88 protein-coding genes, 1 tRNA gene and 5 pseudogenes are annotated in these 88,947 nt (G+C 73.9%); 50 read left to right on the forward strand and 44 right to left on the reverse strand.

What is annotated here, in order from left to right; genetic code table 11:
- Window positions 1-282 precede the first annotated feature (282 nt).
- Window positions 283-1,785 carry a fused MFS/spermidine synthase gene (locus DEH69_RS00030; protein WP_113684767.1) on the forward strand — a complete coding sequence of 501 codons (1,503 nt, stop codon included), beginning with the start codon at window positions 283-285 and terminating at the stop codon, window positions 1,783-1,785.
- A gap of 64 nt (window positions 1,786-1,849) precedes the next feature.
- Here the strand turns inward: DEH69_RS00030 and ppdK are convergent, their stop codons facing one another.
- Entirely contained in the window at window positions 1,850-4,630 is a 2,781-nt protein-coding gene (gene ppdK / locus DEH69_RS00035) for a pyruvate, phosphate dikinase (protein ID WP_258534323.1), read from the reverse strand.
- Between the two features lie 193 nt (window positions 4,631-4,823).
- On the opposite strand from ppdK, the gene DEH69_RS00040 reads away from it, so the two are divergent.
- From DEH69_RS00040 to DEH69_RS00055, 4 genes are all read left to right on the forward strand, one after another.
- Window positions 4,824-5,828 (forward strand): 2-hydroxyacid dehydrogenase, encoded by a 1,005-nt coding sequence (locus DEH69_RS00040; RefSeq protein ID WP_113684769.1) that lies wholly within the window; start codon window positions 4,824-4,826, stop codon window positions 5,826-5,828.
- A 193-nt stretch (window positions 5,829-6,021) separates the two neighbouring features.
- On the forward strand, window positions 6,022-8,505 hold the full coding sequence (locus DEH69_RS00045) for a SpoIIE family protein phosphatase (protein ID WP_113684770.1): 2,484 nt from the start codon (window positions 6,022-6,024) through the stop codon (window positions 8,503-8,505).
- A 291-nt stretch (window positions 8,506-8,796) separates the two neighbouring features.
- Window positions 8,797-9,318, forward strand: coding sequence for a hypothetical protein (locus DEH69_RS00050; RefSeq protein WP_113684771.1), 522 nt, complete (start codon window positions 8,797-8,799; stop codon window positions 9,316-9,318).
- Between the two features lie 373 nt (window positions 9,319-9,691).
- On the forward strand, window positions 9,692-10,096 hold the full coding sequence (locus DEH69_RS00055; protein ID WP_113684772.1) for a hypothetical protein: 405 nt from the start codon (window positions 9,692-9,694) through the stop codon (window positions 10,094-10,096).
- 89 nt (window positions 10,097-10,185) lie between these two features.
- Here DEH69_RS00055 and DEH69_RS00060 read toward each other — a convergent pair whose 3' ends face one another.
- From DEH69_RS00060 to DEH69_RS31145, 3 genes are read right to left on the reverse strand one after another with little or no spacing between them, the layout of a single operon-like run.
- On the reverse strand, window positions 10,186-11,265 hold the full coding sequence (locus tag DEH69_RS00060; protein ID WP_309302745.1) for a LacI family DNA-binding transcriptional regulator: 1,080 nt from the start codon (window positions 11,263-11,265) through the stop codon (window positions 10,186-10,188).
- 43 nt (window positions 11,266-11,308) lie between these two features.
- A complete protein-coding gene (locus DEH69_RS00065; RefSeq protein WP_181727179.1) occupies window positions 11,309-12,709 on the reverse strand; it encodes a PQQ-binding-like beta-propeller repeat protein in 1,401 nt (466 codons plus the stop codon).
- 12 nt (window positions 12,710-12,721) lie between these two features.
- Complete coding sequence (locus DEH69_RS31145; RefSeq protein WP_181727180.1) at window positions 12,722-12,871, reverse strand: hypothetical protein; 150 nt, start codon at window positions 12,869-12,871, stop codon at window positions 12,722-12,724.
- A gap of 122 nt (window positions 12,872-12,993) precedes the next feature.
- Between DEH69_RS31145 and DEH69_RS00075 the strand changes: the two genes are divergently transcribed.
- Entirely contained in the window at window positions 12,994-13,824 is an 831-nt protein-coding gene (locus tag DEH69_RS00075; RefSeq protein ID WP_258534325.1) for a universal stress protein, read from the forward strand.
- A 99-nt stretch (window positions 13,825-13,923) separates the two neighbouring features.
- On the opposite strand, the gene ppsA is transcribed toward DEH69_RS00075, so the two are convergent.
- Window positions 13,924-16,326 (reverse strand): phosphoenolpyruvate synthase, encoded by a 2,403-nt coding sequence (gene ppsA, locus DEH69_RS00080; protein WP_369008256.1) that lies wholly within the window; start codon window positions 16,324-16,326, stop codon window positions 13,924-13,926.
- Between the two features lie 274 nt (window positions 16,327-16,600).
- Here ppsA and DEH69_RS00085 point away from each other — a divergent pair, with 274 nt between their 5' ends.
- Entirely contained in the window at window positions 16,601-17,308 is a 708-nt protein-coding gene (locus DEH69_RS00085; RefSeq protein ID WP_113684835.1) for a TetR/AcrR family transcriptional regulator, read from the forward strand.
- Between the two features lie 216 nt (window positions 17,309-17,524).
- On the forward strand, window positions 17,525-17,968 hold the full coding sequence (locus DEH69_RS00090) for a TIGR02611 family protein (protein ID WP_113684836.1): 444 nt from the start codon (window positions 17,525-17,527) through the stop codon (window positions 17,966-17,968).
- A gap of 127 nt (window positions 17,969-18,095) precedes the next feature.
- Here the strand turns inward: DEH69_RS00090 and DEH69_RS00095 are convergent, their stop codons facing one another.
- Entirely contained in the window at window positions 18,096-18,530 is a 435-nt protein-coding gene (locus DEH69_RS00095) for a hypothetical protein (protein WP_258534327.1), read from the reverse strand.
- Window positions 18,531-18,668: 138 nt separating this feature from the next.
- Here DEH69_RS00095 and DEH69_RS00100 point away from each other — a divergent pair, with 138 nt between their 5' ends.
- Window positions 18,669-19,088: a CBS domain-containing protein gene (locus DEH69_RS00100; protein WP_113684775.1), complete on the forward strand. Its 420-nt coding sequence runs from the start codon at window positions 18,669-18,671 to the stop codon at window positions 19,086-19,088.
- 125 nt (window positions 19,089-19,213) lie between these two features.
- On the opposite strand, the pseudogene DEH69_RS00105 reads toward DEH69_RS00100, so the two are convergent.
- Window positions 19,214-19,963: pseudogene (locus DEH69_RS00105) on the reverse strand (substrate-binding domain-containing protein); the annotation flags it as partial.
- A 51-nt stretch (window positions 19,964-20,014) separates the two neighbouring features.
- On the opposite strand from DEH69_RS00105, the gene DEH69_RS00110 reads away from it, so the two are divergent.
- The 4 genes and pseudogenes from DEH69_RS00110 to DEH69_RS00125 form a co-directional block, all read left to right on the forward strand.
- On the forward strand, window positions 20,015-20,911 hold the full coding sequence (locus DEH69_RS00110) for a carbohydrate ABC transporter permease (RefSeq protein ID WP_113684837.1): 897 nt from the start codon (window positions 20,015-20,017) through the stop codon (window positions 20,909-20,911).
- 22 nt (window positions 20,912-20,933) lie between these two features.
- A complete protein-coding gene (locus DEH69_RS00115) occupies window positions 20,934-22,034 on the forward strand; it encodes a glycoside hydrolase family 172 protein (RefSeq protein ID WP_113684777.1) in 1,101 nt (366 codons plus the stop codon).
- Window positions 22,035-22,483: 449 nt separating this feature from the next.
- Window positions 22,484-23,482: a DUF1996 domain-containing protein gene (locus DEH69_RS00120; protein ID WP_258534341.1), complete on the forward strand. Its 999-nt coding sequence runs from the start codon at window positions 22,484-22,486 to the stop codon at window positions 23,480-23,482.
- Between the two features lie 222 nt (window positions 23,483-23,704).
- Window positions 23,705-24,289: pseudogene (locus DEH69_RS00125) on the forward strand (aldo/keto reductase); the annotation flags it as partial.
- 326 nt (window positions 24,290-24,615) lie between these two features.
- Here DEH69_RS00125 and DEH69_RS33300 read toward each other — a convergent pair.
- Entirely contained in the window at window positions 24,616-25,344 is a 729-nt protein-coding gene (locus DEH69_RS33300) for a zinc-binding dehydrogenase (protein WP_309302746.1), read from the reverse strand.
- Between DEH69_RS33300 and DEH69_RS32205 the strand changes: the two genes are divergently transcribed.
- Window positions 25,277-25,444: a hypothetical protein gene (locus DEH69_RS32205; protein WP_258534330.1), complete on the forward strand. Its 168-nt coding sequence runs from the start codon at window positions 25,277-25,279 to the stop codon at window positions 25,442-25,444. The two genes, DEH69_RS33300 and DEH69_RS32205, sit on opposite strands and share 68 nt — an antisense overlap.
- 57 nt (window positions 25,445-25,501) lie before the next feature.
- Here the strand turns inward: DEH69_RS32205 and DEH69_RS00135 are convergent, their stop codons facing one another.
- The gene (locus DEH69_RS00135) at window positions 25,502-26,077 is read right to left on the reverse strand and encodes a TerD family protein (RefSeq protein WP_113684838.1); all 576 of its coding nucleotides are present in this window, start codon (window positions 26,075-26,077) and stop codon (window positions 25,502-25,504) included.
- 148 nt (window positions 26,078-26,225) lie between these two features.
- On the opposite strand from DEH69_RS00135, the gene DEH69_RS00140 reads away from it, so the two are divergent.
- Window positions 26,226-26,636, forward strand: coding sequence for a BlaI/MecI/CopY family transcriptional regulator (locus DEH69_RS00140; protein WP_258534331.1), 411 nt, complete (start codon window positions 26,226-26,228; stop codon window positions 26,634-26,636).
- Window positions 26,637-26,640: 4 nt separating this feature from the next.
- Window positions 26,641-27,717, forward strand: a complete 1,077-nt coding sequence (locus tag DEH69_RS00145) for a M56 family metallopeptidase (RefSeq protein ID WP_113684780.1) — start codon at window positions 26,641-26,643, stop codon at window positions 27,715-27,717.
- Here DEH69_RS00145 and DEH69_RS00150 read toward each other — a convergent pair.
- Window positions 27,617-28,072, reverse strand: a complete 456-nt coding sequence (locus DEH69_RS00150; protein ID WP_113684781.1) for a tellurite resistance TerB family protein — start codon at window positions 28,070-28,072, stop codon at window positions 27,617-27,619. The genes DEH69_RS00145 and DEH69_RS00150 overlap by 101 nt on opposite strands.
- 137 nt (window positions 28,073-28,209) lie before the next feature.
- Between DEH69_RS00150 and DEH69_RS00155 the strand changes: the two genes are divergently transcribed.
- The 14 genes from DEH69_RS00155 (at window position 28,210) to DEH69_RS00215 (ending at window position 39,431) form a co-directional block, all read left to right on the forward strand.
- The gene (locus DEH69_RS00155; protein ID WP_113684782.1) at window positions 28,210-29,166 is read left to right on the forward strand and encodes a GlxA family transcriptional regulator; all 957 of its coding nucleotides are present in this window, start codon (window positions 28,210-28,212) and stop codon (window positions 29,164-29,166) included.
- A 120-nt stretch (window positions 29,167-29,286) separates the two neighbouring features.
- Window positions 29,287-30,285 carry a type I glyceraldehyde-3-phosphate dehydrogenase gene (gap, locus tag DEH69_RS00160; protein ID WP_113684783.1) on the forward strand — a complete coding sequence of 333 codons (999 nt, stop codon included), beginning with the start codon at window positions 29,287-29,289 and terminating at the stop codon, window positions 30,283-30,285.
- A 257-nt stretch (window positions 30,286-30,542) separates the two neighbouring features.
- Window positions 30,543-30,710 carry a hypothetical protein gene (locus DEH69_RS31150; RefSeq protein ID WP_181727181.1) on the forward strand — a complete coding sequence of 56 codons (168 nt, stop codon included), beginning with the start codon at window positions 30,543-30,545 and terminating at the stop codon, window positions 30,708-30,710.
- Between the two features lie 297 nt (window positions 30,711-31,007).
- The gene (locus DEH69_RS00165) at window positions 31,008-31,187 is read left to right on the forward strand and encodes a hypothetical protein (protein ID WP_113684784.1); all 180 of its coding nucleotides are present in this window, start codon (window positions 31,008-31,010) and stop codon (window positions 31,185-31,187) included.
- 26 nt (window positions 31,188-31,213) lie between these two features.
- The gene (locus tag DEH69_RS00170; RefSeq protein ID WP_113684785.1) at window positions 31,214-31,405 is read left to right on the forward strand and encodes a hypothetical protein; all 192 of its coding nucleotides are present in this window, start codon (window positions 31,214-31,216) and stop codon (window positions 31,403-31,405) included.
- 86 nt (window positions 31,406-31,491) lie between these two features.
- Complete coding sequence (locus tag DEH69_RS00175) at window positions 31,492-31,683, forward strand: hypothetical protein (RefSeq protein WP_113684786.1); 192 nt, start codon at window positions 31,492-31,494, stop codon at window positions 31,681-31,683.
- A gap of 35 nt (window positions 31,684-31,718) precedes the next feature.
- Entirely contained in the window at window positions 31,719-31,919 is a 201-nt protein-coding gene (locus tag DEH69_RS00180) for a hypothetical protein (protein WP_113684787.1), read from the forward strand.
- Between the two features lie 101 nt (window positions 31,920-32,020).
- Window positions 32,021-33,964 carry an alpha/beta fold hydrolase gene (locus DEH69_RS00185; RefSeq protein WP_113684788.1) on the forward strand — a complete coding sequence of 648 codons (1,944 nt, stop codon included), beginning with the start codon at window positions 32,021-32,023 and terminating at the stop codon, window positions 33,962-33,964.
- Complete coding sequence (locus tag DEH69_RS00190) at window positions 33,961-34,545, forward strand: hypothetical protein (RefSeq protein ID WP_113684789.1); 585 nt, start codon at window positions 33,961-33,963, stop codon at window positions 34,543-34,545. The genes DEH69_RS00185 and DEH69_RS00190 overlap by 4 nt, the downstream gene beginning before the upstream one ends.
- Complete coding sequence (locus DEH69_RS00195) at window positions 34,542-35,372, forward strand: class I SAM-dependent methyltransferase (RefSeq protein ID WP_113684790.1); 831 nt, start codon at window positions 34,542-34,544, stop codon at window positions 35,370-35,372. Before DEH69_RS00190 ends, DEH69_RS00195 begins: the two co-directional genes overlap by 4 nt.
- A complete protein-coding gene (locus DEH69_RS00200) occupies window positions 35,359-37,161 on the forward strand; it encodes an ABC transporter ATP-binding protein (protein ID WP_113684791.1) in 1,803 nt (600 codons plus the stop codon). Before DEH69_RS00195 ends, DEH69_RS00200 begins: the two co-directional genes overlap by 14 nt.
- A 170-nt stretch (window positions 37,162-37,331) precedes the next feature.
- Window positions 37,332-37,640, forward strand: a complete 309-nt coding sequence (locus DEH69_RS00205) for a hypothetical protein (RefSeq protein ID WP_113684792.1) — start codon at window positions 37,332-37,334, stop codon at window positions 37,638-37,640.
- An 82-nt stretch (window positions 37,641-37,722) separates the two neighbouring features.
- Window positions 37,723-39,189: an NAD(P)/FAD-dependent oxidoreductase gene (locus DEH69_RS00210; protein ID WP_113684793.1), complete on the forward strand. Its 1,467-nt coding sequence runs from the start codon at window positions 37,723-37,725 to the stop codon at window positions 39,187-39,189.
- On the forward strand, window positions 39,189-39,431 hold the full coding sequence (locus DEH69_RS00215) for a hypothetical protein (protein ID WP_113684794.1): 243 nt from the start codon (window positions 39,189-39,191) through the stop codon (window positions 39,429-39,431). Before DEH69_RS00210 ends, DEH69_RS00215 begins: the two co-directional genes overlap by 1 nt.
- Before the next feature lie 26 nt (window positions 39,432-39,457).
- On the opposite strand, the gene DEH69_RS00220 is transcribed toward DEH69_RS00215, so the two are convergent.
- Window positions 39,458-40,453: a helix-turn-helix transcriptional regulator gene (locus DEH69_RS00220; RefSeq protein WP_258534332.1), complete on the reverse strand. Its 996-nt coding sequence runs from the start codon at window positions 40,451-40,453 to the stop codon at window positions 39,458-39,460.
- Window positions 40,454-40,621: 168 nt separating this feature from the next.
- On the opposite strand from DEH69_RS00220, the gene DEH69_RS00225 reads away from it, so the two are divergent.
- Window positions 40,622-42,544, forward strand: a complete 1,923-nt coding sequence (locus DEH69_RS00225; RefSeq protein WP_113684795.1) for a hypothetical protein — start codon at window positions 40,622-40,624, stop codon at window positions 42,542-42,544.
- An 89-nt stretch (window positions 42,545-42,633) separates the two neighbouring features.
- Here the strand turns inward: DEH69_RS00225 and ptsP are convergent, their stop codons facing one another.
- The 6 genes from ptsP to DEH69_RS00255 form a co-directional block, all read right to left on the reverse strand.
- Window positions 42,634-44,298 (reverse strand): phosphoenolpyruvate--protein phosphotransferase, encoded by a 1,665-nt coding sequence (ptsP, locus tag DEH69_RS00230; RefSeq protein ID WP_258534333.1) that lies wholly within the window; start codon window positions 44,296-44,298, stop codon window positions 42,634-42,636.
- Window positions 44,295-44,591, reverse strand: coding sequence for an HPr family phosphocarrier protein (locus tag DEH69_RS00235; protein ID WP_113684796.1), 297 nt, complete (start codon window positions 44,589-44,591; stop codon window positions 44,295-44,297). The genes ptsP and DEH69_RS00235 overlap by 4 nt, the downstream gene beginning before the upstream one ends.
- A gap of 88 nt (window positions 44,592-44,679) precedes the next feature.
- Window positions 44,680-46,773, reverse strand: a complete 2,094-nt coding sequence (locus tag DEH69_RS00240) for a fructose-specific PTS transporter subunit EIIC (RefSeq protein ID WP_113684797.1) — start codon at window positions 46,771-46,773, stop codon at window positions 44,680-44,682.
- A 97-nt stretch (window positions 46,774-46,870) separates the two neighbouring features.
- The gene (gene pfkB / locus DEH69_RS00245; protein ID WP_113684798.1) at window positions 46,871-47,830 is read right to left on the reverse strand and encodes a 1-phosphofructokinase; all 960 of its coding nucleotides are present in this window, start codon (window positions 47,828-47,830) and stop codon (window positions 46,871-46,873) included.
- Window positions 47,827-48,588 carry a DeoR/GlpR family DNA-binding transcription regulator gene (locus DEH69_RS00250; RefSeq protein WP_113684799.1) on the reverse strand — a complete coding sequence of 254 codons (762 nt, stop codon included), beginning with the start codon at window positions 48,586-48,588 and terminating at the stop codon, window positions 47,827-47,829. Before DEH69_RS00250 ends, pfkB begins: the two co-directional genes overlap by 4 nt.
- A gap of 151 nt (window positions 48,589-48,739) precedes the next feature.
- The gene (locus DEH69_RS00255; protein WP_147255310.1) at window positions 48,740-49,492 is read right to left on the reverse strand and encodes a hypothetical protein; all 753 of its coding nucleotides are present in this window, start codon (window positions 49,490-49,492) and stop codon (window positions 48,740-48,742) included.
- 493 nt (window positions 49,493-49,985) lie between these two features.
- Here DEH69_RS00255 and DEH69_RS00260 point away from each other — a divergent pair, with 493 nt between their 5' ends.
- A complete protein-coding gene (locus DEH69_RS00260) occupies window positions 49,986-51,248 on the forward strand; it encodes a Twin-arginine translocation pathway signal (RefSeq protein WP_258534334.1) in 1,263 nt (420 codons plus the stop codon).
- Window positions 51,249-51,415: 167 nt separating this feature from the next.
- Here DEH69_RS00260 and DEH69_RS00265 read toward each other — a convergent pair whose 3' ends face one another.
- Entirely contained in the window at window positions 51,416-51,904 is a 489-nt protein-coding gene (locus tag DEH69_RS00265; RefSeq protein WP_147255312.1) for a hypothetical protein, read from the reverse strand.
- 289 nt (window positions 51,905-52,193) lie between these two features.
- Between DEH69_RS00265 and DEH69_RS00270 the strand changes: the two genes are divergently transcribed.
- The 3 genes from DEH69_RS00270 (at window position 52,194) to DEH69_RS00280 (ending at window position 55,463) form a co-directional block, all read left to right on the forward strand.
- On the forward strand, window positions 52,194-53,858 hold the full coding sequence (locus DEH69_RS00270; RefSeq protein WP_258534335.1) for a metallophosphoesterase family protein: 1,665 nt from the start codon (window positions 52,194-52,196) through the stop codon (window positions 53,856-53,858).
- Window positions 53,859-53,940: 82 nt separating this feature from the next.
- A complete protein-coding gene (locus tag DEH69_RS00275) occupies window positions 53,941-54,627 on the forward strand; it encodes a hypothetical protein (protein WP_113684802.1) in 687 nt (228 codons plus the stop codon).
- The gene (locus DEH69_RS00280; protein ID WP_113684803.1) at window positions 54,624-55,463 is read left to right on the forward strand and encodes a hypothetical protein; all 840 of its coding nucleotides are present in this window, start codon (window positions 54,624-54,626) and stop codon (window positions 55,461-55,463) included. The genes DEH69_RS00275 and DEH69_RS00280 overlap by 4 nt, the downstream gene beginning before the upstream one ends.
- On the opposite strand, the gene DEH69_RS00285 is transcribed toward DEH69_RS00280, so the two are convergent.
- Both DEH69_RS00285 and DEH69_RS31155 read right to left on the reverse strand, forming a co-directional pair.
- Entirely contained in the window at window positions 55,453-56,478 is a 1,026-nt protein-coding gene (locus tag DEH69_RS00285; protein ID WP_113684804.1) for a nitronate monooxygenase, read from the reverse strand. The genes DEH69_RS00280 and DEH69_RS00285 overlap by 11 nt on opposite strands.
- Before the next feature lie 104 nt (window positions 56,479-56,582).
- Entirely contained in the window at window positions 56,583-57,101 is a 519-nt protein-coding gene (locus DEH69_RS31155) for a GntR family transcriptional regulator (RefSeq protein WP_181727182.1), read from the reverse strand.
- A 334-nt stretch (window positions 57,102-57,435) separates the two neighbouring features.
- On the opposite strand from DEH69_RS31155, the gene DEH69_RS00295 reads away from it, so the two are divergent.
- The 3 genes from DEH69_RS00295 (at window position 57,436) to DEH69_RS00305 (ending at window position 59,430) form a co-directional block, all read left to right on the forward strand.
- Complete coding sequence (locus DEH69_RS00295; protein ID WP_181727183.1) at window positions 57,436-58,149, forward strand: ABC transporter permease; 714 nt, start codon at window positions 57,436-57,438, stop codon at window positions 58,147-58,149.
- Window positions 58,146-58,829 carry an LLM class flavin-dependent oxidoreductase gene (locus DEH69_RS00300; RefSeq protein ID WP_113684806.1) on the forward strand — a complete coding sequence of 228 codons (684 nt, stop codon included), beginning with the start codon at window positions 58,146-58,148 and terminating at the stop codon, window positions 58,827-58,829. Before DEH69_RS00295 ends, DEH69_RS00300 begins: the two co-directional genes overlap by 4 nt.
- A 205-nt stretch (window positions 58,830-59,034) precedes the next feature.
- Window positions 59,035-59,430: a hypothetical protein gene (locus DEH69_RS00305; protein ID WP_113684807.1), complete on the forward strand. Its 396-nt coding sequence runs from the start codon at window positions 59,035-59,037 to the stop codon at window positions 59,428-59,430.
- A 26-nt stretch (window positions 59,431-59,456) separates the two neighbouring features.
- On the opposite strand, the gene DEH69_RS00310 is transcribed toward DEH69_RS00305, so the two are convergent.
- Window positions 59,457-62,081: a SpoIIE family protein phosphatase gene (locus tag DEH69_RS00310; RefSeq protein ID WP_113684808.1), complete on the reverse strand. Its 2,625-nt coding sequence runs from the start codon at window positions 62,079-62,081 to the stop codon at window positions 59,457-59,459.
- Window positions 62,082-62,183: 102 nt separating this feature from the next.
- Window positions 62,184-62,987, reverse strand: coding sequence for an SAM-dependent methyltransferase (locus tag DEH69_RS00315; protein WP_113684809.1), 804 nt, complete (start codon window positions 62,985-62,987; stop codon window positions 62,184-62,186).
- Between the two features lie 206 nt (window positions 62,988-63,193).
- Here DEH69_RS00315 and DEH69_RS00320 point away from each other — a divergent pair, with 206 nt between their 5' ends.
- A complete protein-coding gene (locus DEH69_RS00320; protein ID WP_113684810.1) occupies window positions 63,194-63,424 on the forward strand; it encodes a hypothetical protein in 231 nt (76 codons plus the stop codon).
- 114 nt (window positions 63,425-63,538) lie between these two features.
- On the opposite strand, the pseudogene DEH69_RS00325 reads toward DEH69_RS00320, so the two are convergent.
- Window positions 63,539-65,042 (reverse strand): annotated as a pseudogene (locus DEH69_RS00325) (hypothetical protein).
- Window positions 65,043-65,155: 113 nt separating this feature from the next.
- Between DEH69_RS00325 and DEH69_RS00330 the strand changes: the two are divergent.
- Entirely contained in the window at window positions 65,156-65,419 is a 264-nt protein-coding gene (locus DEH69_RS00330; RefSeq protein ID WP_258534336.1) for a hypothetical protein, read from the forward strand.
- On the opposite strand, the gene DEH69_RS00335 is transcribed toward DEH69_RS00330, so the two are convergent.
- From DEH69_RS00335 to DEH69_RS00350, 4 genes are all read right to left on the reverse strand, one after another.
- On the reverse strand, window positions 65,391-65,744 hold the full coding sequence (locus DEH69_RS00335) for a hypothetical protein (RefSeq protein WP_113684844.1): 354 nt from the start codon (window positions 65,742-65,744) through the stop codon (window positions 65,391-65,393). The two genes, DEH69_RS00330 and DEH69_RS00335, sit on opposite strands and share 29 nt — an antisense overlap.
- A 512-nt stretch (window positions 65,745-66,256) precedes the next feature.
- Entirely contained in the window at window positions 66,257-66,937 is a 681-nt protein-coding gene (locus DEH69_RS00340) for a hypothetical protein (RefSeq protein ID WP_258534337.1), read from the reverse strand.
- Between the two features lie 201 nt (window positions 66,938-67,138).
- Window positions 67,139-68,185, reverse strand: a complete 1,047-nt coding sequence (locus tag DEH69_RS00345; protein ID WP_113684812.1) for a porin PorA family protein — start codon at window positions 68,183-68,185, stop codon at window positions 67,139-67,141.
- Window positions 68,186-68,295: 110 nt separating this feature from the next.
- Window positions 68,296-68,694 carry a hypothetical protein gene (locus DEH69_RS00350; RefSeq protein ID WP_147255314.1) on the reverse strand — a complete coding sequence of 133 codons (399 nt, stop codon included), beginning with the start codon at window positions 68,692-68,694 and terminating at the stop codon, window positions 68,296-68,298.
- Window positions 68,695-68,754: 60 nt separating this feature from the next.
- On the opposite strand from DEH69_RS00350, the gene DEH69_RS00355 reads away from it, so the two are divergent.
- On the forward strand, window positions 68,755-69,900 hold the full coding sequence (locus tag DEH69_RS00355) for a hypothetical protein (RefSeq protein WP_147255317.1): 1,146 nt from the start codon (window positions 68,755-68,757) through the stop codon (window positions 69,898-69,900).
- 174 nt (window positions 69,901-70,074) lie between these two features.
- Here DEH69_RS00355 and DEH69_RS00360 read toward each other — a convergent pair whose 3' ends face one another.
- Window positions 70,075-70,638, reverse strand: coding sequence for a DinB family protein (locus tag DEH69_RS00360; RefSeq protein WP_113684815.1), 564 nt, complete (start codon window positions 70,636-70,638; stop codon window positions 70,075-70,077).
- 167 nt (window positions 70,639-70,805) lie between these two features.
- Window positions 70,806-71,588, reverse strand: coding sequence for a PAS domain-containing protein (locus DEH69_RS00365; RefSeq protein WP_181727185.1), 783 nt, complete (start codon window positions 71,586-71,588; stop codon window positions 70,806-70,808).
- Between the two features lie 244 nt (window positions 71,589-71,832).
- Between DEH69_RS00365 and DEH69_RS00370 the strand changes: the two genes are divergently transcribed.
- The gene (locus tag DEH69_RS00370) at window positions 71,833-72,861 is read left to right on the forward strand and encodes a glycoside hydrolase family 26 protein (RefSeq protein WP_113684817.1); all 1,029 of its coding nucleotides are present in this window, start codon (window positions 71,833-71,835) and stop codon (window positions 72,859-72,861) included.
- Window positions 72,862-73,017: 156 nt separating this feature from the next.
- Here the strand turns inward: DEH69_RS00370 and DEH69_RS00375 are convergent, their stop codons facing one another.
- Window positions 73,018-73,434: a VOC family protein gene (locus tag DEH69_RS00375; RefSeq protein ID WP_181727186.1), complete on the reverse strand. Its 417-nt coding sequence runs from the start codon at window positions 73,432-73,434 to the stop codon at window positions 73,018-73,020.
- Window positions 73,435-73,884: 450 nt separating this feature from the next.
- On the opposite strand from DEH69_RS00375, the gene DEH69_RS00380 reads away from it, so the two are divergent.
- Window positions 73,885-74,262, forward strand: a complete 378-nt coding sequence (locus DEH69_RS00380) for a hypothetical protein (protein ID WP_113684819.1) — start codon at window positions 73,885-73,887, stop codon at window positions 74,260-74,262.
- A 217-nt stretch (window positions 74,263-74,479) separates the two neighbouring features.
- On the opposite strand, the gene DEH69_RS00385 is transcribed toward DEH69_RS00380, so the two are convergent.
- Both DEH69_RS00385 and DEH69_RS00390 read right to left on the reverse strand, forming a co-directional pair.
- Window positions 74,480-74,815 carry a YnfA family protein gene (locus DEH69_RS00385; RefSeq protein ID WP_113684820.1) on the reverse strand — a complete coding sequence of 112 codons (336 nt, stop codon included), beginning with the start codon at window positions 74,813-74,815 and terminating at the stop codon, window positions 74,480-74,482.
- 47 nt (window positions 74,816-74,862) lie between these two features.
- Window positions 74,863-75,666, reverse strand: a complete 804-nt coding sequence (locus DEH69_RS00390; RefSeq protein ID WP_113684821.1) for a MerR family transcriptional regulator — start codon at window positions 75,664-75,666, stop codon at window positions 74,863-74,865.
- A gap of 120 nt (window positions 75,667-75,786) precedes the next feature.
- On the opposite strand from DEH69_RS00390, the pseudogene DEH69_RS31160 reads away from it, so the two are divergent.
- A pseudogene (locus DEH69_RS31160) lies at window positions 75,787-75,885 on the forward strand (LacI family DNA-binding transcriptional regulator); the annotation flags it as partial.
- Window positions 75,874-76,020, forward strand: coding sequence for a hypothetical protein (locus DEH69_RS31165; protein WP_181727189.1), 147 nt, complete (start codon window positions 75,874-75,876; stop codon window positions 76,018-76,020). The pseudogene DEH69_RS31160 and the gene DEH69_RS31165, both read left to right, overlap by 12 nt.
- Window positions 76,021-76,119: 99 nt before the next feature.
- Here DEH69_RS31165 and DEH69_RS00400 read toward each other — a convergent pair whose 3' ends face one another.
- The 3 genes from DEH69_RS00400 to DEH69_RS00410 all read right to left on the reverse strand — a co-directional run bounded on the left by DEH69_RS00400 (window position 76,120) and on the right by DEH69_RS00410 (window position 79,293).
- Entirely contained in the window at window positions 76,120-76,806 is a 687-nt protein-coding gene (locus DEH69_RS00400) for a glycoside hydrolase family 11 protein (RefSeq protein ID WP_113684823.1), read from the reverse strand.
- An 825-nt stretch (window positions 76,807-77,631) separates the two neighbouring features.
- The gene (locus DEH69_RS00405) at window positions 77,632-78,543 is read right to left on the reverse strand and encodes a S1 family peptidase (RefSeq protein WP_113684824.1); all 912 of its coding nucleotides are present in this window, start codon (window positions 78,541-78,543) and stop codon (window positions 77,632-77,634) included.
- 441 nt (window positions 78,544-78,984) lie between these two features.
- The gene (locus DEH69_RS00410) at window positions 78,985-79,293 is read right to left on the reverse strand and encodes a SelT/SelW/SelH family protein (protein WP_113684825.1); all 309 of its coding nucleotides are present in this window, start codon (window positions 79,291-79,293) and stop codon (window positions 78,985-78,987) included.
- Between the two features lie 376 nt (window positions 79,294-79,669).
- On the opposite strand from DEH69_RS00410, the pseudogene DEH69_RS00415 reads away from it, so the two are divergent.
- Window positions 79,670-79,930 (forward strand): annotated as a pseudogene (locus tag DEH69_RS00415) (DUF1062 domain-containing protein); the annotation flags it as partial.
- Window positions 79,931-80,471: 541 nt separating this feature from the next.
- Here the strand turns inward: DEH69_RS00415 and DEH69_RS00420 are convergent.
- Window positions 80,472-81,047: a hypothetical protein gene (locus tag DEH69_RS00420; RefSeq protein WP_147255319.1), complete on the reverse strand. Its 576-nt coding sequence runs from the start codon at window positions 81,045-81,047 to the stop codon at window positions 80,472-80,474.
- A 301-nt stretch (window positions 81,048-81,348) separates the two neighbouring features.
- Window positions 81,349-82,776, reverse strand: coding sequence for a rifampin monooxygenase (gene rox, locus DEH69_RS00425; protein ID WP_113684846.1), 1,428 nt, complete (start codon window positions 82,774-82,776; stop codon window positions 81,349-81,351).
- A gap of 414 nt (window positions 82,777-83,190) precedes the next feature.
- Here rox and DEH69_RS00430 point away from each other — a divergent pair, with 414 nt between their 5' ends.
- The 3 genes from DEH69_RS00430 to DEH69_RS00440 all read left to right on the forward strand — a co-directional run bounded on the left by DEH69_RS00430 (window position 83,191) and on the right by DEH69_RS00440 (window position 84,580).
- Window positions 83,191-84,138, forward strand: a complete 948-nt coding sequence (locus DEH69_RS00430) for an alpha/beta hydrolase family protein (protein ID WP_258534338.1) — start codon at window positions 83,191-83,193, stop codon at window positions 84,136-84,138.
- 14 nt (window positions 84,139-84,152) lie between these two features.
- A tRNA-Met gene (locus DEH69_RS00435) sits at window positions 84,153-84,226 on the forward strand.
- Between the two features lie 27 nt (window positions 84,227-84,253).
- Window positions 84,254-84,580: a hypothetical protein gene (locus DEH69_RS00440; RefSeq protein ID WP_113684827.1), complete on the forward strand. Its 327-nt coding sequence runs from the start codon at window positions 84,254-84,256 to the stop codon at window positions 84,578-84,580.
- Window positions 84,581-84,632: 52 nt separating this feature from the next.
- Here the strand turns inward: DEH69_RS00440 and DEH69_RS00445 are convergent, their stop codons facing one another.
- The 6 genes from DEH69_RS00445 to DEH69_RS00465 form a co-directional block, all read right to left on the reverse strand.
- Entirely contained in the window at window positions 84,633-85,082 is a 450-nt protein-coding gene (locus DEH69_RS00445) for a MarR family winged helix-turn-helix transcriptional regulator (protein ID WP_113684828.1), read from the reverse strand.
- Window positions 85,079-85,459, reverse strand: a complete 381-nt coding sequence (locus tag DEH69_RS00450) for a hypothetical protein (RefSeq protein WP_113684829.1) — start codon at window positions 85,457-85,459, stop codon at window positions 85,079-85,081. Before DEH69_RS00450 ends, DEH69_RS00445 begins: the two co-directional genes overlap by 4 nt.
- A 148-nt stretch (window positions 85,460-85,607) precedes the next feature.
- Complete coding sequence (locus DEH69_RS00455) at window positions 85,608-85,853, reverse strand: hypothetical protein (RefSeq protein WP_113684848.1); 246 nt, start codon at window positions 85,851-85,853, stop codon at window positions 85,608-85,610.
- An 81-nt stretch (window positions 85,854-85,934) separates the two neighbouring features.
- The gene (locus DEH69_RS32210; RefSeq protein ID WP_258534339.1) at window positions 85,935-86,057 is read right to left on the reverse strand and encodes a hypothetical protein; all 123 of its coding nucleotides are present in this window, start codon (window positions 86,055-86,057) and stop codon (window positions 85,935-85,937) included.
- Complete coding sequence (locus DEH69_RS00460; RefSeq protein WP_113684830.1) at window positions 86,054-86,434, reverse strand: transcriptional regulator; 381 nt, start codon at window positions 86,432-86,434, stop codon at window positions 86,054-86,056. The genes DEH69_RS32210 and DEH69_RS00460 overlap by 4 nt, the downstream gene beginning before the upstream one ends.
- The gene (locus DEH69_RS00465; RefSeq protein ID WP_181727187.1) at window positions 86,431-86,919 is read right to left on the reverse strand and encodes a hypothetical protein; all 489 of its coding nucleotides are present in this window, start codon (window positions 86,917-86,919) and stop codon (window positions 86,431-86,433) included. The genes DEH69_RS00460 and DEH69_RS00465 overlap by 4 nt, the downstream gene beginning before the upstream one ends.
- 218 nt (window positions 86,920-87,137) lie before the next feature.
- On the opposite strand from DEH69_RS00465, the gene DEH69_RS00470 reads away from it, so the two are divergent.
- Window positions 87,138-87,977, forward strand: coding sequence for a glutaminyl-peptide cyclotransferase (locus DEH69_RS00470; RefSeq protein ID WP_258534340.1), 840 nt, complete (start codon window positions 87,138-87,140; stop codon window positions 87,975-87,977).
- Window positions 87,978-87,992: 15 nt separating this feature from the next.
- Here the strand turns inward: DEH69_RS00470 and DEH69_RS00475 are convergent.
- A partial coding sequence (locus DEH69_RS00475; protein ID WP_113684832.1) for an MFS transporter occupies window positions 87,993-88,947 on the reverse strand: 955 nt, incomplete at its 5' end.

An 88,947-nucleotide genomic window follows, 5' to 3' on the forward strand; every position in this document is an offset into this window, starting at 1 on the left:
CAGCGACATCGGCCTGTGTGTAGCCCAGGCGGAGCCGCGCGTCTCGCATGCGCCTGCCGATCTCCTGCGCCTCGGTCATCGCGGCATCCCGGCGTCGGGGGTGGTGTGCGGGGCCAGCACTCGGTGCAGGATGCTCTCCGTGTTCGTCCTGCGTGTGGCATTCAGGACGGTACCCCCGCCCTGATGAGCGGGGCCGTTGTCCGGGCCGTTTTCCGGACAGCGGCCCGCTGCTTGTAGGTTCGCCGGGAAAGGGTCTTTCGCGGATTTCCCAGGGGAGCGGGCATGGTGGTGGCGGAGGAAGCGGCGCGTGCGACGGGGATCGGGCCGAGGGCCGGTGCGGTCCTGGTGTTCGGCTCGTCGGCGGCGGTGCTCGTCGTCGAGCTTGCGGCGCTGCGCCTGCTCGCGCCGTACATCGGGCTCACCATGGAGATGAACACCACGGTGATCGGCATCGCCCTCGCCGCGATCGCCTTCGGGTCATGGGCCGGTGGGCGGGCCGCCGACGCCGTGGCGCCCCGGCGCGCGCTCGGCCCACTGCTCGCGCTGTCGGGCGTGGCCGTCGCGGCGACGCCCGCGCTGGTGCGGCTCGTGGGCGAGGCGGGCGGCGGCCTGGTCCTGTATGTCGGCTCCGCCTGCCTGTTCGTGCCCGCCGCGCTGCTCACGGCGGTGACGCCCATGGTCACCAAGCTGCTGCTCGTCGACCTCGGCACGACAGGCACGGTGGTGGGGCGGCTCTCGGGGATCGGTACGGCGGGTGGGATCGCGGGCACCGTGCTGACGGGTTTTGTGCTGATCTCGGTCGTCCCGGTCAGCGTCATCCTGATCGTGCTCGGGCTGCTCCTGCTGGTGACGGGCGTGCTGGTCGACGCCTCGACGCGCGACTGGCGCCGTGGCCGCAGGGCTCTGGTGGCGGGCGTGGTCGTCGGCGGCAGCGTGACGGCCAGCGCCGCGGTGCCGAGCGGCTGCGACGCGGAGACGCGCTACCACTGCGCGAGCGTGGTCGACGACCCCGAGCGGGCCAGCGGCAGGACCCTTGTCCTGGACGGCCTGCGCCACTCGTATGTGGACCTCGACGACCCGGCGCACCTGGACTTCGCCTATGTCAGGGCGATCGCCTCGCTCGTCGACACCGCCTATCCCGAGGGCGAGGCCATCGACGCCTACCACCTGGGCGCCGGTGGCCTCTCCGTCCCCGGCTATCTGGCGGCCGTGCGCCCGGGATCCACCAGCGTGGTCTCCGAGATCGACCCCGGCGTGGTCGAGATCGGCAGGGAACGCCTGGGCGTCGAGACGGGCGAGAGCCTGAACGTCCGTGTGGAGGACGGCAGAGTCGGCCTGCGCCGGATCGCCGCGGACTCCCGCGACCTGGTCGTCGGCGACGCGTTCGGCGGCGTCAGCGTGCCCTGGCACCTCACCACGCGCGAGGCCGCCGCCGACATCCGGCGCGTCCTGCGCCCCGGGGGCGCCTACGCGGTCAATGTGGTCGACCATGGCGAGCTGGCGTTCGTCCGCGCCGCCGTCGCGACGCTGCGCGCGGAGTTCGCGCATGTCGCGGTGGCGGCCGAGCCGGGCGCGTTCGACGGTGCCGGGGGCGGCAACTTCGTGGCGGCGGCCTCCGACACCGCCTTCGACACCGAGGCGTGGGGGGAACGCGTCGCCGAGCGCGGCAGCGACTGGCGGGTCGTCGAAGGCGCCGCGCTTGAGGAGTGGATCGGCGACGCGCGGGTCCTGACCGACGACTTCGCCCCGGTCGACCAGCTCCTCACGCCCTACCCGAGGCGGTGAACGCCGTTCCCCGGCACCGTCCTTGAGGGAGTGCCGCCCCCGGCCGTGGCTCGGTCCCCGTGGGTCAGTCCCTTGCCACCGCCGCCCGGCCCGCCTCCAGGCGGGCGATGGGGATGCGGAAGGGGGAGCAGGAGACATAGTCCAGGCCCGCGGCGTGGAAGAAGTGCACGGACTCGGGGTCGCCGCCGTGCTCGCCGCACACGCCGAGCTTGAGGTCGGGGCGCGTGGCCCGGCCCGCGGCGATGGCGGTGGTGACGAGCGCGCCGACGCCGTCGGCGTCGATCGTCTCGAACGGGGAGACGCCGAAGATGCCCTTCTCCAGGTAGGCGCCGAAGAAGCTGGCCTCGACGTCGTCGCGCGAGAAGCCCCACACGGTCTGGGTGAGGTCGTTGGTGCCGAACGAGAAGAAGTCGGCCGACTCGGCGATCTGGCCCGCCGTCAGCGCGGCGCGCGGCAGCTCGATCATCGTGCCGAGCTGGATGCCCAGGCGCGTGCCGTGGGCGCGTTCGACCTCGGCGATGACCCGTTCCGCCTCCTCGCGGACGATTTCGAGCTCCTGCACGGTGCCCACGAGCGGGATCATGATCTCGGGCCGCGGCGCGCCGCCCGCCGCCACGCGCCGGGCCGCGGCCTCGGCGATGGCCCGCACCTGCATGGTGAACAGGCCGGGGACCAGGAGCCCGAGCCGCACGCCGCGCAGCCCCAGCATGGGGTTGCGCTCGTGCAGCCGCCGCACGGCGGTCAGCAGCCTGGCGTCGTGGACGTCGTGGGACAGCGCGACGCGCACGGACAGGTCGGTGAGGTCGGGCAGGAACTCGTGCAACGGCGGGTCGAGCAGCCGCACGGTGACCGGCAGGCCGTCCATCGCCGCGAACAGGTCGGTGAAGTCGTCGCGTTGCAACGGCAGCAGCGCGGCAAGCGCCGCCTCGCGCTCGTCGTCCGACCCGGCCAGGATGAGGCGTTCCACCAGCGTGCGGCGCTCGCCCAGGAACATGTGCTCGGTGCGGCACAGGCCGATCCCCGCGGCGCCGAAGCGGCGGGCGCGGGCGGCGTCGTCCGCGGTGTCGGCGTTGGCGCGCACGTCGAGGCGCCTGGCGCGGTCGGCGCAGGTCATGAGCCGGTGCACGGCCGCCACGAGGTCGTCGGCTTCGGCGGGCGCCGTTCCCTCGAAGTACTCGACGACGGCGGACGGCGCGACGGGTACCTCGCCGCGGTACACCGCGCCCGTGGTGCCGTCGACGGAGATGACCTCGCCCTCGGCGACGACCGTGCCGTCCGCGGTGGTCAGGGTGCGCGCGGCGGCGTCGACGCGCAGCTCATCGGCGCCGCACACGCACGTCCTGCCCATGCCCCTGGCGACGACGGCGGCGTGCGAGGTCTTGCCGCCGCGTGAGGTGAGGATGCCCTGGGCCGCGAGCATGCCGTCGAGGTCGTCGGGGTTGGTCTCGCGGCGCACCAGGATGACGTGTTCCCCGGTGGCCGCGCGGGCGACGGCGGTCGCGGAGTCGAAGACGGCGGCGCCCACCGCGGCGCCCGGCGAGGCGCCGATGCCGGTGGCAAGGCGCGCGCCCGCGGCGTCGCCCGCCGCGTCGCCCGCCGCCCCCGTGGCGAACCTCGGGAACATCAGCCGCGCCAACTGCCCGCCGCTGACCCGGCGCAGGGCCTCGCGCTCGTCGATGAGGCCCTGGTCGAGCAGCTGCACGGCGATCCTGAACGCGGCCGCCGCGGTGCGCTTTCCGACGCGGGTCTGGAGGATCCACAGCGTGCCGCGCTCGATCGTGAACTCGATGTCGCACAGGTCGCGGTAGTGGTTCTCCAGCACCTCCATGGTGCGCAGGAGCTGGGCGTAGCAGTCCGGGTCGATGTCGGCCAGGTCGGCCAGGGGAACGGTGTTGCGGACGCCCGCGACGACGTCCTCGCCCTGGGCGTTGGCCAGGTAGTCGCCGTAGACGCCCTGGTGACCTGTCGCGGGGTCGCGGGTGAACGCCACGCCCGTGCCCGAGTCGGGGCCCATGTTGCCGAAGACCATGGCGACGACGCTGACCGCGGTGCCGAGGTCGTGCGGGATGCGCTCCTGGCGCCGGTAGAGGCGGGCGCGGTCGCCGTTCCACGAGTCGAAGACGGCGCGGATGGCCAGGTCGAGCTGCTCCCGCGGGTCCTGCGGGAAGCCGCGCCCGGTGCGCGCGCGCACCACGTCCTTGAACCGTTCGACCAGCGCGCGCAGGTGACCGGCCGTCAGCTCCACGTCGGACGCGGCGCCCGCCGCCCGCCGCGCGTCGTCGATGAGGTCTTCGAACGCGTCGCCCTCGATCCCGAGGACGGTCCTGCCGAACATCTGGATGAGCCTGCGGTAGGAGTCCCAGGCGAACCGCTCGTCACCGGCCTGGCGCGCGAGCGCGGTCACCGACGCGTCGGTCAGGCCGATGTTGAGAACGGTGTCCATCATCCCCGGCATCGAGAACCTGGCCCCCGAGCGCACCGAGACAAGGAGCGGGTCGTCGCCCTGCCCGAGGCGGCGGCCCATGCGCCGCTCCAGCGCGTCGAGGCGCGCGCTCACCTGAGCGTGCAGCGTGTCCGGCTCCGCGCCGGTGCGCAGATAGGCGCGGCACGCCTCGGTGGTGATGGTGAAGCCCGGGGGAACGGGCAGGCCGAGCCTGGTCATCTCGGCCAGGTTGGCGCCCTTGCCGCCGAGCAGGTCGGCGAGGCCCCTGTGGCCCTCGGCGAAGTCGTAGACATAGGTGGGGGCGGCGGCGGTGGCCGTCGCCGCGGCTGAGGCTGAGGGTGTGGCTGAGGGTGTGGCTGAGGGGGAGGGAGGGATGAGGGAAGGGGTGCGTATCTCCGGCACGGGACTTCGACTCCTCGTGAACGGCTGCCCTGACACGGGGAGGCTACCCCCGGGAGCGCTCATCTGAGCGTTTGGTGTATCAAACGTGGCGGGAGTCACGTCGGTGGGCCCGGCCCCGGCACCGCGTTCCGCCACGCCGCGCGGCGGAGAGTGGCGGAGACTGGACGGCGGAACGTGAGGGAAGGAGCGCGCGATGGAGATCGCCGCGTATGGCGTCACGGCGGACGAACGCCCCCTGCTCGAGGCGGCGTTCGAGAGACGGCACCGGCTGCGCTGCCTCGAGCTGACCCTGGATCCGGACACGGTGGCCACGGCGTCCGGATTCGAGGTGGTGTGCAGCGGCGTCAACGACGTGCTCGACCGGGCCGTGCTGGAACGCCTGGCCACGGGCGGGACCCGGATGATCACGCAGCGGGCCACCGGGTACAACAACATCGACCTGCGCGCGGCCGGTGACCTCGGCCTCACCGTGGCCCGGGTGTCGTCGTACTCGCCGCACTCGGTCGCCGAGTTCGCCTGGGCGTTGGCGCTCGCCGTCAACCGGCGCGTGACCCGGGCGGCGACGCGCACGCGGGACTTCGACTTCCGGCTCACCGGCCTGATGGGCCGTGACCTCCACGGCCTGACGGCGGGCGTCGTGGGCACCGGCAAGATCGGCACCGCGTTCACCAGGATCGCAGCGGGGTTCGGCATGCGCCTGCTCGGCTACGACGTGGCCCAGAGCCAGGAGTGCCTGGCCCTGGGCATGGAGTACACCGACCGCGACCGGCTGTTCGCCGAGGCCGACCTGATCAGCCTGCACCTGCCGCTGCTGCCCGACACCCACCACGTCGTGGACGCCGCGGCGCTCGGCCGCATGAAGGACGACGCCATCCTCGTCAACACCAGCCGCGGCGGGCTGATCGACGCCCACGCGCTGGTGGAGACGCTGCGCGCCGGACGGCTCGACGGCGTGGGCCTCGACGTCTACGAGGAGGAGGCCGGGGTGTTCTTCTTCGACCGGTCCCTCGACGTGATGACCGACGACGTGCTCGCCCGCCTGATGACGTTCCGCAACGTGCTGGTCAGCTCGCACCAGGCGTACTACACGCGGGACGCGGTGGGCGAGATCGTCGCGACGACCGCCAGGAACGTCGAGGACTACCTCGCGGGCCGCACCGGCGACGACACCCTGGTCCCGCCGCCCGCCCGGCGCTGACCGGAAGGCCGCGCGGCCGCGGAACACCCCCTGCCACGACGACCGCGCCACCCTGGCCCCCGACCCTTCCCCGGTGCACGACGCGCGGCAGCCGCGCCCGGGGGCCGGGAGCCGGGGCCCGGGAGCCGGGGCCCGGGAGCCGAGGCCAGCCGGTGATATGCGGGTATCACGGCGGGATGGAATGATTTTTCCCATGGTCGATGAGGGCTCCCCGTCATCGCGCGAGCAGGCGAGCGCCGCCGAGGACGTCGACGTGCCACCGGACGCGACGGCCATGGTGGACGGCGCGGGCGTCATCAGCCGGTGGAGCACCGGCGCCCGCTTCCTGCTCGGCTGGTCCGAACGGGAAGCGCTCGGCCGCCACGCGGCCAGGCTGCTCGCCGACGGCCCGCCCTCCGAGACGTTGCGGGGCCTGGCGGGCCTGCGCCGCTGGAACGGCTCGCTCGCGCTGCGCCACCGCGAAGGCCACCGGGTCACCGTTCCCCTCGTGGCGCACCGCGGCGCCCCGGGGGCGGGGGAGGGCGGCTGGCTCCTGGTCACCGCGCTGAGCGGGCGGGAGCCACGCCCCGGCGACGAGGACCTGGTGCCGTGGGGCTTCGCCCAGTCCCCCTGCGCGACCGCGATCTACGACACCGACCTTCGGCTGCGCAAGATCAACGTCAGGATGGAGGGCGTCATGGGCCTGCCCGAGGACGAGGTCCGCGGGCTGCTGCTGCCGCAGATCGGGGGCAGGGAGGAGCACCTGGCGGTGGAGCGCGCGCTGCGCGGCGTGCTGCGCGGCGGGCGGCCGCACGACCTCGACATCACCATGCGGACCGGGGGCGAGAGCCGCGTGCACCCCTGGCGGATGGTCATGGTGCCGCTGCGCGACCCCGAAGGCCGGTCCATCGGGGCGAGCCTGACCGCCCACGACACCAGCGAGGAACACGCCGCGAGGGAACGGCTCGTCGTGGTCAACGAGGCCAGCGTCCGCATCGGCACCTCCCTCGACGTCACCAGGACGGCCGAGGAGCTGACCGAGGTGTGCGTCCCCAGGCTCGCCGACTTCATCACCGTCGACCTGCTCGCCCCGCTCGACGGCCAGCACCCCACCGCCCGCCACCTGACGCTCCTGCGCGCCGCGCACCGTTCGATCCACGACGGCGTGCCCGAGGCCGTGGTGCACCTGGGCGCCCTCGAGGTCTACCCGGAACGCTCGCCCCGGGTCAGGGCGCTGAGCGAGGGCCGGACCATCCGCTGCGACGACGCCGATGAGGTGTCGCGCTGCTGGAGCGGCGAGAGCGTGTCCAGGGCGGCGATCTTCCGCGAGTCCGGCGTCCACGCGACGCTTGCCGTGCCGCTGCGGGCGCGCGGCACGGTCCTCGGCGTGGCGGTGCTCGTGCGGCACCGCCGCCCCGAGCCGTTCGCCGACGACGACGTGCTGGTGGCCGAGGAGATCGCCGCGCGGGCCGCCGTCTGCGTCGACAACGCCCGCCGCTACACCAGGGAGCACGAGGTCGCCCTCACGCTCCAGCGCAGCCTGCTGCCCCGCGCGCTGCCGCGCTCCGCCGCCGTGCTCACCGCCTCCCGCTACCAGCCCGCCACGCCGCACGCCGGGGTCGGGGGCGCGTGGTTCGACGTGATCCCGCTCTCCGGCGCGCGGGTCGCCCTGGTCGTCGGCGACGTGGTCGGCCACGGCGTCAGGGCGTCGGCCACCATGGGCCAGCTGCGCACCGCCGTGCGCACCCTGGCCGACCTCGACCTGCCGCCCGAGGAGCTGCTCACCCACCTGGACGACCTCGTGGTGCGCCTGAGCCTGGACACCGACGACACCGACGACACCGACGAGACCCACGACACCGACGAGACCCACGACACCGACGAGACCCACGACACCGAGCGGGCCGACGAGACCGGCGCCACATGCCTCTACGCCGTCTACGACCCGATATCCCGCCGGTGCGCGCTGGCCGGGGCGGGCCACCCGCCGCCCGTGCTGCGGCTCCCCGACGGCACGGTCACGGTGTGGGACATGCCGCTCGGACCTCCCCTGGGACTCGGCGGCCTGCCCTACGAGCCCGTCGAACGCGAGCTGCCCGAGAACGCCCTGCTCGCCCTGGGCACCGACGGGCTACTCGAAGGGCGGGGCCGGGACCTCGACACGGGGCTGCGCACGCTGTGCGACGTGCTCGGCCGCCCCGAGGCCGACCCGGGCCGTTCGCTCGACCACCTGTGCGACACCGTGCTCGGCGCGCTGCTGCCCCAGGACGGCGCGCAGGACGACGTCGCCCTGCTGTTCGCCAGGACCAGCACGCTCGACCCCTCGCGCGTGGCCACGTGGGACGTCGACCCGGTCCCCCCTTCGGTGGCCGAGATGCGCAAGCGCGTCAACGAACGCCTCACCGCGTGGGGCTTCGACGAAGACACCGCGCTCACCTGCGAATTGCTCAGCAGCGAGATGGTCACCAACGCGATATGCCACGCGGCGCCCCCGATCAAGCTGCGGCTGATCCTCGACAAGGCGCTCATCTGCGAGGTGTTCGACGCGAGCAGCACGGCCCCCCACCTGCGCCGCGCCCGCTCACTCGACGAGACGGGCCGCGGCCTGATGCTGGTCGCCTCCCTGGCCCAACGCTGGGGCAGCCGCTACACCACAAGCGGCAAAACCATCTGGGTCGAACAGCCGCTCCCCACCTGAACGCCCCCCTGCGGGGCCGCGCGCGCGAACGGCTGCGCGCCAAGCGCTTCCGCGGGCGACCCCGCGCCGGAGGCGACCCCGCTCCGCACCTGGCGCATGCGGCCCCGCGCCGGGGGCAACTCCGCGTCGTGCGCCACCCCGAGCGCGCCGCAGGCGGCTCAGCCACAGGCGCCCCCGCACGTGACTGCGCGCTGAGCCCGCCGCAGGCGACCGCAGGCGACCGCGCAGGCGGCCCCGTATACTCGCCCGCGCGCCGTCGAGCGCGCCATCGCGAACCGGGGGAAAGCGTCCGTGCACCACCATGATGACCCGGCCTGGGGGCCGCTTCCCGTCCGGTCCGCCGCGCTGCGCTGGCTGGTGCTCCTGCCGTTGACCCTGCTGTTCCTGCCGCTGTGGTGGGTGCTGTGGGTCCTCCTCGCGCTGTGCTTCTACGGCGTCGCGTCGGTGGTCCAGCTGTTCGTCTACCTGGTGCCGCGCGCCGAGAGCGGCGCGGTGCGGGTGCTCGACGCGACGCTGGGCCGCGTTCCGTTCATCCCGCGCTGGTGCGTGACCCCGGTCGAGCTGGTGCGGGAGGGCGACGCCGCGTACTACCGGGCGCGCGTGGAGCGGCGGATAGGGAAGAAGGCCCGGCTCGTCGAGAAGTCCCCGCACCTCTTCGCGGCCCACCGCGACCTGGATCTCGGCGTGCACTTCTACCGGGGCGCGGGCGCCGGGTACGTCCTGCGCGTCGCCACGGAAGCGGGCTGGAACCTCCATCCCGAGCTGCGCTCCCACCCCCGCCACCGCCTCAGGCTGCGCCACAGCGGCCGTTGAACGGCGCGCTGAACGGCGCGCTGAATGGCGCGCGAACGCCCCGAGCCCGCCCCTCGTGCTGGTCCGTGTCGCCTTGTTCGGCGGCGGGACTGTGGCCCCCTGCCGGAGGCGGCTTCACCGGGGTAGCCGGGGCGGCGGTCGGTGGCGCAAGCGGTTGGGCGGCGGGAACCCCGTGCAGGTGTTCCAAGACCAACGACACCAGGCGTACCCCGCTGCCCGATCCCGAGCCCGCGCCGCCGCCGTTGGACGAGGACTCGCCGGTCACGGTGATCGTGGGGCGGGAGTGTCCGCCCGCGGTGCCGCTTGTTCCGTGTCTTGGCTGCCCGGAGCGGGTGCGTGACCGTGCCGCCCGCGTGGGTTCGGGCGGTGGGTCGTGACGGAGCGGTGCGCGTCGTGCGGGACGACGGTGCCGCCGCTGGTCGTGGTGGCGGTGCACCATGCCGGGTCGGGGGGCGGGTGGACGCACCGCGCGTGCGTGAGCTGCCTGGCGCGTGAGCGGCTGATCCCGCTCGCCTTCCACCCGCTGCGCCACGACGGGACGCGGCTGGCGTACCCGGAGATCGTTCCGAGTGAACTGGTGGCCACGCTCGCGCCGTTGGGCGAGTCCTCCGCGCTCGCCGCCCCGGTCGGGCGGCTGCTGGCCGCCGTGGCCCGCACGAGGGACCGCGCGCTCGACGCCGACCAGCGGCACGCCGCCCACGACGCCGCCCGCGCCGCCGTCGCGCGGCTGCGGAAGGCCGCCCGGCGGGGACGCGGCACCGCTCGGGAGGCGCGGTGAACGGCGCGATCGACCTCTATCTCCGCGCCCCGACCGGGGCAACGACCAGCCGGTCAACGGCCGCTGACGGCGCGCCGGTGCGGTGCGTTTCAGGCCGTGTGCCGGTGGCGCGGGGGCGCGGTGCTGTCGCGGACGACCAGCTCGGTCGCCAGCTCCACGCGCGTCTGGGTCAGCGGCTCGCCCCGCGCCAGCCTGACCACCATCGTCGCCGCCGTCGCGGCCATCGCGGCGAGGGGCTGGTGAACGGTGGTCAGCGGCGGAACGGTCCACTGCGCCGGGCGCAGGTCGTCGAACCCGACCACGCTGAGGTCGTCGGGGATGCGCAGCCCCGCCTCGGCCGCCGCCCGGTACACGCCGAGCGCCAGCGCGTCGTTGCACGTGAAGATGGCGGTCGGCGGCTCGGGCAGGCGCAGCAGGGCCCGCGCGTGCGTCAGGCCCTCCTCGGCGCGGTAGTCGCCGACGCGGACGAGCGCCGGATCCACGGGAACGCCCGCGGTCCCCATCGCGGTGCGGAAGCCGTCCACGCGGGCCCGGCTGGCCAGGGCGTCCTCGGGCCCCGTGATGACGGCGATGCGCCGGTGCCCGAGCCCGATGAGGTGCCGGGTGGCGGAGAGCCCGCCGCTCCAGTTGCTCGCGCCGACCGAGGGAGAGGCGTGCGCGGGCTCGCCGTTGGGGTCGACGAGGACGAACGGGATGCCGCGGCCGCGCAGTTGACGGCTCTGTGTGTCGGTGAGGACCGAGAACACCTCGATGATGCCGGTGGGACGGCGGTAGAGGATGTCCTCGACCCAGCCGAGCCCCGGCGTCTGGCGGCCTTGCAGCTCGGACAGCACGAGGGCGAGCCGGTGTTCGCGCGCCACCCGCTGGACGCCCTTGATGATCTCGATGTGGTAGGAGTCGCGGATCTGGCGGAAGACCAGCTCAAGCACCGCGGCCGGGCGGGCGGCGCGCTTCTGCCGCTGGTGCCCGTAGCGGCGGATGACGTCCTCGACCAGGGCGCGCGTGCGGGGGGCGACGTCCTCGCGCCCGTTGACCACCTTGGAGACCGTGGCGACCGAGACGCCCACACGGGCGGCGATCTGCGCGCTGGTCAACGGGCCGGTCGGCGTGCCGGTCACAGGCCCGGTCGGCGTGCCGTCGGCGGGAGTTGACCGGTCTGTCGAGGACACGCCCCAAAGCCTACCCCCGGGCCGTCCACGCGGTCGCCGAGCGTCATACGCGCAGCGCCCACACCGTTCCGCCCTGGTCGAGGACGACCGTCAGGCCGTCGCCCGTCGCGGGGGCGCTCACATCGGTGCTGTCGAACTGGCCCGTCCAGCGCTCGCGCCCGTCCTCCGCGTCGAGGATCCGCACGGTGGTCCAGCGCCGGAACACCCGCTCGTCCTTGGTGCGGTAGAGCACGGCGAACGCGTCGGTGGTCCGCACCGCGCCTGTGTCCCCGGCGTCGTCGCGCCAGCGCTCCGCGCCGTCGGCGGCGGCCAGGCACACCGTCGCCTCCCCGGTGGACAGGACGAACGCGCCCGGCACGCTCGCCACGCGGCCGTCCTCGCCGTAGGCGCCTTCGTAGGTCCACCGCGGCTCGCCCGTGAGCGCGTCCACGGCGGTCGGCCGCTCGCGTTCCCCCGCGAGCGGCGGCAGGAGCACGGTGGTGTCCGCCACCAGCGACTCCAGGGGCGGCAGGGGCGCGCCGAACTCGGGCTCATCCCGCAGGAAGGGGCCGCGCCACACCGCCTCGCCCGTGTCCGCGTGGCGGAAGACGAGGTCGGGGCCGTTGTCGCCGGACTCGTACACCAGGATGTCCTCGCCGACGGCGAGCCCGGGGCCGCCCGTCGGGAACAGGTCGGGGCGTTCCCACACCTGCTCGCCCGTCTCGCCGAACAGCGCCCTGCCGCCGTCGAGCAGCACCAGATCGCCCGCCGCCGTGAACGTGTCGCCGTCCTCCGTCCACCGCAGGTCGCCGGTGCGCGCGTCGCTCGCGGACACCAGCCGGTCCTCGGCCTTGAGCAGCAGGCCGCTCGGCCCGTGCAGGTCGAGGCCCGCGTCGAGGGGGACCGAGGGATGCCCCAGGCGCTCGCCGCTGGCCGCGTCGAGGTGGTGCAGCGTGAGATGGGAGTCGTCGGGGCCCTGGGTCAGGGCGAGCAGGGTGCCGCCGACGACGACGAAGCGCGTGTCCCTGACCCAGAGCGCGTCGAGCGGGACCTCCCACAGGGGCTCGCCGCCCGCCACGTCGAACGCGTGGAGCACGGCGTTGTCCCGGTAGTAGTCGCCCGAGGCCACAAAGCAGCGCTCGTCGGCCACGAGGACGTCGTGGCCCGAGTTGTTGCGCACATCGACATGGCTGAGGTGCCGTGACCAGGCGACGGGGTCCTTGCTCGGGTCGCCCGTCAGATACAGGGCCGCCGAGCCGCCCGCCACCGCGAGCGCGGCGGCCGACGCGTGCCGCTCGCGCGCCTCCTTGGCCAGCAGCCGCAGGATCAGGCGGTCCCATGCCGCGGGGACGCCGGGCGCGATGGCGCTCGGCGCCGGGGGAGGGTCGTTGAGGTGCGCCGTGAGGTAGCCGACGGCGTCGGGCGCGGTGAACGGCATGCGCCCGGTCAGCAGCTCGAACAGCACACAGCCGAGCGCCTACAGGTCGCTGCGCCGCTCCGGGTGCCCGCGCGCCTGCTCGGGCGCCATGTACGCCGCCGTGCCCACCATGAACCCCGTGTGCGTCAGCCGGTCCCCGGTGACCGAAGGGTCGGCGGCGCGGGCGATGCCGAAGTCCAGCACCTTCACGCCGCCCTGGTCCGTTCGCCGCAGGGCGGTCGCGTGGCGGAGGGGCGGCGGCGGTGTTTCCCTGAAGGTCGACGGGCGGTGTGAGCAACGGCAGGCGCCGCGGGCGAGAGGCGGTGAGCGCGGTGGAGCATCCGATCGTGGTCGGAGTGGACGGCTCGGATCCGAGCCTCGACGCGGTCGACTGGGCCGTTGACGCGGCGGCGCGCCACGGGCACGCGCTGCGCACGGTCCACGGCTCCCTGTGGAACCGCTACGAGGCGACCACCCCCTCGGCGTCCGTGGACCGCGCGGCGGGCGACGTCATGGGGCACGACATCGCCTCCGTGGCCGAGAGCCGCGCGCGGGCGCGCCGCGACGATGTCGCCGTCAGCTGCGAGGTGTTCGCCGACGACCCGGTCGATGTGCTGGTCGCGGAGAGCGACGAGGCGTCGATGGTCGTGGTCGGCAACCGCGGCCGCGGCCCCCTCATGGGCGCCCTGCTCGGCTCGACGGGCCTGGGCGTCGCCGCGCGGGCGAGGTGCCCCGTCGTCGTGGTCCGCGGCGCGGCGGCCAACCGCGGGACCCGCAACGGAACGGTGCTGCTCGCCCTCGACGGCACGCCACAGGGGCTGCGGGCCGCCCAGTTCGCGTTCGACGACGCCAGGACGCGCGGCAGCGACATCTCGGCCGTGCACGTCAGGTCGCCCGAGCGGGCCGCGCCCGATGGCCAGGAGCGCGACCTCCTCGACGAGGCGCTCGCGGCCGCCTCCGGCACATCGGACGTGCCCGTGCGCCTCGAGACGCTGGAGGACAGCCCCCGCCACGCCCTGCTCGCCGCGGCCGACGAGGCCGACCTCCTCGTGCTCGGCGCCCACCGGCGGCGATCCGGCGTCCCCGGGCTCCAGCTCGGCCTGCTCAGCCACGCCCTCCTGAGCACATCCCCCTGCCCGGTCGCCGTCGTCCCCGAGGCTTGAGCCCGACGCGTGAGGTGGCTCCCGCGGAGGCGAAGCCGCGACCGCCGGTCGCCGTGCCGCCGGTCGCCGTGCCGCCGGTCGCCGTGCCGCCGGTCGCGTTCACGCCGCGCGGCGCCCGCGCCCGCCGCGCCCCGCGCGCCCCATGCGCCGCTCCGCCCGCGCCACATGGTCCTTGACGGCCAGAAAGCTGTCGGGCGACACCGAGATCGAGTCGATCCCCGACTCGACCAGGAAACGCGCGAAGTCCGGGTCGTCGCTCGGGCGCTGGCCGCACAGGCCGACCTTGCGCCGCCGCGCGTGGGCGGCGTCGATCAGCGCCTCCACGCTCCGCGCGAGCGCCGGGTCGCGCTCGTCGAACAGCGGCGCGAGCCGTTCGGAGTCGCGGTCCACGCCCAGGGTGAGCTGCGTCAGGTCGTTGCTGCCGATGGAGAAGCCGTCGAACCGGTCGGCGAACCGGTCAGCCGAGATGATGTTCGACGGGATCTCGGCCATCACATAGGTCTCCAGGCCCCTCTCGCCCCGCCGCAGCCCGTGCTCGGCCATCGTCCGCAGCACCTGGTCCGCCTCCCCCGCGGTGCGGCAGAACGGGATCATCACCACCACGTTGTCCAGCCCCATATCCTCCCGCACCCGGCGCACGGCGCGGCACTCCAGGCCGAAGCCGTCCCGATACCCCTCGCTGTAGTACCGGCTCGCGCCACGCCAGCCCAGCATGGGGTTCTCCTCCGCGGGCTCGAACGCGGCGCCGCCCACGAGCTGGGCGTACTCGTTCGTCTTGAAGTCGCTCATGCGGACGATCACCGGGCGCGGCCACCACGCCGCGGCGATCCTGCCGATGCCATAGGCCAGCTGCTCCACGAAGAACGCCGCCTTGTCCCGGTAGCCGCGCGTCAGCTCCTCGATGCGGGCGCGCGCCGCGTCGTCCGTGAGGTCGTCGAAGTGGACCAGGGCCATCGGGTGGATCTTGATGAGGTTGTTGACGACGAACTCCATGCGGGCCAGGCCCACGCCGTCCGCGGGGAGCCGCCACCAGCGGAACGCGGCCGATGGATGGGCGATGTTGAGCATCACCGACGTCTGCGTCCCCGGAACGGACCCGAGGTCGATCTCGCGCTCCTCGAAGTCCAGCGCGCCCGGATAGACCCGGCCCTCCTCCCCCTCCGCGCACGACACCGTCACCGTGCGGCCGTCCCCGAGCGCGCGGCGCGCGCCGCCCGCGCCGACCACGGCGGTGACCCCCAGCTCCCTGCTGACGATGGCGGCGTGCGACGTGCGCCCGCCGTGCTCGGTGACGATGGCCGCGGCCCGTTTCATCACGGGCTCCCAGTCGGGGTCCGTGGCCCGCGTGACCAGCACCGCGCCCTCCACGAACCGGTCGATCTCGCTCGCGTCGGCCAGCGCGCACACCGTTCCCGTGGCGATGGCGTCGCCGACGGCCAGGCCACGGACCAGGGGCTCGGCGCGTTCGTTCAGCCGATACGAGCGCAGCGTGCCCGTCGAACGCCTGGCCTGAACGGTCTCGGGGCGGGCCTGCACGACGAACAGGTCGCCGCTCGGCCCGTCCTTGGCCCACTCCAGGTCCATCGGGCAGCCGTAGTGGTCCTCGACCGCCACCGCCCACCGGGCGAGCTGAAGGATCTCCGCGTCGTCGAGGACCGCCGCCTCGCGCTCCGCCGCGCCGGTCTCCACCGTCTCGGTGGGCGAGGCGGCCGATTCGCCGTAGACGACCTTGGTCAGCTTGCCGCCGATCGTGCGCGAGATGACGGGGGTGAGGTCGTCCCGGCCGAGCAGCGGCTTGAACACCTGGTACTCGTCCGGGTCCACCGTCCCCGCCACGACGGACTCGCCGAGCCCCGGCGCGGCGTTGATCAGCACCGTGCGCGGAAAGCCGCTGTCGGTGTCGAGCGTGAACATCACCCCGGCCCCCGCCAGATCCGAGCGGACCATCTGCTGCACCCCGACGGACAGGCCGACGCGCAGATGGTCGAACCCGTGGTGCTCCCGATAGCTGATCGAACGGTCCGTGAACAGGGAGGCATACGAGCGCCTGCATGCGTCGATGAGCGCGTCCTCGCCCGTGATGTTGAGGAACGTCTCCTGCTGACCGGCGAAGCTGGCCTCCGGAAGGTCCTCGGCCGTCGCGCTGCTGCGCACGGCGACATCCGGGTCCCGCCGGGACAGGCGCGCCGAGAGCTCCCGGTACGCCGCGCGGATCGCACGCTCCAGATCGGCCGGAACGTGCCCGCCCAGCACCATGCGCCGCACATCGGCGCCGACGGCGGACAGGTCATCGCCGTGCCGCAGCGCGTCGATCCGCTCCGCTACGCGGCCGCGCAGGTCGTTCGCGTCGAGGAAGTCCCCGTAGGCCCGCGCGGTGACGGCGAAGCCCATGGGCACGCGCAGCCCCCGCGACACCAGGTGCTTCAGCATCTCGCCCAGCGAGGCGTTCTTGCCGCCGACCAGCGCCACGTCGTCGGAGGACAGGGAGTCCAGCCACCGCACCCTGGGGTCGGCGGCGTCTCGGTCATCCGTCACGGCTCCTCCGAAGCGCCCGATATGTCGCGTTGTGCCCGAGTTTCCGCGGGTCCGGCGTCCAAACACCGGCCGGTCCCCCGGGTTCCCGCCGCCCGCCGCGTCCGAGCCCTTCCGTTGCACGGGCGCCCGCGTGTCACTTACTGTCACGCTGTCATGTCGGCACGCGGTGTGCGGGCGTGTGTGGGCGCGTGAGTGGGCGCGGGCGTGGGCGTGAGCGTGGGCGTGAGCGGAGGCGATCGGCATGGCGTCGTCCAAGCGCGGCGCGGGCGGGACGAGCGAGCAACGGCGCCACCGCCTGCGCCTTGAGATCTCCCGCGCGGCGGCCCGCCTGTTCTGGGAACAGGGCGTCGACGCGACGAGCGGCGACCAGATCGCCGAAGCCGTCGGCCTGTCGACCCGCACGATCTGGCGCCACTTCCGCAGCAAGGAGAGCTGCGCCGAGCCGATCGTCAGGCGCGGCGTCGAGTGGGAGCTGGCCGCATTGCGCGGCTGGCCGCCGCATCTCTCGATCGAGGAGCACATCGCCGCCGAGAGCGCCAGGCGCCGCCGCGAGGCCGACGCCGACGCCGAGGCCGAGGCCGAGGCCGAGGCCGACGCCGACGAGAGCGGCGACGCCACGCTCGCGCGGCGCATGGTCCTGCTGGCCGACCGGGAGCCCGCGCTGCGCACCGCCTGGCTCATGGCCTGCGACCAGGTGGAACGCGAGATGGCCGGGATCATCGCGCGCCGCCTCGGCCTTCGGGCCGACGACCTCCAGGTGCGCCTGCACGCCGCGGCGGCCTCGGCCGCGCTGCGCGTCGTCAACGAGGACATCGGCGCCGCGCTCCTCGCGGGCACCGACCCGGGCGAGCTGGCCGACACCCCCGAACGCGTCGCCGACGCCATCCGCGGGGCCACCGCGGGCGCCGTCGGGGACCCGGTCGACGAGACGTCCCCCACCGCGGGGTGAGGCCGCGCGGCCGAGCTGGCCTTCCGAGCTGGGCCTTCCGAGACTGGGCCTTCCGAGCTGGGTCTTTCGAGACTGGCGTGGAGGTGTGGAGGTTGCGAAACCTCTCGGCGCGTCCGTGCGTCTCCTGGGGCAGGAGAGCGAGCCCTTGCCAGGCTTGTCACTAAGTGACATCCTCTGGGGGCGCCAGCCGTTACCCAAGGGGGTTGACCTATCTCGATGGGCCACATAGACACGCAGCTCCAGCAGGCGCCCGACGTCGCGGCATCGCCCGCGACGCCCGACGACGCGAAGCCGTTCGGCTCCCGCGCCCCGAGGTTTGTGAAGAGCTCCCGCGCCCTCCACCTGGGCTGGCAGGTCTGTGTGTTCCTCGTCGGCCTCGTGGTCGTCGTGATTGGCGTGATCATGCTGCCGTTCCCGGGGCCAGGCTGGCTGGTGATCTTCGCGGGCATGGCGATCTGGGGCACCGAGTTCGTGTGGGCCCAGCTGGTGCTGCGATGGACCAAGCGCAAGGTCGCCCAGGCCGCACAGCGCGCCCTCGACCCCGCGGTGCGCCGCCGCAACATCGCCCTGACCGTGGTGGGCGGCGTCATCTGCGCCGTGCTGCTCTCGGTGTACGTGTGGCAGTTCGGCATCGTGATGCCCTGGGAGATCAGCGACTGACCGCCCACGGCGGCCACGGCGCACGCGGCGCTACGGGCTCCGGGGCGTGTGCGGCATGCCGTTCGCGTGGTGAGGTCGTCGTCCATGGCGGGCCTGAGCACGCGGCACGGGGACCCGACCGCCACGGTCATCGGCGGGATATCGCGGCTGACGACGCTCCCCGCGCCGATGACCGACCCGTACCCATGCGGACGCCGGGCAGGACCACCGCGTTGCTGCCGATCCGGGCCCTGTCCTCGATCACAATGGGCTCGGAGAACCGCGCGAAGTCCACGCGCCGCGCGGGATGCACCGGGTGCCCCGTCGTGGTGAGCGTCACGCTCGGCGCGATCACGACGCCGTCGCCTATGCGGATGTCCACGTCGTCGACACATGTGAGGTTGACGTTGCCGAAGAAGTCGTCGCCGATGTGGACGTTGCTCCCGAACCCCGCGTGGAACGGCGGCAGCAGCACCGCACGTTCCCCCACCGTCCCGAAGATCGCGACCAGCAGCGCGCGCCGCCTGGCCGCGTCGCCGGGCGGCGTGTGGTGGTAGGCGAAGATCTCGTCGGCGCGGCGCACGCACCCGACGCCACTCCCCCGTCGTGCCCCCCCGCGCCGCAGGCGGTTGCCTTCTGGGTTCCGGGGGAACCCGGTGCGCCGAGGTATGCGTGTCCGGTGGCCGGTCGGGTCGCCGCGTTCCCTCGTGAGGAGAGGCCCATGGCACAGCAGGTTCGGGACATCATGACGGCCGACCCGGTGGTGGTGACGCCGCAGGCGTCGGTCATCGACGTCGCGCAGCGGATGCGCACCGAGGACATCGGCTCCGTGCTCGTCGTCGAGAACGGCGCGCTGCGGGGCCTGGTCACCGACCGCGACCTGGTCGTGCGGATCCTCGCCGAGGGCGGGGCCGTCACCGACCGGCCGGTGAGCGAGGCGTGCAGCGAGGAACTGCTCACCGTCGCGCCCGACGACGACGTGCGGCAGGCGCTGTCGCTCGTGCGCGGGCGGGCCGTGCGGCGCCTTCCCGTCGTGGAGAACGAGCGCCCCATCGGCATCGTCTCCCTCGGCGACCTGGCCGTGGAGCGCGACCCGGGGTCGGCGCTGAGCGACATCAGCGCCGCCAGCCCCAACGAGTAGGGCCCCAGCCCCAACGAGTAGGGCCCCAGCCCCAACGAGGAGGCCCCAGCCCAACGAGGAGGCCCCAGCCCAACGAGGAGGCCCTCAGCCCCGACGCGCGGGACCTGACCCGGCGCGGCCCCGCCTCAGGCGGGGCGGATCTCCGCCGACCCGCGCGGGATCAGGCGGGTCGGGAGCAGGCGGCCGGTGGCCCTGGCCGCCGGGTCGGCGAGCAGGTCGAGCAGGATCCCGGCCGCCACCCCGCCGATCTCCCGCGGGTCCTGGGCGACCACCGTGAGCCCCGGATCCAGCTCGTCGGCCAGGTCGATGTCGTCGAAGCCGAGTAGCGCCACCCGGTGGTGCGCGCCCGCCCGGCGCAGCGCGCGAACGGCGCCGAAGGACAGGGTGTTCCGCGCGGCGATGATCGCGGTCGGCGGCTCAGGGCCCGCCAGCAGGCGCGCGACGGCGGCGATCGCCTCGGCCTCGTTCTCGGTGTCGTGCCGCACCGCCTCGGGCTCGGGCGCGAGCCCGTGCTCGGCGAGACCGGCGAGAAAGCCCTCGTAGCGCTGCCGCATCGGCGTCGAACGCAGGTCGCCGAGGTAGGCGATCCTCCGGTGCCCGTGCCTGGCCAGGTGGCGCACCGCGGCGCGCATGCCACCGGCGTTGTCGCTCAGCACCGCGGGCACGTCGATGCCCTCGGCGGGCCGGTCCACCAGCACGAGCGGCATGCCGCGGCGCAGGTGCGCGGCCAGCCGCGCCTGGTCGCCCGGCGGCGGCGCGAGCAGCAGGCCGTCGACGCCGCGCCCCGAGAACTCGTCGACCAGCCGCCCCATCCGCTGGTGGTCCTCGTCCGTGCTCGCGGTGAGCACGAACGAGCCCGTGGCGCGCGCCATGTCCTCGACGCGGTCATGCTGCTCATGCTGCGATCACCAAGGGGGGCCGCGTCGATGCCTGAACGTTCCGCCTCCGCGCACCGTCAGCGCCCCGCCTCCGCCTCCGCGCCCGAAGGCCCCGCATCCCCGCTCCGTCAACGCCGTGTCAACGTGGGGCCCGCCGCCGTGTGGACGAGCATCGCGTTCCTCGCCGTGCTGACCGTGCTGCCGCTGGTCTACATGGTTTCCACGGCGTTCAAGCAGGCCAAGGACGTCTACAGCCCCTCCGTCATCCCCGACGCCCCCACGCTCGACAACTTCCGCTATGTCTTCTCCGAGATCCCGCTCGCCCGCTACGCGTTCAACTCCCTGCTGGTCGCCGTGGCCGTGACGGTGCTCTCGCTGCTCTTCCACTCGATGGCCGGATACGCGCTGGCGCGGCTGTCGTTCCGCGGCAGGGACACCATCTTCGCCGTCATCTACGCGACGCTGCTGATCTCGTTGCCGCTGATCATGGTGCCGCTCTTCCTGGTCGCGAAGTCGCTCGGGATCCTCGACTCCTACCTGGGCATGATCCTGCCCGCGGTCTTCAACGCGTTCGGCATCTTCTTCCTGCGGCAGTTCTATCTGAGCTTCCCCGACGACATCGAGGAGGCGGCGCGCATCGACGGGTGCGGCTACTGGCGCGTCTACTGGTCGATGATCCTGCCGATGAGCCGCCCGCTGCTGAGCGCCCTCGCCGTCTTCTTCTTCCTCGCCACCTGGAACTCCTTCCTGTGGCCGCTCACCATCATCCAGAACGCCGACATCATCCCGATCCAGGTCGGCATCTCCAACTTCCAGGGGCAGTTCTCCGCCGCCTGGAACTACTCCATGGCCGCGTCCACCGTCGCGGCCCTGCCGACGCTGGTCCTCTTCTTCGTCTTCCAGAAGCAGTTCACGGAGACGATCAAGACGTCCGGCAGCCGATGAGCCCCTGAGCCCCGAGGAATCCATGTTCACGCAACCGTTCCCGCTCCCCCTCGTGCCGACCCACGGGATGGCGAGCCGGTCCATCACCGCCGAGAACCCCCAAGGCGCGAAGGGCGCGGGCGGCCGGGCGGCCTCCGAGCTCGGCCCGGGCCGCAAGGGCCGCCCCTGCCTGACGCTGCCCGCGGGCGAGACCACCGTGCTCGCCGACATACCCGGCGCGGGCGTGATCACCCACGTCTGGATCACATGCGCCGCCCACACGGACGCCGTCGGCTTCGTCCTGCGCGACCTGGTGCTGCGGGCTTATTGGGACGGCGCGGAAGCGCCAGCCGTCGAGGTGCCGCTCGGCGACTTCTTCTGCAACGGCAACGGCGCCCGCGCCCTCGTCACCTCCCAGCCCGTCGTGGTCGCCCCCACCGCTGGCATGAACGCCTACTGGCAGATGCCCTTCGCCGAAGGCGCCAGGATCACCGTCACCAGCGAGCACCCCGTCGACCTCACGGGCTTCTTCTTCCAGATCGACTATGTCACCGTGCCCCAACTCCCGGCCGACACCCCGCGGTTCCACGCCCAATGGCGCCGCACGCCCACCACCGAACGCGGCGTCGACCACGTCCTCCTCGACGGGGTGCGCGGCTCGGGGGCGTATGTGGGAACGTTTCTTTCGATCGTGGCGCTCGAACGCTACTGGTGGGGCGAGGGCGAGGTGAAGTTCTACCTCGACGGCGACACCGACCACCCCACGATCTGCGGCACCGGCACCGAGGACTACGCCGGGGGCGCGTGGGCGTTCCAGGACCGGCTCTCGACGGAGGTCGAGCCGCGGGTGCTGACGTTCTCCGCGCCGTACTTCGGATATCCGCAGTACGAGACGCGCGACGCCTCGCGGGGCGCGCCCTACGCCACCGCGACGGCGCCCCACCACGGGCTCTACCGCTGGCACCTGCCCGACCCCGTCTATTTCACGGAGGACATTCGCGTCACGCTCCAGCAGATCGGACAGGTCGGCACGGGCCTGTTCGAGCGCAGCGACGACGTGGCGTCGGTGGCGTACTGGTACCAGCGGGGCGGCTCGGTGACCCCTCCGCCGCTGCCGGGGCGCGAGGGACGCCGCCCGCGGTAACGCGCTGACGCCGCGCTGGCTTTGCGGGAGGTGCGGTGCGTGGGGGGCATGCGGGTGTCGGGGCGTGCGGGGGGCGCGGGGGCGGCGGCGCGGGGTGGGCGCTGGGAGAGCGGTTACCCATGATCGTTCGGAGAGCGATTACCGAGAGGGCCGTTGGGAGAGCGGTTACCGAAGGTCGTTGGGCGTGCGGGCCCCGGTGACCGCTCGGAGAGCGATTTCCTGGATGTCCCGACAGCCCAGGCCGCCCGTCGCCACCCGGCAACCGGATCCGTTCCGGAAACGGCGAATGCTTCTTGACGCATTCTCAACAGCGCGGCAACACCGCGGAATGGGAGAGCGCTCTCCCAAGGAGAGCGCTCTCCCGTCTCTTCCGAGACCCCCTTCACCCCCCCACAGCGAGAGGGGAGATCCGCATGCTCCGGAAGTCAGCCTTGTGATCCGGATCGCTCATCACCACGGTGGTGGCGGCTGGTATCACCGCCATGGGCGCCGCCGCATCGCCGCCCGGTGGCGAGGGCGCCGCGCCCGACCCGCACGCCGCGCACCGCACCGCCATGGCGCCGCCGCCCCCGGGCGAGTGGATCCCGGTGGACGAGCCGGTCGATGGCATCGAGCCGCAGGAGAACCCGCCGTTCGCCGAACACCGGGAGTTCCAGGCGAACTGCCTGGTGAGCCACACCGCTCCCGACGACCCGATCGTCTACCCCGGGGCCCCCGGCGCCTCGCACGACCACACCTTCACGGGCAACACCACGACCGACGCGCACTCCGACGGCGCCTCCCTCGCCGCGGGCGGCACCACGTGCGAGGTGCCGGGTGACCTGAGCGCGTACTGGATGCCGACCATGTTCGACGGCGACCGGGAGGTCCGTCCCATCGGCCACCAGGTCGTCTACTACAAGTCGGGCATCAGGGACCAGACCACCGTGCGCCCCTTCCCGACGGGCCTGCGGTACGTGGTCGGCAGCCCGTTCCAGTCCGAGGCGGAGTTCCTCGACGCCACGGTCCAGGGCTGGGAGTGCGGCGACTCCTACGACAACGGCAACATCCCGGCCCACTGCCCCGAAGGCGGCCAGCTCAACGTCCGTTTCCAGGCTCCGAGTTGCTGGGACGGCCGACACCTCGACTCCCCTGACCACCAGGCGCACATGTCCTACCCGGTCGTGGAGAACGGGGCGGACGTCTGCCCCGAGAGCCACCCGGTGGCGGTGCCGATGGTCGAGTTCAAGATGGCCTTCCCGGTCGACGGCGACATGTCGGGCGTCCGTCTGGCCAGCGGCGAGGGCTACTCGTTCCACTATGACTTCTTCAACGCCTGGGGCGAGCCGACCCTCGCGGCCATGGTGGAGCACTGCATCAACGGCGGGCTCCAGTGTGACGCCCGTGGCTACGACCAGTTCCACCCGGGGGAGGGCGCCGCGCTGGACGAGGACTACGAACTCCCCTGACCGCGCCCCGCGACCGCCCCCCTGCCGCGGGCGCGCGTAGCAGGGGGGCACGGGTTCACGCAGGGAATGTTGTCATGGGCTTATCAAATGCTACGCGCGTAGGCTACCGTGACCCTACGCGTCATCTCGCTTACCCCTCAAGGGAGTCGGGCGGCATGCTGCCCGCCCCCCTCGGCGGCTCCGACCCGGGGGAGGGCGGGCGTTCAACGGCGGCTACGGAGGGTCCTGCGGCGTTCGGTCGAGCTCGGCATCACCCACATCGACACCAGCGACGCCTACGGGCCGCGCGTCACCAACAAGTTGATCCGCGAGGCACTGCACCCTTGTCCCGAGTCGCGCACATCGTGACCAGGGTGGGCGCGACCCGCGACGAACCGTGCGGCTGGCCCCCGGCCCGGCTCGCTCGCCGAGCCGTTCGAGACGCTCGTCGAACTCCAGCGGCAGGGCCCGATCCGCCACCTCGGGGTCAGCGACGCCACGGGGGAGCAGGTCACCGAGGAGGAGAGCATCGCGCGCAACGACGACAAGCCCATCGACCGGCTTGCCGCCACCGGCGTTGCGTACGTGCCCTTCTTCCCCCTCGGGGGCTTCACCCCGCTTCAGTCCTCGGCCCTCTCGGCGGTCGCCGCTCGATCGGAGGCGACATCGATGTCCGTCGCACTGGCCTGGCTGCTGCAACGATCACCGGACATCCTGCTCGTCCCCGGCACGTCATCGACGACGGCACACCTGCGCGAGAACATCGCGGGCGCGGGACTCTCCCTCTCCCCTGAGGACATGACCGAGCCGGACCACATCAGCCACTGAACGCCCCGGAGCTGAATCGCCCACAAGCCGCGACTGTCGTTCCGGCCGCGACTGTCGTTCCGGCCCCGGTCACCTTCGCGCGCCGGGACCGGAGCGGGACAGGTCATCGCCCGTCAGGGACCGGCGGTGGCCGGGTAGGCGTCGAGGTCTCCCGAAGGGGTTCCTGCGCCGAGCCCATCCGGAAGACCTCGACGTCGCGCGACGCCACCCCGACCAACCCCGGCGCAACGGCCGCCAAGCACCACCGTTGTCCGCCGCGCCCGTTCGGCGAACGGCCTCGGACGCCCACACGCCGATCGTTGACCGGGACGACCTTCCCCCCCACCTCAGGGAATCAACACCGTCTTCCCCGCCAACCGCCCCGCGACGGCCGCGTCGTGAGCGGCGGCGAGGTCGGCCAACGGGCGCCGTTTGGCCACGCCGATCCGCAGGTCGCCCGCGTCGACGAGCGCGACAAGCTCGGCGAGTTGAGCGGCATCGCCGCGCACCATGACCTGCTCGACGCGCACCCCGCGCCCCGCACCCCGCGCCCCGCGTTCCCCGGCCCCGGCGTCGTGGTGCTGACGAACACCCCGCCATCGGCGACCAGTTCGGTCAGCCGCGCGGTCTCGTCGGCGCTGTTGCGAACGAGGTGCGGCACCACGTCGAACCGCTGCCCGGCCATCGCCACGGCGAGAGGCGCGGCGGTGTGGTCGACGATCCGGTCCACGCCGTAGGAGCGGACGCGTTCGACGCTGCGCGCGCTGGCGGTCGCGGTCACGGACGCACCGGCCCGCCGGGCCAGTTGAGCGGCGTACCCGCCGACCCCGCCGCCCGCGCCGTTGATCAGAACGCTCTGCCCCGCCTTCACCTCGGCGCGCTCGAACAGCGCCTGCCACGCCGTCAGCCCCGCCAGGGGCAGCGCGGCGGCGTCGGCCAGCTCGACCGTGCGGGGCGCGGCGGCCAGCACCTCCGCGGGCGCGGCGACATACTCGGCTGGCGAGGAAGTTGTTTCCCGCCGCGACCGCCGCCGATGCCTTCGGCAGGGCCCACGAGTGGATCGCGGAGCACGACATCGTGCTGGTGGATGTGTCATGGAGCTTCGATCATGACGAGGACGAGCCCCACGTGTTGAGCGCATATTCCACCTTCGAGCCCGACCCCGAGGACGACTGACCCCGGCCCCCGGCTCACGGCCCCAGGGGGAGCCGTGGCGCGTCGGGTCGTGGCGCGTCAGACGCCGACGCCGTAGTCCGCGGCGATTCCCGCGAGGCCCGAGGCATATCCCTGCCCGACCGCGCGGAACTTCCACTCGGCGCCATGCCGGTACAGCTCGCCGAAGATCATGGCCGTCTCGGTCGATGCGTCCTCGCTCAGGTCGTAACGGGCGAGCTCGCGGCCGTCGGCCTGGTTGACGACCCGGATGAACGCATTCCGCACCTGGCCGAAGCTCTGGCTCCGCGCGGTCGCGTCATGGATCGAGACGGGGAAGACGATGCCGGTGATCTCCGAAGGGACGGCGGCCAGGTCCACCAGGATGCTCTCGTCGTCGCCCTCGCCCTCCCCGGTGAGGTTGTCGCCGGTGTGCTTCACCGAGCCATCAGGGCTCGTCAGGTTGTTGTAGAACACGAAGTGCTGGTCGGAGGCCACCTTGCCGGTGCCCGTGATCATCAACGCGCTGGCGTCCAGGTCGTAGTCCGCTCCGGTCGTCGTCCGTACGTCCCAGCCCAGGCCGACGAGCACCGCGGTCAGGCCCGGCGCCTCCTTGCTCAACGAGACGTTGCCGCCCTTGGACAGCGAGACACCCATGTCGATCACTCCTGTTCAATGCGCTGTTCATCCCACGCATGGCGATGCGGGCTCCAAAATCTACAACACTGTAGAACTAAGCCCGGTGGGCCCTCCTGCCTCCCACCGCTCCGTACGATGGATGCGCTCCGCGGCGAAGGGAGAACGTGTGACGGCTCACGATGTGCCGGGTCCCCACCGGGAGTCGCCTCTGCTGAGGCGAGGACAGGGCGAGTTGGAGGCGCTGGTCCTGTCGGCGCTGCGCGCCGCGCCGGGGCCGGTGACGGCGGTGTGGTTGCAGGAGCGGCTCGGCGGCGACCTGGCCTACAGCACGGTGATGACGATCCTGTCGCGGCTGCTGGCCAAGCAGGCGGTGACCCGCGAGCGGGCCGGGCGCGCCTATCTGTGGCGACCGGCGGCGGAGGTGTCGCGGCTCGCCGCGCTGCGGATGCGCCGGGTGCTCGACGGGCAGCCGGACCGGGAGGCGGTGCTGGCCAGCTTCGTCGACACGCTCTCGCCCGACGACGAGCGCGTGCTGCGCCACCTGTTGGGCTCGGCGGAGTCCGCGCCGGGGGAGTGAGGCGTTGGGCGTCTTCGTGTTCCTGCCGCTCGTGCTGCCGCTGACGGCGTGGCCGATCGCGCGGCTGGCCGAGCGGCACCTGCATTCGCGGACGGCGACCCGGCTGCTGACCTGTGTGGCCGTTGTCCTGGCGCTGTGCGGCACCGTGTGCCTGACGCTCATCATGATCGTGGGCACGGCCCAGGTCCCCGGCAATCCCCTGCCGGACGGCTGGTCGGACCCCGAGGTGCGGGAGGCGGTGCTGTTCGTCGGCGCCGTCGGGGGCGCGGCCATCCCGGCGCTCGTCGCCGTGGCCGCCGCGTGCGGCCACGCGCTGTGGCGCCAGCGCCGGGTCCGCCGCGCCATGGAGCGGGCGCTCGCTGGCACGCCCGCCTCCCCGGTGGTCGTGCTGTCCGATCCCCGGCCCTACGCCTATGCCTGGCCGGGGCGGCGCGGGACGGGCCGCGGCCGGGTCGTCGCCTCGACCGCGGTGCTGGACTCCCTGACCGGGCCGGAGCGGCGGGTGCTGTTCGCCCATGAGCGGGCGCACCTGGCCGGGCGGCACCACCGCTACCCGCTGCTGGCCCGCCTGGCGGCGCGGGCCCAGCCGCTCCTGCGCCCGTTACGGACGGCGGTGGCCCACTGCGCGGAGCGCTGGGTCGACGAGGACGCCGCCGATGTCATGGGCGACCGGCGGCTGGTGGCGCGCGCGGTCGGCCGGGCCGCGCTGGTGTCCCTGGACGCGCCGCCCCCGCCGCTCCCCGCACTCGCGGCGCCTGGTCCCGTGCCGCGCGGGGTCGCGGCCCTGCTCAACGCCGGGTCGCCCGCGCGGGGTTGGCCCCCGGCGCACACGCCGACCGCGTTGGCCGCCTGGGTCGCCGCGGGCGGCGCCGCCGTCTCCACGGTGTCCTCGCTCAACGCCGCCACCGCGCTCGTTCTCATCCCCAGGGCCGCGACGCCCTCCTGCGGCGCGCCCCTTGCGCGCCGCAGGAGGGCGTGTCTCACAGGTCGAACTCCGTGGGCGGCAGGTCGAGGGCGAAGCACGCCTCGCGGACGACCGCCCTCTCCTGGTGGTCGAACGTGCCGTCGGCGCCGCCGATGACGATGCCGATCTGGATGACCGCGCGGGCCTCGGCGGGCTTCTTCTTGGCCTTGGCGACGTCCTGCAACACGCTGACCTTCCCGAACTCGAAGTCGGCCGTCAGCTTGTCCAGATAGGCGTCGAAGCGCCGCTGGAGGTCGTCGGCGGGGAAGTTCTGGAGGACCTCGTTGGTGGCGATCAGCTGGGCCACCCGCTGGCGTTCAACGGGGTCGATGGACCCGTCGGCGGCGGCCACCAGCGCGCACATCGCCATGCTCGCGTCCCTGAAGGCGCCGCTCTTGAGGTCGTTCTTCTTGGCGTTCAGCTGGTCCTGCAACGATGACGCCGATTCCTTGATGCGATCCCACAAGGCCATGGCAGAGAACTCCCGATCGATGGACAAGGCTACCTTCTACAACAGTGTAGAACTCGGCGCTCCCCGGCCCCGCCCGCCTCGCACGTCCTCGCGGGCCGCCGCGCGTTCTCCTGGGCCGCCGCGCGTAGCCTGGGGGCGTGGCTGGCTCCCGTCCGCGTCGTGTCGGCGTTCTCGTGCTCGAGGGGGCCAAGCCGCTCGATGTGGGGATCCCCGCACAGGTGTTCACCACCCGCGCGAGCATGCCGTACGAGGTGCGGGTGTGTGGCGCGGCGCCCGGGCTCGTGGCTGGTGGGGACGGCCTCTCGTACCACGTCGCCGACGGCCTCGGCGCGCTCGCGTGGGCCGAGATCGTGTTCGTCCCCGGCTACCGCTTCCCTGACCGCGACGATCCGCCACGCGCCGTCGTCGACGCGTTGATCGCCGCCCACGAGCGGGGCGCGCGGCTCGCCGCCATCTCGACCGGCGCGTTCGCGCTCGCCGCCACGGGGCTGCTCGACGGCAGGCGCGCCACGACGCACTGGCACTACACGCGCGCGCTCGCGGCGCGGCACCCGCGTGTGCGGGTCGACGAGAACGTCCTGTTCGTCGACGAGGGCAGCGTGCTCACCTCGGCGGGTGCCGCCTCGGGGATCGACCTGTGCCTGCACATCCTGCGCGGCGACCTCGGGGTTGCCGCCTCCAACCACGCCGCCAGGCGCCTGGTCGCGGCGCCCTACCGCAGCGGCGGTCAGGCGCAGTACGTGCCGCGCAGCGTGCCCGAGCCGCTGGGCGAGCGGTTCGCCGCCACACGCGACTGGGCGCTGCGCCGCCTCGATGAGCCGCTGACCCTTGAGGCGCTGGCGCGGCACGCGGCGGTGTCGCCGCGCACGTTCTCGCGGCGCTTCGTCGAGGACACGGGGTACACACCCATGCAGTGGGTGATGCGCGCCCGCGTCGACATGGCCCGTGAGCTGCTCGAACGCTCGGAGCGCGGCATCGAGCGGATCGCCGCCGACGTCGGCCTCGGCACCGGCGCGAACCTGCGGCTGCACTTCCGGCGCATCCTCGGGACGACGCCGACCGAGTACCGGCGGACCTTCGCTCGCGGCGTGTAGCGGGGCGCCTGGCGCGATGCTTGCGAACGTGGGCGCTCACGCCGCTGTCACCGCCCCACGCCGCGCGCGACCCTGGCGGCGAAGGGGAACGGGCTGGCCCCAAGGGAAGGGACACCGCACATGACCCGCGTCGCCATCAACGGATTCGGCCGGATCGGACGCAACGTGCTCCGCGCGCTGCTCGAGCGCGACAGCGCCCTCGACGTCGTCGCCGTCAACGACCTCACCGAGCCCGCCGCCCTCGCGCGGCTGCTCGCCTACGATACGACCGCGGGACGGCTCGGCCGCCCGGTGACCGTCGAAGGGGACGCCCTCGTCGTCGACGGGCGCCGCATCGCCGTGCTCGCCGAGCGCGACCCGGCGCGGCTGCCCTGGGCCGACCTCGGCGTCGATGTCGCGCTCGAGGCGACCGGCAGGTTCACCTCGGCCGACGCCGCACGCGCGCACCTCGACGCGGGCGCGACGAGGGTGCTCGTGAGCGCGCCTTCGGCGGGCGCCGACGTGACGCTGGCGTTCGGCGTGAACACCGGCGCGTACGACCCGGCCGCGCACACGATCGTCTCCAACGCCTCGTGCACGACCAACGCGCTCGCGCCGCTCGCCTCGGTGCTCGACGAACTCGCGGGTATCGAGCACGGGTTCATGACGACCGTGCACGCCTACACGCAGGAGCAGAACCTCCAGGACGGCCCCCACCGCGACGCGCGCCGCGCCCGCGCGGCCGCCGTCAACATCGTTCCGACGACGACGGGCGCCGCCAAGGCGATCGGCCTCGTGCTACCGCGCCTCGACGGCAAGCTGTCGGGCGACTCGATCCGTGTGCCGGTCCCGGTGGGCTCGATCGTCGAGCTCAACACGACCGTGGCCCGCGACGTGGCGCGCGACGACGTGCTGGCGGCGTACCGGGCCGCGGCCGAGGGGCCGCTCGCCGGGATCCTGGAGTACTCGGACGACCCGCTCGTCTCCTCCGACATCACGGGCAACCCCGCCTCGGCGATCTTCGACTCGGCCCTCACCCGCGTCGAGGGCCGCCGTGTCAAGGTGGTCGCCTGGTACGACAACGAGTGGGGCTTCTCCCACCGCGTGATCGACACCCTCGAACTCCTCGCCGCCCGCTGACGGTTCACCCCCACCGAGGGGCCACCACCCACCGGGGTTCACCACGCGCGAAGCGCCCGCGTCCTTATCGAAGGGACGCGGGCGCTTCGCGTTGTGCCGCGCGTCGCGTCGCGCGTTGCACGTTGCTGCCGGGGGGTTGCAGCCTTGTGCCAGCCCGGAGGGCCCCGCGGCGGGCCGCGGGCCGCCATCGTGGTGGGCACGGGACGGCAGGAACGTTCCGCATTTCCCCATCCACGCAACCCTCAAGGAGGGCATCCGTGCGCATTCCCCAGCTGGACCTCGGCCCGCTCGACGAGCACACCGAAGGCCGGGTCACCCGAGGCGCGTTGCCGGTCGCGGCCACCCCGGTGATCGTCGGCGCCGCTGGCGCCATCGTCGTCGCCTACGCCGCGGGCCGCGTCGTCGGCGAGATCCGCCCCACCTAGTGACCCGGGAGGACACGCTCATGTCCTTCGCGCGACTGCCCGCCGACCTGGCCGCGATGCCGGGCTGCGGGAGGACGACGCGGGGCTGCCCCCGTCGACACTGGTGCCCGTGACGTCCACCTCGTGCGCCGCCGCGTCCGCGGTGTCGGCCGTCGTCAGGGCGGCGGCCTGGGTGGCCGACGCCATCGGCCCCGTCCGCCCGAGCGCCTGAGCGCCTGAGCGACCGCGCTCACCTGCGGAAGCTCACCCGCATCACCCCACGAGAACACCAGAAATCACCACGAGAAGGAGACCTCCATGTCCGTTGCGCAGCTGCCCGCCGACCTGGCCGCGATGCCGGGGCTGCGGGAGGACGACGCCGGGCGCCCGCCCGCCAGTGCCATGCCCGTGACGCACGTCCTGACCAGCGGCCAGGCGGCGTGCGTCACGGTCGCGGTCGCCATCGCGGTCGGCGACACGCGGCCCGTGCTGAAGTGACCCGCTCGCGAGGAGCGGAGACGTTCATGTCCTTCGCGCGACTGCCCGCCGACCTGGCCGCGATGCCGGGGCTGCGGGAGGACGACGCGGGGCTGCCCCCGTCGACACTGGTGCCCGTGACGTCCACCTCGTGCGCCGCCGCGTCCGCGGTGTCGGCCGTCGTCAGGGCGGCGGCCTGGGTGGCCGACGCCATCGGCCCCGTCCGCCCGAGCGCCTGAGCGCCTGAGCGACCGCGCTCACCTGCGGAAGCTCACCCGCATCACCCCACGAGAACACCAGAAATCACCACGAGAAGGAGACCTCCATGTCCGTTTCGCAGCTGCCCGCCGACCTGGCCGCCGTGTCTGAGCTGAAGGTGGGCGCCGCGGGGCAGGTCAAGGCCGCCGCGCAGCCCGTCATGGCCACCCCGACGCTCGCCGTCGCCTTCGTAGCGGGCATTGGCGTCGGCCTCGCCGCGTGCCAGGCCAACGGCACCACCCGCCCGGTCGCGGAGTGACCCGTCAAGAAAGAAGCCGAGGAAGAAGGAGCACCATGAACGATCAGAGCCGTCGCCTGTACGACTCGCCCGCCCTCGCCAGCGTCGCCGTCGACGACGCGCGCGGCTGGATCTCCGCGCGGCAGAAGCCCGTTCTGGCCACGCCGAGCGTGCTGGCCGGGATCGCGATCGGCTACGCGATGCTCAACGCCTTTGAGGCGGGCCGCAGCGGCGGCCCCATCCGCCCCACATCCTGACGACCCCTCGGGGCCCGGCCCGCGCCCGACGCGGGCCGGGCCCCGAGGCGGGCACCGACCCCGCCCGCCGCGCAGACGAACCACCGAGCCTGGAGGCCACCATGAAAAGCCTTCCACCGTCCGCACGTTCGGCACTGTCCTCGCTGCTCGGACCCGTGCCGCTGACCCGTTCGCAGGCGCTCGGCGCCTCCGAGCGGCTGGCCGCCGCGACCACGCTCGTCGGCAGCCTCGAATACCTCGCCAATCGCCGCCACACCGGCCCGCGCAGCCTCAACGACTGGGCCGTCGCGCGCGAGGCGTTCGCCGCGCGCGGCCGCCCGCTGCGCGGCGCGCTCGACGCCGTGGCGCACCCGTGGTCCACGCGCGCGCTGCACTCCGCCCGCGTCGCCACCGCCGCCGCGCTCCTGCTGCCCGGCAGCGGCAGGTGGCGCGGCGCCGCCGACCTCTTCCTCGGCGCGAGCAACGCCCTGCTCTACCCCACCCAGCGCTACGGCACCGACGGCTCCGACCAGGCGTCGGGGCTCGTCCAGACCGCCACCGGGCTCGCCAGGCTCTCGGGCTCGCCCCAGGCGCAGGACGCGCTGCTGTGGTACATCGCCCTCCAGTCCAACCTCTCCTACCTCGTCTCCGGCTGGGTCAAGCTGCTCGGCTCCGACTGGCGCGACGGCTCGGCGCTCGGCGGAGTGCTGCGCACCCGCACCTACGGCGAGCGCCACATGTGGCGGCTCACCGAGCGATATCCGCGCTCCGCACGGACGCTGGCGCATGGCGTGCTCGCGCTGGAGTGCCTGTTCCCCGTCCTCTACGCCAGGGGCGGGCGGCTGGCCAGGCCCGTGCTCGCCTCGGCCGCGTCGTTCCATGTCGCCAACGGCTTCGTGATGGGCCTCGGACGGTTTGTCACGTCGTTCACCGCGATGCACCCGGCCGTCGCCTACACCAGCACGCCCCGCAGCCACCCCGCCGTCGCTGGCCGCGACGACCGGATGCTGCCGGTCGCCGGGCTGCTCGCCGCCGGGGGAGCGGTGGCCGCGGGCGCGGTCGCCGCCGCGCGGCGGCTGCGCGCCACCGACGCGGGCCCCGGCACCGGCACCGTCACCACGCGGCACGGCAACGTCCTGCGCTACCGCGGAACGCCGGGCGCGGGCGACGGCGACCCGGTGCTGGTCTTTGTGCACGGCCTGGCGGCCACGCCGATGCACTTCGGCTGGTACGCCCAGGCGTTGAGCGAGAGCCAGGGCCATGGGCAGGGCCGGGGTGGGGGCGCCGGGTGGCTGACCTATCACAGGGCCGGATACGGGCCGAGTCGCCGCGTCGCCCGCGTCGCCTACACGCTGCGCGAGTCCGTGGACGACCTGGTCGACCTCGTCGAGGGCGCGCTCCCCGAGGGGCGCCCCGTCGTGCTGGTCGGCCACTCGCTCGGCGGCGAGATCGCCCGCAGGGCCGCGCCGCGCCTCGGCGAACGGCTGCGCGGCGTGGTCTACCTCGACGCCTCGCACCCGGACGAGCTCAACCGTTCGAGCCAGCAGGGCAGTGGCGCCGCGTATGTCGGCGGCGCGCTGCGCACGTTCGGCGTCAGCCTGCGCGCCGGAATGGGCATCCTGCTTTCCCGCCCTCTCTGGGTCGACAACCTGCCCGCCGCCGTCCGTCGCCCCGCCATGGCCGCCTACGCCGACGCCCGCATGTGGCGCGCCGCGACGCGCGAATGGCGTTCCACCGAGATCGAGTTCCGCGCCCACGAGGGCCCGCTGTGCCCGCAGGACAGCCACGCCCTTGTCGTCTCCGCGCAGCACACCGTGGACCGCGACCCCGACCAGCTGCTGATGCACCAGGAGATCGCGGACGCCCACCGGCGCCCCGGGCGCGTGGTGCGCTCGGTGGTCGTCGAGGGCGCCGACCACGACGGGCTGCTCACCGAGCCCCGGCTCGCCGCCGAGGTCGTCGGCCATGTGCGCGGCTTCCTCGCGGAGTTGAACGACCTCCCCGCGAACGACCTCCCCGCGAACGCCGCCGCCCCGGCCGCCGCCCTCGAAACGGAGCCCCGATGACCAGCCCGATGACCAGCTCACTGACCGCCCTGGCCAGGCCCTTCCGGGGCCCTGGAGCCGCCCTCCGCGTCGCCGCGGGGCTCGCGCTGCTCGGCACCGTCTGCTCGCAGCACCCCAACCCCGCGTTCGGCCGCGTTCTGCGCTGGGACGCGTTCGCCGCGCTCTTCCCCAACTGGCGCTTCTTCGCGCCGAATCCGGCGCAGCATGACTTCCAGTTCCACTACCGGACGCTGTCCCACGCGGGCGAGACATCCGAGTGGCGCCCCGTCGAGGTCATCGCGGGGCGCGCGCCGCACCAGATCGCGTGGTTCCCCGGGCGCCGCCCGGAGAAGGCCGTGTTCGACCTGGGCAGCGAGATCATCCAGGCGCTCGACAAGGGCTTCTCGCACGCCGTGCACGTCCCCGCCTACCGCCTCCTGCGCGCCTATCTGGCCGACGAGGTCGAACGGTCGGGGCGCCGCGACGTCAAGGGATTCCAGTTCACGCTGGTCCGCACGGCTGGCTACGACGAGAGCGAGGAGCCCGAGGTCGTCTTCGTCTCCCCCTACACCCCCATGCCGCGAGAGGCGGAGCAGCGATGACCACGGCACCCGACATCACCGCACCCGACATCACCGCACCCGACATCACCGAGACGGTCGAGGACATCGGCTACGGGCGGGAGTTCGCCGACTTCTACGACCGCCTCTTCCCACGCGACGCCCAGGCCGACCTGGCCGTTCGCCGCCTGGCCGAGTGGCACCCCGGCGGCCGCGCCCTCGAACTGGGCGTCGGGACGGGCCGCATCGCCGTCCCGCTGGCCCGGCGCACGGGCGATGTCGTCGGCGTCGACTCGTCGCCCGAGATGCTCGACCGGCTGCGCGCCGCCATCGACGCCGCGGCCGCGCCCGTGACGCCCGTGCACGGCGACATACGCTCCTGGGCCGACGGCACGGCCTACGGCCTCGTCTACTGCGTGTGCGCCACCCTGTCGATGCTGCTCGACCCGGTCGACCAGCGCGCCGCGATCGCCGTCGCCGCCCGCCACCTGGCCCCAGGGGGCACCCTGGTCGTCGAGACGCACAACCCCGCGTTCGTCCACGCCCTGCACGAGGGCCGCGCCCGCGCCACCTGGTTCGCGCCGTACCCCGAGCCCGGCACCGGGCTCCAGACCTACTCGACGCTGCTGCCGAGCGGCGGCCTGTGGCACGCCTCCCACCTGTGGCACGAGGCGGGAACGGTCCGCGTCGGCAGCGAGCTGAGCCGCCTGACCACCCCGGACGAGGTGGACGCGTACGCCGCGGAGGCGGGCCTCGTCCCGGTCTCCCGGCACGGCGACTGGGCGGGCACGGCGTACGCCGACGACGGCCCGCTCCACATCAGCCGGTACACCCGCCCCACCGAGGACGCCCCCCATGACCACAGCTGACCTGACCGCCACCCAACTCTCTTCAAAATCACCGGCATTGACCCGCCCCGCGCGGGAGCGCGGCACCGTGCGCGGCGCCGCGCGCCGCCACCGCGGGCTGCTGTTCGGCGGCGTGGGCCTGGGCGTCGCGGGGGTGGCGTCGGCGCTCGTGCAGCCCGTCGTGGTCTCCGACCTCATCGAGGCCGTGGGGCTCGGCGACCCGGTCGCGGGGTTCGTGGTGCTGCTCGCCGCGCTGTTTGTCGCCGACGCGGCGCTCTCCGCTGGCCAGGGCTATCTCATCGGCAGGGCGGGCGAGAACATCGTGCGCGACGCCCGCGTCCTGCTCTCGGGCCGCGTGCTGCGCGCCGACCTGGCAAGCCTGCACGCGCAGCGGCAGGGCGATGTGCAGACCCGCCTGGTCTCCGACACGTCGCTGGTGAAGATCGCGCTCACCCAGAGCCTCGCCCAGCTCGTCGTCAACGGCCTCACCGTGGTCGGCGGCGTCGTGCTGATGGCGTGGATCGACGTGTGGCTGCTGCTCGTCGCGGTCGGCTGCCTGGGCGCCGCGAGCCTCGGCTCGGTGTCGCTGGCCCGTGGCCTGCGCCGCCACGCGCTGGTCAACCGCGAGGACACCGGCGCGTTCGGCGCCGATCTGCAACGCGTCCTGTCCGCCCTGACCACCGTCAAGGCGGCCGGGGCCGAGGGGCGCGAACAGACCAGGCTCGCGCGGCTCGCGGACCGCGCCCGCGCCTCCGGCGTGCGCGTCAGCGCCCTTGACGCGATGCTCGCCCCCGCGATGAACGTCGGCCTCCAGGCGTCCCTGGCCGCCGTGATGGGGGTGGGCATGGCCCGCGTCGCGACCGGCTCGCTGTCGGCCGCCGACTTCACGGCGTTCGTGATGTACCTCTTCTACCTGGTGTCGCCGCTCGTGCTGGTCTTCCTCTCCATCGGCGCCTACCAGCAGGGCAGGGCCGCCATCCAGCGCGTGGACGAGCTGGCCTCCCTGCCGCAGGAGGAGACCCCTGGGGCTCAACGCCCCTCGCCCGCCCCGGCGTCGGCGGGGAACGACGCGCCCGCCGTGGAGTTCCGCGGGGTGCGGTTCGGCTATGGGGAACGCGCCGTGCTCGACGGGGTCTCCTTCAGCGTGCCCCGGCGCGGGCTGACCGCGCTCGTCGGGCCTTCGGGCGCGGGGAAGACCACCGCGTTCCAGCTGATCGAGCGGTTCTACCGGCCCGAGCACGGCACGGTCCTGCTCGGCGGGCGCGACATCGCCGGTCTTCCGCTCGCCGAGGTCAGGGGCCGCGTCGGCTATGTGCAGCAGGACACCCCCGCGCTGCGCGGCACCCTGCGCGAGAACATCCGCTATGCCGCGCCCGACACCACCGACGAGGAGCTGCGCGAGGCCATCGACCTCGCCGGGCTGACCGAGGTCATCGCCGAGCTGCCCGAGGGGCTCGACACCCACCTTGGCGACCAGGGCGTGGGGCTCTCCGGGGGGCAGCGCCAACGGCTGTGCATCGCACGGGTGTTGCTCCAGAGGCCCGAGGTCATTCTGCTCGACGAGGCCACCTCGCAGCTCGACTCCGACACCGAGACCGCGCTGCGCGCCAGCCTGCGCCGCATCGCCGGGCGCTGCGCCGTGGTCGCCATCGCCCACCGCATCTCCACCGTCGCCGACGCCGACCGGATCGTGGTGATGGAGGAGGGCCGGGTGCGCGCCACGGGGCGCCACGCCGACCTGATGGCGCGCGACGCGCTCTACCGGCGGCTGGCGTCCGCCCAGCTCGACGGCGCGCGGGCGGCGGCCTGAGCCCCCTCCGCGCGCCCGGCGCGCCCTCGCGACGGCAGCATCCTGTGCCCGCGCACGCAGCCTGCTGCCACCGGCGAGCCTGGCCCGCCGCACCGGCGAGGGGGACGATCGAAGAGACCGAACACACGCACCGCACGCCACCACCCGAAGTCCCAGGCAGGAGACCCGACATGAAGCGTCACCCCCGCGCCACCCGCCCGCTGGCCGCGCTCGCCCTGGCCGCGCTGGCCGTCACGGGCCCTGGCGCCCTCGCCGCGCACGCCGACGAGAGCGCCACCGGCAACGCCACCGAACGCCTCGACCGGGACAGAGCCGACCGCGGCACCAACGGCGACGACGGCGACAGCGACGGCGGCAACGGCAACGGCGACAACGACGGCAAAGGCGACAACGACAACGAGGGCGGCAACGGCGACGAGGGCGGCAACGGCGACGAGGGCGGCCGCGACACCGACCCCAGCGCCAACGGCTGGCAGTGAAGGACCTGGTAGCGAAGGACCTGGCAGTGAAGGACCTGGTAGCGAAGGACCTGACAGTGAAGGTTGAGGAGGAACACCCCCGATGAGCACCGTGGACGCCGCCGTCGTCGGCAGTGGCCCCAACGGCCTGGCCGCCGCCGTCACCCTCGCCCGCGCGGGACTCCGGGTCGCCGTGCACGAGGCGGCCGACACCCTGGGCGGCGGCCTGCGCGGCGCCGCGCTGTTCGACCCGGACATCCACCACGACCTGTGCGCCGCGGTGCACCCCATGGCCGCCGCGTCCCGCTTCTTCCGCGCGTTCGACCTCGCCGCCCGCGGCGTGGAGCTGCTGCACGCCCCGATCGCCTACGCGCACCCTCTCGACGGCCGCCCCGCCGCCCTGGCCTATCGCGAACTGGACGCCACCGCAGCCCAGTTGGGCGCCGATGGCCCGCGCTGGCAGCGCCTTATGGCGCCCCTGGCCGCCCGCACCACCGAGGTGACCGACCTCCTGCTCTCCGGGATGCGCCGCCCCACCGGGCTGCGCGCCGCCCCGGCCCTGCTGCCCCGCGTCCTGCGCCACGGCACCCCGTGGGCCACCGGCGCGTTCCGCGGCGAACGGGCGCCCGCCCTGCTCGCGGGCGCCGCCGCGCACGCCGTCGGCCCGCTGCCCTCCCTGCCGGGCGCCGCCATCGGGCTGCTGATGGCCCACCTCGCGCACACCACGGGCTGGCCGCTGCCGCGCGGCGGCAGCCGACGCATCGCCGAGGCCATGGCCGACGACATCCGCGCCCACGGCGGCACCCTGCACACCGGGCACGCCATCGCCGACCTGCGCGAACTCTCCGGCGCCCGCGTCGTGTTGCTCGATGTCTCGCCCACCGCCCTGCTGGCCATGGGCGGCACCCGGCTGCCGCGCCGCTATGCCCGCGCCCTGTCCCGCTACCGCTACGGCCCGGCCGCGGGCAAGGCCGACTTCCTCGTCTCCGAGCCCATCCCCTGGGCTGACCCCGCGGTCGGCCGCGCCGGAACGGTCCACCTCGGCGGCCCGGCCCCCGCGATCCACCGCCAGGAGACGGCCAACGCCCGCGGCCTGGCCACGGGGACGCCGTTCGTCCTGGTCGTCGACCCGGCCGTCAGCGACCCCTCGAGGGCGCTGCCAGGGCGCCGCCCCGTCTGGGCCTACGCCCACCTGCCGCCCGGCGACGCCAGGGACCCGCTGCCGCTCGTGCGCGCCGCGATCGAGCGCCACGCGCCCGGCTTCACCGACACGATCCTCGCCCAACGCGGCGTCTCGGGCGCGGAGTTGGCCCGCTACAACGCCAACTACGTCGGCGGCGACATCGGTACGGGCGCCGTCACCCTGCGGCAGAGCCTCTTCAGGCCCGCCGCCCGCCTCGACCCCTACCGCACCCCGCTGCCCGGCGTCTACCTGTGCTCGGCCGCGACCCCGCCGGGGCCCGCCGTGCACGGCATGTGCGGGCTGCTCGCGGCCCGTTCGGCGCTGCGCCGCGAGTTCGGACTGCCGCTGCCCGCGCTCGGCCCCGACCTGGCGGCGGTGACCCGCTGATGGACGCCCACATCGTGCTGCGCGTCGTGGCCCCCGACGCCGACCACGGGGAGATCGCCGTCGTCAGGCTGCTGAGCCTGCTGCCGAGGCGCTGGCACTACCGCCACCACACCGGGCCCGACCGCATCGGCCTGTCGATCGCCGCGCCCGGCGCGTCGCCCGACGAGATCAGGGCCGTGGTCGGCGCCGCGCTCGCCGCCGCCCCCGCCCTGCGCCACTGGCGCCTCGAACCCCCGCGCTGAACCCCCGCCCTGAGGGGAGAGGGGGTTCACACCCAGCCGCGCTCGCGCGCGAGCAGCGCGGCCTGGGCGCGGTTCTCGGCGCCCAGCAGCTGGATCAGGTCCGCGATGTGGCGACGGTAGGTGCGCAGCGAGACGCCCACCTGCCGGGCGCCCGTCTCGTCCTTGCTCACCGCGCACATGCGCGACAGCACCTCCCGCTGCGTCTCGGACAGCTCGGGCGTCCGCTCGGCCCCGGCGTCCACCAGCTCGGTGAAGTCCCGCGCCGCGTCCCACAGCCGCTCGAAGAGCGTCACGATGTTGCCCACGAGGCCGTTCTCCCGCGCGCACAGCGCGCCCCGCGCGGTGTTCGCCGGGTCGATCGGCACAAGCGCGGTGTGCCGGTCGTAGACGAGGATCAGCTCGGAGAACGCGTCGGCCACCTTGATCCGCGCGCCATGGGCGTTCAGCTCGCGCAGATAGCTCAGCGTCACCGGGTCGGTGAGCGTCGAACGGCGCACCAGGTTCCTGATCCGCACGCCCCGGCTCAGACAGCGCAGGTCGAGCGCCCGCGCGTGCGCGATGTTCTCCTTCGACAGCGCGTCGTACGGCTCGGCCGCCAGCACCTCGTCGTGCGCGAAGAACGCCAGGTCGTCGATGCGGTTGCGCACCTGCCGCAGATCCTCGAGGCGTTCGATGCCCGGCGCGGGTCCCGCCGGGTCCGCCGTGGGCCGCTCCCGTTGCAGCGACGAGACGATCGGCCGCGTCCTGGTCACCTGCCGCATCTGCCGGTGCAGATCCTCAAGGCGCTCCTCGGCCAGCCGCGGCACCGCCACATCGGGCTCCGCCGCCCACGTGCTGGTCTCGTCCCCGTGCAGCAGCCGCAGCCTCCGCAGCCGCCGCAGCGCCTCCGACACGGCCTCGCGGTCCGAGCGCAGCAGCACATGGATGTCGGCGGGCGACGTCCTCGGGTTGCGCAGGAAGTGGCGGTAGATGTCCTCCTCGGTACCGGACAGGCCGAGCACCGACATGGTGTGCGTGTCCACGGGTCCTCCCCCCCGGTCTCCTGGCGTCAGGTCAGGCCGGAACCTCTCCAACGTACCGAGCGCGCGGGCCCGTCGAGTCTCACATCCGTCTCACATCGCGCGCGGTGGGTGGCTAGGGTCTGTCTTCGGGTCTTTGTGGATCAGCCGTCCCGAGGGGGCAAGCAGCACATGGGGGAGACACCATCGCCGTCCTCGCCTTACCCGGCCACGCCCGAGGGCGTGCGCGCCGCGCTGGCCGCGTACCCCGTGGTCAACCTGACGGGCCCGCTCGGCTCGGGGAAGTCCTGGCTGGCCGAACGGGTCGGCGCGGCGGCCATGGTGAACCTCGCGCCAACGGACCCCTCACCGTCGGACCCCTCACCGTCGGACCCCGTGCCGTCGGACCCCGGCATGGCCGGGGCGGGCGACGCGGTGCGGGCCGCGCTCGCCGACGACACCCGCGCGCCGCTCGTCCTCGACGGCGTGGACACGCCAGCCGCCGTGGCCGCCGTCGACGTCGTGCGCACCGGGCCAAGGGGCCGCAGGCCCGTCCTGCTCGTCAGCAGGCGCCCGTTGCTGAGACACCCGCGGTGGACCCTCTCCGCCGTCCCCACCCTCACCGTGCAGCCGTGGCCCGACGGGCACATCGCCGCCCTGGCCGCCGCCGCCCAGCTCTCCGACCCCGGCGCCAGGCGGCTCGTCGTCCGCCTCGCCGCGGGCAACCCCCTCCTTGCCGCAGCCGCCTGCCGCGCCCTGCACGCCGGAGCCTCCCCCGATGCGCCGGGCGCCGTCGCCGACCGGATGGCGGGCGAGATCGTGGGGCGGCTCGCGCGCGAGCTCCCCGACCGGCGCTGGCGGCGCGACCTGGCGCTGCTCGCCACAGTTGGCGCGGGCGACGAGACGCTGCTGCGGGCCCGCGGCGAACGTTTCGACGCGCTCGCCGCCCTCAGCGTCGTCACCCGCACCGAGCTCGGCCTCGCCGTCACCGAGCCGTTCCGCCACATCGTCGAGCTCGCCCACCAGTGGCGCCGCCCCACCACCCACCGCGCCACCCGCACCCGCGCGTTCGGCTACCGCAAGAAGCTGATCTCCGGCACCACCGATGTCGCCCAGCGGGCCGCGCTGATGGAGGAGACTCTTTTCCTGACCGGCGTCACCGGGCTGCGGGAGACCCTGTTCCCGGCGGCCCGCCCCTCCGCCACCGTCGACGCCGCGTCGCCCGCCGACGCCGACGACATCGGCCGCATGATGCGCCGCTGGGCCCAGCACGGCGGCCTCGACCCGCGCCGCACCGACGCCATCGCCGACCGCTGGGTGCGCGCCGACATCGGCGGCTTCCGCCTGGTGCGCGACAGCAACGGCCAACTCGCCGGTTTCGCCGGTCTCTTCGACGTCAGCGACCGCACCGCCACGGACATCGAGCCACTGCTCCAGCAGCACGCGGACCGGCTGCTCGCCCCGTCCGCCGAGTCGGGAGGCCCCGGCGGCCTCTTTCTCGGCGCCGCCTTCTGCCCCGACGCCGCCCTGCACGCCAAGCTGCTGCGCTACATCCTGCGCCAGACGATGTCCGGGCCCAACCGCCTGCTGGTCTCCACCCCGTCGCCGCAGTACCAGGGCCTCCTGGAGGAGCTGCGGTTCCAGGACCACGGCTCAACCGTCGACGACGTCTACCGCTGCGGGCGGCGGCCCATGGTGTTCAGCCAGGACTTCCGCGGTGACGCGCTGCCCGCGTGGCTCGAACGCGTCGGCTCAGCCGACGCGGCGGGCACCGGCGCCGAAGGCCGCCAGGTCGCCGCCGAGGTGGCGCACGCCCTCGCCCACCTGGGCGACCACCGCGAACTCGCCAGGAGCCCCCTGCTGTCGGCCCCCCGCACCCCGACGACGGCCGCCCTGCGCCGCTGGCTGCGCGACGCCGTCCAGGACCTGTGCGACAGCGCGAACCCGGGCGAGGCCGAGGCGGGCTGGATCCTGCGCCGCTACTACCTCGGCCCGCCCCGCACCCACCAGCAGCTCGCCACCCAGCTCCACCTGAGCCGCGCGACATACTTCCGGCGCCTCCAGCATGGCCTGAACGTCCTGGGGGCCCGGCTGTTCGAGGAGGGGGAGGGGTGAACGCGTTGCCCTGCGGGCTCGCTACGCGGGCGTTGACGGGGCGGCGAACGGGAGGACATCAAGACCGTAGCCGTCGTCCTCACCCACCTCTAGAGCCGCGCCCGCTCCCTGACCCGCGCCCGCGCCGTTGCCGCGTCGGGTGATGTACGGGCGGTGTCCGCCAGGGCCCGGCACTCGTCCAGCGTGTGCGCCGCGAGGGCGGCCCTGATGTCGGGGAGCGCGGCCGGGGCCGCGGACAGGCTCGTCACGCCGAGGCCGACCAGCACCAGCGCGAGCGCCGGATCGGCCGCCGCCTCGCCGCACACGCCGACCGGGCGGCCATGGCGCGCGCCCGCCGCCGCGGTCATGTGCACCAGGTCGAGGAGCGCGGGCTGCCACGGGTCGAGCAGGTCGGCCAGGCTCGCCAGGGTGCGGTCGGCGGCGAAGGCGTACTGCGAGAGGTCGTTGGTGCCGATGCTGAGGAAGTCGCACGCCCCGGCCAGCGCGTCCGCGCGCAGCGCGGCCGCCGGGACCTCCACCATGGCGCCCGCCGTTGACAGGCCGTGGGCCCGGACGCGCGCGGCGAACGCGTCCGCCTCGGCGGGCAGCGAGACCATGGGCGCCATCACCCACACCTCGGCGGCGCTGTCGCGCGCCGCCGCCGCGAGGGCACGGAGCTGGTCATCGAGGAGCGCGGGGTCACGGGTCGCGGTGCGCAGGCCGCGGATGCCGAGCGCGGGGTTCTGCTCGTCGGCCGCGGTGGCGAACGGCAGCGGCTTGTCCGCGCCCGCGTCCAGGGTCCGCACGACGACGCGGCGCCCGGTGAAGGCCGCGAACACCCGCGCGTAGACGTCCGTCTGCTCTGCCACGGACGGCGCGTCCGCCCGGTCGAGGAACAGGAACTCGGTGCGGAACAGGCCCACGCCCTCGCTGTCGGCGGCCGCCGCGGCCGCCAGCTCCTTCGGCGCGCCCAGGTTGACCAGCAGCTTGACGGGGTGCCCATCCGCGGTGCGCCCTGGCCCGGTCAGCGTGGCGGCGGCGCGGCGGCGGCGTTCCCGTTCGGCCGCGGCGTCGACCGCCTCGGGGGCCGGGTCGGGGTCGACGGTGCCAGCGGCGCCGTCCACCAGGACCGTTCGCCCCTCGGCCAGCGCGTTGGCGCCCGCGCAGCCGACGACGGCGGGGACGCCGAGGCCGCGCGCCAGGATGGCGGTGTGGCTCGTGGGCCCGCCGCGCTCGGTGACCAGCGCGATGACCTGGGCCGGGTCGAGGAGCGCGGTGTCGGCGGGGGCCAGGTCGTCGGCGACCAGGACATAGGGGTGGCCGGGCTCGGGCAGCCCGGGCATGGGCAGGCCGAGCAGCGCGGCGACGGCGCGGTCGCGCAGGTCGTCGAGGTCGGCGACGCGTTCGGCGAACAGCCCGCCCGCCGCCTCAAGCGCCGCCCGGAACTCCCCGAACGCGCCCTCGAGCGCCCGCGGCCCGTCGGCCCCTTCGAGGGCCAGCGCCTCGGCGCGCTCGCCGAGCGCCGGGTCGGTGACCATGAGCGCCTGGGCCGACAGCACGTCGGCCGCTGGCCCCGCCGCGGCGGCGGCGCGCCGGTCCAGCGCGGCGGCGACCTCGGCGAGCGCTTTGCAAACCGCCGCGGCCTCCGCCGACCTCTCCACCGGCGCGACGGTGCGCGGCGGCGGCGGAACGGGCGGCCGCGCCATGCGCGCGACCGGGCCATGGCCGCTGCCGCCGCCGATGCCGATGCCCCGCAGCACGGTGGGCACCGTCACTCACCCGCCTCAACGGCGTCGCCCGCGGGCCCTTCCAGGTCGTCGGCGACCAGCGCGGCCAGCTCGGCGAGCGCCGCTTCGGCCCCCTCGCCCTCGGCCGCGAGCACCACGGGCTCGCCGTGGCCCGCGCCGAGCGCGAGCACCGAGAGGAGGCTGCGGGCGTCGACCGGGGCCTGCCCCCGGCGCGCGATGGTGACACGGACGGGCTGCCGGGCGGCGGCCCGCACCAGCAGCGAGGCGGGGCGCGCGTGCAGGCCGCTGCGCGAGCCTATGACAACGGTGCGCTCGGGCATGGGACTCAACTCCTGGGTGCGGCTGGGTGGTCGGGGTGGTCGAGGTGGTCGGGGTGGTCGGGGTGGTCGGGGCAGGGCGGCTCGGGGCTCAACGGGCCGGGGCCGCGGTGTCGGCCGCGGTGGCGGCCTCGGTGCCGGTGTGGGCCGCGGTGCCGGTGTCGGCCGGGGCGTCGGCGGGGGCGCGTTCCACCGGGGCGGGACGCGTGGTGCCCGGCGCGTCAGGAACGGCGCGGTGCGACTTGAGCAGGATGACGAGCGCCGTGCTGAGCACCGTGCCAGCGGCGATGGCCAGCAGGTAGAGGAACGGCGCGCCGATCAGCGGCACGACGAAGATCCCGCCGTGCGGGGCGCGCAGGGTGGCGTCGAAGCCCATCGACAGCGCGCCGGTCAGCGCCCCGCCCGCCATCGCGGAAGGGATGACGCGCAGCGGGTCGGCCGCCGCGAACGGGATGGCGCCCTCGGTGATGAACGAGGCGCCAAGCACCCACGCGGCCTTGCCGTTCTCCCGCTCGGTCCGCGTGAACAGCCCGCCGCGCACCACCGTGGCGAGGGCCATGGCCAGCGGCGGCACCATGCCAGCGGCCATCACGGCGGCCATCACCTTGAGGTTGCCCTCGCCCGCCTCGGCGAGGCCGCCGACGGCGAAGGCGTAGGCCACCTTGTTGAGCGGGCCGCCCAGGTCGAAGCACATCATCGCGCCGAGCACGATGCCAAGCACGACCGCGTTGGACCCCGAGAGGCCGTCGAGCCAGTCGGTGAGCGCCCGTTGCAGCGCGGCCAGCGGCTCACCGACCACCACGAACATCAGGAAGCCGACGGCGGCCGAGCCGATCAGCGGGATGACGAGCACCGGCATGATCCCGCGCAAGGCGGTCGGGATCCTGGCCCGTTGGATGGCCATCACCACGGCGCCCGAGAGCAGGCCAGCGACGAGGCCGCCGAGGAAGCCCGCCTCGATCGTGACGGCGATCGCGCCGCCGACGAAGCCGGGAACGAGGCCGGGCCGGTCGGCCATGCCGAACGCGATGTAGCCCGCGAGGACCGGCACAAGGAACCCGAACGCGGCGCCGCCGATCTGGTTGAGCAACGCGGCCCAGCTGTCGCCCTCGGTCCACACGAAGTGGTCTGCGACGGAGGGCGCGTTCGCGATCTCGTGGCCGCCGATCGCGAACGACAGCGCGATGAGCAGGCCGCCCGCCGCGACAAACGGAACCATGTAGCTGACGCCGCTCATCAGATAGCGGCGCAGCCGGGTGCCGAAGCCCTCGCCCCGGCCCGTGCCGCCGCCCTCGTCGGGGTCGGCCTCGTCGGGGTCGGCCTCGGCCTCGGCCGCCTGGCTCGTCTCGCCCCGCTCGGCCAGGGCCCTGACCTCGGCGATCAGCTCGGCGGGCCGGTTGATGCCCGCCTTCACGCCGACGTCGACGGTGGGCTTCCCCGCGAACCTGGCGCGCTCCCGCACCTCGACGTCATGCGCGAAGATCACGCCGTCGGCCGCGGCGATCAGCGCCGGGTCGAGCCGGTTGAACCCGGCCGAGCCCTGCGTCTCCACGACCACCTCGACCCCGGCGTCCCGGCCCGCGCGCTCCAGGGACTCGGCCGCGAGGTAGGTGTGCGCGATGCCGGTCGGGCACGAGGTGACGGCCACGACGCGGAACGGCGTGTCAGGGGAAGCCCCTTCGGCGTCCGCGTCCGGCGCCGCGGGCGTTTTTGCGGGTGGCTCGGGGGGCGTTTCGGCGGGTGGCTCGTCGCCGCGGATCAGCGCGGCGGCGGCCTGGGGGTCGCGTTCGTCGCGCAGGGCCCGGGTGAACGCCGGGTCCATCAGGCGGCGGGCCAGCGTGGACAGGATGCCCAGGTGGTCCTTGTCGCCGCCCGCGGGAGCCGCGATCAGGAAGATGAGGTCGGCAGGTCCGTCGGGCGCGCCGAAGTCGACGCCTTCGGCGCTGCGCCCGAACGCCAGCGTGGGCTCGGACACGTGAGCGCTGCGGCAGTGGGGTATGCCGATGCCGCCCTCGAGTCCCGTGGGCATCTGCGCCTCGCGATCCGCCACGTCCACGAGGAACGCGTCGAGGTCGCTCACCCGGCCCGCCGCGGCCATGCGTGCGGCGAGGGCGCGGACTGCGGCGTCCTTCGTACCTGCGGAGAGGGTCAGGTCGACCAGCTCCGCGGTGATCAGCTCGGTCATCACGCGGCTCCTTCGCTCGCGATCCGCCCGGCGGGCGGCAGGGGGGACGGGGAAGAGGGGAGAGGGAGGGACGGGGAGGGGGAGGGGCGACGGGCGGTCATGGCAGCCGTCCCGCGCGGGCGGCGCCCAGCGGGCGGTCGACGGGGACGTCGGCGGTGGTCACCACCGAGGCGGGGTCGAGGTCGGCGAGCCCCGGCATCGCGCTGCCCGGCAGCCCCACGGCCGCGGCGCCGTGCGCCAACGCCGCCGCGAGCGCGGCGGGCCCGTGCCCGCCCGCCGCCAGGAACCCCGCCAACGAGGCGTCCCCCGCGCCCACATCGCTGCGCACGGTGGCCACGGGCGCGCTGCCCCAGTGCGCGCCGCCATCGGACACCAGGAGCTGGCCGTCCGCGCCCAGGCTGGCCAGCACGGTCCCGGCGCCGCGGGCGCGCAGCTCCTCCGCGGCCTTGACCGCGTCGCCGACGGTGGCGAGCGGGCGCCCGACCGCCTCGGCCAGCTCGTCGGCGTTGGGCTTGACCAGCTCGGGCCGCGCGGCAAGCGCGGCGGCCAGGGCCTCGCCCGAGGTGTCGAGGGCGACCCGGGTCCCGGCCCGGTGCGCGGCCTCGACCAGCTCCGCATACCACCAGGCGCCCGGGCCCCGCGGGAGGCTGCCGCAGCAGGCGACCCAGTCGGCGTCCGCGGCGCGCGCCCGCACGGCGTCGAGCAGGGCGGCGGCCTCGGCCGCGGACAGCTCGGGGCCAGGGGCGTTGACCTTGGTGAGGGTGCCGTCGGGCTCGACCAGGGTGACATTGACCCGGGTGGAGCCGGTGAGCGGAACGCCCGCCACCTCGATGCCCCGCTCGCCCAGGAGCCGGGCGAGCAGCGCGCCCTCCGCGCCGCCGAGCGGCACCACGGCGGCCGTGCGCCCGCCCGCCGCGGCGACGGCGCGCGAGACGTTGACGCCCTTGCCGCCGGGCTCGACCCGGTCGGTGTCGGCGCGGAGCAGGGCGCCGCGGCGCAGCTCGGGCACCTCGTAGGTGCGGTCGAGGCTGGGGTTGGGGGTGACGGTGAGGATCATGCGCGCACCACCTCGGTGCCCTGCCGCTCGATCGCGGCGGCGTCGTCGGGGGAGAGGCCCGTGTCGGTGATCAGCAGGTCCACATCGGACAGGCCGCCGAAGCGGGCGAAGTGCCGACGGCCGTGCTTGGCGGAGTCGGCCAGCAGAACGGTGCGGCGCGCCGCCGAGACCAGCGCGCGCTTGACGGCTGCCTCGGCCAGGTCGGGGGTGGTCAGGCCGCCGTCGAGCGAGAAGCCGTTGGTGGCGAGCAGCAGCAGGTCGACGTTCAGCTCGGCGTAGGCGCGCAGCGCCCAGGCGTCGACGGCGGCGCGGGTGCGGTGCCGCACCCGGCCGCCGACCAGGTGCAGGGCGATCCCGGGGTGGTCGGCGAGCCTGGCCGCTATGGGCAACGCGTGGGTGACAACGGTCAGCTCGCAGTCGACAGGCAGCGCGGCGGCCAGCCGCGCGGTGGTCGTCCCCGCGTCGACGATCACGCTGCCGGAGGCGGGCAGCTCGGAGAGCGCGGCCCGCACGATGCGGTCCTTCTCGTCGGCGGCGACGGCGTCCCGCTCGGTGAGGTCGGGCTCGAAGTCGAGGCGGCCCGCGGGGATGGCGCCGCCGTGCACGCGGCGGACGAGACCGGCCCGGTCGAGGACCTTCAGGTCCCGCCGCACCGTCTCGGCGGTCACCTGGAACGCCTCGGCCAGCGACGGCACGTCGACGCGCCCGCCCTCGCGAGCCAGGCGCAGGATCTCCTGCTGGCGCTCTGCTGCGTACATGTGGTTTTACGCCCGTTTCACTGCCCGGATCTGTTGATGTGGCGCCAGGTTACGCCGATATCGCCGGGAAGTAAACACAACTGGGCATGCGATCGGACGCGAACGGACCCATGGCCGCCCCGGAGTCCCGGGACGGCCGTGGTGGGGTGTCTCAGAGGTGGCTCAGAAGCTGGTCAAGGGCGCGGGGCGGGGCCTGCTCGTGGTGGCCGGTGGTGCGGCGGGCGTGGGCCCAGGCGGCCAGCGTGTCGTTGCGGATGTGGGACCACACCGGCAGGTGGGCCGCCAAGTCCAGGGCGGCGGCCGGGGTGTGACCGGCGTTGATGAGGCACAGCACCGCGTCGGCGACGTCGCACCACGCGGGCCCGCGGGCGGCGCTCGACCAGTCGGGGAGCCAGGCCCGACGGCCGTCGACCAGCAGCGCGCCCGGGGCGAGCGCGGTGTGCAGCAGCCACTCGCCCGCGAGCCAGCCCGTCCCGCCGAGCCAGCCCGTCCCGCCGAGCCCGCCCGGCGAGCCGGGCACGGCGCCGAGGCGGTCGGCCAGCAGCGGCAGCGCGTCGGGCCCGGTGCGCAGGGACGCCTGGTCCAACAGGGCGGCCACCAGCGGGAGATCGGGCGAGCCGGGGGAGAGGTCGGCGGTGCGCCCCGGCGCGTGGTCGTGCGCCAGGACGTGCCAGCCGCCGACGGTCCAGCGCCCCCGCATCCTGGGGGCGATGCCCGCGGTGCGGGCGGCGGCGTGGGCGCGCGCCTCGAACGCGGCGGCGCGCTCGCCGTCATCGAGCGGCGCGCCCTCCACGCACACGGTCCCCGCCGGGGACTCGAGCACCGCGGTCAGGGGCGAGGACCCGGCGGGCAGGAGCCTCGCGGCGGCGACGGGCCCGAGCACCGCCTCGACCTCGCGCCGCACGGCCCCAGGCAGCTCCTCCCATGTGACGCGCCGGGCGGCGAGGCGGTGCCGCGGGCGTTCACCGGGGATCACCGCCGTGCGCGGCGGGTTCCGGCTCGGGCTCCGGCTCGGGACAGGTGTGGATCTCGTCAGCCCAGTAGCGCGTCCTGCACCGATCGCAGTACCGCGGTCCGGCGACGGGCTTCTTGATGTGGTCCGGGGTGCCCGGGGGCCAGTTGATCGGCTCAGGCACCGCGTATCCCGTATAAGTCCCGTGGTTCCATCCGCAGTTCCATGCTGAATCCGTGTCTCGTCGGGCGGTCAGACCGGCAGGTGGACAGTGATGACGCTCAGTCAACCGTCGAATACCGGCCGGACGACAGGCTGTGCGGGGTCCAACCACCGGCCATTCAGCGGCCATTGGGGCCTTCGCGCATCTCGGGTTTTGCACGCCGGGTCCGGGGTGGGCACATCACGTCTACCGTGGGAGAACGACCAATCGGGGGACAGAAGGATGACCAGCACCGGCGAGGGAAACACCGAGCTGCGGGTGGCGCGCATCGAGCGTGGCTGGTACTCGCAGGAAGCGGCGGCCGAAGGGATCAGCAGGGCGGGACAAGTCGCTCTGCGTGACCCCCACTTCACGGTGTCGCCGCGCACCTACCGACGTTGGGAGTCCACCCGGCCCGGCTGGCCACGCGGTGACTACGCCACCGCGCTGCGCGCCGCGTTCGGCCGTGCGCCCGAACAGCTCGGGTTCACCCCGCCTCCCGGGCACCCCGCTCGACAGCAGCACATCCCGGAGCCTCCTGTGGATCGTCGCATGTTCCTGGCGACCGGCTCGGCCGCCGCACTCTCCTCGCTCGCCCCCGACGACCTCACCCCCCGCCACATCGACCCCGCGCTTGTCGACTACTTCTACCGGCAGCTCGACGGACACTACGCGGCCGACATGATGCTCGGCCCACGCGAGCTGATCCCCACGGTCACCGAGCAGTACCGGCTCATCAGCAGCCTCGCCAGGCGGGCGAACGGCGACACCCGCGACGGCCTCGTCCACGTCGGCGCCACCTATGCCGTGCTGGCCGGGTGGCTCCACCAGGACGCGGCCCTGTGGGCGGACGCGGCCTACTGGCACGGCATAGCCCAGACCGACGCCCTCATCTCGGGCGACCCCGACCTGGTCGCCTACACCATCTCCCACATGGCCCATCTGCGCGCCGACCTGGGCGACGGCCGCGCCGTGGTGGCGTTGTGCGAACGCGCCCTGGCCGACGAACGTCGGCTCTCCGACCGCATCAGGGCCAACCTCATGTATCAACAGGCCCATGGCGCAGCCCTGTTGGGCGACCGTCGCGCCGTCGACCGGCTGCTCGACCAGGCGTCGCGCGCGACCGAGCGCGTGGACCCGGCCATCCCCTGGGGCACCGCGGCCCGCCGCAACGCGCACTACACCGCCGTGCAACGGGCCACGTGCTACGGCCGCATGGGCCTCCACCGCGAGGCCCTGACGCTCTGGGACCACATCACCGCGACCATGCCCCCCACCGCGCGCCGCGACACGGGTGTCTACCTCGCGCGGCAGGCCAGTGCCCACGCGAGCACGGGCGAGCCCGAACGCGCCGTCGAGCTGGCCGCCGAGTCCGCGCGGATCGCGCACGACACCGCGTCGGGCCGCCACCGCGCCGAGCTTGACCGGCTGCGCGAGGCGATGATCCCGTGGCGCGACGACAGGCTCGGCCACCAACTCGACGCCGCGCTGACCACGGCGGCCTGAACGGCCGAGCGGCGGCTACGGTCTTGACGTCCTCCCGTTCGCCGTCGGCCGCCTGGCTGGCGCCCCGCTCCCGCAGGCGCCTCCTACACGCATCCGTATGAAGCGACGCACCCGGGACGCGGCGGGCCACGTAGGCCAGGCGCCGCAGGCGCCCCACCCCACGGGCTTTAGCGCAACGGCAGGAGCGAGTCCGTGAGTTCGCCCGACGGGCGGTAGACCACGCACATCACGTCCTGGTCGCCGAAGGCCCAGGTGGCGGCCGTCGGCAGCACGGGGTAGAAGTCGAGTCCCCTCGCCGCCTCGCCGGGCCAGAACGTCGTGAAGCCGCGTTCGCAGGTCTCCCAGGCGAACGCCGCGAGCCCGGCGCGGTCGAACGTGCCGTCAGGGGCGGTCACAAAGCCGTACACCTGGTTGTCGGCGCCGTCCGTGCACGGCGTATACAGCACCGTGACCTGGCCGAGCACGGCCGAGTGCTCGGGGTCCGTGAAGCACTCCCCGGCCTCAAGGTCGAACACCCCGCCCGTGTCCGCGCTGAGAAAGGCGTCGCCCTTGTCCGTCGGCGCCCGCCCCGGCGCCGCGTCGGCCGCGGGCAGCACGAGCAGGAGCAGCGCGCACAGCGCGAGCGCGGCGAGGGGCACCGTTCGCCTCGACGCCATCCGCATCCGCCTCCGTTCGCCCGTCGAACCCGTCGGTCCATGGCCGAAAAGCTATCGCCCGGCGACGTTGCCCCGACGAACAGTTGGCTAACGGCCTGCACCGGTCAGACGAACCGACACCTTCCGATCAGGGACTCTCCACGCGGAACGCGCCTCATGCGGAAGTGTTCACTGATCGGCTAACAAAGAGCGGCAAACCGTTCTCCCTGTCCTGGCTGAATCCATTCGCCTCCGGCGCCGGTGCCCGAGGACGACCGTGCTTCAACGCCCGTGAGGGGTTCTACGTCAAGTGAGCGCAATTTCCAGGGTCTGGGTCACCCGATCCACCCGCACGAAGGTCGCCGTGCTCGGCACGGCGACCCTGGTGGTCAGCGGCCTGCTGGCCACCCCCATCGCCTTCAGTGACTCGCCGACCGCACCGACCGAGTACCCGGCCGCCGACATCCACCGGCCGTCCCCGGTGCCCGACCGCATCATGCTGACGCCGACCACCACACCGGCGACCAGCCAGAACGTGACGTGGCGGGCGGACGCGCCCAACGGCTCCGCGCAGGCCCAGATCCTTGAGGCCCCGCGCGCCCTTGGCGACGTCCAGCCCGACGAGGGCGCCGTCTCCACCGTCATGGCGGGGGCGAGCACGCCGGTCAACACCGACCTCGGCTACGCCTCGACCTACCACACGGTCAGCTTCACGGACCTGGCGCCCGACACCCGTTACACCTACCGGGTAGGCGACGGCGTCAACTGGAGCGAGTGGGTGGACTTCACCACCGCGGCCGAGGGCCTCGAGCCCTTCTCCTTCATCTACTACGGCGACGCGCAGAACTACATCGACTCCGCCGTCCCGCGCGTCTTCCGCCAGGCGTTCGCCGAGCGCCCAGAGGCGCGGATGATCGTCAACGCCGGTGACCTCGTCAACTCGCCCAACTCCGAGGAGGAGTGGGGCCAGTGGCACCAGGCCGACGGCTTTGTCGACGCCCAGGTCAACAACATCTCCGTGCCGGGCAACCACGAGTACAGCAGCGGACAGCTGTCGCAGTTCTGGCGGCCGCAGTTCCCCTACCCGGACAACGGCCCGGGGAACGCCGAGACCCAGCAGACCGCTTACACCGTGGACTACCAGGGCGTCCGCTTCATCGGCCTCGACTCCAACCTCCAGAACAACACGGAGGTGATGGCCGCCCAGACCGAGTGGCTCGAGGGCCTGCTGCGGGACAACCCCAACAAGTGGACCGTGGTCACCTTCCACCACCCCGTCTACTCCACCACGGGCACGCGCAACAACCCCAACGTCCGCGCCCAGTGGGGCCCGCTGCTCGAGGAGTACGGCGTCGACCTGGTGCTCCAGGGCCACGACCACTCCTACGGCCGCGGCAACCGCACCGACGCCCGCGAGTCCGTCACCGTGCACAACGGCGTCACCTACGCCGTCTCCGTGTCCGGCGGCAAGATGTACGACCTCAACGGCGGCGAGAACTGGACCAGCAACGGCGCCGAGGTCCTCTCAAGCAGCCAGGACGCGCAGCTCTACCAGCTGATCGACGTCGACGAGGACACCATCCGCTACGAGGCGCGCTACGCCAACGGCGAGCACCACGACGGCTTCCTCATCCGCAAGAACGACGAGGGTGAGCGCACCGTCAACGAGATCCGCACGCCGGAGAACACCGTCGGCGAGCAGGTCACGGTCGACGACACGACCGTGCGCCGCGGCCAGACGCTCGAGGTGTCGGCGTTCGGCTACGACCCGGGCGAGCGCGTCACGGTCACCTACCGGCGCGAGGGAGACGAGGACGGCGGCTCGGTCGTCGGCGTCGTCAGGGCGGACGAGATCGGCCGTGTGAACGACAGCTTCCGCGTTCCGCCGTCGTCGCGCCCCGGCACGGCGTACGAGGTCTATCTGACCAGCGAGAACCAGCGGATCACCAGCCCGTCGCTCACCATCGAGAGGTAGTCAGCACCGGGGCGCGGTGCCGCGCGCGCTTCCCTCGCGCGGCACCGCGCCCGGTCGCACGACTCCGGGAGAACGCCACACCGTGACCATCCGTATCCGCGTGCGCGCCGTGTTCGCCGCCCGCGCCGCCGCCCTGGCCGCCGCCGTTCTGTGGACCGCCGCGGGACCGGCCCCCTCGGCCCAGGCGCACCCGTTCGGCCCCCCTTCCACCGCCACGATCAGCGCCGACGGCTCGCGCGCGACGATCACCTGGCGCGCCGCCGAGGACGACTGGGTGGTGCTCGGCCAGGCGGTCGGCGCGTTCGAGGACCCCGCACTCGACACGGTCTCGACCTCGCTGACGGGCGAGCAGAAGCTGCAACGCTCGCCCGATCTGCGGGACTATCTGCTCGACCGGATCTACATCACCCAGGACGGCACCAGGTGTGCGGGCGAGGTGGCGTCCCTCGAAGGGCTCCTCGCCAACGGCGCGCGGCTGAGCTACGCGTGCCCGCGCGACGTCGACCAGGTGGATGTGACGGTCGGGGCGCTCGCCGATCTCAACGAGGCGTATCGCACCGTGCTGTCCGCCGAGACGCCCGCGAACCCGAGCCGGACGATGCTCACCGCGACGGACAGCACGCGGCGCATCGACTTCTCCTGGTACGCCGGGATCCTGGGCAACACCGCGGCCCTCGGCGTCGCGGGGTTCGCCCTGGCCATCGTGGCCGGGGCCGTCGTCCTGCTGGTCGTCAGGCGCCGCCGCGCCGTGCGAGGGCGGGCGGCATGAACGAGATCAACGGGCCCGACGCCGAGCTGGTCGCCCTCTTCGACGGCAGGGCCGCGTTCTGGCTGGCCGCGGCCGTGGCGCTCGGCGTGGGCGCCGCGCACGCGGTGGCCCCTGGACACGGCAAGAGCATCACCGCGGCCTATCTGGTGGGCGTGCGGGGCCGTTACCGCGACGCCCTGCGGCTCGGCCTGATCGTCGCGACGATGCACACCGTGTCGGTGCTGCTGCTGGCCAGCGCGTGGGTGGGGGCGACGGGGGCGGGCGGCTTCGCGACCGAGACCGTCACCGCGTGGATGCAGGTCGCCGCGGGGCTCGTGGTCATCGCCGTCGGCGCCCACCTCGTGCACCGCCATGTGCGCGCCCGCGGCCACCACCGCAGCCACGCCCATGCGCACCACCACGGCCACCACCACGGCCACCACCACGACCACGGTCATGGCCACGGCCAGGGTCATGGGCACGACCACGGGCACGGGCACGGGCACAGCCATGACATCGTGGAGAACCCCTGGTCGCGCCGCGGCCTCACCGCGCTCGCGGTCTCCGGTGGCCTGCTCCCGTCCCCTTCGGCGTTCCTGGTGCTGGTGAGCGGCATGCTGACGGGCCGTTCCCTGAACGCCGTCATCCTGGTCCTGCTGTTCGGCCTCGGCATGGCCGTCACGCTGACCGGGGTCGGGGTGCTGACGGTGCGCGGCCGGAGCCTGCTCGCCGGGCGGGTGCGGAACGCGCGGCTGGCCGCGGCCGCCGCGGCCTGGGCCCCTGCGGTCGCGGGCGCGGCGGTCGCGGTCGGCGGCTGCCTCTACCTCGTCGCCGCGGTCACCACGCTCACCGCGTGAGGGACGTGGCCTCCCGCCACAGCGCGCGGGTCAGGTCGGCGGCTGACCCTCCGCGGGCGAGGCGGTGGCCCGTGCCCGCCCACAGGTGCATCGCCTCGGGGTCGCCGAGCCGCGCGGCGGCGGCCCGCAGGGGCGCGGTGAGGTGGTGCACCTCGGGGTAGGCGGCGGGCGCGTGGGCGTCGTGGCGGTCGATGAACGCGTTCCGCAGCCCGCGCGCCGGGCGCCCCGTGAACGCGCGGGTGACGGTGGTGGCGCCGAACTCCCGCAGCGCGCGCCGGTGCGTCTCGGTCGCGCCCGACTCGTCGGTGCGCAGATAGGCGGTGCCCAGCTGAACGGCGGCCGCGCCCGCCCGCAGCGCCGCGGCGATCCCCCGGCCGTCCGCGATGCCGCCCGCGGCGATGAGCGGCAGATCGGTCACCTCCCGCACGGCGGCGATGAGCGGGAGCAGCGGCAGGGTGCCTGGCTCGTCGTCCGCCCTGTGGGTGGCGCGGTGCCCACCGGCCTCGGGCCCCTGCACGGTGAGCGCGTCGAGGCCGAGCGCGGCGGCGGCGCGCGCCTCGTCGGGCGTGGTGACGGTGCCGATCTGCGCGCTGCCCGCGGCGCGCACGGCGTCGGCCTCCGCACGGGTGGGCAGCCCGAACGTGTAGGAGACGCAGGGCACGGGGTCGGCGATCAGCGCGACGAGCTTGGCGTCCCAGTCGTCGCGGTCGGGCGGGATCGCCGAGGGCAGCGTGACGTTCCACGCGTCGGCCTCGGGCAGCAGCCGGCTGCGGTAGGCGGCCACGGCGGCGAGGTCGGCGGGCGGGCCTGGGACGAAGAGGTTGACGCCGAACGGGCGGTCCGTCAGCTCCCTGGTTCGCGCGATCCGCTCGGCCATCGCGCCCGCCGTCCGGTACCCGGCGGCCAGGAACCCGAGCCCGCCCGCGCCGCTCACCGCCGCCACCAGCTGGGGCGTCGAGACGCCCCCCGCCATCGGCGCGGCGATCAGGGGCACCGCGGGGAGAAAGCTGGTCATGTCCGTGTCCTCTTCCTCCCCGTCGTACCGTTCGTCCCTACCCTACGACGGGGGCGTCACCGACCGTATCCACGGGCGCACGCCCCGTCCCGCTCACCAACGGCTCACGAACGGCGCGTTCGCTCCCCGCCGAGCAGCGCCGTGACGCGCAGGTCGCGCACGCGGGTGAGGTGGTCGGTGAGGCGGCCCCTGGCCAGCTCCTGGTCGCGCGCCGCGACGGCCGCCACGATCCCCTCGTGCTCGGCCAGGGTGACGGCCGCGAGGTCGGAGCGGCGCTGCCGGTAGGGGCCGTGCACGGTCATCTGGGCGTCGAGCCGGTAGAGGGTCTCGGCGATCGTGCTGTTGTACGCGGCCTGCCGCAGCGCGGCGTGGAAGTCGGTGTCGCAGCGCCAGAGTTGGTCGCCGTCCGTGGCACCGGCCGCCTCGGAGAGGATCTGCCGCAGCCTGGCCAGGTCGAGCGGCGTGTGCCGGATGGCGGCCACCGCGGCGGCGTGGCTCTCCAGCACGATCCGCGCCTCGTAGACGTCGAGGACTTCCTCGGGCGTGCGCTCCCTGACGCGGTACCCGCGCGGCGCCCTGCGCAGCAGCCCGTCCTGTTCGAGGCGGGCGAGCGCGTCGCGCACGGGGTGCGGGAGATGCCGTGGGCGGCGCTGAGCGCGGTCCCCTGAAGGAGCGTCCCCGGGGGGTAACGGCCCATCATCAGCTCGTGCGGCGGACCGGGGCGACACGGATCGGGGCGACACGGACCGGGGCGACACGGACCGGGGTGCGGCGCTTTCTCGCCCGTGGCTCGCTCGTGACTGGGGCCTCGCGGGCGCGCTCACCCTCGCCGCGCTGCTCGCGCTGGCCGTCGCAGGGCCGCTGCTCGCGCCCCACCCGCTCGACGAGCCCGTCGCGGCCGTCGGCCAACTCCCGGGCCCTGGGCTGTGGCTGGGCGCCGACCACCTGGGCCGCGACGTGTTCAGCCGGACATTGCGCGGCGGGCTGACCACGCTGGGCGTCAGCGTCGGCGGCACGCTCGCCCTCTATCTCGTCGGCGTGCCGCTCGGCGTCCTGGCCGGGTACCGGGGCGGCTGGGTGGACGCGGTGACGGTCCGCGCCGCGGACGTCCTGCTCGCGCTGCCGGGGCTGCTGCTCGCCCTGCTGCTCGTCCTGCTGCTCGTCGCGGGCCTCGGCGGCTCGGGCGGGGTCCTGCTGCTGTGTGTCGTGCTCACCCAACTCCCCGCGCTGACACGGCTGGTGCGCACCGCCACCCTGGAGGCCGGGAGCCGCGCCCATGTCGAGGCGGCCAGGGCCAGGGGGGAGTCGGCCGTGCGCGTCGTCAGGTTCGACATCCTGCCCACCATCCGCCCGGTGATCCCGGCCGACGCGGGGCTGCGCCTGCGCTCCCCCGTCATCGTCGTCGCCGGGCTCAACTTCCTCGGCCTCGGGCTGCAACCCCCCACCGCCGACTGGGGCCTGATGATCTCGGAGCACCGCGACATCATCGGCCTCAACCCCTGGGCGGCGCTGGCCCCCGGCGCCCTGCTCGCCCTGTTCACCGTCGCCGCCAACGCGGTGGGCGACGCGTCGGCGGCCACCGGAGCGGCCACCGGGACCCCGCCGAGGAACGCCGACCCGGCACACGCCGACCCGAGCGACGCCGACCCCAGAGAGGCACCCCGCCCATGAGCGCTCGCCAGCTCCACCTCATGCTGCTCCTACGGCCCGGCGGCTACCACCGCGCGGCCTGGCGCGCCCCCGGCAGCCCCGTGGACCGGGCCACCACCCTCGAGCCCTACCTCAAGCTGGCGCGCGCCGCCGAGGACACCAGGTTCGACGCGGTGTTCATGGCCGACGCCGTCTCCCTCTACGCCGACCCGTGGGACCACCTCGACCAGCCGCTCGAACCCCTCACGGTGCTCAGCGCGCTGGCCCCGCTCACCCGGGCCATCGGCCTGGTCGCCACCGTTTCCACCACCTACTACGAGCCCTGCAACCTCGCCAGGCTGCTCGCCTCCCTCGACCACCTCAGCGGCGGCCGCGCCGGGCGGAACGTCGTCACCACCGCAGGCCCGCGCTCGGCCGGGAACTTCGGCGCCGCGCCCCACCTCGACCACGCCGTGCGCTACCGCCGCGCCGCCGAGTTCGTCGCCGTGCTGCGCACCCTGTGGGACAGCTGGGACGACGACGCCGCGGTCGTCGACCGCGCCGCGGGCGAGCTGACCCGCGCCTCCCGCATCCACCCCGCCGACCACCCCGCCGACCACCACGGCGCGTTCTTCGACGTCACCGGCCCGCTCAACGTGCCAAGGCCCCCGCAGGGCCACCCCGCGCGGCCACGGCGGGCGGCGCGGGCGGCGTCACTCTGACCGAGGGCCGCTGGCAGTGGGGATCCGCCGCGCGCGACGCGGACTGGATCACCGTGGGCGCGCGCGACGACACCGGGCGCGAGCTGCTGCTGACCGTGGAGCGCGCGGCGTTCCGCGTGAACGACGACTGGCAGGCGATCGGCCTGCGCGCCACCGCGTCGGGAACGTTCCAGCTCGCCGAGCCCGTCCCCGTGCCCGCCGCCCGGTGCCGCCCCCTCGACGCCGCCCCCTCGACGCCGCCGCCGCCCCCGCCCCCGCCCACCAGCCGGGCCCGCTCGGCCGCTTCTCCGCCCCCGCCTACACCTCGGGCCTCTTCTGCGCCGTGGCCCTCGGCAACGCCAGGGGCGCGGTCGAGGAGTTCGAGGAACGCGCCCGCACCGCCCGCCGCCCGCCGACCGCGCCCGACCGGCTGCCCAGGCTGCGGGCCAAGGCCCCGCTGATCACCGTCTGGGGCGCCACCGCCCTGCTGCGCCACGTGCTCACCATCGAGCCCCCCGCCCCCGACCCGGCGCGCACCGTGCGGAACACCAGCGTGTGGCGCCGCCTCGGGGAGCGCTGGCTACTGGTGCACAACCACGAGGACGTCATCGCCACCCCCTGACCCCGCGGCGCCCCTCCCCGAGGCGATCAGGTCCCCTCGGACGGGCCGGGCAACGGCTGCTCCGTCCAGATGATCTTGCCGCCCTCGATGTACCGCGTGCCCCAGCCGCTCACCGCCTGGGCGACCAGGAACAGTCCGCGCCCCCCCTCGTCGTTGGCCTTGGCGCTGCGCAGGTGCGGCGCCGTCGTGCTGCCGTCCGCGACCTCGCACACCAGGGCCCGATCGCGCAGCAGCCGCACCCTGATGGGCCCCGAAGCGTGCCGGATGGCGTTGCTGAGCAGCTCGCTGACCACCAGCTCGGTCGTGAACGCCGCCTCGCCCAGGCCCCATTCGGCCAGGCAGCGCGTCACCGCGGCCCGCATGTCCGCGACGACGGCCGGATCCTTGGGCACGTCCCAGCTGGCGACGTTCTCCCCGCTCAGCTCGTTGGCGCGCGCGACGAGCAGCGCCACGTCGTCCGTCGGCCGCTCGGGCAGCACCTGGTCCATCACGATCCGGCAGGTCTCCTCGGGGGACGCCGACCCCGCCTGGCCGAGCGCCCGCTCCAGGCGCGCCAGCCCCACGTCCGGGTCCTGCTCGCGGGCCGCGATCAACCCATCGGTGTACAGCACGAGCCGGTCACCGCGGCGCAGCGGGATGTCCACCGCCTCGAAAGGGAAGCCGCCAAGGCCCAGCGGAGGCCCCGCGGGCACCTCAATGAACTCCACCCCGCCACCCACCCGGATCACCACGGGCGCCAGATGCCCCGCCCTGGCCAGCGAGCACCGCCCCGAGACCGGGTCGTGGATCGCGTACAGGCACGTCGCCCCCGCGATCCCGCCCCCCTGCGCCCCCAGGGCGGACTCCTGGTCCAGACGGCGGACCAGATCGTCGAGATTGGCGAGCAACTGGTCGGGCGGCAGGTCGAGGGAGGAGAGGTTGTGCACCGCGGTCCGCAGACGGCCCATGGTCGCCGAGGCGTCCAGGCCGTGCCCCACCACATCGCCCACCACCAGGGCCACCCGGGCGCTGGAGAGCGGGATGATGTCGAACCAGTCGCCCCCCGCCCCGCCCGCCCCCTCCGCCGCGGGCAGATAGCGATACGCCGCCTCCACCGCGCTCTGCTCGGGCACCGCGCTCGGCAGCAGGCTGCGCTGAAGGGCCAGCGCGGTGGCGTGCTCGCGCGAATAGCGGCGCCCGTTGTCGATCGAGACGGCCGCGTGCCCGGCCAGCTCCTGCGCGAGCGAGCGGTCCTCCGCGGCGAACGGCGGCCCGCTCGGCCCGCGCACCAGCGACAGCTGGCCAAGCAGCACCCCGCTCACCCGCAGCGGAACGCACAGCACCCGCCCCTCCGCGCCCTCGGTCGGCCCCGACGCCAGGGCGCGCCTGGCCGCCTCGTCGGGCGGCGGGGGCAGCTCGACATCCCGACCCTCGGCGGTGCTCCGCGCCACCCGCTCCATGCGGTCAGGCGCCTGGGCGGGCTCCTCGTCCGTCAGGACGGACTCCTGAAGATCCACCGCGACCGCGTCGGCCAGCCTCCCCACGGTGACCTCGACCAACTCCCGCGCCGTACGCCGCACATCCATGCTCGTGCCCATCGCCACACTGGCGTCGTACAGCAGCCTCAGACGATGCTGCGCCTCCTGCGCCACGCCCGCGAGCGCCCGCAGCTCCGTGGTGTCCCGGATCGTCACCACGGAGCCCAGGCGCTGGCCATGGCCCGTCGTGGGCCGCTGGTTGACCGCCAGCGGCCGTTCGCCCACCTCGATCACCTCGTCGGTCGCCTCACGCCCCGACGCCAGCAGCCCGGTGATCTCGGGGCCAAGACCCAGATCGGTGACATGCCGCCCCTCCGCCCCCTGGGCCAGGCCGAGCAGCCGCCGCGCCTCGTCGTTGGCCAGGACCAGCAAGCCGTCGCGGTCGGTCAGCAGAATGCCCTCCCTGACCGAGTGCAGCACCGCGTCGTGGTGCTCGTACAGCCGCGTGAGCTCCGCCGTGCCCAGGCCGTGCGTCTGGTGCCGCAGCCGCCTGCTCAGCAGCGCCACCGCCCCCGAGGCGGCCAGCAGCCCGAACGCCGTTATGGCGGCGATCAGGGGCAGCTCGCGGCTGACGTCGGTCCGCACGTTGGTGGTGGTGACACCGACGCTGACGATGCCCACCACCGAGCCGCCCGCGTCCTTGATGGGCGCGGCCGCGCGGATCGACGGCGCGTCGATCGACGCGCCCGGCACATGGTCGGTGAATGCCCTGCCCTTCGTGGCCGGGGACAGCGACTGGTCCACACGCTCGCCGATGAACTTCGGATCCGGGTGCGAGAAGCGGATGCCCTCGGGGTCGGTGACCACCACATAGTCGATCTGCACCTGCCGCCGCACCCGCTCGGCCAGCGGCTGGAGCACCTCGGGCGGATCGGCCGACTCAAGGCCGCGCAGGACGTCGGGCGACTGGGCGAACGTCACCGCCACGGCCTTCGCCCTGGCCCTGGCGTCCTCCTCGCTGTCGCGGTGCGAGTCGAGCACCAGTACCACCGCCATCGCGCCCATGAGCAGCAACAGCACCGCCAGCACCACGGCGAACGTCTGCGCCGCGACGCTGCGCGGGACCAGCCTGCCGAGCCACGCACGCGACGAGCCACGCCTGGGCACCTTGAACCAGGACGGGGCCCATTTCATGTGATCTGTATAACTTTGCCCTTCCGTCGCCGCAACCGAGGGGCCGCAACCGAGCCGCCGCAACCGAGGGGCCACCGGGCAGGGCCCCGCGCCGGGCTGTGCTCAGGGCTTGACGCCCGCGGCCGCCCACATCGCGACCTGGGCGTCGTACTCCTCGGAGTGCGCCCTGACATAGGCGGGATCGGGCCGCCAGCGGTGCGGCACCTCGATCCCCGGCGGCAGCAGTTCGAGACCATCGAAGAACGCGGCAAGATCCTCCCGCGAGCGGGCCTGCGCGCCGATCCCGCTGCCGCGGTAGATCTGCGCCACCCGCTCCATCACCGCGGGATCGAAGTCCCCCGTCCCATGGGTCAGGACGAGCGCCGATCCCGGGGCCAGCGCGTCGAGCAGCAGCCGCACCATCCCCAGGGCGCCCTGCTCGTCGGGCACGAAGTGCAGCAGCGCGATCAGCGAAAGCGCCACCGGCTCGCCGAGGTCGAGCGTCTGTGCCGCCCCCGCCAGGATCCGGTCGACATCCGTCGTCACATCCGCCTGGAGATACGCCGTCCGCCCCTCAGGCGTGCTGCGCATCAGCGCGTCCGCGTGCACTAGGACCAGCGGATCCTTGTCGACATAGACGACCCGCGCCGCGGGATCGACCTCCTGGGCGACCTGGTGGAGATTCGGCTCGGTCGGGATGCCCGTCCCGATGTCCAGGAACTGCCGTATCCCCCGCTCGCACAGCAGCCGCACGGCCCGGTGCATGAACGCCCGGTTCACCTGCGCGGCCTGCTGCGCGCCAGGCCACACCGCGAGCACCTGCTCACCCGCGTCCCGGTCCACCTGGTAGTTGGTCTTCCCCCCCAGATAGAAGTCGTACACGCGCGCGGGGTGGGCGGTGGTGAAGTGCGATTCGGGTAAGGCCATGGCTCCCCCTCCACGGTGATGGGACGCCCATGCTAGAGGTGCCCCCCGCGCCCGCGGCGCCCGGGTGGGTGAGGCGTTCGCCGTGCCGCGCCCGCCCGTTGAGGCCCTGCCGCAGGGTGGGAACGCAGGGCGCGGACACAGGGTGGAGATGCCCACCCGACCCCCGTCCCCCCGCGCCACAGCCCCGACGCCCCGGAGGAACGCCCATGGCCACCGATCCGCTCGCCCACCTGCTCAGGCAGCTCAGCCCGGAGAACCGCTGCTGGCTTGAGGACCAGCCCGACGACCGGCGCCGCGCCCTCGCCGAGGAGTGGCGGGGGCGCGAGGGGAAGGGCACGGCGTGGCTCGCCTCCACCGACCTCCTCCCCGACCTGGTGGACGAGGGCGCCGAGGCCAACGCCTTCATCGACGACGTCCGCGACGCCGACGGCTGGTGACCCGCCCCCCGACACCCCGCCTGCGCCCCGGCGCGCCCCGCCCGCCCCCTTCCCGTCCCTTCCCGGCCCCTCGCCCCCTTCCCGGCCCCTCGCCCCCTTCCCGGCCCTTCCCGCTCAGCCGCCGGGCGGGGGCAGCCGCAGCACGCTCCCCTCGCCGTTCGCCGACACCAGCGGCGCGCCGTCGGGAGCCAGGGCGAGCCCGGCGAACGGCCATGGCGGGGCCGGGAGCTGACGGCTCCCCTCGGGCCGGTCCCGCGGCTTCTGACCCACAGGGGCGACCGGCAGCCCCACGGCCTCGACCCGCCGCTCGCCCGTCGCGAGCGAGATCGCCGTCAGCCGCCCGTGCGCCACCTCCACCGTCAGCACCTCGTCGCCGCGCACGGCCAGCCCCTGCGGGGCGCCAAGACCGTTCGCCACCGTCACCGCGCCGCCGTCCTCGACCCGCAGCACCGCGCCCAGCCGGTCATCGCTCACCAGGCAACGCCCCCCGCCGTCGAACGCCACATCCACCGGGTGGCACAGCCCCTCCACCAGCACCGACACCGCGTCGTCAGCCCCGATCCGCACCACCCGCCCCGCGCCCGCCTCCGCCACCACCAGCGCGCCATCGGGCGCGACGGCGATCCCCAGGGGCGCGTTCAACCCGGTCGCGCGCACCCGCGTCGTGCCGCGCGCCGGGTCGTGATCGCGGACCTCGCCGACCTGCGACGTGAGACGCAGCAGCCCGCCCGCGCCCGTGGCGACCCCATGGACGAACGGGCGCAGCTCATGGGTGACGATCCCCTCGGGGCCCGGCTCGGCGACCCGGTAGTGATCGGCGGCGAGCACCCGGCCGCCGAGGTCCACGGTGATCTTGAACGGCCCGCCGAACCCCCGCGGCACCACCGTCCGCGTCCGCCCGTCCTCGCGCATCTCCGCGATGCCGCCGCTCGCGTAGCTGGAGACGAACATCCGGCTTTCGGCGTCGAACGCGGCGTTGTCGAGGCCCGCGATCCCGGTCGACACCACCGAGTGCCGCCCGGCGCCCGGATCGATCCGGGTGACAAGAACCGCGGGGCCACGGGACAGCACCAGCAGGATTCCGCCCCGATCGAGCCGCACCGCCACCGGCGCGTCCACCCCCTCAGCGACCAGCTAGGGAACGCCACCGTCAGGCGGGATGCGCCACACCTGATCGCCGATCATGTGCGGGTAGTAGAGGTGCCCGTCGGGGCCGAGCCGCATCGCGTTCCCCAGGGCGAGCCCACCCGTCAGCACCACGGGTCACCACCGCGGGGAAACGACTCGAGCAGACGCCCGTTCACCGTCATCTCGTTGACCAACAGCCGGTCACCCACGCACGCGATGCCATTCGGCGCCGTCAACCCCACGGCGCCACACCCGGCCAGGGGCGAGGTCGGTGACATACATCGCGCCGTCCGCGCCGAAGGCAAGGTCGTCGGGCGCCAGCACCGGCCGCCGCTCGGCACCACCACCTCGACATCCCCCGAGGCCGGATCCACCGCGCTGATCGCCCCGCCAGGAACTCCGCGACATACAGCAGCCCATCGGGCCCGAACGCCACACCGTTCGAACCACTCAGCGCACCGGGGGAGTTGAGTCGCCGCCGCCCGCTCAAGAGACCAGCACGTCGTCGAGGCCACCGCCCGCGCGCCAGCGGCGCAGCAGCGCGTGGAACGCTATCGGCCCGTCGCCGAACGACTGCGGGCGCTCGCGCGGCAGCTGCTGCGCATGCTCGCCGACGAGCCAGGGCTGCGGGCCGTCTGGCTGCGCGTGCACCACGACGCCGAGCCGGTGCTCAGCCGGATCATCGCCGAACGCACCGGCGCCGACCCGGACGACCCACTGCCGCGGATCAAGGCCGTCATGCTCAACGGCGCCCTGCGCGTGGCCGCCGAGGCGTGGGCCGGGCTCTCGTCGGACGAGAACGACAGGGCGCGCGCCGCCGCCCTGCGCGCCGCGGTCCTCAGGGCGACGGCGGACCTGGGCGTGTGACGGGCTCGGGGCCCGCGCCGTCGAGCAGCCCGAGCAGCACCGCCGCCTCCGCGCGGAGCCGTGCGGCGCGCGCGGCGTGCTCGGCGTGCCCCGTCAACTCGGCCGCGGCGTCGAGCCGTTCGGCCGCCTCGGCCCGCACGATGTCCGCCACGTCGCCCTCGCCCAGCTCGCGCCGCGCGGCCTCGGTGGCGCCGACCCTGACGGGCGCCTGCTCGATGGCCCCGCTCACCTGCCCCGCCGCGTCGAGCGGCACCGCCTCGGCGTTCTCCACCGCGGCGAGCGTGGCTCGGAGAGCGCTCACCGCCGCCTTGTCACGGGCCCGCATGGCCTCCGGCAGGGCGGCTCGCATCCGTATGCGCAGGGACATGACGGCGACCCTACGACCGCACAAGCAGGACCGACAAGCGGCGGGGCGCGAGGCGGGGGAGAGCGCTCTCCCGATCGGCTGGCCATCGCCGCCTCGACCGGCCCCGATGGCAAGGTGCATGCCGCCCTCACCGGCCGAGGGGAGAGCGCTCCACCGGGGAGAGCGCTCAACGCGGTGGAGCGCCCTCCCCGGTGGAGCGCTCTCCTGACCGGCGGGTGGGGTCGCCGACGCGGTGGATGACCGGGGGAGAGCGCTCTCCCCCGCGGGTGGTCGGTCGAGGGGGCGCCCTCCAACGCCAGACTTGTGCTGATCATCGGAGAGCGCTCTCCCTTCCTAGTTGAGAGACGGAGAGCGCTCTACCGGCCCCGGGCGGGCATGAGCACGCCGTGCCCGCATCGTCGGCTCGCCCCGGGCGCGGCGCCGAAGTCCTGGCCGCGGCACAGGACTTGCGGGTCACCCCCGTGGAGCGGTCAGTTCTTCCTGGCGTCCCAAGGCGTGCCCGCCCAGCCGTCGAAGGCGCGCAGCAGGGCCACCAGGGCGGCCGCCAGGCGCCAGTCCGTCTCGGGCGCGTGCAGGATCAGCCGGTTGCCCCTGGACCTGAACTCCAGCCTGGCCCGTCTGCCCGCGCGCCAGATGATGCGCCGGGGTGCGCGCGCGACCTCACCACCGCCGTTCTCGAACATGCCGAGCAGGAGGAGCGGCACCTGCACCGGCCACAACGGCCACCACACGCACCACCAGAGGATCCGCCCCTTGAAGCCCACCGCCTCGGGGCCGCCGACCGGCGTCACCGTCCAGCGGGTGCGCAGGCCCCTGCCGCGCAGCGCCTTCTCGCGCTTGAACGTGCCGATCAACTCGCCCTGCGGGCCCAGCACCTGGAAGGTCGCGACGCCGCGCGCGGCCGAGGTGGTCACCAGGGTCGCCACCCGCTCCCCGCGGTGCTCGTCGGCCCACAGGACGAAGGAACGGACCCCATCACGACGGGCGGCCAGGTACGCGGGCACGCCGCCCTGCGGCAGCTCGCGCTCCGGGTAGGCGACCGCCCGGGCGGGACCCGATCCATCGGAGAGCTCGACCGAGATCCTGACCGGCCCGTCCGGATCCGGATGGCGGAGTTCCGGACGGGCCCTCACGGTCAGTTTCCTGCTCACCCGATGCGCTCCTCATGTGCGAGGAAGCCCTCGTGACGGCGTCCCGGGCGACTCCCGGGCGGGATCCTACGCGCGGCACCGGGGCCACAACAGCCCCTACCGTTACCGTCCCACCCCTTACGAGGGAACGCCCCTCGGGGAACCCGCGGCCCGGCGCCGCGGCTCCCTGGCGGGACGGCGCGGCGTCGGGCGGTGGCGGGCTCAGGCGGTGGCGGGCTCGTCGGGCGCCGGGGCCTGCGGGGTGTCGTCCGCCGCGGGCCGGTTGCGGGAGCGCAACTCCCGCCAGACGGCCAGCACGAGCAGCACCACGGCCACCGCGGCGAGCCCCAGCGGGATGACCGTGCGAACCAGCCACAGCATGGTCGCCGCGGACTCCGCGTCGTCGGCCCGTTCGGCGATGCCGTCCTCGGTGCCCTCCACCGAGAGGGAGTTGACGGGGGCGAGCGTCACCGGGCCCTCGGGGCCAGCGGTCTGGGCGACGATGGTCTGTTCCAGCGTCCCGTTGAGCACCGTTCCCGTCTCGGAGTCCACCCAGGCCACGCGCTGCGTCGTGGCCGCGTAGGTCAGCGGCACCGGGTCGGGCAGCGCGCCGAGCAGGGCAGGATCGGGCAGCTGGTCGGCGGGCAGGGTCTCGGCGAGGCCCGCCACGACGTCCCTCGGCAGCGCGTCGGGCAGGCCGTCGGCGATGGCCGGGTCGCCCAACTCGCCCGCGGCCTCGATCACATACACATACGCGTCGCGGCCCTCGACGTCCTCGGTGCGGTCGTACACCGCGGGCACCTCGGTGGCGGTCGTCGGGTCCCAGAACGTGTAGTCCCGCTCCTCGGGGTCCAACGGCCAAGAGATGACCAGACCTTGGTGCTCCTCGGCCTCGGAGCCCTCGGGCGCGGGCGCGTCCACCAGGTCGACGCGGTCGACCGACCAGCGGTGGCTCGTGGCGGACAGCTCGGCCCCGTCGGGCCCGGTGACGACGACGTCGTCGCTGACCACCGCGGTGCCGCCGTCCGTTTCCACGACCTGGACGCGGCGGTCGAGACTGACCGGTATGTCGGCCAGGAACGCGTTGGCCAGGTCGCCCGACTCGATGGCGGCGGCGTTCAGCAGCGAGGCCGTGCCGGTGTACGCGAAGGTGTTGTCCGTGTCGGACGGGACCTGGTGCACCTCCGGATAGACGACCAGCCGTGTCACGGCTGAGGCGGCCACCAGCACCACGGCCGTTCCGGACAGGATCCAGGTGCTTCTTCGCATGGGGTCTCCCGACTGTGTGCGCACGGCGCTGTGCGATGGATGCGCCAACCTATGGTCGGCGGCGGGGCCCGTCAACAAGGCCAGGTGGAACGTCCGTTCGGGAGGAGCGTTCAGCCGGACTCGGAACGTCCCGCGCTCAGCCGGACGAGGGCCGTGCCGTCCTCGATGGCCAGCACCTCGAACGTGAGCCGGGGGTCCGTGATGTGGTCGCCCGCGGGGATCTCATAGGTGACCACGTCCATCTCGCGGCGCTCGACGAGGGTCACCCTGTCGTCCGACGTGTCGGTGATCTGGAACGTGTTGGACGTGATGCCGGGGTCGATGGGGATGTCCGTGACGCCCCTGACGGCGACCTCGCACGCGCCGTCGTAGCACGCGCCGACATCCGAGCCGGCGGCCGCGTCCGAGGGAAGGGGCGGGACATCGCAGCCGACTCCGGCGGCCACGGCGGCCACGGCGGCGCCCGCGAGCACAACGGCCGTGATCCGGCCGGGGGTTGGTGGTGTCACGCGACCGATGTAGCGCACCGCCGAGGGACGGGTCCCGGGCTCCGCCGCTACCGTGACCGAGTGCGCGGAACGCGCACCGGGACGGCAGGCGCGGGCACGACGAGGGCGAACGCGATGGGCACCGGCACGGGAACGGGCGCGGCGGGCGCCGAAGCGGCGGGCGCCGAAGCGGCGGGCGCCGAAGCGACGGGGGCCGAAGCGGCGGGAACGGGCGCGACAGGGGCGGCGGGGCTGAGGCGGCGGGCGCGGGAGGCCGGGTTCGGGGCCGTGCGTGCGGTGTACCGGGAACGGCGCGACGGGGGCGCGTTCTTCGTCTGGCTGCTCGTGGGCCTGGTCGTCGCCCTTCCGGCCGCGTTCGGGGCGCGGAGTTGGTGGCTCGGCCTCGTGCTGTCGGTCGCGGTGCTCCTGCCGCCCGGCCTGTGGGTCCTTTTCGGGCCCGTCCCCGGGCCGTTCGGGCGGCGCTGGTACGCCGTGTGCGAGGGCGGGGTCGTCGTCCGAAGCGGTGGGCGGAGGTATGCGGCCCGTTCGTGGGAGGAGTTGGGGGAAGGGGGGACGCGTGAGGTGTTCCCCGAGGCCGGGGCCCGAGCGTTGGAGAGCGCTCTCCGCCGGGGTTGCCCCGTCCGGTTCGCGCTGCTCAGGCAGGCGCTCGCGGTCGCCGCGGTCGGCGCGTGGCTCGCGGCGGTCGTCGCCGTCGTGGTGGCCCCCTGGGGCGCCGACCTCCTGCGGGGCGAGCAGCCGCCGTCGGCGATGCGTGACCTGGCACGGGTCTGCGCGGACGGCGGAGAGCATGGCGAGGCGGCGCCCTACGCGCCGCAAGGCCCGCACCCTGTCGCCCTGTTCGGGGACGCTGGCCTGGTCATGCTGGCGACGGTCGGGCCCGACCGCCCCGAGCCCGCGCCCGACGAGGTCCAGGTGGTGGCGTGCGTGCGCGCGTCCGAGCGGAGCTCGCCCGAGCCGGTGAGCGTGTGCCCTTACCTGGGCGGGCACTCGTTGAGCTACTACCCCGCCACCCACAGCGTCGATGTCGTCGAGGCCCGCACGGGGCGTTCGCTGGGCACGTTCACCCTGAGGGCCGCGGACGCGCCCGCCTGCCCGGCCAGCGAGATCTTCGCCGAGGGCGACTCCCACCAGGAGCGTGACCTGAGCCCTTCGGACGAGCAGTTCGAGGCCGCGCTGGCCGAGTACGTCGCGGGCGCGGCCGAGTGACCGGCCGACCCACCGGCGCACTCACCTGCCCACAAGGGCGGTTGGGGATCGTGAGCCCGTCGGCGGCGGCAGCCACGGAGCGGCAGCCATGGAGCGGCAGTCATGGAGCGGCAGTCACGGGGCGTCATGGAGTCCACGTGGGTTGCCGAGGCTCGAACACCGGTTGCCGAGAAGTCAGATTCGGTGCGCTGCGGCTCCGTCCTGCCAGCGGTAGAGGTCGCGCAGCAGGGAAATCTCGGCGCCGTGATGGATCAGCTCCCTGTTGACATGCAGGACGATGCCCTCCATGGGGCGACGCTCGGGACCCACGCTGGGCGGATTCTCCAGGTCAGCGTCCGAGAGTTCGCGGACCCCCGCGTTCCATCTCCCATACGTCTCGTCGAGCTGTTTCAGCGCCTCGTCGGCGGTCCCCGCGTAGGCGAATGTCCGGAAGTCGACGTCCTGGCCGCCGAAGTGCCATCCGACCCGATAGCCCAGGCAGGAGACGACGATGTGCGCCAGCCGCCAGGCCATCGTGGTCACCGGCGCGGGCACCGGGTCAGGGGACGCGAAGTCCATCGTCCACGCCCCCGAACCCGCCGACATCGGTGCGGCCGACGTGCCACGTGGGCGGATGCTCCAGCAGCCGCGCACCGGCTCCCAGAAGTACTCCTCATCGGTCAGACCGTCCAGCCGCGGCCGCAGGTTCTTGCGCCAGTACCAGTCCAACTGCTCCGCGAGCCGCTCACTTCTTGTCATTTCCGCACACTACAGACAACGCAGCCCTGGCGCCGGAAGATAACGCCGGGGGCTGATGCGCCCGTCGGGCCGTGCCGCCGCGAGCGGCTGTTCGACGTTGACAACCGGCTGGCCGGGTGGGTTCCCCGTCCCGAATGCCACAGCCACGACCGATGACATGACGTTGATCAAGGCCGCGGACTTCCGTCCGTGATCAGCGCGAGTACCCCGAGCGAGCGCCACGGCAGAGCCTTCGACCCGCATGTTCGACGATGGCGCGGGCTCACCGGCCCACCGGCCGAGCGGCCGTCCTCCGCCTCGACGCGGAAGAACGAGACCGAGAACGTCCGGCGGCGCCTCCCGTCCGCCGAGCGCCACGGGTACTCGCGGTCGATCACGGGCGCGCCGTGGTCGAGCACCCGCCGCGTCGTGGTCACGAGGCCGGGGGAGTCGAAGCCCTCGGGTATCTCCGTCACCGGGCGTCCCACCTGGTCCCGCGGGCCGCGTTCGGTCGCCCGCGCCGCCGTGCCGTTCATCCAGAGCGGGCGCAGCTTCGTGTCCCAGACGCCGATGGCCATGGGGGAGCGGTGCGGCAGCACCGCCACGCCTCGTCCGCCGCGCCCTCGCCGCCGTGCGCCAAGATCAGGGCCCCCGCGGTGAACAGCCACTTTGCCTCCCGCCCTCGGCCGACAGGGCGAGACGCGCACCCGCAGCGGCACCGCGTGGCCCTCCCGGTGCCGCACCTCCGTGAACCCCGCCCAGCCGGTGCGGACGCGCAGGACGCGGGAGAGGCCGCCGTCCGGGCCGCCTCCGGGGTCGGCCAGCAGGAGCGCGGCGACGGAACGCCCCATCACGTCGGCGGCCCCGTGCCCGAGCAGGCGCTCCGCGCCGGGCGACCAGGCGGTGACGGCGCCGTTCGCGTCCGTCACCGCGACGGCGGGCTCGCCCGCCACCGCGGGCGCGTCCCTCACCGCGGGCGTGGGGGACGCCGCGGGCGCGGGTGACGCCGTGTCGGCCGCCTCGCGATCCGGTGGGCCAGTTCCCCTCACGCTCGACCGTCGTGTGTCCCCGCAGCCCTCATGGTGGCTCCGGTGCCCAGGGGCGGCGACCGGACGGCGCGGGCCACGCGTTTGGTCCGCACCATTGTCACTTAATCGGTTTAGTGCTTCCATGCCGACGACAGCCTCAACTCCCGCTCCCCCCACGGAGGTTGGTATGCGAGCACGCTCTCCCGCGCTTCTGTGCGCCGCGCTTCTCCTGGCCCTCACGGGCGGTCCCGCCGCGGCCGACGCCGACGAGCCGCCGCCCTCGTCCTCGCCCCCTGCCGTGTCGGCCGCCCCGCCGAGCGATGTCCTGGGATTCCTGCGGGACATCTCAGGGCAGCGGACGGTCACGGGGCAGCACAACAAGGAGCCCAACTCCTGGCCCTCGCAGTACACCGCCCAGGTGCACCAGATCACCGGCCTCTATCCGGGCCTGTGGGGCGGCGACTTCCTCTTCAGGGCGGACGACGTGGCCCACCGCCAGACCATGATCGACCAGGCGAAGACCGAGTGGGCCAATGGCTCGTTGGTCTCGCTCACCTGGCACGTCTGCCCGCCCACGCGCGGCTCGTCGTGCGACTGGGATTCCGGCACCGGAATCATGGACGACCTGTCCACCGAGCAGTGGAACGAGCTCGTCACCGATGGTACGCCCCTGAACCAGGCGTGGAAGTCCCGCCTCGACGAGGCCGTTCCCTACCTCCAGCAGCTGGAGGACGAGGGCGTCCCGGTGCTGTGGCGGCCTCTGCACGAGATGAACGACCCCTGGGCATGGTGGGGCGGCCGCCGCGGCGCCGACGGCAGCAGCAGGCTCTACCGGATCACCCACGACTACCTCGAGAACACCAGGGGATTGAGCAATCTCCTCTGGGTCTGGAACGTCAAGGACCTGGATGCGCAGGGAATTCCTGATTTCTATCCCGGCGACTCCTATGTCGACGTGGTCTCCATCGACATGTGGAACCAGGACTTCCCCTCGGGCGCCTATTACGACGTCCTCAGGTCGCTCGCGGGCGACAAGCCGTTGGCCCTGGCGGAGGTGGGCCGCATTCCCTCGCCCGCCCAGCTGGCGTCCCAGCCCGAGTGGACCTATTTCATGGGCTGGTCGGAACAGCTCACCGACCCCGCCTACAACTCTCCCGACGCGATCAGGAACACCTACGGCGACGACCGCAGCCTCAATCAGGGCGAGTTGAACTGATCAGGGCGAGCTGAGCCGAACGTTCCCGTCCGCGCTCGCTCGTTGGCACTCGCTCGTCCGCGCTCGCTCGTCCGCGCTCGTTCATCGGCGTCGGCGCTCGTTCGTCGGCGTCGGCGTCGGGCGGGGGCCCCGGCACCGGGTGGCGGGTGCCGGGGCTCACCGGCCGCGGGGCTGGCTGAAACGGAGCATGTTGCCCGAGGGGTCGCGGAACGCGCAGTCGCGGACGCCATACGGCTGGTCGATCGGCTCCTGGAGCACCTCGCCCCCGGCGGCCCGGATGCGCTCGAACGTGGCGTCGCAGTCGTCGGTGCTGAAGATGACGCCGCGCAGCAGGCCCTTGGCCAGCAGCTCCGCCATGGCCTCCTTGTCCGCGGCCGGGGCGTTCGGGTCGGCGAGCGGCGGCTCGAGGACGATGTCCACATCGGGCTGCGAAGGCGCGCCGACGGTCACCCAACGCATCCCCTCGAACCCGACGTCGTTGCGCACCTCCAGGCCGAGTACGTCGCGGTAGAAGGCGAGCGCCTTGTCGTGGTCGTCGACGGCGATGAAGCACTGCGAGAGATTGATGGTCATGGCGTGCACGTTACGGGCGGAGTGCGGGCTTCGCTTCTTCATTCGTGATCGGTCGGCTGTGGCCGGTTGGCGGCCGGTTGACCGGTGGCCTGCCGAGGTGGCGCGTCCCCTTCGGGCCTGCCCCGGCCGCCGCTGTCGTCGCTCCCCGCGCGCGGGTCGAGCTGATGTAGAAGTGCGCCGCGGCGCCCCACAACGCCAGAAGGTCGGCGGACGGCGAACGGGAGGGAGTTCAGTGGAGAGCGCTCTCCGTTAGTCGGAGAGCGCTCTCCACGCCCCCGTCTCCGAGGAGCTGACCGGTGTCACCCTCCCCGAACCCAGCCCGGGCCAGCCCGGGCCGGGCAGGGGTCGCGTTCCTCGGCGGGGGGAGTACGGGAGAGCGCTCTCCCGGGGGGATCCCCGCCGCCGCGCGATGAGTTCCCGTGGCCTTGGCCCTTGTGGTCCACTGCCCTCATGAGTCTGTCGGTGGACGTCTTCGTCGTGGAGGCGGGCGGCGCGATCCGGGTGCTCGACGTTCCGGCCGGGTGCTCCGACCTGGCGGGGTTCGAGCACTGGCGCACGACCGTGTGGGGTTCGGACGCGGTCCGCTCGCTCGGCGCGCGGTTCCTCCCGGTCCTGGCCGATGCCGACCTGCGGGTCGAGCTCGACCAGGTAACCGCTCTCCTGCGCGAATGCGCCCTGCTCACCGACCATCTGGGCCACATCGCCGCCGCCACCGACCCGGCGCGGACGGCCGAGGAGCACCGCCACCAGATAGCGGCCCGCCTCGCCACCATCGAGGACGCGGCCAGGCGCGCCCAGGCGATCGGCGGCGGCGTCCTCATCTGGTGAGCCTGGCGCCGCCGCCAGCCCCGGTGCCGCCCGCCCGCCCCGGACACCGCCGCCAGCCCTCGGGGGGCGGTGCGGCCCGGCCCGGCCCGGCGGTCAACGGCGGGCGGGTCGACGGACAGTGGCGGGCGGGTGGGGCGACGGTCGGAAGTGAACGTTCCCGCGAGGGAGTTGACGTGCTTCCCCGCTCGCCGGGTCATCGATGGCCCCTCGGCGGCGGTCAGTTGCCGCGAGGCGCGTACATGATCAGCGCCATCCCGGCCAGGCAGACCGCCGCGCCGACGAGGTCGAAGCGATCGGGCCGGTAGCCGTCGGCGATCACGCCCCAGGCGATCGAACCGGCCACGAAGATCCCGCCGTAGGCAGCGAGAATGCGGCCGAAGTTGTCGTCCGTCTGGAAGGTGGCCACCACCCCGTAGAGCCCCAGCGCGATGACCCCCGCGCCGACCCAGACCCAGCCGCGGTGCTCGCGGAGGCCCTGCCACACCAGCCAGGCACCCCCGGTCTCGAACAGCGCGGCGACGACGAACAGGGCGATCGAACGGGCGACGAGCACGGACGGTCCTTCCGGAAGAGGAGGAGAAGGCGGGGGAGCGGTGGGCGTCAGGCGACGTCGGCGAACAACTCGGCCAGCAGGCCCGCGCCCTCGGCCGGTGCCCGCACCTGAAGGTGGAGGTCGGGGCCTTCGAGGTGGAGGCGGAAGTCGAGGAAGGCGCAGCAGGACTGTTCGGCCGCGGCGAGCCCAGCCACCGCGGCGGCGCGCGCGGAGGGCAGCGTCAGCCGCAGCCCGTCGGGGATCTCGCGGCGGCGGGCGCCGTCAAGGACGCGCCGCCAGGCGGCGACCCGTTCGAAGGCTTCCTCGCCACTCAACGAGCAGGCCACCGGCGCCGAACGCCAACGCTCCGCCTCAACCGGCCCCGGACGTGCGGCGATCGGCTGCCAGCCGGGGGCCGGGGCGGCGGGGGCCGGGGCGACAGGGAGCGGGGCGGCGGAGGGCGGGGCGGCGGCGAGGAAGCCGCAGCGCGGGTCGCAACGGCCGGTGCGGTCAGGCAGCGTGTCCAGGTGCGCGAGCGCGGCGCGCAGGGTGGTGGTGAACGCGGCCAGTTCCGCGGCCCGTTCGTCGGCCGCAGCAAGGCGCGCGGCGACCCTCGGCCGGAGGTCGGCCTTCACCTCCCGGCAGGCCCCCGACTCCCACACCGCGAGCAGCTCGGCGATCTCGTCGAGCGCGAGCCCGAGGTGCTTGGCCGCGCCGATGAACGTCAGCCGTTCCACCGTCTCCTCGCCATAGCGGCGATAGCCCGACGCGGTCCTGTCGGCGGGCAGCAGCCCGGCCGTCTCGTAGAACCGCAGCGTGGTCGCCGGAACGCCGGTGCGTTCGGCGAGCTGGGAGATCCGCATGGCGCTCATGCCGTCGACCGTAAACCTTCGACATGGCTCGAAGGTCAAGTCCGCCGAGGCGCGCCCGGCGAGGCAAGAGCCGTGGGAGAGCGCTCTCCGCACCCTTTCGCGAGCTGCTATAAAGGCCGAATGAGCGACCGGTCGTCTCCCAGGCCCTCCCCCACGCTCGAGGACGTGGCGCGAGTAGCGGGTGTTTCCCGGGCCACCGTCTCCCGGGTGATCAACCAGATCCGCAACGTCGGCCAGGGCGGCGCCGAGACGTTCGCGGTCTCCGGGGTGGGCCGCCATGTCCACGTGCTCGGCACGGCGCGCGGCACCGGATGGGGCTACTCCCTCTGCGAGTTCGGCGTCTACCGCTCCTGAGGCGGGGAGAGCGCTCTCCCGCCCCCCGCATCCGCCGCATCCCCCGCGCGCCCCCGCCCCCGTTCCCCGCCCGTCCGGGCGGGGAACGGGGGCCTTCGGTCAGCTCACGTTGAGGTTGGAGCTGCCGCTGCTCTGGTAGCCCTCGGTCGCGAGGATCATGTAGTAGCTGAAGTTCCCCAGGGCCATCCCGGCACGGGACCATGCGTCGAAGTGGGTGCCGGTGTTGATGGTCCCGCCCGTCTTCTTCGACTGACGGACGCTCCAGAACTGCGGGAACGTCTTGGTGCCCTCGACGGACGGGGCGTTGTAACGCATCGTGCGGTAGATGTCGAACGTGCCGCCGTCGGCGTTGACCGTGCCGCGGTGCTCGCCCGTGGGCCGGTAGGTGCCCCAGCTGTCGACGATGTAGTACTCGACGAGCGGGTTGGACGTCCAGCCGTAGAGGCACAGATAGCCGTTGCCTGACGGGTTGAAGCTACCCGAGTAGTTGACGTTGCGGCGGCTGCCGTTGCTCCACCCCTTGCCGCAGACGAAGTTCCCGGTGTTGCGCCACGAAGTGCCGTAGTTGCCACCGGAGCCCAGGGTCATGGAGACGGTTCCCTGGGCGTCGGTCCAGAACGAGTAGTAGTAGCCGTTGTGAACTCCGGTCTGATTCTGGGTGATGGTCTCCTGGGCACGGGCGATGCCGGGGACCACGAGCGCGGAGGCGCCGAGCGCCAGGGCGCCGGCACCGCCGACGAAGCCCCTTCGACTGAGCGAACGGGCGGGGGCGTTGTCCATCTCCATGCTTCCTCCTCATGGCGGCTGGCGGAGGCCAGGCAGCGCGATATGGCCCCGGAGGGGCCTCTCGGTGGGGGTGGCGCTCAACCGCGCGCCGGCGTCGTCCAACGCCGCGGCGGTGTGCCGGTCGTCGTGCGGTCGACGCCCGGGGAACCGGGCCACACGAGGGCGGCCCGGACCGACAGTGGTGCGGGTCTGTCGATGGCAGAAGTGTTGGACCGGCCCCGTGACTTGTCAACAGTTCCCGCAAGCATTCCGGAAGCATCCTCCCGGCCCAGGACTTATCGAGAGCGCATGATGCCTGGTCAACGCGACGCATCCCGCGTTGACTCGGCAAACGGTCGATGGATCACCGGCTCAACGGGCGTGATCGTGGCCGCAGTTCCCGAGAATTATCGGAAACCTTCCGGATCATCCCGGGCGCTCCGCGGCGGCCCCCGGCGGGGTGCCGGAGCCCGGACTCATGGCTCACGGGCCGAGCGGGCCGAGCGGGCCGCGCGCCCCGTGAGCGTCGGTGTGGGGCCGGTCGGCCATAGGGGGGACATCGCGGGGGTGACATCGGCCGAGCCGACGACATCGCGGGTGAACGGCGGCACCGCCTCGTACTCGGGCGTGTGCGGCAGCGGCCAGGCGAGCGCGGCGGCGGGCGGCGCGCCCCGCGCTCGCCGCCGCGGAGGCGAACGCGGCCTCGTTCAAGGGGGCTCATGGGAGTTCGCGGGAGCTCATGGGGCCGGTCGCGCGAAGTCCCCGCCCGGTGGCTCCGGGCGGGGACGGTGGGTGTGCGTGCGTCAACGTTCGGCTGACGCGGGGGAGTTCAGCCGACGCGCCCGGTCAGGGCAGCGTCACGCCCGAGACGGCGGCCGCCTCGGTGACCCGCTGGTAGAACGTCGTGCCACCGGAGGAGCAGTTGCCGCTGCCACCCGAGGTCAGGCCGTAGCCCACGCTGCCGTACCAGAGCGGGCCGCCGCTGTCGCCGGGCTCGGCGCAGACGTTGGTCCTGATCATGTCGTAGACCACGTCGCCGCCGCCGTAGTCGACGGTGTAGCCGAGGCCGGTGACGCTGCCGCACCACACTCCGGTGGTGCTGCCGCTGCGGCACACCGCCTGGCCGACCGCGGGGTCGGCGAACGCGGTGATGGTGCCGCCGCCGAGCACCGTGCTGGGCACGGACGCGGGCTGCGGGTCGTACTGCACGAGCCCGAAGTCGTCACCCGGGAAGTACGAGCTGACGGTGTAGCCGATCTGGCTCGCGCCGTCGCTCCACAGCGGGTAGGGCGGGGTGGGCCCGTACGGGTCCTCGGTGCAGTGGCCCGCGGTCAGGAAGGCGAACCCGCTGCCCGAGCGGACGTTGAAGCCGAGCGAGCAACGCCACCCGAGGTCCGCGTAGATGGCGTCACCGCCTTGGAGGTACTGCTCGAACGTACCGGGGGTGCGTTCGATGTCGAGCGCGCCGGAGAGCGCTCCCGCGCTCTCCTCGATCGCCGCGACCTCCGCCTTGCCGACGGTCTCGTCGACCAGGACGTGGACGGAGCCTGTGGCCTCGTCGACGGCCCAGGCGGTGCCGCCCACGTCGGCCGCGTCGACGGCCTCGGCCGCGGTGGTGAGCTGGGCCGCGGTGAACGGCTGCACCGAGTCGGCCCGGGCGGCCCCGGGCACGGCGAGGGCGGTCAGGGCGATCAGGCCCGAGGCGACGGCGAGGGCCCTGAGGCCACGGGCCGCCCGGCCACGGGTGATGGTGCGCATCGGTCTCACTGTGCTTCCTCCCAAGGGATTCATGGATCCGGTGGATGAGCTGGCCGTGAGGTGCGGGAAATGTGACGTGCACGCGCGTAGACGGCATGCCCACGACAAGTGCTGCACGAAATCCTCTCACCGTGACGCGCATTGACAAGGAGGACATTCGGCCATGCGGGCCGTGACGCGGCGGTCCCCTGGGGCGGCCGACCAGTGGCGCGGCGCGGCCCCCGCGGGCCGCATGGGTCCATCGGGCCGCCGCGCCCCGGCGGCCGGAGCGCCGAAGCGGCATGTCACGGCCGGATGAACGCCGATGAACAGCCGCCGCGCCCCCGTTCCCCGCCCCGGATGGCCTGAACCCCGCGCCCGCGCCCCGCCGTTTGGCGCCGTTCGACGCCGTTCGACGCCGTTCAGGGGCGTTCAGGGTCGTTCAGCCCCGTTCAACGTCGTTCAGCGGTCGGCGTGGCCCAGGCTCCTGCCGGGCGCCACCAGGTCGCGGACGAGCCGCTTGACGGCCGTCGGCTCGGGGAAGCCCTGGTCGGCGCGGTCCCAGACCACCTCGTCGTCCACGCTCACCCGGAACACCCCACCGGTCCCCGGCACCAGCGCCACCTCGCCCACCTCGGCCTCGAACGTCCCCAGCAACTCCTGTGCCAGCCACGCCGCCCGCGGCAGCCACCGGCACCGGGTGCAGTACTCGATCCGCACCACGGGCCCGCGCCCGCGCCCGCCACCGCCGTCACCTGATGGACCCGCCATCGTCCGCCACCTTTCGCGAGCGTGTGCTCCCACGCGGCAACCCTCTCACCTGCCACGGCGCGCGCGGCGGGTCACCCGGCCTGCCACCCGTTCCGGCCCGGGTCCCGACCGCACCGTCGCATGGCTGCCGTCGCATGGCCGCCGTCGCGGCCGGAAAACCGTGTGAGCCCCCTTCTCGCGTTCCCGTAGAGTGCCCGCGGCCCATCGCCGTGAGGACAGAGGACAAACCCGCGTGACCCCGCCTGCTCTTCAGATCTGACACGTTCCGCTCGCCTGTAGCCGACGCTCTCGTCGGCGCCGCCGGGCTGCCCTTGCGCGCCCGGTCGTACAGCGTTTGAGGTCGCGCAATCGGCCTCGTGTCAGGTCTTGAGAGATCATGTCCTCACAACCTCATACCGTGTTGCCCTGGGTCGTCCGTCGGACCAGGCTGCCTCTGCTGTCGTTGCGGTGCGTGGACCGCCGGTCGGAGTCGGCCGCCACGGGCAAGGGCGGGTTCCGCGTCAACGCCAACGGCAAGCTTCTGGACGTGTGGCTGCTGGTCCGCTGCGTGTCCTGCGATCGCACGAGCAAGCTCACCGTGCACGAGCGCGCGCCGGTCAGGTCCTTCGACCCGGCCGAGCTCCACGGCTACCACGTCAACGATCCGGTGCCGGTGCGCCCTGAACGGCTCATCGCACACGGGCTCGGCCTCAGCAGGAACGAAGCGCTGCGCCGGATCACGTGTGACATTCCGCCGCGCCGCCCGACGAGCACCGGTTTCGCCTTCACCGTGATCGCCGGGGATCAGCGGACTCGCGGAGACGTGGTCGCGGCGGGTCACCCGGCCCGCCGCGGCCCCGCCGTACCTCATCAGCTGGCGGAAGAAGTGCTCGCGGTAGACCTCAAGGACGGCGGCCAGGACCAGGGCACCGCTGGTCGGGAACAGGCCGACATCGACCACCGCCGCCGAGACGGCCAGGGCCGCCGTCATGCCGACCGCGCCGGATGAGCGGGGAAGGTCCAGGGCGTTGCGGCGGAGACAGGTGACGTGACAAGGCCGCCACCTCCTTCGCGGCGGCGGCCTTCCCGGCCCCGGTTCGATCCGCGGGCGAGATCACCGGGGGTTCTGGTGGACCATGCGGACCGGACCTGCGTCTGCATAACGGGCCCCGCCGCATGGGCTGTTGGCCCCAGCGCGCTCACCGCGAGGGTCTGCGCGGCTCCACGGCGCGGGTGAAGCGGCCCTCCGCGTCGCGCGGCGCCTGCGCGTACCGCGCCGCGGCCCCGTCGAGCCAGGTCGGCGCCGCCTCCGCTCCGTCGAAGGGAGCGGCCGTCGCGGGCTCGCCCACGAGGTGGGTGCGCGCCTGCGTCCGGTGGTTCGGCGTGAGCGGCGCCTCCGCCGCGTTGACGTCGTCGTCGGCCCGCTCCCACGGGATGCCGCGCACCGCGGCGACCAACTCGATGTCAAAGGTGGTCACGGGCAGCAGCCCCGGAACGCGGTAGGTCCGCGCGACGTCGTCGGACAGCTGTTGGTAGGAGAGGTCAAGGGTGGTAGGGATGGCCGCTTCTCCTTCCACGCGTGGGGCGTTCAGGGGCCCCAGCCGCCGTTGGCTGGTCACCGCGACGAGGCTGCCTTCCGAGGCAAGAAGCAACGGCCTGACCTGGGCGGCGGTGGACGCGTTGTCGGGCATCACCGCCATGTGCCGTCCCGCGGCGAGCGATCGCCGCAGGGCGACCCATTCCGCCAGCTGGACGCGGCACGTTCTGTTCGACACGAAGTGTGCGCCGTTCTCACCGAGCATTCGCCCGGGCATGAGCGGCAGATAAGCACCGGCCCGCTCCATCAGCTCAACGGGCGCCAGGCTTGACAACGCTTCGTGCGGCCAGGGCAGGCCCGAAGGGTGCGCGCCACCCCAGCCGACCACCGGGAGAACGGCCGCCGACCACCGTTCGCGGCCGCGCCCTCCCACCCCCCACGCCGCGAGCGGAGATCGCGGAGCAGCGCGGGACGCAGACGTTCCGCTGAGCTCGCCCCTGAGCTCCCGGCCGAGCTCGCCGCGACCGGCGCGCGCGATCTCATGTGCTCGGGGCCCCGAACCACACGGGCAGGCGGTCGCGCAGCTCCCCGCCGTCCTCGCCCACCCAGGCCACATGCCCGTCGGGGCGCAGCAGCACGGCGGGGACATCCAACTCGTCGCTGACGTCCACGACGTGGTCGACCCGGTCCTCCCAGCCCGCCACCGAGAGGCGGCCGGTCTGGTCGAGCAGGAGTCCTCGGCCGCCGTGCGTCAGCTCGTAGAGGCGCCCCCGACTCAGCCGCACGTCCCGCAGCCGCCGCCCCAGCAGCTCGTGGCCTTCGCCGACGTCATAGCGGACGCCGGTGGCGATGATCTTCTCGGTCAGGAACCGGTTCACCTCGTCGAAGTCCATCAGCTCCGCCACCAGCCGCCGCACCGCCCGCGCGCCGGGCTCGGGGGACATCAGCTGCGTCATCGCGCGGGTGGTGTCCAGCACGTCGGCGGCCACCGGGTGCCGTTCGGTGTGGTAGCTGTCGAGCAGCTTCGCCGGTGCCCAGCCGTTGACCTCGGCGGCCAGCTTCCAGCCGAGGTTGAACGCGTCCTGGATGCCGAGGTTGAGCCCCTGCCCGCCGACCGGCGGGTGGATGTGCGCCGCGTCCCCGGCCAGCAGCACCCGGCCGACGAGGTAGCGCTCGGCCTGCCGGGTGGCGTCGCCGAAGCGGGACAGCCAACGCGGCGCGTGCACGCCGAAGTCAGTCCCGGCGATCGCCCGCAGCTGCCGCTTGACCTCGTCGAGCGTCGGCGGCACCGCCCGGTCGTCGGCCACTCCTTCGGCTGGCACGACGACGCGGTACACGCCGTCCCCGAACGGCCCGACGCCGAACCTGAGATGGGTCGTGCGGACCTCGGCCACCACCTCGGCCAGCTTCTCGGGCGGCATGGTCACCGCCATCTCGCCCAGCAGGGTGTCCGCCCTGGACGGCTCGCCGGGGAAGCCGACGCCAAGCAGCTTGCGCACCGTGCTGCGGCCGCCGTCGCAGCCGACGAGGTACCGCGCGCGCAGCCGAGTGCCGTCGGCCAGCTCGGCGTTCACCCCGCGTTCGTCCTGGCTCAGCTCGACCAGCTCGTGCCCGCGCCGGATCTCGGCACCCAACTCGGCGGCGCGCTCCGCGAGGAGGCGATCGGTGAGCGGCTGGTGGATGCCGAGGACATAGGGGTGCGCGGTGTCGAGCCCGGCGGGCGAGGGCTTGGCGATGGCGGCGAAGAAGCCGCCGACCGGATACCGCGTGCCGCGCGCGAGAAACCGCTCCAGCAGGCCGCGCTGATCCATCACCTCGATGCTGCGCACATGCAGGCCGAGCGAGCGCACATACGGGGTCGGCTCCGTGTCCCTCTCCAGCACGAGCACCCGCACGTCGTGCAGCCGCAACTCGCTGGCCAGCATCAAGCCGGTCGGCCCGCCGCCGACAACGATCACATCGATCACATCGACCATATCGATCACGAACATCCCCACTCCGCGCCCCTGCGTGGGCAAAGGCGAATGTATGCCGCGAACCCCTGATTTCCCCAGGTTCTGGCCGTAGGCCGGAGATTCTGCATGACGAAGGGGGCCTTGCCGCAAGGCCCCCTGTGCGCTATACGTTGAGAGTGGCGAGGAGAGTCCATGACCTCCTGGCCTTTTCCCTTGCCCTTTTCCTTTGCCTTTTTCTTAGCCCTTCTCCCGGGCCGAGGACGACGCGCCCGTCTGCTCCCCGGGGAGCAGCGGCCGACTCCGCTCGGCGGATGCGGCGCCGCAGGGGGCGTTGCTTCACTGAACCGCCCCGAAGGCATGCGGTCGGAAAGGCGTGTGATGGCGAAGGGACGTGACGCGGTGTTTGCGGCGATGAGGTGGCTCACGGTGGGCGCGTCGGTTCTGCTGGCGGCGGTGCCCACCGGCCCGGCGGCCGCCGCCCCGGCGCGCGGGGCCGAGGGCGCGCGGGTCGTCGAGGAACGGGGGAGCGGCGAGCGGATCACCGATCTGACGGTCTCCTCACCGGCGTTGGGCGGCGAGGGCCGGGTCCGCCTGCTCACCCCCGAGGGGTGGGAGGAGCGGGGCGCGGGCGACAGCTGGCCCGTGCTGTACCTGCTGCCGGGCGGCGACGGCGACCATCTGACCTGGACCGTCGACTTCCGGATCCAGGACCTGCCCGAGCTGCGCGACACCGTGGTGGTCATGCCGGACATGCCGTTGTTCGGCTTCTACAGCGACTGGTGGAACGGTGGCGCGGGCGGCCCGCCCGCCGTCGCCACCTATCACCTGGACGAGGTCGTGCCGCTGCTCGAACGCCGCTACGGCGCCGGGGAGCGGCGCGTCGCGGCCGGGCTCTCGCAGGGCGGCTTCGGCGCGGTGTCGTACGCGGCGCGCAACCCCGGGATGTTCCGGGCGGTGGCCAGCTACAGCGGCTTTGTCCACCCGCTGGCGCAGCGGCGCCTGTGGGCCGCGCACGACCTGTACCACCTCGCCCACCGGCTGCGGGGCGTTCCCGTCTACCTGGCGTCCGGCGACGGCAGGCTCGGCGCCCTCGACCCGCCCGGCACGTCGCCCGACGAGGAGGTTCCGGGGCTCGAGGACCCGGAGAACCCCTTCCCCGACGACGTCCTGTCGCCCACGGAGACGCTCATGGGCGAGGAGTCCCGCCTGCTGGCCGAGCGGCTGCGGGCCGCGGGCGCCGACGTGACGACCCACTTCTACGCGGGCACGCACGCCCCGGCGTACTGGGAGGCGGAGTTGCGCCGGTCCCTGCCGATGCTTCTCGAAGCGCTGCACGGCGAAACGCGGTTCGTACCATCGGCGGCGATGGCGTAGGGTGGGAACCACGACGCGGGGTGGAGCAGCTCGGTAGCTCGCTGGGCTCATAACCCAGAGGTCGCAGGTTCAAATCCTGTCCCCGCTACTGTCCGACGGCGCCCCGGCACTCCATGTGCCGGGGCGCCGCGTCGCGTTCGGCGCCCGGGACGGGCGGCTCGGCGTCCTGCCCTCCGACTTCCAGGTCCACTTCTACGACGCGTCAGGCCGCCTGCTGCGGCAATCCCTGGCCGCCGACGACCGGCCCGGCTCCCGGCTGCCGGACTCGGCGGACGACCTGGGGCTGAGGGAGGGGCACCCGGAGACCGTGGCCGCGGTCGGCGGCGACTCCGACCGGCGCGTCCTGCTGGACTCGGGACCCGACGGCATGCGGGCCGTGGTGGCGCTGCCGCTCGACACGGTCGAGGACGCGACGTCCGCGTTCTTCCGGCAGGTGTATTGACCGCGCCGGGTCCGGCAACCGCGGCGGCGGGCCGGACCCGGTGGGCCGCGGGTCACCCCTCCCCCGCGTGGGAGTCGTGGGAGCGGTCGATCAGGTCCGTCATCGCGCGCTGGAAGGCGAGGCGCCGCTGCTCGCTCCAGCCCTCCGCCAGCCGGTCGAACACCTCCTCCTGCCAGTGGTGCGCCTGCTCCAACAGGACATGCCCCGACGGGGTGAGCGCCGCCTCGCGTCGGCGAGCGTCCGTCTGCGATGCCCGCATCGTCAGGTGTCCGGCCTCCGTCGCGCCCTTGACCAGCCGCGACGCGCCGCTCTGGTCGATCCCGATCTCGTGCGCGATCGCGTTGACCGTGGCCGCGACGCCGCGCCGGGTCAGGGAGTGGACGGCCTCGGCGACCAGCACGAGACGGCCCCGCTCGGTGCCCTGGAGGTCGCTGCCCGGTGACCTGCGTGCCCAGTGCCGGACGAACGCGAACAGCACCTGCCCGGGCCCCGCCTCGCTCATTCGGTGGCCGCCATCTCCCGGCAGATGGACGCCAGATCGAGCGCCGACGCCAGATCCGGCAGCCGGAGGGACGCCGTCACCTTGCCACCGGCCACCCGGAAGACCGTCGCCACCCGGGTCGGGGCCTCGCTCCCCGGCCATGAGGCGTCCTCCTCCACCACCATGAGGCGCTCGCTGATCGGGTGCCACGAACGGGGAACCAGCCTGATCCCCGAGCGTCCCACCCACTCCGCGAACTGTTCCGGCGTGATCGGGCCCGCGCCCTTGGGCCCCAGAACGACGACCGGATCGCCGACCGCCCGCGCCGACCGCTCCGGGTCGCCGTCGTTCACGCTCGCGTGCCACTCGACGATGGCCGCCTCCAGTGCTGACTCCATGGCCGGGAGCCTATGCGATATCTATGCGATTCGCATAGATATCTGGGCTGCCGGTCGATGCGGCGGCCGTCGCGAAAGGGGCCGCCCCGGGCGCCGCATCGAGATCCGCGCCGGTGGCCGTGTCCGACTGACCCGGGGCGGTGAGGGGTCACACGGCCCGGGCGAGGCGTCGGGTGGCCTCGTGTCGCCGCGTGTCCTGGCGCAGCTCGGCCCAGCTGGCGGCGGAGCGGTGCCCGGCCCAGTGCGGGTGGTAGGCGATGCGGCAGGACAGGTGCAGCAGGCGGCGGCGCAGCACCGTGTACTCCTCGGGTCGGCAGGTGGCCAATCGCTGGTAGGTGTGGTTCCAGGCGTGCTGATCGCGGACCAGGTCGTCGGGGAAGCCGGAGTTCACCATGCCCATATTCAATCACTTGTTCGAATCTGGGAGTGTCGCCACGCCCGGCCCGGCCACCTTTCTTGGCGTCCCTCGGCCCCCCTACGTGGGTATCGCCTCGCTGTGCACCGCCTTGCGGTAGCCCGCGGCCGGGCGGGATCCGGGCTCGCGCCGGGCGGCTCGGCGCGGGAGAGGGCTCGCGAGGGCGCGCTCGAGTGTGGTCATGCTCCCGCCTCCGCGGGGTGCTGCCGCTCCTCCGGGCCGGTCTGCTCCCTGCCCGTCTGCTCCTGGCCGGTCTCCTCCGTGGGTCCAGCGCCCTCGACGATCGCCCGGAGCGCCGCCACATGTCCCTCGAAGGCGGCGCGGCCGCGGTCGGTCAGCCGCACCCGGGTGCGTCTCTTGCGGCCGCCGCCCTCCTTGTGGATGTCCAGATACGCGGCCTCCTCCAGGGTGTGCAGCTGCTTGGAGAGCGCGGAGTCGCTGAGCGAGAGGCTGTCGCGGATGAACGCGAAGTCCGCCCACTCGGTGCTGGCGAGCAGGGCGACCACCGACAGCCGGGTGGCGGGATGGATCAGCTCGTCGAAGCCGCTGGGGGTACTCATCGGTCCGCCTTCCCGTGGCCGCGCAGGGACCTGGCCGCCCAGCGGTTGGCCGGGCCGACGAACAGCAGGAACACGGCGGTCGGGACCGTGGCCCGGATCAGGCCCGCGAGTATCGGCTCGAGTGGCTCGACCAGGTGGTCGGACAGCAGGGCCGCCCCGCCGGTCGCCACGGCCCCGGCGGCGAATGTGGCGGACGTCCGCCCGTTGTGCCGGGAGTGGTGCAGGCGCATCCGGGGCCTGCGGCTGTGGATCACGGCGAGGGCGATCAGCAGCGCGACATGGACGGCGAGCGCCAGCCACACGCCCCACCGGGGCAGGTCAAGGCTCTGCCCGGCCAGGAAGACCCACATGAGCGCGGCCGTGGCCAAGGCCGCGCCGGGGTCGCCGGACGCGCCGCGCTCGATCTCGTCGTACACCCGCTCTCGCGGCACCCGGATGCGTTGGAGATCTGCCCACGCCCGCTGGGCGTCCACCGGTGTGCTCATGGCCATCGCCCTCCCATGACGAACCCCACTCGACTTTCCTATCGGGAAAGTTACCACCGACTTTCCCGCCAGGCAAGTCAAAACCTCGACTCCCACCGCGCCAGCGCCGACCACTCCCGCCCTTTCGCGGAATCTCCCCATCAACCGCCGCCTCCGGGGCCCTGGGAGGACGCCGGATTCCGGTCTAAGGTCTTTGTCGACATCCCGAGGAGGCGTTCGTGATACGACGCGGGCTACCACGCGAGCACAGCACCCACCGGCGCGCCGGGGCGGCCGCGGCCGCCGGGCTCCTCCTCGCGGTCGGCGCGGCCCTGCTGGCCTCGGGCGAGCCCAGCTCGGCCCAGCAGCCGTCGGCGGCCCCCGAGGCGCTGCGCGTCGAGGTCGTCAGGACGCTGCCGCACGATGTGAACGCCTTCACCCAGGGGCTCGAGATCGCCGACGGCGTGCTCTACGAGGGCACCGGGCGTGCGGGGCAGTCGTTCGTCTCGGCGACCGACCTGGTCACGGGCGACGAGCTGGCCCGGGTCGACCTCCCCTCGCCCCTCTTCGGCGAGGGCATCACCGTCACCGACACCTCGCTGTGGCAGCTGACATGGCGGGACGGCATCGCGTTCGAGCGCGACCCCGCGACCCTGGAGGGGCTGCGCACCGTCTCCTACGAGGGCGAGGGCTGGGGCCTGTGCCACCAGCCGGAGCGCGGGCGCCTGGTGATGAGCGACGGCTCGGGCGAGCTGACGTTCCGCGACCCGGAGACGTTCGAGGAGACAGGGCGCGTCGAGGTGCTCGCCGACGGCCGACCCACCTCCAGCCTCAACGAGCTCGAGTGCGTCGGCGACACCGTCTACGCCAATGTGTGGCAGACGGACACCATCCTGCGCATCGACCCCGCGAGTGGCGAGGTCACCGGCGAGATCGACGCGTCGGGGCTGCTGAGCGAGGACGAGGAGTGGGCGGCCGACGTCCTCAACGGCATCGCCAAGACGCCCGAGGGCGACACGTTCCTCATCACGGGCAAGCTGTGGCCCCACCTGTTCGAGGTCCGCTTCGTTCCCGCGTGAGGACGCCACCGCCCGTCAGCCGATCTGGCGGTGGCGGCCCGCGCGCGCCCCCGCCACGAGCTGGGGGAGCATCAGCGCGGCCATCACGGCGAGCACCGCGCGCCAGCCACCGGTGTGGTCGTAGAGCGCGCCGACCAGGATCGGGCCGGGGACGGCTATCAGATAGCCGACGCTCTGCGCGAAGCCCGAGAGGCGCGTCACCGTCGCGCCGTCCCTGCCGCGCAGCGCGATCATCGTGAGCGCCAGCGGGAACGAGCAGTTGGCAACGCCGAGCAGCACCGCCCACAGCCAGGGCGCGGCGGCCGGGTCGGCCCACAGCCCCGCGTATCCGGCGAGGCCGAACAGCCCGATGACGACCGCGATGCCGCTCTGGTGCGCCAGGCGCCCCGCCACCGCGCCCAGCGCGAACGACAGCGGCACCCCGAGCACCGACGTCACCGCGAACAGCCATCCCGCGGCCTCGGCCGAGAGCCCCGCGTCGCGATAGATCTGCGGCAGCCAGCCGATGATGACGTAGGCGGCCGTGGCCTGGAGGCCGAAGTAGCAGGCCAGCGCCCATGCGGTGCCGTCGCGCGAGAGGCGCGGCCCCGGCGCGTGAACGGCCCGCGCGCCCCCGGTCGCGCTCCCGCCCGTCCGCCGCTGCCGCGCCAGCGCCACCCACGGCGGAACGGCCGCCGCGGCCAGCGCCGCCCACAGGCCGAGCCCCGCGCGCCAGTCGTCGCCGAACGCCCCCGCCAGCGGAACGGTGGCCGCCGCGGCGGACGAGGCGCCCACGTTGAGGGCCATCGAGTACAGCCCGGTCATCGCGCCCACCCGATCGGGGAACCGCTGCTTGACCACCACGGGCAGCAGGACGTTCGCCACCGCGATGCCCGCGAGCGCGAGGCCCGTCAGCGCGATGAACGCCGCCGTTCCCCCGGCGACGGGGCGCAGCGCCAGGCCCGTCGCGAGCGCCGCGAGCCCCGCCGAC

It is taken from the genome of Streptomyces sp. PT12, from assembly GCF_003311645.1.
Taxonomy (GTDB): domain Bacteria; phylum Actinomycetota; class Actinomycetes; order Streptomycetales; family Streptomycetaceae; genus Streptomyces.

Excerpts from the sequence above, each read along its gene's own strand:
- DEH69_RS00030 (WP_113684767.1), top strand. The coding sequence starts at position 283 with ATGGTGGTGGCGGAGGAAGCGGCGCGTGCGACGGGGATCGGGCCGAGG.
- DEH69_RS00040 (WP_113684769.1), top strand. The coding sequence starts at position 4,824 with ATGGAGATCGCCGCGTATGGCGTCACGGCGGACGAACGCCCCCTGCTC.
- DEH69_RS00045 (WP_113684770.1), top strand. The coding sequence starts at position 6,022 with ATGGTCGATGAGGGCTCCCCGTCATCGCGCGAGCAGGCGAGCGCCGCC.
- DEH69_RS00085 (WP_113684835.1), top strand. The coding sequence starts at position 16,601 with ATGGCGTCGTCCAAGCGCGGCGCGGGCGGGACGAGCGAGCAACGGCGC.
- DEH69_RS00090 (WP_113684836.1), top strand. The coding sequence starts at position 17,525 with ATGGGCCACATAGACACGCAGCTCCAGCAGGCGCCCGACGTCGCGGCA.
- DEH69_RS00100 (WP_113684775.1), top strand. The coding sequence starts at position 18,669 with ATGGCACAGCAGGTTCGGGACATCATGACGGCCGACCCGGTGGTGGTG.
- DEH69_RS00110 (WP_113684837.1), top strand. The coding sequence starts at position 20,015 with ATGCCTGAACGTTCCGCCTCCGCGCACCGTCAGCGCCCCGCCTCCGCC.
- DEH69_RS00115 (WP_113684777.1), top strand. The coding sequence starts at position 20,934 with ATGTTCACGCAACCGTTCCCGCTCCCCCTCGTGCCGACCCACGGGATG.
- DEH69_RS33300 (WP_309302746.1), bottom strand. The coding sequence starts at position 25,344 with ATGTCGTGCTCCGCGATCCACTCGTGGGCCCTGCCGAAGGCATCGGCG.
- DEH69_RS00135 (WP_113684838.1), bottom strand. The coding sequence starts at position 26,077 with ATGGGTGTCTCGCTGTCCAAGGGCGGCAACGTCTCGTTGAGCAAGGAG.
- DEH69_RS00150 (WP_113684781.1), bottom strand. The coding sequence starts at position 28,072 with ATGGCCTTGTGGGATCGCATCAAGGAATCGGCGTCATCGTTGCAGGAC.
- gap (WP_113684783.1), top strand. The coding sequence starts at position 29,287 with ATGACCCGCGTCGCCATCAACGGATTCGGCCGGATCGGACGCAACGTG.
- DEH69_RS00165 (WP_113684784.1), top strand. The coding sequence starts at position 31,008 with ATGTCCGTTGCGCAGCTGCCCGCCGACCTGGCCGCGATGCCGGGGCTG.
- DEH69_RS00170 (WP_113684785.1), top strand. The coding sequence starts at position 31,214 with ATGTCCTTCGCGCGACTGCCCGCCGACCTGGCCGCGATGCCGGGGCTG.
- DEH69_RS00175 (WP_113684786.1), top strand. The coding sequence starts at position 31,492 with ATGTCCGTTTCGCAGCTGCCCGCCGACCTGGCCGCCGTGTCTGAGCTG.
- DEH69_RS00180 (WP_113684787.1), top strand. The coding sequence starts at position 31,719 with ATGAACGATCAGAGCCGTCGCCTGTACGACTCGCCCGCCCTCGCCAGC.
- DEH69_RS00185 (WP_113684788.1), top strand. The coding sequence starts at position 32,021 with ATGAAAAGCCTTCCACCGTCCGCACGTTCGGCACTGTCCTCGCTGCTC.
- DEH69_RS00190 (WP_113684789.1), top strand. The coding sequence starts at position 33,961 with ATGACCAGCCCGATGACCAGCTCACTGACCGCCCTGGCCAGGCCCTTC.
- DEH69_RS00195 (WP_113684790.1), top strand. The coding sequence starts at position 34,542 with ATGACCACGGCACCCGACATCACCGCACCCGACATCACCGCACCCGAC.
- DEH69_RS00200 (WP_113684791.1), top strand. The coding sequence starts at position 35,359 with ATGACCACAGCTGACCTGACCGCCACCCAACTCTCTTCAAAATCACCG.
- DEH69_RS00205 (WP_113684792.1), top strand. The coding sequence starts at position 37,332 with ATGAAGCGTCACCCCCGCGCCACCCGCCCGCTGGCCGCGCTCGCCCTG.
- DEH69_RS00210 (WP_113684793.1), top strand. The coding sequence starts at position 37,723 with ATGAGCACCGTGGACGCCGCCGTCGTCGGCAGTGGCCCCAACGGCCTG.
- DEH69_RS00215 (WP_113684794.1), top strand. The coding sequence starts at position 39,189 with ATGGACGCCCACATCGTGCTGCGCGTCGTGGCCCCCGACGCCGACCAC.
- DEH69_RS00225 (WP_113684795.1), top strand. The coding sequence starts at position 40,622 with ATGGGGGAGACACCATCGCCGTCCTCGCCTTACCCGGCCACGCCCGAG.
- DEH69_RS00235 (WP_113684796.1), bottom strand. The coding sequence starts at position 44,591 with ATGCCCGAGCGCACCGTTGTCATAGGCTCGCGCAGCGGCCTGCACGCG.
- DEH69_RS00240 (WP_113684797.1), bottom strand. The coding sequence starts at position 46,773 with ATGACCGAGCTGATCACCGCGGAGCTGGTCGACCTGACCCTCTCCGCA.
- pfkB (WP_113684798.1), bottom strand. The coding sequence starts at position 47,830 with ATGATCCTCACCGTCACCCCCAACCCCAGCCTCGACCGCACCTACGAG.
- DEH69_RS00250 (WP_113684799.1), bottom strand. The coding sequence starts at position 48,588 with ATGTACGCAGCAGAGCGCCAGCAGGAGATCCTGCGCCTGGCTCGCGAG.
- DEH69_RS00260 (WP_258534334.1), top strand. The coding sequence starts at position 49,986 with ATGACCAGCACCGGCGAGGGAAACACCGAGCTGCGGGTGGCGCGCATC.
- DEH69_RS00265 (WP_147255312.1), bottom strand. The coding sequence starts at position 51,904 with ATGGCGTCGAGGCGAACGGTGCCCCTCGCCGCGCTCGCGCTGTGCGCG.
- DEH69_RS00280 (WP_113684803.1), top strand. The coding sequence starts at position 54,624 with ATGAACGAGATCAACGGGCCCGACGCCGAGCTGGTCGCCCTCTTCGAC.
- DEH69_RS00285 (WP_113684804.1), bottom strand. The coding sequence starts at position 56,478 with ATGACCAGCTTTCTCCCCGCGGTGCCCCTGATCGCCGCGCCGATGGCG.
- DEH69_RS00300 (WP_113684806.1), top strand. The coding sequence starts at position 58,146 with ATGAGCGCTCGCCAGCTCCACCTCATGCTGCTCCTACGGCCCGGCGGC.
- DEH69_RS00310 (WP_113684808.1), bottom strand. The coding sequence starts at position 62,081 with ATGAAATGGGCCCCGTCCTGGTTCAAGGTGCCCAGGCGTGGCTCGTCG.
- DEH69_RS00315 (WP_113684809.1), bottom strand. The coding sequence starts at position 62,987 with ATGGCCTTACCCGAATCGCACTTCACCACCGCCCACCCCGCGCGCGTG.
- DEH69_RS00320 (WP_113684810.1), top strand. The coding sequence starts at position 63,194 with ATGGCCACCGATCCGCTCGCCCACCTGCTCAGGCAGCTCAGCCCGGAG.
- DEH69_RS00330 (WP_258534336.1), top strand. The coding sequence starts at position 65,156 with ATGCTCGCCGACGAGCCAGGGCTGCGGGCCGTCTGGCTGCGCGTGCAC.
- DEH69_RS00335 (WP_113684844.1), bottom strand. The coding sequence starts at position 65,744 with ATGCGGGCCCGTGACAAGGCGGCGGTGAGCGCTCTCCGAGCCACGCTC.
- DEH69_RS00345 (WP_113684812.1), bottom strand. The coding sequence starts at position 68,185 with ATGCGAAGAAGCACCTGGATCCTGTCCGGAACGGCCGTGGTGCTGGTG.
- DEH69_RS00360 (WP_113684815.1), bottom strand. The coding sequence starts at position 70,638 with ATGACAAGAAGTGAGCGGCTCGCGGAGCAGTTGGACTGGTACTGGCGC.
- DEH69_RS00370 (WP_113684817.1), top strand. The coding sequence starts at position 71,833 with ATGCGAGCACGCTCTCCCGCGCTTCTGTGCGCCGCGCTTCTCCTGGCC.
- DEH69_RS00375 (WP_181727186.1), bottom strand. The coding sequence starts at position 73,434 with ATGACCATCAATCTCTCGCAGTGCTTCATCGCCGTCGACGACCACGAC.
- DEH69_RS00380 (WP_113684819.1), top strand. The coding sequence starts at position 73,885 with ATGAGTCTGTCGGTGGACGTCTTCGTCGTGGAGGCGGGCGGCGCGATC.
- DEH69_RS00390 (WP_113684821.1), bottom strand. The coding sequence starts at position 75,666 with ATGAGCGCCATGCGGATCTCCCAGCTCGCCGAACGCACCGGCGTTCCG.
- DEH69_RS00400 (WP_113684823.1), bottom strand. The coding sequence starts at position 76,806 with ATGGAGATGGACAACGCCCCCGCCCGTTCGCTCAGTCGAAGGGGCTTC.
- DEH69_RS00405 (WP_113684824.1), bottom strand. The coding sequence starts at position 78,543 with ATGCGCACCATCACCCGTGGCCGGGCGGCCCGTGGCCTCAGGGCCCTC.
- DEH69_RS00410 (WP_113684825.1), bottom strand. The coding sequence starts at position 79,293 with ATGGCGGGTCCATCAGGTGACGGCGGTGGCGGGCGCGGGCGCGGGCCC.
- DEH69_RS00445 (WP_113684828.1), bottom strand. The coding sequence starts at position 85,082 with ATGAGCGAGGCGGGGCCCGGGCAGGTGCTGTTCGCGTTCGTCCGGCAC.
- DEH69_RS00450 (WP_113684829.1), bottom strand. The coding sequence starts at position 85,459 with ATGGAGTCAGCACTGGAGGCGGCCATCGTCGAGTGGCACGCGAGCGTG.
- DEH69_RS00455 (WP_113684848.1), bottom strand. The coding sequence starts at position 85,853 with ATGGTGAACTCCGGCTTCCCCGACGACCTGGTCCGCGATCAGCACGCC.
- DEH69_RS32210 (WP_258534339.1), bottom strand. The coding sequence starts at position 86,057 with ATGACCACACTCGAGCGCGCCCTCGCGAGCCCTCTCCCGCGCCGAGCC.
- DEH69_RS00460 (WP_113684830.1), bottom strand. The coding sequence starts at position 86,434 with ATGAGTACCCCCAGCGGCTTCGACGAGCTGATCCATCCCGCCACCCGG.
- DEH69_RS00465 (WP_181727187.1), bottom strand. The coding sequence starts at position 86,919 with ATGAGCACACCGGTGGACGCCCAGCGGGCGTGGGCAGATCTCCAACGC.